The 115,343-nt window shown below is 36.0% G+C and carries 128 protein-coding genes, 6 tRNA genes, 2 riboswitches and 1 other annotated feature (2 of these 137 running past the window's edge); of the genes, 27 read left to right on the top strand and 107 right to left on the bottom strand.

What is annotated here, in order from left to right; genetic code table 11:
- The 17 genes from folD to KGF86_RS05225 all read right to left on the bottom strand — a co-directional run.
- On the bottom strand, nucleotides 1-205 hold the 5' portion of the coding sequence (folD, locus tag KGF86_RS05305; protein ID WP_186869875.1) for a bifunctional methylenetetrahydrofolate dehydrogenase/methenyltetrahydrofolate cyclohydrolase FolD. The gene continues 647 nt to the left of window position 1, outside the view; only the first 205 of its 852 coding nucleotides appear in the window; it begins with the start codon at nucleotides 203-205; the stop codon falls past the left edge of the window.
- 17 nt (nucleotides 206-222) lie between these two features.
- Entirely contained in the window at nucleotides 223-603 is a 381-nt protein-coding gene (nusB, locus tag KGF86_RS05300) for a transcription antitermination factor NusB (RefSeq protein ID WP_186869876.1), read from the bottom strand.
- 139 nt (nucleotides 604-742) lie between these two features.
- On the bottom strand, nucleotides 743-1,135 hold the full coding sequence (locus KGF86_RS05295; protein WP_186869877.1) for an Asp23/Gls24 family envelope stress response protein: 393 nt from the start codon (nucleotides 1,133-1,135) through the stop codon (nucleotides 743-745).
- A gap of 30 nt (nucleotides 1,136-1,165) precedes the next feature.
- Nucleotides 1,166-2,539: an acetyl-CoA carboxylase biotin carboxylase subunit gene (gene accC, locus KGF86_RS05290; RefSeq protein WP_211741307.1), complete on the bottom strand. Its 1,374-nt coding sequence runs from the start codon at nucleotides 2,537-2,539 to the stop codon at nucleotides 1,166-1,168.
- Nucleotides 2,540-2,553: 14 nt separating this feature from the next.
- On the bottom strand, nucleotides 2,554-3,051 hold the full coding sequence (accB, locus tag KGF86_RS05285; RefSeq protein WP_186869879.1) for an acetyl-CoA carboxylase biotin carboxyl carrier protein: 498 nt from the start codon (nucleotides 3,049-3,051) through the stop codon (nucleotides 2,554-2,556).
- 286 nt (nucleotides 3,052-3,337) lie between these two features.
- Complete coding sequence (locus KGF86_RS05280) at nucleotides 3,338-3,886, bottom strand: SpoIIIAH-like family protein (RefSeq protein WP_186869880.1); 549 nt, start codon at nucleotides 3,884-3,886, stop codon at nucleotides 3,338-3,340.
- A 15-nt stretch (nucleotides 3,887-3,901) separates the two neighbouring features.
- Complete coding sequence (gene spoIIIAG, locus KGF86_RS05275) at nucleotides 3,902-4,525, bottom strand: stage III sporulation protein AG (RefSeq protein WP_186869881.1); 624 nt, start codon at nucleotides 4,523-4,525, stop codon at nucleotides 3,902-3,904.
- Nucleotides 4,522-5,148 carry a stage III sporulation protein AF gene (gene spoIIIAF / locus KGF86_RS05270; protein WP_186869882.1) on the bottom strand — a complete coding sequence of 209 codons (627 nt, stop codon included), beginning with the start codon at nucleotides 5,146-5,148 and terminating at the stop codon, nucleotides 4,522-4,524. Before spoIIIAF ends, spoIIIAG begins: the two co-directional genes overlap by 4 nt.
- A 10-nt stretch (nucleotides 5,149-5,158) precedes the next feature.
- The gene (gene spoIIIAE, locus KGF86_RS05265; protein WP_186869883.1) at nucleotides 5,159-6,331 is read right to left on the bottom strand and encodes a stage III sporulation protein AE; all 1,173 of its coding nucleotides are present in this window, start codon (nucleotides 6,329-6,331) and stop codon (nucleotides 5,159-5,161) included.
- A 38-nt stretch (nucleotides 6,332-6,369) separates the two neighbouring features.
- The gene (gene spoIIIAD / locus KGF86_RS05260) at nucleotides 6,370-6,762 is read right to left on the bottom strand and encodes a stage III sporulation protein AD (RefSeq protein ID WP_186869884.1); all 393 of its coding nucleotides are present in this window, start codon (nucleotides 6,760-6,762) and stop codon (nucleotides 6,370-6,372) included.
- A gap of 5 nt (nucleotides 6,763-6,767) precedes the next feature.
- Entirely contained in the window at nucleotides 6,768-6,974 is a 207-nt protein-coding gene (gene spoIIIAC, locus KGF86_RS05255) for a stage III sporulation protein AC (protein ID WP_010093209.1), read from the bottom strand.
- Between the two features lie 18 nt (nucleotides 6,975-6,992).
- Nucleotides 6,993-7,505, bottom strand: coding sequence for a stage III sporulation protein SpoIIIAB (gene spoIIIAB / locus KGF86_RS05250; RefSeq protein WP_186869885.1), 513 nt, complete (start codon nucleotides 7,503-7,505; stop codon nucleotides 6,993-6,995).
- Complete coding sequence (spoIIIAA, locus tag KGF86_RS05245) at nucleotides 7,441-8,427, bottom strand: stage III sporulation protein AA (protein ID WP_186869886.1); 987 nt, start codon at nucleotides 8,425-8,427, stop codon at nucleotides 7,441-7,443. Before spoIIIAA ends, spoIIIAB begins: the two co-directional genes overlap by 65 nt.
- A gap of 296 nt (nucleotides 8,428-8,723) precedes the next feature.
- Nucleotides 8,724-9,704, bottom strand: a complete 981-nt coding sequence (locus KGF86_RS05240) for a prenyltransferase/squalene oxidase repeat-containing protein (protein ID WP_211741306.1) — start codon at nucleotides 9,702-9,704, stop codon at nucleotides 8,724-8,726.
- Nucleotides 9,705-9,874: 170 nt separating this feature from the next.
- On the bottom strand, nucleotides 9,875-10,432 hold the full coding sequence (gene efp, locus KGF86_RS05235) for an elongation factor P (RefSeq protein WP_186869888.1): 558 nt from the start codon (nucleotides 10,430-10,432) through the stop codon (nucleotides 9,875-9,877).
- A gap of 27 nt (nucleotides 10,433-10,459) precedes the next feature.
- Nucleotides 10,460-11,521, bottom strand: a complete 1,062-nt coding sequence (locus KGF86_RS05230; RefSeq protein ID WP_186869889.1) for a M24 family metallopeptidase — start codon at nucleotides 11,519-11,521, stop codon at nucleotides 10,460-10,462.
- A gap of 134 nt (nucleotides 11,522-11,655) precedes the next feature.
- Nucleotides 11,656-12,177: a YqhR family membrane protein gene (locus tag KGF86_RS05225; protein WP_343221425.1), complete on the bottom strand. Its 522-nt coding sequence runs from the start codon at nucleotides 12,175-12,177 to the stop codon at nucleotides 11,656-11,658.
- A gap of 217 nt (nucleotides 12,178-12,394) precedes the next feature.
- Between KGF86_RS05225 and KGF86_RS05220 the strand changes: the two genes are divergently transcribed.
- A complete protein-coding gene (locus KGF86_RS05220; protein ID WP_246521329.1) occupies nucleotides 12,395-12,763 on the top strand; it encodes an SA1362 family protein in 369 nt (122 codons plus the stop codon).
- A 20-nt stretch (nucleotides 12,764-12,783) separates the two neighbouring features.
- Here the strand turns inward: KGF86_RS05220 and KGF86_RS05215 are convergent, their stop codons facing one another.
- The 4 genes from KGF86_RS05215 to KGF86_RS05200 form a co-directional block, all read right to left on the bottom strand.
- Nucleotides 12,784-13,674 (bottom strand): patatin-like phospholipase family protein, encoded by an 891-nt coding sequence (locus KGF86_RS05215; protein ID WP_186869891.1) that lies wholly within the window; start codon nucleotides 13,672-13,674, stop codon nucleotides 12,784-12,786.
- Between the two features lie 73 nt (nucleotides 13,675-13,747).
- Complete coding sequence (mntR, locus tag KGF86_RS05210; RefSeq protein WP_186869892.1) at nucleotides 13,748-14,167, bottom strand: transcriptional regulator MntR; 420 nt, start codon at nucleotides 14,165-14,167, stop codon at nucleotides 13,748-13,750.
- A gap of 92 nt (nucleotides 14,168-14,259) precedes the next feature.
- A complete protein-coding gene (locus KGF86_RS05205; RefSeq protein WP_186869893.1) occupies nucleotides 14,260-14,445 on the bottom strand; it encodes a hypothetical protein in 186 nt (61 codons plus the stop codon).
- A gap of 430 nt (nucleotides 14,446-14,875) precedes the next feature.
- The gene (locus KGF86_RS05200) at nucleotides 14,876-17,434 is read right to left on the bottom strand and encodes a vitamin B12-dependent ribonucleotide reductase (protein ID WP_211741305.1); all 2,559 of its coding nucleotides are present in this window, start codon (nucleotides 17,432-17,434) and stop codon (nucleotides 14,876-14,878) included.
- Between the two features lie 391 nt (nucleotides 17,435-17,825).
- Between KGF86_RS05200 and KGF86_RS05195 the strand changes: the two genes are divergently transcribed.
- Nucleotides 17,826-18,197 carry a rhodanese-like domain-containing protein gene (locus tag KGF86_RS05195; protein ID WP_186869895.1) on the top strand — a complete coding sequence of 124 codons (372 nt, stop codon included), beginning with the start codon at nucleotides 17,826-17,828 and terminating at the stop codon, nucleotides 18,195-18,197.
- 434 nt (nucleotides 18,198-18,631) lie between these two features.
- Here KGF86_RS05195 and gcvPB read toward each other — a convergent pair whose 3' ends face one another.
- Genes gcvPB through gcvT form a run of 3 tightly spaced genes read right to left on the bottom strand, consistent with a single transcriptional unit; the run spans nucleotide 18,632 to nucleotide 22,565 of the window.
- Complete coding sequence (gene gcvPB, locus KGF86_RS05190; RefSeq protein ID WP_186869896.1) at nucleotides 18,632-20,095, bottom strand: aminomethyl-transferring glycine dehydrogenase subunit GcvPB; 1,464 nt, start codon at nucleotides 20,093-20,095, stop codon at nucleotides 18,632-18,634.
- The gene (gene gcvPA / locus KGF86_RS05185) at nucleotides 20,088-21,437 is read right to left on the bottom strand and encodes an aminomethyl-transferring glycine dehydrogenase subunit GcvPA (RefSeq protein WP_211741304.1); all 1,350 of its coding nucleotides are present in this window, start codon (nucleotides 21,435-21,437) and stop codon (nucleotides 20,088-20,090) included. Before gcvPA ends, gcvPB begins: the two co-directional genes overlap by 8 nt.
- Nucleotides 21,438-21,452: 15 nt before the next feature.
- Nucleotides 21,453-22,565 (bottom strand): glycine cleavage system aminomethyltransferase GcvT, encoded by a 1,113-nt coding sequence (gcvT, locus tag KGF86_RS05180; RefSeq protein WP_186869898.1) that lies wholly within the window; start codon nucleotides 22,563-22,565, stop codon nucleotides 21,453-21,455.
- A gap of 90 nt (nucleotides 22,566-22,655) precedes the next feature.
- A riboswitch (glycine riboswitch) is annotated at nucleotides 22,656-22,742 on the bottom strand.
- Between the two features lie 3 nt (nucleotides 22,743-22,745).
- Nucleotides 22,746-22,846: riboswitch (glycine riboswitch) on the bottom strand.
- Between the two features lie 149 nt (nucleotides 22,847-22,995).
- Between gcvT and KGF86_RS05175 the strand changes: the two genes are divergently transcribed.
- Both KGF86_RS05175 and KGF86_RS05170 read left to right on the top strand, forming a co-directional pair.
- The gene (locus KGF86_RS05175) at nucleotides 22,996-24,660 is read left to right on the top strand and encodes a DEAD/DEAH box helicase (protein ID WP_211741303.1); all 1,665 of its coding nucleotides are present in this window, start codon (nucleotides 22,996-22,998) and stop codon (nucleotides 24,658-24,660) included.
- The gene (locus KGF86_RS05170; protein ID WP_211741302.1) at nucleotides 24,650-25,432 is read left to right on the top strand and encodes a YqhG family protein; all 783 of its coding nucleotides are present in this window, start codon (nucleotides 24,650-24,652) and stop codon (nucleotides 25,430-25,432) included. Before KGF86_RS05175 ends, KGF86_RS05170 begins: the two co-directional genes overlap by 11 nt.
- A gap of 61 nt (nucleotides 25,433-25,493) precedes the next feature.
- Here KGF86_RS05170 and KGF86_RS05165 read toward each other — a convergent pair whose 3' ends face one another.
- Both KGF86_RS05165 and KGF86_RS05160 read right to left on the bottom strand, forming a co-directional pair.
- Nucleotides 25,494-25,679, bottom strand: a complete 186-nt coding sequence (locus tag KGF86_RS05165) for a YqzE family protein (protein ID WP_186869966.1) — start codon at nucleotides 25,677-25,679, stop codon at nucleotides 25,494-25,496.
- A gap of 30 nt (nucleotides 25,680-25,709) precedes the next feature.
- Nucleotides 25,710-26,225 (bottom strand): shikimate kinase, encoded by a 516-nt coding sequence (locus tag KGF86_RS05160; protein ID WP_211741301.1) that lies wholly within the window; start codon nucleotides 26,223-26,225, stop codon nucleotides 25,710-25,712.
- 100 nt (nucleotides 26,226-26,325) lie between these two features.
- On the opposite strand from KGF86_RS05160, the gene comGA reads away from it, so the two are divergent.
- The 8 genes from comGA to KGF86_RS05120 all read left to right on the top strand — a co-directional run bounded on the left by comGA (nucleotide 26,326) and on the right by KGF86_RS05120 (nucleotide 30,545).
- Nucleotides 26,326-27,336, top strand: a complete 1,011-nt coding sequence (gene comGA / locus KGF86_RS05155) for a competence type IV pilus ATPase ComGA (protein WP_211741300.1) — start codon at nucleotides 26,326-26,328, stop codon at nucleotides 27,334-27,336.
- A complete protein-coding gene (locus KGF86_RS05150) occupies nucleotides 27,299-28,351 on the top strand; it encodes a type II secretion system F family protein (RefSeq protein ID WP_211741299.1) in 1,053 nt (350 codons plus the stop codon). Before comGA ends, KGF86_RS05150 begins: the two co-directional genes overlap by 38 nt.
- Nucleotides 28,352-28,364: 13 nt before the next feature.
- Nucleotides 28,365-28,679, top strand: a complete 315-nt coding sequence (comGC, locus tag KGF86_RS05145; RefSeq protein WP_211741298.1) for a competence type IV pilus major pilin ComGC — start codon at nucleotides 28,365-28,367, stop codon at nucleotides 28,677-28,679.
- Nucleotides 28,672-29,097 (top strand): competence type IV pilus minor pilin ComGD, encoded by a 426-nt coding sequence (gene comGD / locus KGF86_RS05140; RefSeq protein ID WP_186869905.1) that lies wholly within the window; start codon nucleotides 28,672-28,674, stop codon nucleotides 29,095-29,097. Before comGC ends, comGD begins: the two co-directional genes overlap by 8 nt.
- Nucleotides 29,084-29,419: a prepilin-type N-terminal cleavage/methylation domain-containing protein gene (locus KGF86_RS05135; protein WP_211741297.1), complete on the top strand. Its 336-nt coding sequence runs from the start codon at nucleotides 29,084-29,086 to the stop codon at nucleotides 29,417-29,419. Before comGD ends, KGF86_RS05135 begins: the two co-directional genes overlap by 14 nt.
- On the top strand, nucleotides 29,403-29,822 hold the full coding sequence (comGF, locus tag KGF86_RS05130; protein WP_186869907.1) for a competence type IV pilus minor pilin ComGF: 420 nt from the start codon (nucleotides 29,403-29,405) through the stop codon (nucleotides 29,820-29,822). Before KGF86_RS05135 ends, comGF begins: the two co-directional genes overlap by 17 nt.
- Nucleotides 29,794-30,186 (top strand): hypothetical protein, encoded by a 393-nt coding sequence (locus KGF86_RS05125; RefSeq protein ID WP_211741296.1) that lies wholly within the window; start codon nucleotides 29,794-29,796, stop codon nucleotides 30,184-30,186. Before comGF ends, KGF86_RS05125 begins: the two co-directional genes overlap by 29 nt.
- Before the next feature lie 116 nt (nucleotides 30,187-30,302).
- On the top strand, nucleotides 30,303-30,545 hold the full coding sequence (locus tag KGF86_RS05120; protein WP_186869909.1) for a DUF2626 domain-containing protein: 243 nt from the start codon (nucleotides 30,303-30,305) through the stop codon (nucleotides 30,543-30,545).
- A 51-nt stretch (nucleotides 30,546-30,596) separates the two neighbouring features.
- Here the strand turns inward: KGF86_RS05120 and KGF86_RS05115 are convergent, their stop codons facing one another.
- Nucleotides 30,597-31,223 (bottom strand): MBL fold metallo-hydrolase, encoded by a 627-nt coding sequence (locus KGF86_RS05115; RefSeq protein ID WP_211741295.1) that lies wholly within the window; start codon nucleotides 31,221-31,223, stop codon nucleotides 30,597-30,599.
- A gap of 173 nt (nucleotides 31,224-31,396) precedes the next feature.
- Between KGF86_RS05115 and KGF86_RS05110 the strand changes: the two genes are divergently transcribed.
- Entirely contained in the window at nucleotides 31,397-31,579 is a 183-nt protein-coding gene (locus tag KGF86_RS05110) for a DUF2759 family protein (protein ID WP_186869911.1), read from the top strand.
- Nucleotides 31,580-31,677: 98 nt separating this feature from the next.
- On the opposite strand, the gene KGF86_RS05105 is transcribed toward KGF86_RS05110, so the two are convergent.
- The 8 genes from KGF86_RS05105 to rpmG form a co-directional block, all read right to left on the bottom strand.
- A complete protein-coding gene (locus tag KGF86_RS05105) occupies nucleotides 31,678-33,543 on the bottom strand; it encodes an LTA synthase family protein (protein WP_186869912.1) in 1,866 nt (621 codons plus the stop codon).
- Between the two features lie 159 nt (nucleotides 33,544-33,702).
- Nucleotides 33,703-34,665 (bottom strand): ROK family glucokinase, encoded by a 963-nt coding sequence (locus tag KGF86_RS05100; RefSeq protein WP_186869913.1) that lies wholly within the window; start codon nucleotides 34,663-34,665, stop codon nucleotides 33,703-33,705.
- The gene (locus tag KGF86_RS05095) at nucleotides 34,665-34,874 is read right to left on the bottom strand and encodes a YqgQ family protein (protein WP_186869914.1); all 210 of its coding nucleotides are present in this window, start codon (nucleotides 34,872-34,874) and stop codon (nucleotides 34,665-34,667) included. The genes KGF86_RS05100 and KGF86_RS05095 overlap by 1 nt, the downstream gene beginning before the upstream one ends.
- A gap of 74 nt (nucleotides 34,875-34,948) precedes the next feature.
- The gene (locus KGF86_RS05090) at nucleotides 34,949-36,406 is read right to left on the bottom strand and encodes a spore germination protein (protein WP_211741294.1); all 1,458 of its coding nucleotides are present in this window, start codon (nucleotides 36,404-36,406) and stop codon (nucleotides 34,949-34,951) included.
- Between the two features lie 300 nt (nucleotides 36,407-36,706).
- Complete coding sequence (locus KGF86_RS05085) at nucleotides 36,707-38,251, bottom strand: rhomboid family protein (RefSeq protein WP_211741293.1); 1,545 nt, start codon at nucleotides 38,249-38,251, stop codon at nucleotides 36,707-36,709.
- Between the two features lie 129 nt (nucleotides 38,252-38,380).
- On the bottom strand, nucleotides 38,381-38,578 hold the full coding sequence (locus KGF86_RS05080) for a hypothetical protein (RefSeq protein ID WP_211741292.1): 198 nt from the start codon (nucleotides 38,576-38,578) through the stop codon (nucleotides 38,381-38,383).
- Nucleotides 38,579-38,636: 58 nt separating this feature from the next.
- Nucleotides 38,637-39,194, bottom strand: a complete 558-nt coding sequence (locus tag KGF86_RS05075; RefSeq protein WP_186869918.1) for a 5-formyltetrahydrofolate cyclo-ligase — start codon at nucleotides 39,192-39,194, stop codon at nucleotides 38,637-38,639.
- Nucleotides 39,195-39,278: 84 nt separating this feature from the next.
- Nucleotides 39,279-39,428: a 50S ribosomal protein L33 gene (gene rpmG / locus KGF86_RS05070; RefSeq protein ID WP_026681152.1), complete on the bottom strand. Its 150-nt coding sequence runs from the start codon at nucleotides 39,426-39,428 to the stop codon at nucleotides 39,279-39,281.
- A 175-nt stretch (nucleotides 39,429-39,603) separates the two neighbouring features.
- Here rpmG and KGF86_RS05065 point away from each other — a divergent pair, with 175 nt between their 5' ends.
- Together KGF86_RS05065 and KGF86_RS05060 are read left to right on the top strand one after the other, a co-directional pair.
- A complete protein-coding gene (locus KGF86_RS05065; protein WP_186869919.1) occupies nucleotides 39,604-39,813 on the top strand; it encodes a hypothetical protein in 210 nt (69 codons plus the stop codon).
- Nucleotides 39,814-39,836: 23 nt separating this feature from the next.
- Nucleotides 39,837-40,427 carry an endolytic transglycosylase MltG gene (locus KGF86_RS05060; protein ID WP_211741291.1) on the top strand — a complete coding sequence of 197 codons (591 nt, stop codon included), beginning with the start codon at nucleotides 39,837-39,839 and terminating at the stop codon, nucleotides 40,425-40,427.
- A 45-nt stretch (nucleotides 40,428-40,472) separates the two neighbouring features.
- Here KGF86_RS05060 and phoU read toward each other — a convergent pair whose 3' ends face one another.
- The 12 genes from phoU to KGF86_RS05000 all read right to left on the bottom strand — a co-directional run bounded on the left by phoU (nucleotide 40,473) and on the right by KGF86_RS05000 (nucleotide 49,072).
- Complete coding sequence (phoU, locus tag KGF86_RS05055; protein WP_211741290.1) at nucleotides 40,473-41,132, bottom strand: phosphate signaling complex protein PhoU; 660 nt, start codon at nucleotides 41,130-41,132, stop codon at nucleotides 40,473-40,475.
- Nucleotides 41,133-41,270: 138 nt separating this feature from the next.
- Nucleotides 41,271-43,415, bottom strand: a complete 2,145-nt coding sequence (locus KGF86_RS05050) for a peptidoglycan D,D-transpeptidase FtsI family protein (RefSeq protein ID WP_211741289.1) — start codon at nucleotides 43,413-43,415, stop codon at nucleotides 41,271-41,273.
- 71 nt (nucleotides 43,416-43,486) lie between these two features.
- Entirely contained in the window at nucleotides 43,487-44,761 is a 1,275-nt protein-coding gene (locus tag KGF86_RS05045) for an MFS transporter (RefSeq protein WP_186869923.1), read from the bottom strand.
- A 123-nt stretch (nucleotides 44,762-44,884) separates the two neighbouring features.
- Nucleotides 44,885-45,496 (bottom strand): superoxide dismutase SodA, encoded by a 612-nt coding sequence (gene sodA / locus KGF86_RS05040; RefSeq protein WP_186869924.1) that lies wholly within the window; start codon nucleotides 45,494-45,496, stop codon nucleotides 44,885-44,887.
- A 164-nt stretch (nucleotides 45,497-45,660) separates the two neighbouring features.
- A tRNA-Phe gene (locus tag KGF86_RS05035) sits at nucleotides 45,661-45,736 on the bottom strand.
- Nucleotides 45,737-45,930: 194 nt separating this feature from the next.
- Nucleotides 45,931-46,023 (bottom strand) — tRNA-Ser (locus tag KGF86_RS05030).
- A 9-nt stretch (nucleotides 46,024-46,032) separates the two neighbouring features.
- Nucleotides 46,033-46,109, bottom strand: a tRNA-Ile gene (locus KGF86_RS05025).
- A 9-nt stretch (nucleotides 46,110-46,118) separates the two neighbouring features.
- Nucleotides 46,119-46,194, bottom strand: a tRNA-His gene (locus KGF86_RS05020).
- A gap of 25 nt (nucleotides 46,195-46,219) precedes the next feature.
- A tRNA-Met gene (locus tag KGF86_RS05015) sits at nucleotides 46,220-46,296 on the bottom strand.
- 7 nt (nucleotides 46,297-46,303) lie between these two features.
- Nucleotides 46,304-46,378: transfer RNA gene (locus tag KGF86_RS05010), tRNA-Asn, on the bottom strand.
- A gap of 227 nt (nucleotides 46,379-46,605) precedes the next feature.
- Entirely contained in the window at nucleotides 46,606-48,234 is a 1,629-nt protein-coding gene (locus tag KGF86_RS05005; protein ID WP_186869925.1) for a Na/Pi cotransporter family protein, read from the bottom strand.
- Nucleotides 48,235-48,436: 202 nt separating this feature from the next.
- Entirely contained in the window at nucleotides 48,437-49,072 is a 636-nt protein-coding gene (locus tag KGF86_RS05000; protein WP_186869926.1) for an NfeD family protein, read from the bottom strand.
- A gap of 78 nt (nucleotides 49,073-49,150) precedes the next feature.
- Here KGF86_RS05000 and KGF86_RS04995 point away from each other — a divergent pair, with 78 nt between their 5' ends.
- Nucleotides 49,151-49,480 (top strand): hypothetical protein, encoded by a 330-nt coding sequence (locus KGF86_RS04995; protein ID WP_186869927.1) that lies wholly within the window; start codon nucleotides 49,151-49,153, stop codon nucleotides 49,478-49,480.
- A gap of 43 nt (nucleotides 49,481-49,523) precedes the next feature.
- Here KGF86_RS04995 and KGF86_RS04990 read toward each other — a convergent pair whose 3' ends face one another.
- The gene (locus KGF86_RS04990) at nucleotides 49,524-49,895 is read right to left on the bottom strand and encodes a DUF4190 domain-containing protein (RefSeq protein ID WP_186869928.1); all 372 of its coding nucleotides are present in this window, start codon (nucleotides 49,893-49,895) and stop codon (nucleotides 49,524-49,526) included.
- Nucleotides 49,896-50,070: 175 nt separating this feature from the next.
- Between KGF86_RS04990 and KGF86_RS04985 the strand changes: the two genes are divergently transcribed.
- Nucleotides 50,071-50,355 (top strand): DUF2624 domain-containing protein, encoded by a 285-nt coding sequence (locus KGF86_RS04985; protein ID WP_186869929.1) that lies wholly within the window; start codon nucleotides 50,071-50,073, stop codon nucleotides 50,353-50,355.
- A gap of 201 nt (nucleotides 50,356-50,556) precedes the next feature.
- Here the strand turns inward: KGF86_RS04985 and KGF86_RS04980 are convergent, their stop codons facing one another.
- The 38 genes from KGF86_RS04980 to gpr all read right to left on the bottom strand — a co-directional run bounded on the left by KGF86_RS04980 (nucleotide 50,557) and on the right by gpr (nucleotide 91,414).
- Nucleotides 50,557-51,450, bottom strand: a complete 894-nt coding sequence (locus KGF86_RS04980; protein ID WP_211741288.1) for a deoxyribonuclease IV — start codon at nucleotides 51,448-51,450, stop codon at nucleotides 50,557-50,559.
- A gap of 18 nt (nucleotides 51,451-51,468) precedes the next feature.
- Nucleotides 51,469-52,779 carry a DEAD/DEAH box helicase gene (locus tag KGF86_RS04975; RefSeq protein ID WP_211741287.1) on the bottom strand — a complete coding sequence of 437 codons (1,311 nt, stop codon included), beginning with the start codon at nucleotides 52,777-52,779 and terminating at the stop codon, nucleotides 51,469-51,471.
- Between the two features lie 37 nt (nucleotides 52,780-52,816).
- Entirely contained in the window at nucleotides 52,817-53,944 is a 1,128-nt protein-coding gene (locus tag KGF86_RS04970) for a Nif3-like dinuclear metal center hexameric protein (protein ID WP_211741286.1), read from the bottom strand.
- On the bottom strand, nucleotides 53,928-54,638 hold the full coding sequence (locus tag KGF86_RS04965) for a tRNA (adenine(22)-N(1))-methyltransferase (protein WP_211741285.1): 711 nt from the start codon (nucleotides 54,636-54,638) through the stop codon (nucleotides 53,928-53,930). The genes KGF86_RS04970 and KGF86_RS04965 overlap by 17 nt, the downstream gene beginning before the upstream one ends.
- A gap of 76 nt (nucleotides 54,639-54,714) precedes the next feature.
- Nucleotides 54,715-55,080 (bottom strand): cytochrome c550, encoded by a 366-nt coding sequence (gene cccA / locus KGF86_RS04960; RefSeq protein WP_186869934.1) that lies wholly within the window; start codon nucleotides 55,078-55,080, stop codon nucleotides 54,715-54,717.
- Between the two features lie 714 nt (nucleotides 55,081-55,794).
- Nucleotides 55,795-56,916 (bottom strand): RNA polymerase sigma factor RpoD, encoded by a 1,122-nt coding sequence (gene rpoD, locus KGF86_RS04955; RefSeq protein ID WP_211741284.1) that lies wholly within the window; start codon nucleotides 56,914-56,916, stop codon nucleotides 55,795-55,797.
- A 28-nt stretch (nucleotides 56,917-56,944) separates the two neighbouring features.
- Entirely contained in the window at nucleotides 56,945-58,753 is a 1,809-nt protein-coding gene (gene dnaG, locus KGF86_RS04950) for a DNA primase (RefSeq protein ID WP_211741283.1), read from the bottom strand.
- Between the two features lie 456 nt (nucleotides 58,754-59,209).
- A complete protein-coding gene (locus tag KGF86_RS04945; RefSeq protein ID WP_186869938.1) occupies nucleotides 59,210-60,010 on the bottom strand; it encodes a pyruvate, water dikinase regulatory protein in 801 nt (266 codons plus the stop codon).
- Between the two features lie 19 nt (nucleotides 60,011-60,029).
- Complete coding sequence (ccpN, locus tag KGF86_RS04940; protein WP_186869939.1) at nucleotides 60,030-60,659, bottom strand: transcriptional regulator CcpN; 630 nt, start codon at nucleotides 60,657-60,659, stop codon at nucleotides 60,030-60,032.
- A gap of 177 nt (nucleotides 60,660-60,836) precedes the next feature.
- The gene (glyS, locus tag KGF86_RS04935) at nucleotides 60,837-62,921 is read right to left on the bottom strand and encodes a glycine--tRNA ligase subunit beta (RefSeq protein WP_211741282.1); all 2,085 of its coding nucleotides are present in this window, start codon (nucleotides 62,919-62,921) and stop codon (nucleotides 60,837-60,839) included.
- The gene (gene glyQ, locus KGF86_RS04930) at nucleotides 62,921-63,799 is read right to left on the bottom strand and encodes a glycine--tRNA ligase subunit alpha (RefSeq protein WP_186869941.1); all 879 of its coding nucleotides are present in this window, start codon (nucleotides 63,797-63,799) and stop codon (nucleotides 62,921-62,923) included. Before glyQ ends, glyS begins: the two co-directional genes overlap by 1 nt.
- 199 nt (nucleotides 63,800-63,998) lie before the next feature.
- Nucleotides 63,999-64,176, bottom strand: a binding site (T-box leader).
- Nucleotides 64,177-64,230: 54 nt separating this feature from the next.
- Entirely contained in the window at nucleotides 64,231-64,974 is a 744-nt protein-coding gene (gene recO, locus KGF86_RS04925; protein ID WP_211741281.1) for a DNA repair protein RecO, read from the bottom strand.
- A gap of 27 nt (nucleotides 64,975-65,001) precedes the next feature.
- Nucleotides 65,002-65,154, bottom strand: coding sequence for a YqzL family protein (locus KGF86_RS04920; RefSeq protein WP_186869943.1), 153 nt, complete (start codon nucleotides 65,152-65,154; stop codon nucleotides 65,002-65,004).
- A gap of 172 nt (nucleotides 65,155-65,326) precedes the next feature.
- On the bottom strand, nucleotides 65,327-66,229 hold the full coding sequence (era, locus tag KGF86_RS04915) for a GTPase Era (RefSeq protein WP_211741280.1): 903 nt from the start codon (nucleotides 66,227-66,229) through the stop codon (nucleotides 65,327-65,329).
- 413 nt (nucleotides 66,230-66,642) lie between these two features.
- On the bottom strand, nucleotides 66,643-67,008 hold the full coding sequence (locus tag KGF86_RS04910) for a diacylglycerol kinase family protein (RefSeq protein ID WP_343221424.1): 366 nt from the start codon (nucleotides 67,006-67,008) through the stop codon (nucleotides 66,643-66,645).
- Complete coding sequence (gene ybeY, locus KGF86_RS04905; protein WP_211741279.1) at nucleotides 66,986-67,450, bottom strand: rRNA maturation RNase YbeY; 465 nt, start codon at nucleotides 67,448-67,450, stop codon at nucleotides 66,986-66,988. Before ybeY ends, KGF86_RS04910 begins: the two co-directional genes overlap by 23 nt.
- A complete protein-coding gene (locus KGF86_RS04900) occupies nucleotides 67,450-69,579 on the bottom strand; it encodes an HD family phosphohydrolase (RefSeq protein WP_186869946.1) in 2,130 nt (709 codons plus the stop codon). Before KGF86_RS04900 ends, ybeY begins: the two co-directional genes overlap by 1 nt.
- A 90-nt stretch (nucleotides 69,580-69,669) precedes the next feature.
- Entirely contained in the window at nucleotides 69,670-70,638 is a 969-nt protein-coding gene (locus KGF86_RS04895) for a PhoH family protein (RefSeq protein WP_186869947.1), read from the bottom strand.
- 2 nt (nucleotides 70,639-70,640) lie between these two features.
- The gene (yqfD, locus tag KGF86_RS04890; RefSeq protein ID WP_186869948.1) at nucleotides 70,641-71,864 is read right to left on the bottom strand and encodes a sporulation protein YqfD; all 1,224 of its coding nucleotides are present in this window, start codon (nucleotides 71,862-71,864) and stop codon (nucleotides 70,641-70,643) included.
- Nucleotides 71,865-71,887: 23 nt separating this feature from the next.
- Entirely contained in the window at nucleotides 71,888-72,169 is a 282-nt protein-coding gene (gene yqfC / locus KGF86_RS04885; RefSeq protein WP_186869949.1) for a sporulation protein YqfC, read from the bottom strand.
- 96 nt (nucleotides 72,170-72,265) lie between these two features.
- Nucleotides 72,266-72,781 carry a hypothetical protein gene (locus tag KGF86_RS04880; RefSeq protein ID WP_211741278.1) on the bottom strand — a complete coding sequence of 172 codons (516 nt, stop codon included), beginning with the start codon at nucleotides 72,779-72,781 and terminating at the stop codon, nucleotides 72,266-72,268.
- A gap of 32 nt (nucleotides 72,782-72,813) precedes the next feature.
- Nucleotides 72,814-73,806, bottom strand: coding sequence for a flotillin-like protein FloA (gene floA, locus KGF86_RS04875; protein WP_186869951.1), 993 nt, complete (start codon nucleotides 73,804-73,806; stop codon nucleotides 72,814-72,816).
- A 48-nt stretch (nucleotides 73,807-73,854) separates the two neighbouring features.
- Nucleotides 73,855-75,189 (bottom strand): NfeD family protein, encoded by a 1,335-nt coding sequence (locus KGF86_RS04870; RefSeq protein WP_246521327.1) that lies wholly within the window; start codon nucleotides 75,187-75,189, stop codon nucleotides 73,855-73,857.
- Between the two features lie 273 nt (nucleotides 75,190-75,462).
- The gene (locus tag KGF86_RS04865; protein WP_186869953.1) at nucleotides 75,463-75,909 is read right to left on the bottom strand and encodes a GatB/YqeY domain-containing protein; all 447 of its coding nucleotides are present in this window, start codon (nucleotides 75,907-75,909) and stop codon (nucleotides 75,463-75,465) included.
- Nucleotides 75,910-75,924: 15 nt separating this feature from the next.
- The gene (gene rpsU, locus KGF86_RS04860) at nucleotides 75,925-76,101 is read right to left on the bottom strand and encodes a 30S ribosomal protein S21 (RefSeq protein WP_042145999.1); all 177 of its coding nucleotides are present in this window, start codon (nucleotides 76,099-76,101) and stop codon (nucleotides 75,925-75,927) included.
- Between the two features lie 168 nt (nucleotides 76,102-76,269).
- The gene (deoC, locus tag KGF86_RS04855; protein ID WP_186869954.1) at nucleotides 76,270-76,941 is read right to left on the bottom strand and encodes a deoxyribose-phosphate aldolase; all 672 of its coding nucleotides are present in this window, start codon (nucleotides 76,939-76,941) and stop codon (nucleotides 76,270-76,272) included.
- A 109-nt stretch (nucleotides 76,942-77,050) separates the two neighbouring features.
- A complete protein-coding gene (gene mtaB, locus KGF86_RS04850; protein ID WP_186871485.1) occupies nucleotides 77,051-78,406 on the bottom strand; it encodes a tRNA (N(6)-L-threonylcarbamoyladenosine(37)-C(2))-methylthiotransferase MtaB in 1,356 nt (451 codons plus the stop codon).
- Between the two features lie 2 nt (nucleotides 78,407-78,408).
- Nucleotides 78,409-79,164 carry a 16S rRNA (uracil(1498)-N(3))-methyltransferase gene (locus tag KGF86_RS04845; protein ID WP_211741276.1) on the bottom strand — a complete coding sequence of 252 codons (756 nt, stop codon included), beginning with the start codon at nucleotides 79,162-79,164 and terminating at the stop codon, nucleotides 78,409-78,411.
- A gap of 9 nt (nucleotides 79,165-79,173) precedes the next feature.
- Nucleotides 79,174-80,112 (bottom strand): 50S ribosomal protein L11 methyltransferase, encoded by a 939-nt coding sequence (gene prmA / locus KGF86_RS04840; RefSeq protein ID WP_211741584.1) that lies wholly within the window; start codon nucleotides 80,110-80,112, stop codon nucleotides 79,174-79,176.
- Between the two features lie 82 nt (nucleotides 80,113-80,194).
- The gene (gene dnaJ / locus KGF86_RS04835) at nucleotides 80,195-81,322 is read right to left on the bottom strand and encodes a molecular chaperone DnaJ (protein WP_211741275.1); all 1,128 of its coding nucleotides are present in this window, start codon (nucleotides 81,320-81,322) and stop codon (nucleotides 80,195-80,197) included.
- Between the two features lie 318 nt (nucleotides 81,323-81,640).
- Entirely contained in the window at nucleotides 81,641-83,470 is a 1,830-nt protein-coding gene (dnaK, locus tag KGF86_RS04830; RefSeq protein ID WP_211741274.1) for a molecular chaperone DnaK, read from the bottom strand.
- Nucleotides 83,471-83,507: 37 nt separating this feature from the next.
- On the bottom strand, nucleotides 83,508-84,092 hold the full coding sequence (grpE, locus tag KGF86_RS04825; protein WP_186871481.1) for a nucleotide exchange factor GrpE: 585 nt from the start codon (nucleotides 84,090-84,092) through the stop codon (nucleotides 83,508-83,510).
- Nucleotides 84,093-84,142: 50 nt separating this feature from the next.
- Nucleotides 84,143-85,174, bottom strand: coding sequence for a heat-inducible transcriptional repressor HrcA (gene hrcA, locus KGF86_RS04820; protein WP_186871480.1), 1,032 nt, complete (start codon nucleotides 85,172-85,174; stop codon nucleotides 84,143-84,145).
- A gap of 63 nt (nucleotides 85,175-85,237) precedes the next feature.
- The gene (gene hemW / locus KGF86_RS04815; protein WP_211741273.1) at nucleotides 85,238-86,410 is read right to left on the bottom strand and encodes a radical SAM family heme chaperone HemW; all 1,173 of its coding nucleotides are present in this window, start codon (nucleotides 86,408-86,410) and stop codon (nucleotides 85,238-85,240) included.
- A 118-nt stretch (nucleotides 86,411-86,528) separates the two neighbouring features.
- Nucleotides 86,529-88,337, bottom strand: coding sequence for a translation elongation factor 4 (gene lepA / locus KGF86_RS04810; RefSeq protein ID WP_211741272.1), 1,809 nt, complete (start codon nucleotides 88,335-88,337; stop codon nucleotides 86,529-86,531).
- A 360-nt stretch (nucleotides 88,338-88,697) separates the two neighbouring features.
- A complete protein-coding gene (locus tag KGF86_RS04805) occupies nucleotides 88,698-89,030 on the bottom strand; it encodes a hypothetical protein (RefSeq protein WP_211741271.1) in 333 nt (110 codons plus the stop codon).
- 13 nt (nucleotides 89,031-89,043) lie between these two features.
- Nucleotides 89,044-90,216, bottom strand: coding sequence for a stage II sporulation protein P (gene spoIIP / locus KGF86_RS04800; protein ID WP_343221423.1), 1,173 nt, complete (start codon nucleotides 90,214-90,216; stop codon nucleotides 89,044-89,046).
- A 106-nt stretch (nucleotides 90,217-90,322) separates the two neighbouring features.
- The gene (gpr, locus tag KGF86_RS04795; protein ID WP_211741583.1) at nucleotides 90,323-91,414 is read right to left on the bottom strand and encodes a GPR endopeptidase; all 1,092 of its coding nucleotides are present in this window, start codon (nucleotides 91,412-91,414) and stop codon (nucleotides 90,323-90,325) included.
- 197 nt (nucleotides 91,415-91,611) lie between these two features.
- On the opposite strand from gpr, the gene rpsT reads away from it, so the two are divergent.
- The gene (gene rpsT / locus KGF86_RS04790; protein WP_186871476.1) at nucleotides 91,612-91,878 is read left to right on the top strand and encodes a 30S ribosomal protein S20; all 267 of its coding nucleotides are present in this window, start codon (nucleotides 91,612-91,614) and stop codon (nucleotides 91,876-91,878) included.
- A 56-nt stretch (nucleotides 91,879-91,934) separates the two neighbouring features.
- Here rpsT and holA read toward each other — a convergent pair whose 3' ends face one another.
- The gene (gene holA, locus KGF86_RS04785; protein WP_211741270.1) at nucleotides 91,935-92,948 is read right to left on the bottom strand and encodes a DNA polymerase III subunit delta; all 1,014 of its coding nucleotides are present in this window, start codon (nucleotides 92,946-92,948) and stop codon (nucleotides 91,935-91,937) included.
- 311 nt (nucleotides 92,949-93,259) lie between these two features.
- Here holA and KGF86_RS04780 point away from each other — a divergent pair, with 311 nt between their 5' ends.
- The gene (locus tag KGF86_RS04780; RefSeq protein ID WP_186871474.1) at nucleotides 93,260-93,394 is read left to right on the top strand and encodes a YqzM family protein; all 135 of its coding nucleotides are present in this window, start codon (nucleotides 93,260-93,262) and stop codon (nucleotides 93,392-93,394) included.
- A gap of 75 nt (nucleotides 93,395-93,469) precedes the next feature.
- Here KGF86_RS04780 and KGF86_RS04775 read toward each other — a convergent pair whose 3' ends face one another.
- The 10 genes from KGF86_RS04775 to KGF86_RS04730 form a co-directional block, all read right to left on the bottom strand.
- Nucleotides 93,470-95,737 carry a DNA internalization-related competence protein ComEC/Rec2 gene (locus tag KGF86_RS04775; protein ID WP_211741269.1) on the bottom strand — a complete coding sequence of 756 codons (2,268 nt, stop codon included), beginning with the start codon at nucleotides 95,735-95,737 and terminating at the stop codon, nucleotides 93,470-93,472.
- A gap of 8 nt (nucleotides 95,738-95,745) precedes the next feature.
- The gene (locus KGF86_RS04770) at nucleotides 95,746-96,309 is read right to left on the bottom strand and encodes a ComE operon protein 2 (RefSeq protein ID WP_186871472.1); all 564 of its coding nucleotides are present in this window, start codon (nucleotides 96,307-96,309) and stop codon (nucleotides 95,746-95,748) included.
- Nucleotides 96,310-96,369: 60 nt separating this feature from the next.
- Nucleotides 96,370-96,960, bottom strand: coding sequence for a helix-hairpin-helix domain-containing protein (locus KGF86_RS04765; protein ID WP_343221422.1), 591 nt, complete (start codon nucleotides 96,958-96,960; stop codon nucleotides 96,370-96,372).
- Between the two features lie 78 nt (nucleotides 96,961-97,038).
- Entirely contained in the window at nucleotides 97,039-97,788 is a 750-nt protein-coding gene (locus tag KGF86_RS04760) for a class I SAM-dependent DNA methyltransferase (RefSeq protein ID WP_186871471.1), read from the bottom strand.
- A gap of 3 nt (nucleotides 97,789-97,791) precedes the next feature.
- Nucleotides 97,792-98,133 carry a ribosome silencing factor gene (rsfS, locus tag KGF86_RS04755; RefSeq protein ID WP_186871486.1) on the bottom strand — a complete coding sequence of 114 codons (342 nt, stop codon included), beginning with the start codon at nucleotides 98,131-98,133 and terminating at the stop codon, nucleotides 97,792-97,794.
- Between the two features lie 7 nt (nucleotides 98,134-98,140).
- On the bottom strand, nucleotides 98,141-98,722 hold the full coding sequence (gene yqeK / locus KGF86_RS04750; RefSeq protein ID WP_186871470.1) for a bis(5'-nucleosyl)-tetraphosphatase (symmetrical) YqeK: 582 nt from the start codon (nucleotides 98,720-98,722) through the stop codon (nucleotides 98,141-98,143).
- A 59-nt stretch (nucleotides 98,723-98,781) separates the two neighbouring features.
- Nucleotides 98,782-99,084 carry a ribosome assembly RNA-binding protein YhbY gene (yhbY, locus tag KGF86_RS04745; protein WP_186871469.1) on the bottom strand — a complete coding sequence of 101 codons (303 nt, stop codon included), beginning with the start codon at nucleotides 99,082-99,084 and terminating at the stop codon, nucleotides 98,782-98,784.
- A gap of 4 nt (nucleotides 99,085-99,088) precedes the next feature.
- Entirely contained in the window at nucleotides 99,089-99,916 is an 828-nt protein-coding gene (aroE, locus tag KGF86_RS04740) for a shikimate dehydrogenase (RefSeq protein ID WP_186871468.1), read from the bottom strand.
- An 11-nt stretch (nucleotides 99,917-99,927) separates the two neighbouring features.
- Nucleotides 99,928-101,025, bottom strand: coding sequence for a ribosome biogenesis GTPase YqeH (yqeH, locus tag KGF86_RS04735; protein WP_211741268.1), 1,098 nt, complete (start codon nucleotides 101,023-101,025; stop codon nucleotides 99,928-99,930).
- Nucleotides 101,026-101,027: 2 nt separating this feature from the next.
- A complete protein-coding gene (locus KGF86_RS04730) occupies nucleotides 101,028-101,543 on the bottom strand; it encodes a YqeG family HAD IIIA-type phosphatase (RefSeq protein WP_186871466.1) in 516 nt (171 codons plus the stop codon).
- Between the two features lie 513 nt (nucleotides 101,544-102,056).
- On the opposite strand from KGF86_RS04730, the gene sda reads away from it, so the two are divergent.
- The 8 genes from sda to sigK all read left to right on the top strand — a co-directional run bounded on the left by sda (nucleotide 102,057) and on the right by sigK (nucleotide 108,621).
- Nucleotides 102,057-102,197 (top strand): sporulation histidine kinase inhibitor Sda, encoded by a 141-nt coding sequence (gene sda, locus KGF86_RS04725; RefSeq protein ID WP_010094136.1) that lies wholly within the window; start codon nucleotides 102,057-102,059, stop codon nucleotides 102,195-102,197.
- A gap of 273 nt (nucleotides 102,198-102,470) precedes the next feature.
- A complete protein-coding gene (locus KGF86_RS04720; RefSeq protein ID WP_211741267.1) occupies nucleotides 102,471-104,810 on the top strand; it encodes a Na+/H+ antiporter subunit A in 2,340 nt (779 codons plus the stop codon).
- Nucleotides 104,811-105,149 (top strand): Na(+)/H(+) antiporter subunit C, encoded by a 339-nt coding sequence (locus KGF86_RS04715; protein ID WP_186871464.1) that lies wholly within the window; start codon nucleotides 104,811-104,813, stop codon nucleotides 105,147-105,149.
- Nucleotides 105,142-106,623 carry a Na+/H+ antiporter subunit D gene (locus KGF86_RS04710; RefSeq protein WP_186871463.1) on the top strand — a complete coding sequence of 494 codons (1,482 nt, stop codon included), beginning with the start codon at nucleotides 105,142-105,144 and terminating at the stop codon, nucleotides 106,621-106,623. The genes KGF86_RS04715 and KGF86_RS04710 overlap by 8 nt, the downstream gene beginning before the upstream one ends.
- Nucleotides 106,624-106,629: 6 nt before the next feature.
- On the top strand, nucleotides 106,630-107,106 hold the full coding sequence (locus KGF86_RS04705) for a Na+/H+ antiporter subunit E (RefSeq protein ID WP_186871462.1): 477 nt from the start codon (nucleotides 106,630-106,632) through the stop codon (nucleotides 107,104-107,106).
- Complete coding sequence (locus tag KGF86_RS04700) at nucleotides 107,107-107,418, top strand: Na(+)/H(+) antiporter subunit F1 (RefSeq protein ID WP_186871461.1); 312 nt, start codon at nucleotides 107,107-107,109, stop codon at nucleotides 107,416-107,418.
- A complete protein-coding gene (gene mnhG, locus KGF86_RS04695; protein ID WP_211741266.1) occupies nucleotides 107,399-107,767 on the top strand; it encodes a monovalent cation/H(+) antiporter subunit G in 369 nt (122 codons plus the stop codon). The genes KGF86_RS04700 and mnhG overlap by 20 nt, the downstream gene beginning before the upstream one ends.
- Nucleotides 107,768-107,916: 149 nt before the next feature.
- Entirely contained in the window at nucleotides 107,917-108,621 is a 705-nt protein-coding gene (gene sigK, locus KGF86_RS04690) for an RNA polymerase sporulation sigma factor SigK (protein ID WP_186871459.1), read from the top strand.
- A 169-nt stretch (nucleotides 108,622-108,790) separates the two neighbouring features.
- Here sigK and mtnN read toward each other — a convergent pair whose 3' ends face one another.
- The 10 genes from mtnN to alaS all read right to left on the bottom strand — a co-directional run.
- The gene (gene mtnN, locus KGF86_RS04685) at nucleotides 108,791-109,480 is read right to left on the bottom strand and encodes a 5'-methylthioadenosine/S-adenosylhomocysteine nucleosidase (RefSeq protein WP_186871458.1); all 690 of its coding nucleotides are present in this window, start codon (nucleotides 109,478-109,480) and stop codon (nucleotides 108,791-108,793) included.
- 19 nt (nucleotides 109,481-109,499) lie between these two features.
- Nucleotides 109,500-110,192, bottom strand: coding sequence for a YrrS family protein (locus tag KGF86_RS04680; protein ID WP_186870335.1), 693 nt, complete (start codon nucleotides 110,190-110,192; stop codon nucleotides 109,500-109,502).
- Between the two features lie 240 nt (nucleotides 110,193-110,432).
- Complete coding sequence (greA, locus tag KGF86_RS04675) at nucleotides 110,433-110,909, bottom strand: transcription elongation factor GreA (protein ID WP_186870334.1); 477 nt, start codon at nucleotides 110,907-110,909, stop codon at nucleotides 110,433-110,435.
- Between the two features lie 114 nt (nucleotides 110,910-111,023).
- The gene (gene udk, locus KGF86_RS04670; RefSeq protein WP_186870333.1) at nucleotides 111,024-111,683 is read right to left on the bottom strand and encodes a uridine kinase; all 660 of its coding nucleotides are present in this window, start codon (nucleotides 111,681-111,683) and stop codon (nucleotides 111,024-111,026) included.
- A gap of 15 nt (nucleotides 111,684-111,698) precedes the next feature.
- Entirely contained in the window at nucleotides 111,699-112,340 is a 642-nt protein-coding gene (locus KGF86_RS04665; protein WP_186870332.1) for an O-methyltransferase, read from the bottom strand.
- 142 nt (nucleotides 112,341-112,482) lie between these two features.
- Nucleotides 112,483-113,598, bottom strand: a complete 1,116-nt coding sequence (gene mltG, locus KGF86_RS04660; RefSeq protein ID WP_186870331.1) for an endolytic transglycosylase MltG — start codon at nucleotides 113,596-113,598, stop codon at nucleotides 112,483-112,485.
- Between the two features lie 266 nt (nucleotides 113,599-113,864).
- Nucleotides 113,865-114,149 (bottom strand): DUF1292 domain-containing protein, encoded by a 285-nt coding sequence (locus tag KGF86_RS04655; protein WP_186870330.1) that lies wholly within the window; start codon nucleotides 114,147-114,149, stop codon nucleotides 113,865-113,867.
- A 16-nt stretch (nucleotides 114,150-114,165) separates the two neighbouring features.
- On the bottom strand, nucleotides 114,166-114,579 hold the full coding sequence (gene ruvX, locus KGF86_RS04650) for a Holliday junction resolvase RuvX (RefSeq protein WP_186870329.1): 414 nt from the start codon (nucleotides 114,577-114,579) through the stop codon (nucleotides 114,166-114,168).
- The gene (locus tag KGF86_RS04645) at nucleotides 114,580-114,852 is read right to left on the bottom strand and encodes an IreB family regulatory phosphoprotein (protein ID WP_186870346.1); all 273 of its coding nucleotides are present in this window, start codon (nucleotides 114,850-114,852) and stop codon (nucleotides 114,580-114,582) included.
- A gap of 103 nt (nucleotides 114,853-114,955) precedes the next feature.
- Nucleotides 114,956-115,343: the final stretch of an alanine--tRNA ligase gene (gene alaS, locus KGF86_RS04640; protein ID WP_211741265.1), read on the bottom strand. Its footprint extends 2,255 nt past the window's final position; only the last 388 of its 2,643 coding nucleotides appear in the window; its start codon lies off the right edge, out of view; the stop codon is at nucleotides 114,956-114,958.

The following is a 115,343-nucleotide window of genomic DNA, read 5'->3' as shown; positions in this document are numbered from 1 at the left end:
GTTCCACTATCTCTGAGCTTATTCCTACTTCCTCAGAAGCGCGCTTCTTTCCATTAACATAAGATCTAGATGCTGGATTATTCCCAACTAAAACAACTGTTAAATGGGGCAGAATATTTTGTTGCTTTAAATATTCCACCTCTTTTTTCATATCTAACTTTAGTTGCATAGACAATTCCTTACCATTTATAACCTCAGCTACCATTATTATCTTCCCCTTTATTACTTGATAATTTTAGATAACACGCCGTTTACAAACTTACCTGATTTCTCGTCTCCGTACATTTTTGCTAAATTAACTGCTTCATTAATCGATACATTCTCAGGAATATCTTCCATATATTTTAGTTCATAAGTTGCAATTCGCAGTACTGTTTTCTCAACAGATGGAAGGCGTTGTAATGACCATTTTTCTAAATGACTTGAAATGATTTCATCGATTGCTTGTTTTTCTTTCACTACACCTAATACAAGCATTTGCAGAAAATCATCCTTTTTCTCCTCATCTAATCTCTCTTGTATGGTAATTTCGATATCTTCTTCTAACATATCTAATTGAAATAATATTTGAAATGCTTTTTCTCTTGCTTCGTGACGTTTCATCATGCATTACTCCTTTAATAATCTCCTTCAAATCATAACATGATTACGAGACAGACGCCACAAACTAACGAATTCTTTTTCATCATAATAAAGAAAGAAAGGTCAAAGGTATGATTATACCATTTGACCTTTCTTATTGTTATTGTGCTTCGTCTGAACTATCCTTTTCCATTTGTAATCCTACTACATGTACGTTTACTTCAGAGATATCTAATGATGTCATCGTTTTTAATGTCTGTCTGATATTCGACTGAATTTTTTGCGCTACTTCTGGGATCGATACACCAAAATCTAAGACAACATATACGTCAATGACTATCCCATCTTCTGCAAGCTCTACCTTAACGCCTTTACTATGGGACTTCTTGCCAAATTTTTCAACGACTCCCGTTGCAAAATTCCCGCGCATATTGGCAAGGCCATCAACTTCTGATGCTGCAATTCCAGCGATTACCTCAATAACCTCTGGGGCTATTTCAACCTTACCAAGTCCTGTATTTTCACTCATATTTACTAAAGACTGTTCTGCCATCCTCTCACTCCTTTTCAAATTGAGGTATGCTTAGCTGTTAGTTTTAGTTTCACTTGATTCTAAAATCGGATGTTCCTCTAGGAAGTTTGTATTGAAATCACCATCAATAAATACTTCATGCTCCATAATAAGGCGATGAAATGGAATGGTTGTATGGATTCCTTCCACTAGAAACTCATCTAGTGCCCGTTTCATACGAGAAATTGCTTCCTCTCGTGTAGAACCATACGTGATTAGCTTAGCAATCATAGAATCATAATATGGTGGTATAGCATAACCAGGGTATACAGCAGAATCTACTCTTACTCCTAACCCACCGGGAGGTAAGTACATATTAATTTTCCCGGGAGAAGGCATAAAATTCTTAAATGGTTGTTCTGCATTGATTCTACACTCAATTGCCCATCCATTAAAGGTAACATCCTCTTGTTTTACTGATAATTCCTCACCGTTGGCAATGTTAATTTGCTCTTTAATCAGGTCAATACCGGTTACCATTTCTGTTACCGGGTGCTCAACTTGAATTCTTGTGTTCATTTCCATGAAGTAGAAATCATTTGTTTTTCGATCAAAAATAAACTCAATTGTTCCGGCACCAACATAGTCTACTGCCTTAGCAGCTTTTACTGCTGCTTCTCCCATTTTAGCACGAATTTCTTCATTTAGGGCAGGGGATGGTGTTTCTTCGATTAATTTTTGTAATCTGCGCTGAATACTACAGTCACGTTCCCCAAGATGAATAACATTTCCATGGGTATCGGCTAAGACTTGGATTTCAACATGTCGGAAATCTTCTATGAATTTTTCGATATAAACCCCTGGATTACCAAAGGCTGTTTCTGCTTCCTTCTGGGTAATACGAATCCCCTTAATTAAATCCTCTTCTGTTCTTGCAACTCGTATACCTTTTCCACCACCACCAGCGGTAGCTTTAATGATTACTGGATAACCGATGGATTTTGCAATTTGAATTGCTTCTTCTTCACTCTCTATTATACCATCAGAACCGGGAACAATCGGTACATTTGCTTTTCGCATTGTATCACGAGCGACATCTTTAATTCCCATTTTTTGAATTGCTTCTGGTGTTGGTCCTACAAAAGTAATATTACATGCTTTACAGATCTCGGCAAAGTCAGCATTTTCTGCTAAAAATCCGTATCCTGGATGGATGGCATCTACATCTCTTAAATTAGCAATACTTATTATATTCGTGAAGTTTAAATAACTGTCCTTACTTGAATTGGGACCAATACAATATGCTTCTTCCGCTAATTGAACATGTAATGCCTCTTGATCAGCTTCTGAGTATACTGCCACTGTTTCAATACCCATCTCTTTACATGCACGAATAATTCGGACAGCTATTTCTCCTCTGTTTGCAATTAGCAATTTCTTTATCATATTAGCTCGTCCCCTTATTTCCTTTTCACTCTAAATAGTGGTTGCCCATATTCTACAAGCTCTCCATTTTCCACTAGAATTTCAACGATTTCACCATTCACTTCCGCTTCGATTTCATTAAATAACTTCATTGCTTCTACAATACAAACTACTGTATCGTTAGAAACCGAACTTCCAACAGTTACAAATGGGTCACTATCTGGATTAGGAGCACTATAGAACGTTCCTACCATTGGTGATGTTATCTCATAGTCAAAGTTTGATTTCGCTTCCGTTACAGGAGCTTCCGTTTTCTGAACCGTCTCTTGTTTAACTTCTGGCGTAGCAGCTTGTTGAGCTGGTACTGGTGTCACTTCTTTTTCTACTTGAACAACCGGTTTCGATTGCACTACGACATTTTCCCCTGCTTTTTTCATAGATACTTTTGTACCGTTTGTTTCATAAGTAAACTCATTAATTGAAGATTGATCTACTAATTTTATTATTTCACGTATTTCTTGTACTTTTAACATTATGAATTAGCACTCCCTTACCTTTTTATTATTAGGTACTAATAACTCCTCTTAATATTTTACGACAATTATAGGGATAACTTCAACAAATAAATGAATTATCGGTAGAACAATGCTTTCACATTACCCCCATTATAACAATCTACCCTCTTCTACGCGAATTAAATCAGATCTATCGTTTTATTGCATAACCTATCACATTGTTATACACGAACTAAAAACCTTTAAAAATAGACAAAAAAATAAAACATCAAGCCGATTAGACTTGATGCCAGTATAAGTATTGTTAGCTTTCGGTAGCAGGTTGTTGAATAACATTAACAGGAATTTCACCAAATTCATCTCGAACCATTTGCATAATGTTTACCACTTCTGTTGGGGTTAGTTCTTCCACTAATTGTACATGTACATGTACAACATCACCATCAGTACGAACTAAAACATCTTGGTATTCTGCCGAGTCTAATATCGTTTCCTCCAAAATCATTTCTTTGGAGTAGACTTTATCAATGGTATCTATTTCTTCATATGCTTGATTCTTTTCTTCTGCGGAAGCAGTACTACTTGCTACAATATCTTCTAATCTATCTTTTTTCTTACTTCTTTCTTCTTGTACTTCCAATCTAAGTGCTGCAAATAAGTCATTTGCTTCTGAAACAACGTTAACATTTGACCCATTCGCTGGTGTGGATTCGTTAGTAGCCTCTTCTGTATCTGCATCATCATCTGTATTCATATAGGCCAAATCACCCGGATTAGACGTCATGTAATACACACTCAACACAATCATTAAACTTAACATCGTTAATAGCCAAACAGTTTGTTTTTTCAACATTACTTCATCCTCCCTTTAATTTTTAGGATTTACAGATACTTTATGTGTTGGAACATCAAGCACTCTAGAGATAGCTTCTACAACCCATTGTTTAACGGTAGCACTTTCAACACCCTTTGCTACCACAAGAACTCCCCTTACCTTAGGTTTTTTCGTTTGAACTAAGACAGGTGTTTCTTGGTCACCTTGTCTTACAATGACCGTCTGGGTTTCTTCTGTTAGTTCGTCAATATTTCTTGTCCCACCATTTCGGTCGTTTTCTTCCGTTTGCTGAGTTCCTTTAATTAAGTTTTTTTCATAGACCTTGACATCCGTAGAGTCTAGATTGACCATTACTTCTACTTCTGAGACACCATCAATTTTTTCTAGCATTCCTTTTAATTGCTTTTGATAGTTTGCCTCCAATACGCTGACATCAGATGTTGTACCTGATTCATGGGAACTTACTTCTTCAGATTGGGACTCAGATTCTAATTCCAACCTTGGCATATCTTGTCCCAAATCTTTCTGGGATGAGGAAGAAAATATGTTACCCATTAAGATTACAAGTAAGGCAACTAGTCCAATTAGGATGACATAGCCAGTTTTCTTAGATCCATTTAACTTATCCTTTAGAAATTCTTGTAATTTATTTATCAAGATGTCCCTCCCTCCCATATGACAGTTAATTTTTTATCTGATAATTCCCAAGTCTCACGTAACAAGGATTCAACTTCCTGAAGATCTATATCGACTTCCTGAGTTGTAACCTCTTGTTTCCTTGCATCAATAACAACATCTTCTACTGCATTTACTGCTCCCTCCCCTGCTTCTGATTCTCCAAGATAAACCACCACTTCTTCTAGCCCCTCATAGGAGATTGCTGCTCCTTCTTTAAAATCGAAATCTAATTTTTTTATTTCTGCTTGATAGTTGTCCAATAGAGGAGCACTTGCTATATCTTTTAGTTGGACAGCCATTTGTTCTAAAATATATGCGCTAGTTGACGATTCTATTTCACTTTTTTGCAATTCAATCAAATTTTCTACTTTCGGATCACTAGAAGTTTCATTGATAAGAGTAGAGAAGGATTGCTCTACAGCTTCTTTTATATCAACCTTAAACAGATAAAATATAGGCTGTAAAAAAATTAAAATTAACACCAATCCAATCACAAATTTTATATACTTTTTCATTCCACCAGTGGGTACTAGCAAATCGATTATGGTTGCTAGCAAAATAAAAACAATAATTTGTGCAACCCAGTTAATTAAAAAATCCATTTCCATCATCCTATCGAAGCAATAGTGTGATATTACTTGCAGTGACTATAATGACAATTGCTAGAAAGAACATAAGGGATACAGCAAGCAAACAAGCTAGAATATAGACAATATATTTGCTTATCGTGTTTAGACTAGTAATAATTGGTCCATCTGCTACTGGTTGAAGTACTGCTGCAGCAACTTTATAGATTAGGGCTATCGCAAATATTTTTATCGCTGGAAATAAAGCTATAAAGATTATGATGGCAACTCCGACTATTCCAACCGCATTTTTCAAGATTAATGAAGCGCTAAGAACGGTATCTGCTGCATCTGTAAAGGTTCTCCCCACCACCGGGATAAAGTTTCCTGTTACAAATTTAGCTGTTTTCATTGCTACACCATCCTGAATAGCACTTGCTGCACCTTGTACAGAAAGAACACCTAAAAATATCGTTAAAAAGATCCCTAACGTACCCAAACCGATTGATCGAAACAAATCAGCAAGGTTTGTAACTTTATGGTTTTCATTTAAACTGCTCACAATAATTAGTAATGCCGATAGAAATAATAATGGCATGATAAAGTTAGAAACTAAGACTCCACTGAAATTAATTAGAAATATAATGATTGGATGAAAAAAAGAAACGGAAATCAAGCTGCCAAATGATGCCATTAAACCTAGTACTAACGGAATTAAAGCAATCATAAAGCTACTCATCATATTAATGGCATCCTTCGCATAAGAGACTGCCAAGTAAAAACTATTTAAAGCGATAAATATAAGAACAATGTAAACGACAAAATAAGCGATTTTACTAACGGAAGTTCTTTCAAAGGCTGTATGCATCGTTTGAAGAAGTACAGAAAATAATGTTAATAATAGAAGTGATCCTAATAATTTTCCATTCAATATCACTTCATGTAATAAATATTCAAGTCCACCTGTCAGAATATTGCTAATCGAGAACTCATCATTTCCTTTAATAAATTCATAAAGACTTGTTTTTTGTAATTCCGGAATATATCCGCCATACTCATCCACTACCACATTCCAATATTCTTGCATCCCATCAAATGAGACTTCATTTAATAGAGCGTCCTCAACGGGAGCTTCAGCATTATCGTCTGCATACACAACGGATTGTCCTAGAAACAGAAATAACATTAATAAACAACCAATCCTACTAGCTTGCTTCATCCGCTTCGATTGCTCCCTTCCTTTCTAACATTTCTCCTTTACACAGAAGGTAAGAAATTTAGAATAGCTTCTACTACTGCTGTTATAATTGGTATTGCAAGTAATAAAATAAATATCTTTCCAGCAAGCTCTATTTTGGAAGCTACCGCACTAAGTCCTGCATCTTTTGTAATACTGGCTCCTAATTCTGTAATATAAGCAATACCGATTATTTTTAGGATAGTCTCAATGTACATGGAGTTAATGGCTGCTTTTTGACCTAATGACTCAATTAGTCGAATAATGGAACCAATTTGGCTAATAACCGCTATAAATAATGCAATACCCGTAATGAGTATGATAAGAAATGCAAAGGGGCCGCGCATATCCTTTAAAATGATGTATAGAATACTAGCTATAATGCCTAGTGTGACGATTTGAATAATATCCATTTGACTTACCCTTGAAAAAGAAATACAGATCGGATTTGTTGAAATAAATCAGATAACCCATTTATGACGACAACAAGGACAATAATAAATCCGACCAACGTGACAAATTGCGCGATTTCTTCCTTCCCCATTTGCTTTAAGATTGTGTGAATCAAAGCGACAATAATTCCAATTCCTGCAATTTGAAATAATATCGATGCATCTGATAGCATAATGCAGCCCCTTCCTCCCTAAATAAGCAATAATACGATGAACAGGCCTGTTAAAAAGCCTAGATTTTTGGCCATCTTTCCGTACTTATCCTGATCATCTCTTGCATCATCTAATTCTCTTTCCAAATGCTTAATCGTTAGCTGTATATGTTTTTGTTGCTGGTCAAAATCATGTTGCCCAAGCGTTCTTCCAAACTGAAGAAGAATCTCTTTTTCATGTGATGTTAAACTAGAATTTTCAATATAATTTGCAACACATTCTTCCCATACTAAGTCAAAATAGCTATTCGTTCCCATCATCTTATTAGCCACTGATTGGAAAAAAGATGCACATGGTTCTGGGATTTGTTTGGCAATAGATATAAATGCATCGTGCAGTGGCATCTGACTATATAAGATTTCTGCCTCTAATACTTGAAGGGCATTGATGAGCTGACGGATTTGCTTTGGCCGCCGAGCCAATTTATTACTCCACTCGAATCCTAGCCATGTTGTTACTCCGATGAAGAGTAGTGCCCCGATCCACTTCATTTGGATAGCACCCCGTTTTCTTATAGATATTTTTATCATTTTCATCAAAGATTGACTGAATCGTTCCGGGAGCGGACTGTCCTTTTAGCAGTACAACTCGTCTAAAGACCTTTTTTTCTAGTAGTGGAAGAATGGAAGGCCTTTTCTTTAATTCTTCTAAGGTTTGTCCATGAATCGTACATATTACGGTAACACCAGCATTAATCGCATTTGTTAAGGCTTGTACATCTTTATCGCTGCCAATCTCATCCACTACTAATATCTCCGGTGACATAGATCGAATGAGCATCATCATGCCCTCTGCTTTTGGACAAGCATCTAAGACATCTGTTCGTCTTCCAAGGTCATGTTGTGGTACACCTTTTAAACATGCCGCAATTTCCGAGCGTTCATCAACGACTCCTACCTTTTTAGGTGGTATATGGTTCCATCCTGATGAAATAATTCGAATGACATCTCGAATGAGCGTTGTTTTCCCTGACTGTGGAGAGCCAACAAATAACGTATTGAGAAATCCATTCTCATATAGATAAGGCATGACTTGTTGCCCGACACCGATTTTCTGTTTTGCGATACGAATATTGAAAAAGGTAATATATTGAATGGCCTTTACCGTTCCGTGTACCGTATTTACTTTGCCTGCAAGTCCTACTCGGTGACCCCCTTCTATGGTGATATAACCCTCCCTTAATTCATCCTCCATCCTATATAAAGAAAACTCACTCAACTGATTCACGATGAATACATTATCCTGTTTATTCGGTCTAGCTTGTGTTACCCATTCCACCCCTTGGTCAAAGATAAGTTCGATTGGTTGGTTCAAACGAACGCGAATCTCTTGTACCATATTCCAACGCTTCCCAATTTTGCTTCTTAAGACCGTTTGTATTTCAGTCGGAAATAAACGTAGTATCTCCTCCATAGCTTGTCCCCACTTTGTATCGGTTTTTAATTGTTTTCATTTTCTATAAATAAATGTATGTTGGAATGTAGATTTTATGACTGATAGAACGAACTTAATAGTTTTGCTACAAATAAAATTGATAGAGTAGAAAGAGTGTATATTTTATGAACAGACATGATGAGCCTCCTTGTTTTTATATTTTCAAACCATGCACAGCTAAACGAGTAGGTATATTTCGATCCGATTAAAAGAACAGCAAAAAAAAGATGCCCACCAAAAAGGTGACCATCTCTTTTCTTTGCGTTTTACTAAAGTTAGAATCGTATTTTTTTCATCTCGCTCTTTTCAATATCTATATCTAAATACCCGAATGAATCAAAGCGTTTATATCTTTCTACTGCTAAAATCCCCTTCCAATAGATTCTTGCCATTTCAAATTCCTTCGGATAATTCCCCCACTCCCAAGAAATATCCCATGTACCATCTTCAGAAAGTTGGTTTACATAAAACATAAAATTTTGATCAATTAATGATCCAAGTTTACTACATAGCTTATCGGATGGACTTTGTACAAAATCCAATGGTAGTGGCTCATAGCCAGTGTCCCATTGCGTTACATCTTTATTGATACATTCCAATGCTAAGTCAATCACTTTCTCTTCAACTTGTTCAAAGGAAAACGGTATATGGGATTCAAAGGTAGATTGATGTGGTTTTAATAGCTTGATACATTGTTGGAAATTATTAATCTCGTGCTTGTCCATTTCAGTTTGATTCATTAAATGCGTAACAGCCTTGCCCACTGAATCCCATCCTATTTCATAGCTGCTACTCGTCGGTTCTGACCAATGTATAAGGGTCGCTGCAAGTTCTACACTTGGGTTAAATGACCAGTTCTCTTGGACTCCTTCTTCCCAGTGCCACCATGGCGCATGTGGATAATCATTATTTTCTGGTAATACAGATGTCCACTGACCCGATTCTTCATTATATGTATCAATCAAATAAGAAATAAGTTTCTGAACGATTGGTTCTTCCTTTTCTGCACCTATTTCGATTAAAACTTGAGCCGCTGCCCAAGAAGCCATAGGAGAGGACTTCGGCAACCAAAAATCCGGTTCAATCCCATGGCCGAACCCACCATCCTCATTTTGAAATTCCTTGAGACTTTTTAGCACCTTATCCTTACTACCAGTACCAAATACATAATCAAAACGGTCGATTTCTAGATTCCTGCAATGACGTAATAAAAATTCTCTCGTACGATTAAATTGTTCGCTAGCTACTTTTTTCAATATTTGCCTTCCTTTCACATTTGCATGGATTAGTTTATCCTCTATACTCCCTATATTTTATCATAATATTTCCAAAAATATAAAATATCATTAAACATATTCTCGTTCATCGCATAAAAAAATGACCATCTTAACTGATGATCATTCTTCAACTTATTATTTAGGAGATATTATGCTCTAGAAACGTATTTACCATCAGAGGTATTGATAATTAGCTTATCGCCTACGTTAATAAAGAATGGAACTTGCACGACTAATCCAGTTTCTACTGTAGCCGGTTTTGAACCACCGCTTGCTGTATCACCTTTAATACCTGGTTCTGTCTCAATTACTTCAAGTTCAACATTGTTTGGTAAGTCGATACCTAACATTTGACCTTGATAAGAAATAATCGATACTTCCATATTTTCCTTAATAAATTTTAATTCATACTCAATTTGGTCAGAGCTAAGCTCGATTTGTTCATACGTAGCTGTATCCATAAATGCATGTGAATCTCCAGATGCATATAGATATTGCATCTTTTTATGTTCAACATGTGCTTTACCTACTTTTTCTCCAGCACGGAATGTTTTTTCTTGAATGTTACCATTACGAAGGTTACGAAGCTTTGATCTTACAAAAGCTGCACCTTTACCTGGCTTAACATGTTGGAAATCAACAACTTGCCATACATCATTATCTAATTCAATTGTTAATCCTGTCTTAAAATCGTTTACTGAAATCATTCTATTTCCTCCTCATTGAAACACAGCTTATAGCTGAATAAGTTCTTTCGTTGATGTTGTTAAACGTTCATTACCAGTTTCTGTAATGACAATATCATCTTCTATACGACATCCGCCAACATTTGGAATATAAATACCTGGTTCAACGGTAACAACCATACCGGGTTCTAATTTTAATCCACTACGGAAAGAAAGTCCAGGACCTTCGTGCACTTCTAACCCAATTCCATGTCCAGTAGAGTGGCCGAAATAGTCGCCGTAACCTTGTTCTTTAATATAATCTCTTGTTAAAGCATCTGCTTCAATTCCAGTCATACCTGGCTTAATTCCATTCACTCCACGAAGTTGTGCTTCAAGTACTGTGTCGTAAATTTTTCGTAATTCAGCACTAATCTCACCAACTGCGACTGTTCGCGTGATATCTGAAACATATCCATCATAAAGAGCCCCGTAGTCTAATGTTACTAGCTCACCTGCTTGGATTTCTTTAGTAGAAGCAACTCCATGTGGCATAGCGGAACGGAAGCCTGATGCAACAATCGTATCAAAGCTTGATTGTGTAGCGCCTTGTCTACGCATAAAAAATTCAAGCTCATTGGAAACATCAATTTCTTTTACACCTGGTTTAATGTAACCTTGAATATGTTCAAAAGCAGCATCTGCAATTTCTGCTGCCTTCTTTAGAATAGTCAGCTCTTCTGGTGTTTTAATTAAACGAATTTTCTCTACAATTTCACTAGTTGGGACTAATTCAGCGTCCAATAGCTCATTATAGCGATCATATGTAGCATATGTAATATGATTTTTTTCAAAACCTAATCTTTTCACATGTAGTCGTGTTAATTGTGCATTTACTTCTTCTTCAATTAACGTCTTATGCTCGATAATAGTAAAGCCCTTTGCTTGTTCTGCAGCTTGTTCTGTATAACGGAAATCAGTAATAAAGATAGCTTCTTCTGCACTAACAATCGCAATACCAGCAGTACCAGTAAATCCTGTTACATATCGACGGTTAATAGGACTTGTAATCATTAATGCATCAAGATTCAATTCTTGAAGTGATTGTCTGATCTTATTTATTTTTTCCATCTCTTCATCCCTTTCCTTTTTGCTCACCAGCTTATAATGAACAAAACCACATCTCTATTTAGTTTCCTCGACTTTAACAGTTTACCATAAATAGACAAGTTTGAATATTGATTTTGCTACGTAAAAAGAGCTCCTTAGCTTGATGATGACTTTTGTTCATCATTTTCTTTATGACTTAACACAGAATCATAGTAATCAAACGAAATGGAATAACCGATAAAGGTTCCATATAAGATATACAAACAAATAGTGGAGATAATCGACTTTACTTCCATCTCTTGTACACTTGGGACGTTAGTAAATATAGGCTGTAAAACAAAAAACACAATTAGCCATAGCATAATACCGTATGCCACACCAACCCATAAGGAGTAGATTTTCCTTAAAAGCCCATAGTAAACTAGTGCAACCACAATGGATAAAATGGCTATGATAACTATTGTTACTAATTCCCCTAACCATGTATCTGTCCAATGAGCGGTGGTCCATGGTCGAAGTACATAAGCTTTTGCAGAGACCTCCGTAAAATTAAAATAATACATAAACAGTCCTAATAAACTTGCGAGAATCCCACCAATGAAACCAGTAAGCAACGATCTGCCTAGTATGGTTGAAGAATCCTCTTGTTTATTTTGTTCTAATTTTTTATCTTCCACTGTATCCACCTCCAACATTAGTATTACCTATTGGCGAAAATGAATTACAGGAAATGCGTTTATGATAAAATGGATACAGCATCATATTTTAAAAGCCTGAATATTTTATGGTAAGAAGGAAACAATTATACTAGAATAAGAAGAACGATTATCTATTAGAATGACGATAATAGGAAACCAAATCATATATACATATATAGATGAAAGGAAGATTCATATGAGAAAAAACTCGATGATTAGATATATTATATACGGAATTGTGGGATTAGCAGTAATTGGATTAATGATGCAGTTGTTTCTTAATACTATTGGATTTTTATTTCAATTATTTGTTGCTGCAATCTTTGGATTAGCTATTTTTGGATTGTTCTACTATTTCATTCTAGGTGGGCGCAACAAATCATCCGACGCTAAGAAATATAAGCAAGCAGTACGACAATCAAAGTCGAAATATACACATCATCAACAGACACCAAATGTAAAGCATTCACAACCGTCTTCATTGAAAAAGAAATCCAAGAAACGACCGGCTCATTTACGGGTGATTGATGGAAATAAATCAAAAAGTAAAAAAGCAGGCTTCTAATAAATAGAAGCTTGCTTTTACTATGCGGGCCAATATTTTAGAAACTTTCTTGCTTCCTCACGACCACTCTGTACTAATCTTTCTTTCACATTTTGATCAATCTTAAAATCGACAGTTTGAACATCTTTTACTGGAATAAAAATAATACTATCTTTCTGAGATTTGGCAATATATCTTGCGTCATGGGCTTGTTTCATAGTGGAAAATAAAGCATGTAGCATATCAAGAGCATTTTTAATTTTTTTGGGGGAGATATGTTGTGGGGAATCACTAAGCTTCAAACCTAATATCGGTCGCATGCGTTTATTCGTTTCACTTTCTAATACCCAAATCGGAAAATTACTTAACAGTCCACCATCAACGATTAAGCTTTTTTCTTTATGCTTTCCGGCCATTTTTTTAGGCATAAAAAAGTACGGGAATCCTGCACTCATCCTAACAGCTTTTGCTACAGGAAAATCATTAGGATTAATTCCATACACCCGTTCTAAATCATCTGGTATGACAATTAATTTGCCTAAAGTTAAATCACTAACGACTACCTTTAAATAACCTTCCTTTATATCTCCGAAAGTAAAAATTCCCTTTTTTGCCAGGTGATAGTATATCCATTTTTCAAATTTATCGCCTTTATTAAGACCCATTTGAAAATATAAGAAAAACCACTTACTACCTGGCAATATCTTGGTAAGTCCTGGAGGGTCTAGAAATTCCTCTAAATTCAATTCATCTAATAATGATTCAATTTCACCGACTTTATAGCCTGAAGCGATAAATGCTGCCAAGATAGCGCCTGCGGAAGTTCCAGCTACCCGTTCAAATTCCAGTTTTTTCTCTTGTATACCTTCAAGTGCTCCAATGAAAGCATAGGCTTTCACACCACCACCGGAGAAGACACCGTCTATTTTCATACAATATCTCCTTATCGCTTTTTATATAATATGTAAGCAATAAGTGTATGAAATAGAACATTGTCCTTCACTGTTAATCATTATTTCTCTTTTGAACATTTCGTAAATCGTCTATTCGCTTTTGATCTTCTTTAAAATATTGTACTAAGTCACCTAATCGATCAATCGAATTCCAGCTTAAATGATGCTCTATTCCTTCTACATCATTGTATATATTTTCAGCATCCACACCAATGATCTCTAAGAAATTTTCTAATAGTTCATGGCGAAACACTAATCGCTCTCCTACTTTCTTACCTTTTTCAGTGAGAACAAAGCCTCTATATTTTTCATAAAGTAAATAATCATCTTTATCTAGCTTTTGAACCATCTTGGTAACGGAGGAAGGATGAACTTCTAATGTTTCAGCAATATCAGAAACTCTAGCATATCCTTTGGTTTCAATTAAGTTATATATAATTTCAATATAGTCTTCCATACTTGGGGTTGGCATCCAATTCTCCTCGTTTCACGAATAATTTTTATCTTATGCAACATTGTTTCTATATATTGAGGATACAGGAAAATTGGATGGTGTACAAGCTTTTATGTAAAATCGAATAGTCTCCTTACAGCTCGTAATAACCAAAGTAATAAACGAAATGGTAATAAAAGCAACTCAGGAATCCACCATAATGCATCCATGATTCCATCCCAAAATGTGTAGCGTCCTTCCTTCTTCTTTTGATGCCTTTTTGTTTTTGAGTTTTTTACTTGCCACCATGCTCTCATTTCTTATCTCTCCGTAATATAAGTATCGTAAGTTTATATATAGTATTTATTGAGTGTATTTGCTTCACGATTTTTAGCAACTAAATTCGGTGTGCTATATTATCCTTTACTAGCAGAAATATGAATTTGTACATTGGGATCCAGTTCACTTATAGAACTTAGTAAAAATTGTTGTATTTTATCATCATCTTCTATTATTAAGATTTTTGTCATGTTCAAATGCTCCCCTATTTAACGAGCAAATCTTACCCCATTAGTTTATGTAAACATTAATTCTATGATTATAGAATAATAGCGTTTGGAAATCCGTGTACCATTATCCTTATATGTTGAGAAATGTAAAATAACCCCTTACGGCTATCATACCGAAGAGGTTATTTCTTACCAACCTTATTTCTTAATTATCAAAAACCATTCAAAGCCATCACTATTATAGACCACACTTCAATTGCGCCCCACAGCTTGTACAAGTGTTACAACCACCAATATCTTCGACACTACCTTCACGACAAACTGGACATGTGTCACCTACTTCTGAACCAATCGTAACATCTGTTGATTTAAGCTCTTGGATAGTATCCATTAACACCACTTTTTTAGGTTCAGTAGTTTCCTCGAATAACTCGGTTTGTTCAAAATTGTTTTCTTCTGCTTTCAGTGTTAGTACTTGAGAGTCACGGCTTCCATCTACATACACCGTTCCACCTTTAGCACCACCACGATAAAGTCTTCTATATACACTTTCAACTTGACTTACTGTATACCCTTTAGGTGCATTCACTGTTTTAGAAATTGAACTATCTACCCAGCGTTGAATTACACATTGTGTATCAGCATGAGCCTCTGGTGATAATTCCATAGCAGTTACGAACCAATTAGGTAGGTTATTAGCATCTGCTTCTGGGTTGCCATCTAAATATTCTTGGACGATGTCCGCTTTTACTTCAATAAACTTACCAAGTCTTCCGCTTCTGAAATAAGAGAAGGAGAAGTATGGTTCAAGCCCAGTAGAAACCCCCACCATCGTACCAGTACTACCGGTTGGTGCTACCGTTAATAAATGTGAATTTCGAATACCGTACTTCAGAATATCTTGACGAATATCTTCTGGCATTTTCTTCATATAGCCAGTATTGATAAACGCTTCACGAAGGTTCATCGTTTCTTCTTCATTTTCTCCTACTAAGAACGGGAAGCTTCCCTTTTCTTTAGCAAGCTCAATAGACTCACGGTATGCAGTAGTAGCAATTGTTTCAAAAATCTTATCTACTAGTTCATTACCTTCTTTTGAACCATACTCTGTTTCACAATAGATAAGTAAATCGTGTAATCCCATTACGCCTAAACCAATTCGGCGTTCTCCTAGAGCTTGTTTTTTATTTTCATCTAGGAAATATGGTGTCGCGTCAATAACGTTGTCTTGCATACGGACTCCGGTTTTTACCGTTTCTTGTAATTTTTTAAAGTCTACTGTTTTAGAATCTTTATTAGCCATTTCACCAAGATTTACTGCTGCTAAGTTACATACAGAGAATGGCGCAAGTGGTTGTTCCCCACAAGGGTTAGTTGCAACTACTTGTTGCCCATATGCTTTGGCATTCGTCATGTCATTGGCATTATCAATAAAGAAAATCCCCGGTTCAGCAGAATACGTAGCACAAATATTAATTAAGTTCCATAGCTCTTTAGCTTTAATTCGACGATATACACGAACACCATAGCCCATTTCTTCCCATTTACGCACATCCCCAACATTGTGCCAGTTTTCATTATAATCTTTCATTTCTTCTTCCGTATAATTTTCCACATCAGGGAATTTTAATTCGTAGAACGTATCGTTCTCAACAGCTTCCATGAACTCCTTCGTAATACATACGGAAATATTAGCTCCAGTTAAGAATTCTGGATTGTGAACAGAGTACGTACCACCTGTTCGAAGCTTTTCTTCTGCTTCTTTTAATACTTGGTTCGTAAATCCGCCTTGTCCTGGAATGCTTTTATAATTAAGAATTCCTTGGTAGAGATCTACTTCTGTTTCGGTTAATGGGGTGAATTTAAGCTTTTCCTGTGCGAGCTTTTTAATTTGTTCATCCTCGGTGTTCTCAATCAAATATCGGAGAATTCTAGGATTTTGCATCTTCGAAATAATGAATTCAATAATGTCAGGGTGATTGTCAACTAGCATTATCATTTGAGCACCCCTACGTGATCCACCTTGCTCAACGAGGTGAGTCAATTTAGCAATATCATCCAACCATGATACCGATCCAGATGATTTACCATTAACCCCTCTTGCTAGTGCATTGCGTGGTCGTAATGTCGAGCCGTTCGTTCCGACACCCCCACCTCTACTCATGATTTCCATTACTTGTTTACGGTGTTCTGGTATACCTTCGCGAGAGTCTCGAACATATGGCATTACATAACAGTTAAAGTAAGTTACTTCTGTATCTGAACCAGCACCGTACAATACTCTTCCTGCAGGGATAAAGTTTAAATTCGCTAGTTCCTTGTAAAATTTTTCAAAGGATTGTTGACAAAGCTCTTCCGTTGGCTCCACACTTGCTAGCCCTGTAGCATTACGCTTAGCAATTTGTTCATAGAACACTTCTAGAGGCTTATCAATACTATCTAGTCCTCTCTTTACTACCCCTGTTTGTGCTTCTTCCCCGTCTAATACAGAGGTGTAATCTGGTTCTACCTGTACCAATGCCTCATTGTTTACGCGATCGATCGATTTAATAAATCCTAATCCTCTAGCTGGGAATTTGGGATCGGCTTTAACCGTTAAAACGACAAAATCCCCTTCTTTTAATGTCTTTTTTTCTATATCTTTAAAGGAATATCGGTCTAGCATAACAAGTCTAGACACACCTTTATGTAACAATTTCATATCTGGCGTGATTGGGTGTACTTGTGGAAATTGCTTAATATCCTCATTTAGCAAATCCACATTAATGTTCGTTCTTGATTCAACAACCGTAGACATTCTATCTCTCCTTTTGACATAAATGAAATTCTAGTAATCTAGAATTTAATTAGTAATACCATACCATATTTAGTAACAGAATTACAATATCTTGTATTTGCATTTTAACATAACACAATATATGGTAAATTGAGCATATTGTATTAAATTTGTCAACAAACAATAAAAAGCAAAAATCTAAGAAAAACAAAGCTATTGCAAGCAATATTTGTGTAAATCTCCATACACTAACATTTTTTCATATTGCATAAAATAATAGGCTTGTGATAGTGATATATTTTCACTATTTTTCGACATAATAAACATGTAAACCTTCATAGAAAAACTTTGAAAAAAACATAGTTTCCGCCTATAATAAGATAGTACACATGGAAAGACGGGGGATTAATAGATGAAGTATCTTTTATTAGCACTAATCATTATTATCGTAATAGCAGTATTTCGTTACTTTAGACAACGTACTTATTTAAAAACGTTAACAGAAGATCAATTCCGTGAAGGCTATCGTAAAGCACAGCTTATAGATGTAAGAGAGCCTCAAGAATTTAAAAATGGACATATTCTAGGTTCTAGAAATATTCCAGTTACTCAAATGAAGCAGCGTTTGATTGAGATTCGTAAAGATAAGCCAGTATACCTATATTGTCAAAGTGGCGCACGATCAGCAAGAGCCGCACAGCTTCTTCATAAAAAGGGCTATGAGCATATCTACCAATTAAAAGGTGGATTTAAAAAATGGACTGGTAAAGTAAAACAAGGATAAATTTTAACTTAATAGGAATAGAATCACAAATAAAGAAGCTTGGAAAATCCAAGCTTCTTTATTTTTCAGTCATCACTATCTTCTTTCTATTCTTTGCCTAAATAGCATTTTGGACATCTCACCGAATAACGTAGTAAAATTGCCATCTAATACAAGTGTCAGACAAAAGCTTTTAGCTACATTGAAAAAAGAGGCTGGGACAAAACTATTTCTAACATAGGATAAACCGAACATGAAAGTTAGCGCATCAAATCCGCCCCAGAAATATACTTGCGGTTGGTGGGTGGCTGGTGAGCCTCCTTAGAGCTAACGCTCCCCTGGGGTCTCACCAATGCCTTTCCTCCCACAGGAGTCTCCGTATATTTCCGGGGCTAATGTAGTGATGGTTCGTTTTTTATTACCTTGTTTTAGTTTTGTCCCAGCCTCTAATACTATTATTTCTCTTTATAAAAACGTAGTACTGGTTTTCTTGCTGCTGTTGTTTCATCCATACGCTTTACAACAGTGTTATGCGGAGCTTCTTGAACAATCTCAGGATTATTTTCCGCTTCGTCTGCAATTTGTAGCATAGTCTCTATAAATCCATCTAATGTTTCTTTAGACTCTGTTTCTGTAGGCTCTATCATTAAAGCTTCTTCAACATTTAATGGGAAGTAGATGGTTGGCGGATGATAGCCAAAGTCCAACAGACGTTTGGCAATATCTAATGTACGTACACCTAGCTTCTTCTGTTTTCTTCCAGAAAGTACAAATTCATGCTTACAATGTTGAGTATATGGTAAATCATAAGCCTTCTCTAATTTACGCATCATATAATTCGCATTTAATACTGCATACTCACTAACCTTCTTAAGACCCTCTCCACCCATCGTACGGATATACGTATAGGCACGAAGATTGATTCCGAAGTTACCATAGTAAGGTTTTACACGACCAATTGACTGTGGTCGATCATACTCGAACGTGAAGAAATCATCTTGTTTTACAATTAAAGGTTTTGGTAAGAAAGGCTCTAGTTCTGCAGATACCCCAACTGGACCTGAACCAGGACCACCACCGCCATGTGGACCAGTGAATGTTTTGTGTAAATTTAGATGTACAACATCAAATCCCATATCTCCAGGCCGAGCGTAGCCCATTATGGCATTTAAGTTTGCTCCATCATAATATAGTTTACCACCTGCTGCATGAACAATCTCAGCCATTTCAAGAATTTCCGTCTCAAATAATCCAAGTGTATTCGGATTTGTTAGCATTAATGCCGCTGTGTCTTCCCCGACTACACGCTTTAAGTCCTCTAAATCAACCAGCCCATTCTCATTTGATTTAACTGTAATCGCATCAAATCCTGCCACAGTTGCAGAAGCTGGATTTGTACCATGTGCTGAGTCTGGAACTATTACCTTTGTACGTTGAAAATCGCCATTAGCTTCATGGAATGCACGAATCATCATTAGCCCTGTCCACTCACCATGTGCACCTGCTGCTGATTGTAGTGATACACCAGCCATACCAGTAATTTCTTTTAATGATTCTTGTAAATCATACATCATCTCGAGGGCACCTTGAACAGTTTTAGGGTCCTGATAAGGGTGAATATGACTGAACCCATCTAATCGTGCAACATCTTCATTAATTTTCGGATTATACTTCATCGTACATGATCCAAGCGGATAAAAGCCAGAATCAACACCATAATTGCGATTCGATAATCCTGTATAGTGACGAATGATATCTAATTCACTTACTTCAGGTAAATCTGGAGCATCTGCTCTTACATACGTATCCGTTAGTTCCGCTTCTAATTCTACTTCTGGTACATCTATTTCGGGTAAATTATAGCTTACTCTACCTTCTTTACTACGTTCAAAGATTAAGGCAAAATCTTGATTACTCATGGATATCCCCCAATTCTTTTACAAAAGTATCAATTTCTTCTTTTGTACGATTTTCTGTTACAGCAATTAGCATATGATCTTCTAGTTCTGGATAATAAGTTGCTAAATCATAACCACCTATTATTCCCTTTTCGAGTAATTTATCATTCGCAACTTTAACAGACACTGGAAGCTTCACGATAAATTCATTAAAGAAGGAACCATGACCTACCACTTCAAAACCTGCAATCTCAAATTGCTTTTTCGCATAACGTGCCTTTTGCATATTAAGCTCTGCCATTTTTCTTATTCCATGCTTACCAATAGAACTCATTGCAACAGCACTTGCAAGCGCATTTAATGCCTGGTTAGAACAAATATTAGAAGTAGCTTTATCACGACGAATATGTTGTTCACGAGCTTGTAAGGTTAGTACGAACCCACGGACACCATTTTCATCCTTTGTTAGTCCTACTAATCGTCCTGGAATTTTACGCATGAGCTTTTCAGTAGTTGCAAAATAACCACAATGCGGACCACCAAACTGAGCAGGAATACCAAACACTTGTGTATCGCCAACCACAATATCTGCTCCAAACTTACCAGGAGGTGTTAAATAACCTAATGCTAAAGGATTACTAGATACGATAAACATTGTTTTTGGTTGTGCATCTAATAATGCTCGAACCTCTGCTAAAGGCTCAATTTGTCCGAAAAAGTTCGGGTATTGTAAGACAACACTTGCAGTATTTTCATCTAATTCACTAGCTAACTGCTCTAAATTTGTACGACAATCGCTATGATCAATATATACGATATCCAGATTTTGGCCTTTACCATATGTTTCAATTACCGCTTGAGATTCTGGGTGAATCGCTTTAGATACTAGAACTTTTTTCTTTCGCGTTTGACCAGCACTTAAGTTCACTGCTTCAGCTAAAGAGGTTCCGCCATCGTACATAGATGAATTGGCAACTGGCATCCCGGTAAGCTCTGAAATCATCGTTTGAAATTCAAAAATCGCTTGCAATTCCCCTTGTGATATTTCTGGCTGATACGGTGTATACGCCGTATAGAATTCTGACCTTGAAATAATATGATCCACTACAGAAGGAATAAAGTGATCATATACCCCTGCCCCTAAGAAAGAGGTATACTCCCTTAGGTTATAGTTTTTGTTTGCCATTTGGACAAGTTCTTTTTTCAACTCAGCTTCACTTTTTGGTGTTTTTAAGTTTAATCCATCCTTTAGGCGAACCTTCTCTGGAATATCTGAAAATAATTCATCAGTTGAAGCGACGCCAATCGCACTTAACATTTCTTGTTTATCTGTTTCTGTCATTGGTAAATAACGAAAATCCATTTCCATTCCCCCCTATTAATCTTGCTTTAAGAATTTTCTCGAAATGATTTTTGCCCGTAGTCTACGTTTTCTTACCTGTATCTCTAGTTCCGTACCAGCTTCAGCAAATTCTGACCGCAATAAAGCTAAGCCAATATTTTTTTGTAATGTAGGAGATTGTGTACCAGAGGTGACAACCCCTACTTCTTCCTCTCCGTGAAACACTTCATATCCATGACGAGGGATACCTTTATCAATCATTTCTATACCGACTATTTTCCGTTTAGTTCCATGTTCTACTTGCTCTTTTAACACCGATTTCCCAATAAAGTCAGCTTCTTTATTGACTTTAACTGCAAAACCTAAACCAGCTTCTATCGGTGTAATAGTGGAAGAGAGCTCCTGTCCATATAATGGGAGGTTAGCTTCGAATCGAAGTGTATCTCTTGCTCCAAGACCAACCGGTAAAATTCCTTTTTCTTTTCCAGCTTCAAGTAGTACATTCCATAATTTTGGACCATCTGCACTAGCAATATATAATTCAAATCCATCCTCACCAGTGTAGCCTGTTCTCGAAACTAAAACTGGGGTTTGTACTCCTTTAATGGCTACTTCCTTCTCAAATCGAAAAAATTTAATCTCGCTTAGGTTTGTACTTGTAACAGATTGTAAGATTTCTTCCGCCTTTGGACCTTGTAATGCTAGTTGTGCATATTCAGAAGAAACATTTTTAATGGTAACGTCTTCTTCTGTAAATTGGTTATTCTTAACCATCCATTCATAATCTTTTTCAGTATTTGCCGCATTTACAACGACTAAGTATTCATTATCATTGACCATATATATTAGAAAATCATCAACAGTGCCACCATCTTCATAACACATGAGTGCATATTGTGCTTTATTTGGCACTAATTTGGATACATCATTTGTCGTAACGTATTGTAAAAAGTCAAGCGCTTTCCGACCTGTTACTAAAATTTCACCCATATGGGATACATCAAATAAACCTGCTTTCGTTCTTGTCGCCTCATGCTCTTCTTTGATGCTGGAGAATTGGACTGGTAAATCCCATCCACCAAAGTCAATTGTCTTTGCCCCAAGCTTTTCATACTCAGGAAAAATTGGGGTTCTTTTCAGTTCACTCACAATTTCCACTCCCTTTTAAATTTTCTAATTATTATCCATAAAAATAGAGACAGTATACTATGGAGGATCTATTATCCCCTTTTATACTGTCCCTGTCCTGTAACCAGAAAGTTTAACATTTCCTATAAGAAAATGCGTGCTTCGTGGGTGGTTTACCGAAGTAAACACTCTCCAGAGGTGCGTCCTACAAGAGTTCTTTTGCCTGAGAGATTCGCAAAATTGCTTGCTCCTTCGGCGTTACTAATCATACATAGAAGAGTAATCTCTCCCCCTGTAATCATCCGCTTCTTATGAAATTCTAACTTTTGGTTATACTATGTATCAAAACTATTTTACTTACTAGATTTTTCGCTTTTATTATACCATATTACAGTTAAAATGTATCGTTAATATTCATCCATGATGAAACTATTGATAAAGGACGTATCGTATGAAACATATAGACATTATCCATGATTCAAACTTTATTGAGACGTTAGATGAAAAGTTAGAGCAGGATGGCCCTTTTTCCTCTTGGGAGCTTTTCCAGATGGCTTATAAAGCAGAGCTTACTACAATAACGAAGGACTTTCATGGTTTACGAGCTCTTGAATTTTTACCAGATATGGAGTTTTTACCACATCAAATTGAGACAGCCAAACAAGCTATTGAAGAGATGAATGGACGGGCAATTTTAGCTGATGAAGTTGGCCTAGGAAAAACAATAGAAGCTGGATTAATATTAAAGGAGTACATGATTCGTGGTCTAGTGAAGAAAGTACTTATTCTTGTTCCTGCTTCCCTAGTGAATCAATGGGTAAAGGAACTTAATGAAAAATTTTATATTCCGGCTGCTACTTTTCGTAAGCATTTCCCATGGGATCAATACGATATTATTGTGACATCGATTGATACAGCAAAACGTTCGCCTCACCGGGAAGCGATATTAGATATTGATTATGATTTTATCCTCATTGATGAAGCACATAAAATAAAGAATCATAAAACAAAAAACTATGAATTTGTACGGGCATTAAGGAAGAAATATTGTTTACTATTAACCGCGACACCGGTACAAAATCAATTAATCGAGATCTTCAACCTAGTATCGATATTAAAGCCTGGCCACTTAGGAAATTATGAATCATTCTTAGAAAAGTATGGTAGAGATCGTAAAAAGTTAAATCAGGATGTTTATTTAAAGCAGCTCGTTCAAAAAGTGATGGTACGAAATACTAGAAAGGATACGAAATTGGATCATGCAAAACGGCATATCGAAACCATATGGGTCGATTTTACACCGGAAGAATATGACGTATATAACGAGCTGGATCATACCTTTCAACCTTTCTCATCTTTTTCAAAGATTACATTTCTACGAGAGCTTTGTTCTTCCCGTGAGGCTTGCTATCTATCTCTCCAAAAATTTGTTAATGATGAAGAAAGTCAAGGAAGAGAGATATTAAAGCCGATTATTGATAAAATTGGCCAACTCCCGCATCATGCCAAAGCACATAAAGTGGTTGAGCTAATGAAACAAATTGGTGATGAAAAAGTGATTATCTTCACCGAATACCGAGCTTCACAGCTTTATTTACAGTGGTTTTTACAGCAGCATGGAATTACTTCAGTTCCTTTCCGTGGTGGTTTTAAACGCGGAAAGAAGGACTGGATGAAACAACTCTTCCAAGATAAAGCACAAGTGTTAATTGCCACAGAAGCCGGTGGTGAAGGAATCAATTTACAGTTTTGTCATTATATGATTAATTATGACCTTCCTTGGAATCCGATGCGCTTAGAACAACGAATCGGTAGAATCCATCGCTATGGTCAAGAAAAGGATGTGCATATTTACAATTTTGCGATTCGTAATACATTGGAAGAGCATATAATGAAATTACTCTATGAAAAAATTGCTCTTTTTGAAAAAGTAGTTGGACATTTAGACGACATATTAGCCGAGCTTAATATTGATAGCTTTGAAGGAGAAGTAAAAACAATTATAAACGAATCCTCCTCTACTGGAGAGGTAAAAATTAAATTAGATAATTTAGCTTCTATTATTCATCATACACATCAGAATACATTCCAAGAGGAGTCTCAATATGGCAATTAATCTCCATTCATTTTTAGAAGACTATTTCACTGCTCATCATTGTGACATACTTTCTAATCGTGAAGGTGTACTTAAGGTACAGTTAAATGAGAAAATGGACCGCGCTCTAATGAATAGGCCATTTTATTGGCATTACATTAAAAAAATGGGACGAGAGGGTGATCCGATGCAACTCACCTTGATTACAAACCCCTCGTCATTAGAAGAAAAGGGTGAGCGAATTCATTTCGGTAGTCCCCGACTTCAACAAATATTGAATCATTTAAAAGAAAATGAACGCTATACTAGACTATTTGAGGTGGTACACACTAATCAAAATACCGCCCTACATCCGTGGCTCGTCATCAACTTAAAATTGAGCTACATTGGAAAACTAAAAAAAGATGAAGTATTTTCAATTGGGTTAAACTTGCTAAATGGCATAATGAAAACGGAAATAATGGATACCTTAATGAAGAAGGAGTTTCTCATGCAGATTTCGGATTATTGCTATACCATTACTCCGTTAATTAAACCAAAGAGTGGGTATAACAGAATTTTAACAGTCATCAACCAATACATCCAGGACCTTGAGCACGACTGGGCAAAAGAATCCCTTGAAGAATTAGACAAGGAAATTGAATTACTAAAGCATTTCTATGAGGGGGATCAAGAGGAAGATGTTGAACAAATGGAGAATGAATTACAAGGCTTAAAAGAACGTTATCAGCCAAAAATCGAACTTACTGTAATTAATGGTGGGATTTTTTATTTAGATGCTTCTAACAAGTAAAAAAGCCTCCATAGGGTCTGACAAATGACTTCATGTTCAGACCCTATCCTAATAGAGGCATTCATTCAGCCTTTTTAAACATAGACTTAATTGCCACTGGTAACACACCAAACCATTTGTTGCCTATCGTGACTTGCGTTCTCTGTGCCTTTTGTTCTAATCGCTTTTTTCTACGTTCTTCTTTTGGAAGATCAATATACGATACAACTTGCTGGGTCATAAATTTCACATAATCGTTTCCTTTTATGATAACCACCCCTTATTTATAGGATTATGTTTAGTCTTCACTATCCAAAATCCCTTTATACCTGTACAGGCTTACAATTTCTTCTATTATCTCCTTTGTCGTTCGGTTATCACAATGAACAATATAATCCGCAGAATATTCATAGATTTTATTTCTTTTGTCAAATAAAGCTTTATTCTGTTTTTCATCCTTCCATAATGGACGGGATTGATCGCGTGTTAATCTTAATTTAATGGTATCAAAGGAAGTCTTTAAGTAAATAATTATCCCATTTTCTTTCATATACGAAATATTTTCACTTCGTTCTATAATTCCCCCACCGGTTGCAATAATTGGTGTAGTCTTTAATGCTTTTAATGTCTCGGTTTCATACGTACGAAATGCTTCTTCTCCCTCTTCTTTAAATATATCTACAATACGTTTATGTAATCTACCCTCAATCGCCTCATCCAGATCGATATAATCGATTCCATACTGTTCCTTAATCGAGCGACCGACAGTAGTTTTACCGCTTCCCATGAAGCCAATTAAATATAGCTGTTTCAAACTTATTTACTCCTCTTTTAAAAAAATTTTAAGAAAAAAGAAGGATTTACCCGTTTTATGTCGAATCAAGATATAGAATAAAAGATGGAGGTGTTGCCTATTGACTACTGCTGAAAGATTATCCCGTCATATCATTACAAATGCTATTGAAAACCAAGCCACGGATATCCACTTCTACCCCTTTGAAACGACGACAAATATTTACTTCCGCGTATATGGTAAACGAATACTTTATCAATCGATATCAACTAATCGTTATGAATCCCTTCTTACTTATTATAAGTTTACATCAGGCATGGATATCGGTGAAAATAGAAAGCCCCAAAATGGGACACTTTTTCACTCCACAAAATCCGATAAATACTCCCTTCGGCTGTCTACTTTACCAGTTAACCAATTAGAAAGCCTAGCTATTCGACTCCTTCCACAACAGCAAAACCTATCTCTGGAACAACTATTTCTCTTTAAACAACAACTTCATACAATCAAAACGTGGATGAATCCCCCAGCAGGTTTAATTTTGTTTTCTGGACCAACCGGGAGTGGGAAAACGACAACATTATATGCATTACTAGAGTCCGCTTTAAAGGATGAATCCTTCCAGACCATTACACTTGAAGACCCAATTGAGAAAAATATCCAAGACATTTTACAAGTACAAGTAAATGAAAAAGCAGGTATTACATACCAAACAGGACTTAAAGCCGCACTGCGTCATGATCCAGATATTATCATGGTTGGAGAAATTCGAGATAGGGAAACAGCTAAATTTGCCTTTGAAGCATCCTTAACAGGACATTTAGTGTTGAGTACCATTCATGCTAAGAATACCCAAGGGACGATTCATCGTTTACTCGAAATGGGGATAACCCCTTCTGAATTAGAACAATCGCTAATTGGGATTGCGTCGATTCAGTTATTATCCATATTAACGTGTAACCCAACACAAAAACGCGCAGCTATCTTAGAAATATTAGATGGAGAATTATTAAGTCAGGTTATCAATGGCATAGTAATCGATCTCCATGAGTCTAAGCATTCATTTGAATACCTACGAAGGAAGGCTTATATCTATGGATTTATCTCTAAAGATACCTTTGAAACGTTTTAATAAAAAGCTAAACATACCTACTCAATTAACCTTTTTAAAACGATTATCCAGAGCACTAACCAATGGGTACCCATTATTAGCGGCATTAGAAACATTAAAATGGGATAAGAGCTTATTTCACCTATCAGAAGATATCATCCACCATATCAAACGTGGCTACACCTTAGATCAATCACTAGAAAAACTCTCTTTTCATCCCATTATCACGTCTTATCTCTTTTTCGCAAAGGAACATGGGGATTTAGATGCCAGTATAACGAAATGTCTTGCTATCTTCGAAAAGAGAATCCATCATCTGAAAAAATTCACCCAAGTGATCCGTTATCCAATTATACTGCTAATTGTATTTTCAATTGCATTTTTGTTTATTCAACATTCTGTTGTACCTAATCTCCTTACCCTTTTTCAGCAACATGAACAAAATTCGTTTATTATTCATTCGGCCATTCGATTGTCTTCCCTTCTATACTATAGCACCATTCTTATTCTAATAATTCTATTCATCATGTATTGGATATGGAAACAAATAAAAGCTACTATACCTATCGGACTACAAATTAAGATTTATCGTTCTACCCCCTTGTACCGAAACTATTTAACATTAAATACTTCCTTCTTATTTGCAACACATGTTGAATCCCTGTTAAAAACCGGACTACCAATAAAGGATGTCCTTACGATTCTTTCCAAACAAGAAAAACTGCCATTGCTTTCCTATTATTCAACGCAATTAACAAATGGTCTCAATCATGGTGTACCTATTTCACAGCTTATGACTGAGCTAACATTCATCAGCCCACAACTTGCCTCGATATTTCAACAGAATAGTAATGCGGATACTTTAGAGAAAGATCTCGCTACGTACTCTGCTTATATCACAGAAGAAATAAATGAAAAAATAGTTAAGTTCATCACCTATATCCAGCCAGTCTTTTTCATCCTGCTTGGGTTAGTGATTATTCTGATTTACCTATCATTGTTAGTACCAATGTATCAATTTATTGAAACCATCTAAAGGGGCGATTTAAATGTTTAAAAACCAAAAAGCATTTACCTTAATCGAAATGCTTGTCGTATTAATGATAGTCTCTGTTTTGATGATTCTTATCATCCCTAATTTGGGAAATAAGAGCCAAGAAGCACAAGGTAAAGGGTGTGATGCATTAGTCTCTGTCGTACAAGCTCAAATCGATACATTTTATTTAGACTCTCATACGTTTCCAGCTAGCCTCAATGAACTGGTGAACAAAGGTTATATTCGTGAAAATCAAAAGCAATGCTCCAATAATGAGCTTGTATATAATTCTGTAAATGGAACCGTATCGGCACCAGAAAATGAATGATAAACAATTAGGATTTTCCCTCTTGGAAACGTTAGTTGCCCTAGCTATTCTGGCAATTATTCTTTCGATTAGTGTGCCGGTAAGTCATGCTTTATTAGGAAAGCTAGCAGAAGAAAAAATTCTAGCGCAATTCCAATACGATGTTCTCTTCTTACAAAATCAATCTATGGTTACAAACGACTATTTACGAATCAAGCTAGATCAAAACAGCTATACCCTAATTGGCGATAGTATAGATCCAATCGAACGGAAACTTCCAAATGGTTGGAGAATCGATCAACGCACACTTCAAAGCATTTCCTTTAATGAAAACGGAACGATCAGATATGCGGGTACCATACAATTTTCCTCACCAACAAATAGCTATATCGTTGTCTTTCCAATTGGTAAAGGACGTGGTTATATTGAGAAACAGTAGAGGATTTACTATGACAGAGGCATTAGTCTCTTTAGCAGTGCTAATCGTCATTAGCACTGCTCTCCTTCCTCTAACTTCATTCATTTCCCTTGAAAGAGAAGCACTAAGTCTTAAAAGGGCCATCACTTATCATTTACATGATGAATTACATTCAGTATTGTGGTACGGTGTCCCTTCCGATACGTACTATGAATCAATAGAACAAGTAGAGATAGGAATGACATTTACTGTGATGGATGATGATATTATTCAAGGCTGTGCAAATTGGACAAATATAAACAGCAGACAGGAAGAGGTATGTCTTTATGGCGTTAAAGAATAGTGAAAAAGGTTTTACATTACTAAATCAATTATTCAGTTTACTAATTCTCATAATCTGTATACCGATTCAAGGGGCGATTTTAAATACATTACATCACCAAAACACTTACTACGAAGAATTATCCATTCAACAATTTTTTAATTTCATTCAAAGAGAGGTCAATCAATCCATTGCTTGTACTACTCACTCGAATAAAATCGTACTTCATTTATATAATGATGATGTTGTCACCATCGAGTTATATCGACAATTAGTTCGAAGACAATTGAATGGCAAAGGTCATGAAATATATTTACGCGATATCGAAAGTTTTCAAATTAGTTCGTTACCATTTGGGTTTACAATTCACGTCACATCCTTAAAGGGAGATCACTATGAGAAAACGATTGGATTTTGTCCATAATGAAAAGGGATTTATCCTCCCCTCGGTCCTCTTATTGACTACCTTCGTATTACTAAACTTCTCAACCAATATGTTAGCCTATCAACATGATTTAAAAATAACCTATAATTTAATCGAACAAATCAATGCCCAAACTCTATTCCAAATGAGTTATATAACGTATAAAAAAGACTACGTTCCCCAAAATAAGGATGAAAACCTAACCTATCAATTTCCTAACGGGATAGTAAACATACGGTCTAAGGGGTATGGAGAGTTTATTCAGTTACGCTTTAACATAGAAACGAATCAATCGAAAGTCTTATTCGTCTCGGAAATGGTAAAGCCAGCACCTAATTCCAATCAATTCCAAGAGATAGAATAATTTTAACTCTCTGCTTATTTGTTAATAAATTTCAAACAAATAATATGTATCGTTTACATTATTCTTTGACTTGTATATAATAACATTGATGACGTCACCGAAAAGGAGGGGAAATGATGGACAGAATGTTTAGAGTCCTTGCCTTTTGGACTGGTATCTTTACGGTAATGTTTTATGTTGGCGGTATGGTCAACACTTCTTTACTATTCCTAGTTCAAACGGTATTTTTCCTAACAGTAAGTTATTTGAAATTATCTGAGCGTATGTACATGTACTTGTTCGGAGCTTATTGTACTGTTTTCATGATAGGTTTTACATGGTATTCAGAATTTATTTTAGTGCCTGGTTTCGGGCATTAAGGAACAAAAACCCTGCTTACATATGGATTCGTCGCAGGGTTTTTGTTTTATCTATTTTTGGGGTATAAATGGGTTATACCTTTTCTCCTCACCAATGGTCGTTGTTGGACCATGCCCCGGGTATACCGTAATTTCATTGGCTAATTTATACAAAGTATTCCATATTGTATCTTGTAAGGTAGCAAAATCACCACCAGGTAAATCAGTCCTACCAATACCACGATTAAATAATACATCCCCACTAAAAATTGCCTTTTCCGCTTGCATTAAATAACTTATACTTCCTGGCGAATGCCCTGGGGTATACAGTACGTCGAATTCAAATGGACCAATTGAAAAATTACCGGGTCCTAGGAGGACATCTGGTGCTGAAGTGATGATTTCCTCACCAATAAAAGCTAAAGAACGATTAAGGCTAGGATCCTCTAACCATGTCGCTTCTTCCTTATGCATATAGACCTTTATGTTGTAATGGGTACGTAACAGTTCAACCGCACCAATATGATCAAAATGTGCGTGGGTTAACAGGATTGCAATCGGCTTCAGATTATTTTCTGCCAACCAATTCATTAATCGCTTTCCATCCCCACCTGGGTCGATTATGATGACTTGTTCGGAATTATGTACAAGATAACAATTCGTACCAAGTGGCCCTAATGGGATTTGCTTGATTTCCATTGATTGTCTCCTCCTATCTCGAATGTGAAGAAATTAGAAATATTTTGTGATATTCTCGACAAAACCATAATTTTATACTAGAATAAATGTGGTAGTATGATACATATTAATATAAATATCGTAATTAAACAAACAAAGATGATTAGCTTAGTATAAGGAGGTTTATTGTAACGATGTCACTACATATAGTTTTAGGTATTATCTTTTTAGTAGTTGCAATTGTAGCAGTTGTTTCTTTTGTAAGACAGCTAAAATATCGTAATTTTTTAGCTCTAATCTTTTCCGCACTAACTGTTTTAGCATTTGGATTTTTCTCAATAGGCACCATTATTTCTGCTATAAAGGAATCACTATAATAGAAGAAAAACTACACATTCCGTTTCTGATGTGTAGTTTTTTCTTTATTCATAAAACATATTAAGCTGCCAATATACCACTTTTTAGTTATTACATGTTATCTAGAGTCAAAAAAACGAAACAAATCTCCATAGATAATACTATCTGAATACTCCAGTTCTTTTTTTACTGTTTCGCTAAGCTCGAAACATGTATCCGCCTCTTCTAGAACCTCTCCACTAGTAAAGTCATAGCAGCTATCATTCGTATAGATATAGTCGTTCGTGATAACGTCCCCATTTCGAAGCGCAATATAATCCTTACGATCATCTACAAATAAATCATTACCAAAATAAATATCGTCTTTATGCTCGATGCCTAAAAGACTAAGAATCGTCGGCTTCAAATCAATTTGTCCGCTAATGGTTGACCTTGCTTCCCCTTTTCCATGACCAGGGATGTGAATGAATAAAGGAACACGTTGTAATTGTACATGGTCATATGGTGTTATTTCGTCCTTCTCTAAATACATGCTCATCGCCTTATTATGATTAGAACTAATGCCATAATGATCACCCATTATAATAATAATCGACTTATCGTAGATACCTGAATCTTTTAGCATCTGGAAGAATTCCTCAATGGATTCATCCATATAACGAACTGTTGGAAAGTAATTATTCAGTGTATTAGAATTTGAATCATATCGTTCGATTGATTTATCCATCTCATCGAGTTCAAATGGGAAATGATTGGTTAAGGTTATAAATTTTGCGTAATACGGTTCCGTAAGCGTGGTCAGATATTTCATTGACTGCTCAAAGAATGGCTTATCCTTTAATCCCCAACCAACACTATTATAATCGTTTACTTCATATGCATCGACATCATAGAAATGATCAAAACCTAAACTCGGATACATTTGATCCCGATTATAAAAGCTATCATTATTCGCATGGAAAACTGTCGTATGATACCCTTCATTTCCAAGCATTTCAGGTAATGCATAATAATCATTTTGGGCATGAGTATAGAACACAGCACCTCTTGGAAGCGGGTATAGTGAGTTTTCTGTTAAAAATTCAGAGTCAGATGTCTTCCCTTGCTCTGTTTGGTGATAGAAATTCTCAAAATAATACGTATCCTCATCTTCTATTAAACGATTAAGAAAAGGTGTAACTTCTTGACCATTTACCGTGTTATTTATAACAAAGGTTTGTAATGATTCGGCAGAAATAAATATCACATTCTTATCTTTTGCTACCCCGAATAATTCTGATTCCCCATTCGTTTCAATGACATTATCTACATACTCCTTGATAGTAGGTAACTCACTACCGTCAGCAAATACATGCTGTGTTTTTACCTTTGAATGTAATACAACATCATAAACATGGTAATTAAATAACCCAATATATTTCACTAGGTATTCCCTATCAAATGCCCTTGTAAATAGCTGTGGTCGCTCCATTTCTGCGAGGAAGAAATTCCCAACTAAAAGAGCTAGTGATAATGCTAACGCACATACCTTACCGCTTCTTGGGTATTTCGTTACCACAAGTTCTTGATGTTTCTTACTCAAATACCAAATGACAATCACATCAAGAAACAGTAAAATGTCATACATCTTAATCAAAGATAAAATACTAGATCCTAAATCTCCCATCGTTCCACCTTGGATTAATTGTGGAACTGTAATGAAATCAGAGAAAGATCGGTAGAATACTAGATTGGCAAAAATAATTAACGTGCCGATCAGGATCATATAACGTACATACTTCATTTGTCTTTCCGGCTTCGTAATCCAAACGCTCAAGCCAAATATTAAAAAGGCTGAAACAAATGGGTTAATCAATAAGATAAACTCTTGCATAGAATTCTCTAAATCCAATGAAAATAAAAAACGATAGACAATATATGTTTTTAAACCGAATAATAGAGTTGCTAAAACATATAAAGGAAGCCTTATTCCTTTACTTTTCATCCTATTTCCTCCTAAGAAATTACTGCTTTACTATATGTTTTTCAAGCTAGTATTGTTAGGACATAAATGTCAATCAGGAAAAACATGCTATCCTATTAGACGTTTTAGTTAACAAAAAAGTTTCAAAATAATGACACTTTATAGAAGAAAAATTAATTACTAGTTACTATTTTCTATTACTAAATACGCTGCACCAATGATTCCAGCATCATTACCTAGCTCTGCTATTCGAATTTCACATGCTCTACTTGTTCTTGCTAAAGCATATTTTGTAAACGATTTCTTAATAGGTTGTAATAATTGATCTCCAGCCTTTGACACGCCTCCACCGATTAGTATTTTGGAAGGATTTACTGTCACAGCTAAATTAGCTAACACAAGGCCTAATATGTCTGCTGTATGGTTAACGATTTGAATACTATTCTCATCGCCATTAGCTGCTAATTCAAATATATGCTTAGCCGTGATCGCTCCGTACTGGTTCTGTATTTGAGCTAGTTTGCAGCTTGGATCGTCTTCCATAAACTTCTCAGCTTGACGAACAATTCCGGTAGCAGAAGCAATCGTCTCCAAACATCCCTTACGACCACAATTACAAGGATAGCCATTTGGATCAACCGTAATATGTCCAATTTCACCTGCAGTCCCATTAACACCATTTATGATCTTGCCACCAGCTATTACTCCTCCACCTACGCCTGTTCCTAGAGTAACAGCAAGAATATCATTAGATTGGTTACCCGCACCTAACCAATTTTCACCTAAAACGGCAATATTGGCATCGTTTTCCACATATACTGGTAAACCTGTTTTACTAGACATATAGTCAGCTAGATTAAAATCTTTCCAACCAAGATTTACTGCTTCATACACATACCCTTTTTCGCCATCAATAAAACCTGGCGCTCCAATTCCTATTCCAAGAACATTATGCAAATCAATAGCTAATTCTGTCAATCTACCTAAGACAGATTCCCAGATGTCGTTCATAACAGCGGTATCATCAGAAGATTTATTTGTTTCAATTTCCCATTTTTGCATGATTTCGCCGCTAGCTTTGAGGATACCGATTTTAACGGTAGTACCTCCTATATCTACTCCAACAATAATTGATTTATTCATTATTTCTCACCTTTTTCAGAATGAAGTTTGTTGATTTCTTGACGGATAATTAATAGAGATAGTCTATAGTCCTCAACATCAATAAGTCCATATGAATATAATTCTTTTATCTCCGTTTGCATTAATTCCAAATCTGCTAACCGATTACCCGTATAGATAAACGTGCCAAAACGCTTAAGTAGTTGTAGTACATCATACAAAGTATTCATTTAAATCACCAAACTTTATTATACCAAATGAAGGAAAAAGGATATAGTCATAACAACAAAAGACCCAGCCGAAATTATCGATCTGGGTCTTGGGGATGTAAAATGGTTGGTCTTTTTCGTTTAAGAGGGATTGGCGTTCGAATAAATACATCTCGAAATGCCCGAAACGAAAATGGTAATACAGGCCAGTAATAAGGTATTTCGAAAGATTTCATCCGCACTGTATATAAAATCCATAATAGTGTTCCTACCATATAACCATTCACACCAAAAGCTGCCGTTACCAATAACAAATATATGCGAACTAGACGATTAGCAAGGCTCATTTCATAGCTAGGTGTAGCATAAGTACCAATAGCAGCTATTGCTAAATACAAGATAACTTCATAGGAAAATAATCCTACTTCTATTGCGACTTGTCCTATTAGTATAGCTGCAACTAAGCCAATTGCTGTAGCTAAGGATGAAGGAGTATGTATGGCAGCCATTCTTAGCATATCAATTCCGATTTCAGCGATGATAAACTGAATTAAGATTGGTACTGCTCCCACTTCACTCAACCCAATAAATCCTAGTTCTACTGGTAGCAGCTCTGGTTGGGTCGAGAATAGAAAGTATAACGGTAATATAAAGATTGATGCCCATACTGCAATAAACCTTACAAACCGAAGATATGCTCCAACAACAGGCTTTTGACGATATTCCTCTGCATGTTGTAAGTGATGCCAATAGGTAGTCGGTGTAATGATTACGCTTGGTGATCCGTCAATAATAATTAAAACATGGCCTTCATATAAATGTGTTGCAGCTGTGTCTGGTCTTTCTGTGTACCTTACTGTCGGGAAAGGATTCCAATGTCTACCACTGATATATTCTTCAACCGTCTTCTCTGCCATCGGAAGACCATCCGTGTCAATTTCTTTTAATTTATTCTTTATGTCAACTACTCTCTTCTGGTCGGCTATATCTTCTAAATAACAAATACAGATATCCGTTTGGGACCTTCTTCCGATTTGCATATATTCCATCCGTAATGAGCGATCACGTACTCTCCTTCTCGTCAGAGCAGTATTAAACACGATTGTCTCTACATAACCATCTCTTGACCCTCTTACTACCCTTTCTAAATCAGGCTCCCCTGGTGAACGTACAGGGTATGTTCTAGCATCAATAATAATAACCTTATTGACGCCCTCAACAAGTAAGGCGGTCGGTCCACCTAAAATAGTATCGGCAGCCTGATTCAAGTCATCGACTTCATCTAATTCTACATAAGGAAGATATCGTTTTAATAATTTCGTCAGTGCATCTGGCTCTAAACTATCAGGTTCGAGTTTAGCTAGAAATTTCATAATCAGATGCAATATGTCATCTTTTACAAACCCATCAATAAAGAACATGGACATTTTTCTTCCTGCATATTCTAAATCTAAATGTACAATATCGAAGTTTTTGTCTACTTGTAATCGTTCTTGGATATAGGTGTTGTTCTGTTCATAATCCGAAAATAGTGGTTGTTTGTCGTTTTCCATAGTTCCTCCATGAAAACCTTTGATAAGATTAGTTTTCGCTTGCCATGCAATTCTATTCATAAGAGCCCTTTACACTCTACTTGTACACAAGGACATGGAGAAACTATATTTGTTAGGGAGATTCGGAAAGATTCATCCAAAATAGAATCTAAAGTTTCTTAAGCACTTTGTATGCCCTTCATACTCAGAAGGGAGCTATATAAAAATAACTCCTTACTGTACATTATCTCTCTCCAGAGACTATGTACAGGTATGGAGTTATAGAAACGGGTATTCCGTGTTAATCATGTATGCAGGAAATTAATCTTTTGAGAGTTTTTCATACATTTCCTTAATTTTATCATCTGTTGGACTTGCTTGATAAGCTGCTTCAATCATCTCTCCTGCACGTTTATCCCCTATTTGATCATACAGAATTGCCAAGTTGTAATACGCCTCTGGTAATATACTTGGTTTATCTAATAGTTGGATGCATTTTTCTAAATCGGCAATTGCTGAATCAATTTCGTTTAAGTGGATATAGGCATAAGAACGTTGAAATAAAAACATGGCTTCAAATTCCTCGGGATTTTCCAATCCTTTTGTAGCACTTGTTACAACATCTTCATACCGTTCTTCCTGGATTGATTGCTCCATATTTTGGAGGAGATAGATAGGATTCGCTTCATTCTGATGCATTCCATATATAAACACTCCGATGCACAATGCAACATAAATAATTAAGGCACCAAGCTGTAATAGAACATTCTTTTTCTTTGGAAAGTGTACGATACCAGCTACTATAAAACCGGCAACTAATCCTCCCATATGTGCCGAAACATCTAATTGTGGCATAGCAAATCCTAATAAAATGTTAATGCCTAACAGAATCAAGATATCTCTGCCAATTGTTTGTAGAAAAATACGTCGATGAAATAAGCCAAAATATATAAACGCACCGAATAATCCATACAGAGCTCCAGACGCTCCAGCGGATAAGTTAGTTACAAAGGCAAAACTAGCGATACCCCCACCTATTCCGGCAAGCATATAGATAACGAAGAATCTTGCAGAACCAAATATCCTCTCCGTTAAAGAACCAAAAAAATAAAGGAATAACATATTGGAGGCAAAGTGTAATAGGCCAATGTGTAAAAACATAGAGGAAATAATTCGCCACCATTCCCCATCCATAATTAACGGGTTATATTTTGCCCCATATTCCATCAATGTAACATTATTTTGACTACCTCCATTTAATTCTAATAAAAGAAAGAAAATAGCATTTATCGCAATTAGAAAATACGTAATAAACGGCTTTCCATAATTAAAAACATTACGCTCTTGTTTTTGTTTTTCCTGAACTTTATGAAACAATTCAACTTTATATTGCTGAGTAGTTGTTTCCATCAGTTCTTCACTTATATGATCTTCATCGTTTATAAACGTGACTCCAATATTCTGTTCTAATCTATTTCGTTCTGGTTCTATTTCATCCCCAGATAAGTAATATATCTTCATTTGAATCGGATTTTTATCCTGAACCGTCAATGGTTTTTTCAGTATTTCCCAGCTATCAATTGGTGTATGTGGGGAAATATAAACATTATGTATGTGAATATCTTTACCTTTTAACAATTTTCTCAGTGCACCAGCTTTTTGAAATACGATGCCGATGTCTTTCTTGAGATGATTTTTCCAATCAAATCCACTCGCAGATAACCGAACTACTGTAGAGGTCTTATTTTCATACTTCTCTAACCATATTTCCTCTACTTTATTGTTAAGGTATAACACATCATAACGATGTTCCTTAACCAACTGCTGGGCTATTGAGTACATTAGGTATATTTCGTTGTGCTCCATTCCTTCCCCTCCCCTTACATCATATCAAATTCAACAAATAAATGCTGAATCTAAAATTAGCTTCTTTATCGTTCTAGTCGTTGATAATATGTATGACAAAAAAAGAAGCTGTAAAAAACCCAGCTCCTTTTACATGGTTGAATCGGTTGGTTCCTTGAAAAATCTTGGGAGAATATTCTTCCGGATAGATGGTAAATTCATGGATATGGAAACGGCTATTTTTCTTAAGAAACTCACCGCTAACATGGCGTTCATGATCTTATATCGCCATTTATAAACGACAGAAATCATGGCAACAAAAACAGTTAATATCATAAATACTCTCATCTAAACACCCCTTCAAAACTTTGATGTTTATAGTCTTATCCTTCTAGTCAAAAATATTCTATATAATAAACCCATCCTCAGATAACAAATGCTTTACTGCTATATCATGAGCTTCAACCGAGATCCTTTCCACAAGTTGTATATTACTAAGGATAGCAATGGTATTACCTTGATAGGAAGCTAAAAATCGGTCATAGTACCCGCCTCCAAATCCAATTCGAAACCCATGTGAATCAAATACTACCCCTGGAACTAAAATTAGATCCATTTGATGCTTGGAAAGGAAATTCTCTTCAATTGGCTTGGGTTCTAAAAGATTGGAATACACAGTTTCTAACTCTGCGAAGCTATGTAATCGATAGAAGGCCATTTCTTTCTCCTCTGGATAACATTTCGGAACAGCCATTACTTTTCCCTGTCTCCAGCCCTCTTCAATGATTTCTTTTGTATCCCATTCAAATCCCCTTGATATAGTGACACCAATAGTATTGGCTTCCTTCCAGTAGTCAGATTGGAATAAGTTGGTTTGAAGTTTTTTCTCTATCTGGTTTCTTTCCTGGTCGGTTATAGCTTGCAGACGTTGAATGACTTGTTTACGGAGTTGTTCTTTTTGCATGAATCACATCTCCTACTTTGTCGTATTTAGTATAAAAAAAGCTTGCTCCTAGCCATTGGTAAGAGCAAGCTTTTCCGTGAATCATTATTTTGTTTCACGGTGTAAAGTATGTTTTTTAAGACGTGGACAATATTTCATAAGCTCAATACGCTCAGGATTCGTACGCTTATTTTTTGTTGTAATGTAATTACGATCTCCCGTTTCGGTACAAGCTAAAGTAATGTTTACGCGCATGTTTTTCCCTCCAAACTTATAGTAAACTTGCATTAATCGCATCTATTAGTTCTTTTCAGACTTATTAATAATAGCAGATGTTTAGCAATCAATCAAGTACATGGAAAAAATTTATGGTTCCCTCGTGTCGAAATGTGTGATATAACTAATAATGTATATGAATGGAGGTTATAGAATGATTATTGCGGGAGTAACCATTGTTGTTGTTGCTGTTGTACTATTTGTACTTTCCTTTTTCTTAAATGACCGCTTTGAGAAAATTGAAAGTGAATTAGAGCAACTATCAATTTCGACAATGCAAGATACGTATCAGCTTAAGAAAAAAGTAAAAGTATTAGAAGAAGAATTACTTACAGAAGATTATCAAGAAACAGATGTTAATTAATCTATTAAAGTAAGGTGGAAAATATGAAGCAGACCATACGTGCATTTGCAGTAGGACTATGTACAGCAGCAATCATTATGTTAGTTGTCTCTTACTTTTCAGATGGCTCGAGTCAAAATTTATCTGACATGCCAATTGAAGAGGTATTAAAACATGTAAAAGAACAAGGATATCATGTACTATCTGAAGAGGATTACATATCCTTATCCATGAACCACAAAGTGGAAAAGGAAGAAACCGAGAATTCTTCAGAGTCAGAAGAAGCTAATGAGAATGAGAATGAGAATGAGAACGAGAAAGAGGAAGCTGGTGAGAAAGAGAAATCTGATGAAAGTGCTAGCGATTCAGACGAAAGTTCTTCTGAGGAATCTTCTAATAACGAGCCAGAAGAGGAACAAGAAGAAGCGGTTAAATCATATACGTTAACCATAGAATCCGGTATGCCATCCTCAACGATTAGTAATCAGCTTGAGGAAAATGGGATTATCGATAATGCAAGAGATTTCAGTAACTATTTAGAAGATAAGGGCTATGCTAAACGAGTTCAACTTGGTGAATTCACGTTAACTAGTGATATGAGTCATTACGAAATAGCAGAAGCACTAACTAGATAAAATGGAAGAGGATTTTAGGTATAGCCTAATTCCTCTTCCTTTTCTTTAATCATTTAAATCTACTATTTCTCCTTTAACCAGAAACAAAATACTTTCCCCGATATTTGTAATATGATCCGCAAAACGTTCAATATATCGGGCACTGAAAGCGATTTGCATCACATATTGAACCTCTTCGGAGTTGATGGCCGTTTTACTCAACATATCCGTCACTACTTGTTTATAAAGTTTATCTACTTTATCATCCATCTGTGCCAATTTGTGTGCAGCGGTAATATCTTCTTGTTGAAATGCAATGATCGCTGTATCTAACATTGCTAAAGCAGTATCACGCATAGTCTTTAATTCCTTTGGTAACTCTTCTAAATAGTGATCTCCTAAGCGTATCGTTGCTTTTGCTATATTCTTAGCATTATCACCCATCCGTTCTATATCGGTGACCACTCGTAAAGCAATAATTAATCGTCTAAGATCGGTTGCAACGGGTTGTTGCTTAGCAATTAATAGAATTGCTTTATCATTAATTGCTGCTTCTTCTTTATCAATTACTTTATCCTCTTCTACAACTTGTTTTGCTAGCTCTATATCCTGATTAAATAACGCATCCATACATTTAATTAATGCACTTTTAGCCAAATTTGCTAATTGGATGATATCTTGATTTAGTGTATCCATCTCTGAATGGAACTGTCCTCTACTAAGCATAAAATCGTCTCCCCTAATTAAAGTACACCTATCATAGTCCTTCAATATAAAGGCTATATTAACTATATGTAAAATTATTGTAAAAATATGTTTTCATGATAAAGACCCTAAGACTTTGTTACTGTCTTAGGGTCTTTGTTATTCGCTTTGATCTTCTTCTATTTCATCATTTTCAGTTGCTGAATTTTCTTCGTTTGTACCTTTATCGCGTTGCTCTTTAAGTGTAAAATAAGCCTCCATTATTCTACGAGTAATATTTTGGTTAATTTGGTAATCCGTATTTTCATCTAAGTTTGGAACGATTACTGATAAGGCAATCTCTGGGTTATCATATGGAGCATATGCTACCATCGTTAGATTAATGGTTTTGTATAAATTACCGTTTATCGTAATATCATTCTGAGCTGTACCAGTTTTCCCAGCTGCTTTAAAATTAGTGCCTCTAAAATAGCTATACGAAGTCCCACCTGGCTCCTGATATACTTGACGGAAGCCTTCTTGAACTCTTGCAATTAGACTGTCATCCATTACGATTTTATTTAATACTTTTGGATTTATACTTTTATATATGGATCCCATGTCCTCATCATTCGTCGATGGATTACGAACTTCCTTCAAGAAATGTGGTTGTACACGGTAACCACCATTAGCAATAGTAGACACATATTGAGCAAGCTGCATGGCACTAAACGTATCATACTGACCAATCGCATAGTCCATTAGTAAGCCGGCTTCTTTTTTAGGTCCAGTATAGCCAGTTGTTTCATTTGGATAATCAACACCGGTTTCTACACCTAAGCCGAACTGTTTAAAATAATTTCTCATTTGTTCAAATGCAGCCGGATCAAAACTGATCTTCTTATTTTCGTAATAATTATATTCTCCACCCATTTTCATCGCTATATAGAACATGTATACGTTGGAAGAACGTCTAAGCGCATCTAAATCATTAACCCGTCCTAAATTTGTCCATGATCCCTTTTGTGGGGTCCCGAGGATTTTAATTGGTGTATCAAATACGCTATTGCCAGGACTGATAACACCTGATTCATATCCTGCAAGGACGGTAGCCCCTTTAACAGTGGATCCAGGTCGGTAGCCGTCCGTCATTGTTCGAAAGGCCGAATCTACAATTTCATCTTGCTCAATCACACTAGTTTCTGGATCATCTAAATAACTCTGACCAGCAACGGATAATAACTCACCAGTATGTGGATCCATCACTACCGCTAAAGCATGTTGAAGATATCTATTTTTCCCGCCTTGTGTAGCAGCTTTAAGTTCTGACCTTAGTATTTCATCTACCTTTTCTTGAAATTCCATGTCAATACTAAGAACTAAGTCCTTACCACTTTCACCAGGTACCACTACTTCCGAATCAAGAATGACACCACTTTTACTCATCGTATATTTAACCTGTTCTTTTCTACCTCTTAACAGGTCTTCATATTGCTTTTCTAATCCAGTATCACCAACTCGATCATTACGATTATAGCCTTTGGCCAAATAGGTATCAATTGATTCAGCCGGTATTCCTTCTTTTTCGGTTGTCACATTTCCTAAAAGATTTCGTAATGTCTGTTCAAAAGGATATTCACGTACCCAATCTGTTGTGGCATTTATGCCAGGTAAAGACGCTAGGTGTTCTGCAACTTTTGCATATTCTTCCGGCGTCACATTTTCACTTTTTACAATTTGTGGTGATAATGAATAGGCACGGTCAAGCTCTTTTTTAATGAGGATAATTTCTAGATCCTGCTCAGTAAGGTCTTCATATTCTTCCTCCGTGATTCGCTCAAGTACAGTATTATATTGTTCTGCTGGATCCATTTCAGCAGCTTCCTCTTTAGTTAACTTCTCTTTAACCTCTTCGTCATTTAAAAGGTACCAATACTCTTTTTTATCCCGTTCGGTTATTCTGTTAAGTTGTTTTTCTCTTTTTTCTGGATCTGGGTCGAACATATCAATATATTTCGAAAGTTCCTGTGCAACGTTCAACCGATCCATTGCCTGCACACCTTTAGGTGGCGTATACGTAATAGCGTACATCGGCTTGTTTTTTACTACTACATTGTAGTTTCGATCATAAATCTCTCCACGTGGTACCGGTATCTTCGTTATATCCTCTGTTGTTTTATTTATTTCTTCCTGAAAGCTTTCCCCATTAAGTATCTGGACTACTCCAAGCTGTAAAATAAGCACCGCAAACAATAAAAATACTATAAAAAATAATATATTTAATCGAAAGGGAAGTTGGGCTTTTTGTTTTTTTTCCTTCTTCATATTTCTCCCCCATTATAAGCAAAATTTAGATTCTCTCTATCTCTATATTATAGCATTAATGATTGAAAAATTTAACGGTTTTTTTCATCGGTCACCTGATCTTTTATGAGTACGTCCTTTTTATTTGAACTAGTTAAATAAATATTTCTGCTATAGAAATAAACACCTAAGTGCATAGCCCCAAATACAACAAGTAGTATAGGTATAATTTTCTCTGTTTCAAATACGGTGATACTTAAGATGAATGTCATAATAGAGATAACCCGGCCAATATTTGTAAACAATTCTCTAACTACGATATATTCAATGCGTAATTCGCCTGCTTTCCATGCCTTTCCAATGACATCATATGTCATGGATGCATAGGGTACATTTACTATGGGGTATGCAATACCAATAATAATACCGTAGATGATTAACGTACTATAGCTAGCATGGATTAAAATAATGAATAATGCGAGGTACAGCATTAAGCTACCAATCAGAATAGCCTTTTTACGCTTGAAAGGCTTTATAAATTTCGTAGCTAGAAAATAAAAGACAAAGGAAAAACCAGAGAAGTAAAGATTAAACATACCGAGTGAAAGTTCACTTTGTGTCACGATATATACCCATATAGTAATGACAAATAGGAAAATTCCCTCACGTAATCCTTGAAAAAAATGAGCCTTTAATATTCGATTCCAATTTTTATTATGATTCTTCTCTAGGACTACACGCTTAAATAGGTAATCACCATTCGCAGGTCTTCTGATTAAAAAGAAGCTACAGGCTACCGCGCAAATGAATAAAATGAAGGATGCGGTAAAAATGGTACTGTACCCAATATTAGCTGGCATCTTGGAAATAATAAATCCAGCTGTAATTGGACCAATCATACCACCTAAAGACTGTAAAACACCTAAAAAACCATTAAAAAGATCCCGAGTCTCTGGTTCGGTAATTTCAAATGTTAGTACATTAAACGCTAACCAATAAAAGCCATAACCAATACCTAATAAACTTCCTAATAATAGGTTAAAATACGCTGCTTTCTCTCCTATCATAAGTACCGTTAAAAAAAACAGCGATAAAAAAATTACACCCAATCTTAAAACAATGACGCGATCCACCTTTTTCGCTATTTTTCCAGCCACTATAAAGGTAATCGGTTGAAACACAAAGATAGCAAGATTATAAAAAGCTATCGTGTAATAGTTTCCTTCTGCTTGTTTCCATAAGTAAATATTTACAAATGTATTGGATAAATATATACCTAATGAATATAGTCCACCTATTACTAATAATAGGATTAAATCACGATTAATTTCAGTTTTTCCGAAAACAAATTGTAAGCTTTTATGCATATTGAATTGCCCCTTTTCTCTCTTTCCTTAGTGTGAGCAATTCAAATAGAGATATACGAAAAGAAAAAAGGATGTCACAAAGAGACTTATCTCTCTGCGACATCCTTCTATCTATAAAAAGCGTTATTTAGCTTCACTGTAGTTTTTCGCAACTTGATCCCAGTTTACAACGTTCCAGAATGCTGAAACATAGTCAGGACGTTTGTTTTGGTAGTTTAAGTAGTAAGCATGTTCCCAAACATCAAGACCTAATACTGGTGTTTTACCTTCCATTAAAGGAGAATCTTGGTTTGGAGTGCTAGTTACCTCTAGTTCACCATTGTTTACCACTAACCATGCCCAACCTGAACCGAAGCGAGTTTTTGCAGCATTTTCAAATTCCTCTTTGAATTTATCAAAGCTACCAAATTTAGCATTAATCTTATCAGCTAGTTCACCAGTTGGTTCTCCACCACCATTTGGAGAAAGAACTTTCCAGAATAAGCTATGGTTATGATGACCTCCACCATTGTTACGTACAGCAGTACGGATGCTTTCTGGTACTGCATCCAGATTGCTAACGAGCTCTTCAAGGGACTTACCTGCTAATTCAGATTTTCCTTCAAGCGCAGCATTTAAGTTTGTAACATAAGTATTATGATGCTTTGTATGATGGATGTTCATTGTTTCTTTATCAATAGTTGGCTCTAATGCATCATATGCATAAGGTAATTCTGGTAATTCAAATTTTGCCATAATGAAATCCTCCTTCAATAATAAGTTATTTAGGGATAAAATACCCTTCACATGAAAGATTATCAGAGGTTTCCAGTTCTTGCAAATTATTTGCCCTTGTAACGTTATCTGTTGGAGAGAGAAAAAAATCCAATAAAAAAAACAAGCGATTCGCTTGTACAAAATGGTGGCTTGGGACGGAATCGAACCGCCGACACATGGATTTTCAGTCCATTGCTCTACCGACTGAGCTACCAAGCCTTGCTATATTTCATAAAAAAACATAATAAAATTTTCTTGTTATGTTTTGACCCCTGCATCTTCTAGATTATTCAAGGATGTGTATGCTTCGGGGTTACTCGTAGTTAATTCGGTGGATGTGTTGCTCGTTGCTCTACCGACTGAGCTACCAAGCCTTACGCTATGATGTTAAAAATAGTATTATTGATTATGTATGGAGGAGGTAGAGGGATTCGAACCCCCGCGCGGTTTGACCCGCCTGTCGGTTTTCAAGACCGATCCCTTCAGCCAGACTTGGGTATACCTCCGAGATTAAATGGTGGACCCTGCAGGACTCGAACCTGCGACCGATCGGTTATGAGCCGATAGCTCTAACCAACTGAGCTAAGGGTCCTAAGTTATATGGGGCGACCGGTGGGAATCGAACCCACGAGTGCCGGAGCCACAATCCGGTGCGTTAACCACTTCGCCACGGCCGCCATGATGTTTAAAATAAAATAAGAATGGTAGCGGCGGAGGGGATCGAACCCACGACCTCACGGGTATGAACCGTACGCTCTCGCCAGCTGAGCTACGCCGCCATTTTGTTGGCTCCACAGGTAGGATTCGAACCTACGACCGATCGGTTAACAGCCGATTGCTCTACCACTGAGCTACTGTGGAAAATTATCAATCTTTTAAGTAAGAAGTAGATGTCTTCTCTTTAAGTGGCACGAGATATAATATAACATGTTCAATCTTTCGTGTCAACTATTATTTTAATTTAATTTATGTAATTTTTACTTTCTGTCGAAAACGACAATAATTACTATATCACCTTTATTTAAAAATAGCAACAAAAATTTACAAAAAAAATAAAAAGAGAGAGGAAAACCTCTCTCTTTATTCTCTTAATGATCCTCTAACACTGCTTCTGCAATATTAACTGCATGATCACCGATACGTTCTAGATTCGATATAATATCAACAAAGACGATACCTGCTGATACAGAACAATCCCCTTCATTCATACGGATGATATGCTTTTTACGATAGCTTCGTTCCATTTTGTCTATTTGGTCCTCTTTTTGAACAACTGCCAATGCCTCTTCCCGATTACCCGTATCAAGCGCCTTAATCGCTTGCTTAACGGTAGACATTGTTAAGTCAAACATATTATTTAAATCCTCTTGTGCCTTATCCGTGATCACTACTTTATTGGATATTTTATAATCGATTAACTCCACAACGTTTTCAAAGTGGTCTCCAATTCGTTCAATATCTCGCACTGTATCCATTAATACCGTGTGCTTTGCACTTTCAAATTCAGACAATGAACCACCAGAAATGTCAATAAGATAATCCGTTATACTACGATCTAAACTGTTTAGTGCGCCTTCAATCTGTAGAGCCATTTCAGCATGTTTCGTTTGGTTTGTTGATAAATACATGCTTGTCTCTTCCATGCCTTGATATGCATATTCACCCATGCGAACTATTTCAGCCTTTGCTTGGTCAAGGGCTAGCGCTGAAGATTGTTGAATAAAAATCGGGTCTAAATGCTTCGGCTTATATTCGATTGTAGTATCCTTTCCTGGTACAAGCTTCGTTACCATCCATGCTAGTAAGCCAATGAATGGGAACTGAACAATTGTATTTAGTATGTTAAAACTACCATGTGCGAAAGCAATAGTCATTTCGGCGTTTAACATTAGTTTTTCTTGTAAAAACATCACATATTGTGTGAATGGATGTAGTAATAATAAAAAGACAGTTGTACCTACTAAGTTAAATATGACATGTACTGCAGCTGCACGACGAGCAGCAACAGTAGCACCTAAGGATGCTATAATAGCTGTAATAGTTGTCCCAATATTATCACCAAAAAGGACAGGTAATGCAGCATCTAGTCGGATGGCTCCTTCAGAATAAAGTCCCTGCAAAATACCGATTGTCGCACTAGAGCTTTGTACGATAACAGTGAACAGTACCCCAATAACAACCCCTAATACGGAATGCTCACTCATACTTAGGGTTAATTCCTGGAATGCTTCTAACGACCTTAAAGGCTTCATTCCACTACTCATTAATTCTAACCCATAAAATAATGAGCCAAAACCAAACACGACTTGACCAATAGCAGTGACCTTTTGATGTTTAAAGAAAAAGATCATTAAGGCACCAATAGCAAGAATCGGTAATGAATACGCACCGACATCGATACCGATGATAAATGCTGTAACCGTTGTACCAATATTCGCACCCATAATAACTCCGATGGCTTGTCTAAGTGTCATAAATCCGGCACTAACTAAACCTACAGTAAGAACGGTCGTACCTGAACTACTCTGAATTAAAATAGTCACTACTATACCCGCAAGTACTCCAAGAAACGGATTACTCGTAAAACGGTCTAAAATTTCTCGCAAACGATCTCCGGCAGATTTTTGTAATCCATCTCCCATATATTTAATACCTAGAAGAAAAATACCTAAACCACCGATGAATTCAAAAATCAGCGTCTGCACGTCTATTTCCAATGGATATTCGCCCCTTTAATTATGTTGTCTTATGTATCCCTTATTGGCACACCTTTATCATTATTGAAAAAAGAATCCGTTTTGTAAAGCAATTATTAAAAACTTTACACAAAATTTACATTCAAATTCCGACAAGAAAGAACAAACTTCATTCAATAAAGGTATTGTGTGTAAAAGGCAAAAAAAAATTCTTAGGAGGATCCTAAGAATTTTTTTTACGTTCTACTAATATTTTTGTTCCATCTACCTCAGTTACGACTACCTCCGTTCCTTTTGGTATCCATTGACCATTCGATATAGCACTATAATCTTTATTTCCAAGTCGTATCGTACCAACCGGACGTAAATCATTTAATGTAACCGCTTCTTGATGTAATAACGTTTTATATTCAGCATTGATAGAATTATATCCAGCCTCACTAGTCAATTTATCTTTTAAGGTAATCTTATTCCACATATCTCTACGCTTAAATACTTTTAAGAAGAACAGTGACCCTGCTGCCCCTAGTATTACCCCTAGTACTGCATATGCTCCAGCGGCAAAATTTGGTGCCGGTAACGCGACAGCTGCAATCATAGCAGCTGTACCAATAGTCGCTAAGGTTCCATCATTTAATACTTTACCATCTATAATTATAAGTGCGATTCCAATAAAATAAATGACAAGCATAAGAATAAGGGAGTCTGTTTCCAAATATACTGAAAAATAAACCGTTATAAATCCTATACCTAATAAAGCAAATATACCACGCATATTTACTAATATTTCACCAATTAAAAATAATGTTGCTAAGCCAGTGATGATAATAGCAATCCACTCTTGAGAAAATATTTCCATATTCTTCTCCCTCTCCAAATTAATCTTACTTTATATACGTTTGTGAATAATAAATGGTTTCATAATAAGGAGTAACTCATGAAAAAATTTATTCTTACTATATGTATTATACTATTTTTGATTAGTATCTATAAAGATTTAAACACCGGAACTGACTTATCAAAACAAAAAGAAAGTCAGGATTCTTCCCTAACATTAAACACTGCTTTTGAACCAATCAAGATAAAAACAGAACGAGGTGACACGGTGCTAACCGTTACCGAACGACTTAACCCAACGATACACAATATAAATATAGAGCAAATTCGAAGAGATTTTTCTACATTGAATCCAACAGTAGACCCTGATCATCTGCAGGTTAATCGCTATTATTTCTTTCCAAAATATAACGGTTATGGAAATAATTAGCCATAATATAAAAGAGGCCAGGTAGTGAACCTAGCCTCTTCGTCTATACGAAAGGTAATATAAACAGGGTAATGATAATGGAGATTGCGCCGGCTACGATTGCAATATTACCAAGGGTATTTGCATGGCGATTCCTTGCCATAAACCCTACAACAATCCCAGCACCACCTAAAAGAATTGGTGCCCAGAAGAATGAGGCAATAGATAACACTAAGGCTATCCAACCGATTGAAGTATTCGCTTCACTCTTTTCCTCGTCAAGGGCTACATTTCTGTAGTCATCTGCTGTTAATTCAGCAGCTGTTTCCTCATCACGGCTACTGTAATAAAGTCCATCGACGTGACGTGAAGAAATATCGTCTTCACCATGCTTCGGAGCGTTCTCCACATTATTGGTACGAATTTTATCGTCCATGATTGACCTCCTTCTATAAAATGATGAGGTGCAATTATAGTTTATGATGAAAAACGAAACTTATAATGCTACTTTTTACCACCAGGTGAAATAACCATTTTCCATAAAACGGTGAGAACAAGTTGATAAAAGCAGCTGGTAAGCATATAGTGGTAAACAAAGAGAGGTGTATATTATGTCAGTGTTTATAAAACAAATTATTCTGAATAAAATGAGACAAATTACAGCTGAAGATATTATACAATATTCAGGGGAATACGGGTTTACGATTACGAGACAGCAGGCCGAGGAAATTGCCACATATGTTCATACTAAAAAAATTGACCCATTTGACAAAAGAGAGCGAGAAAAGATGCTCCACGATCTAAGTGAAATTATAGACCGCCAAACCGCATTAAAAGCAAATAAACTTTTTCATGAATTAATAAAATCACACGGACTGGAGCATTTATTTAATTAAAAAAAGCTACCTAGGTAAGCAATTTACCTTATAGGTAGCTTATCTATTTACGCGTTGATAAAACAAGTTTAAGTAAAGAACTAGAGGCTGAGACAACGATTCTCGAACCGTAACCCAACCTCTATAGAGCTTAATAATCTCATTAAACCGCACACTAAACATCATTATAAATTTGATAATCATCGTATTGGTCACGTTAATTTATTGATTCATAATTATTTCTTGTAATTCCGGGTTAAATGACCCGTTTCGAATCATTTCTATTTCAAATTTATAAGGAGCTTTTTTACTCTTCTTATCTAAACCTACATAAGGTGTTTCTAATATTTTTGGTAGTGCCGCTAATTGTGGGTGATGGATAATATAATGAAGTGCATCAAACCCAATATGTCCAAAGCCTATGTTTTCATGACGATCCTTATGTGCTCCTCGCTCATTTTTAGAGTCATTTACATGGACGACCTTTATTCTATCCACACCAATAATTTTATCAAACTGTTCTAGAACACCATCAAAATCATTCACAATATCGTAACCAGCATCATGAACATGACAGGTGTCAAAACATACGGATAACTTATCGTTATGGGTAACACCCTCTATAATCTGGGCAATTTCTTCAAATGTTCTACCTATTTCTGAACCTTTTCCGGCCATTGTTTCTAAGGCAATCTGAACTTTATCATCTTTCTCTAATACTTCATTCAAACCCTCAATTATCTTTTGGATTCCTTCGTCTGGTCCAGCACCTACATGGGCACCTGGATGAAGTACAATCTGTTTTGCACCGATAGCTTCCGTACGATCGATTTCACTTCTTAAGAAGTTAACTCCTAATTCAAAGGTTTCTGGTTTCGTTGTATTTCCAATATTAATAATATACGGAGCATGGACAACAATATCCTGAATACCGTTTTCCGTCATATGCTTAAGACCTGCTTCAATATTTAATTCTTCGATTGGCTTTCTCCTCGTATTCTGTGGTGCACCAGTATAGATCATTAACGCATTTGCGCCATAAGAGACCGCTTCTTCACTTGAAGCTAGCAACATTTTTTTGCCGCTCATTGAGACATGCGAACCAATTTTTAACATAACGACTTTACTCCCCCATTATTTCTTTCTATTTTTACTTTTAATCATATTTTTCTTAATGGATTCCTGTTGTCTTTTCATCTTTTTCTTATAGCCCGGTTTTACCTTCTTAGGCTTACGAACCTGCTTCCATGCTTCTTTTTCAACCTCTGTTGTTGTCTTCAGACGCAGATTTCGTTCATTCCATGCTTTTGCATCTTTCCACTCACCATTTCTTACATCATAAAAGACAAATTCTAATCCTTTTTGTTCAAGCTTTTCGATTAGCTTGAGATCTTCTTCTCGATATAAGCTTATAGCAGTTCCTTCCATTCCAGCCCGTGCTGTTCTACCTACACGGTGAATATAGAACTCTTCCTCTTTCGGAAGTTGTGCATTTATGACATGACTTACTCCTTTAATATCAATTCCTCTTGATGCTAAATCAGTAGCAACTAAATATTGATATTTAAGACTTTGAATCTCTTTTAAAATTCGCTTTCTTTCTCGAGGTGTAAGCCCACCATGAATAATCCCTACATTAAGACCTTTTTCTAACAGTTTTTCATGTAGTTTATCTGCATTCTCTTTACCGTTAGTAAAAATAATGGCTAGATAAGGATTGATTGCCTCGGATAGTTGATAAATGATTTCATCTTCTGCACGATGCTTAACAGCAACTAAACGATGCTCCATTGTTTCAGGAGATAATTCATTAGCAATCTTAACATGTAGTGGATTTTCTAAATACTTTTTAAAGAAGTGTTCTAGTCGTTGTGGAATGGTTGCAGAGAATACCATTAATTGTATATCTTGCTTACAACGAATTAATAATTGATCTAATGTCTCAATAAAACCTAAATCAAGCATTAAATCCGCTTCATCAATGACAAAGGAAGTAGCAGAATAAATCGAAATCGCTTCTTCTTTCACTAAGTCTAAAATACGACCAGGGGTACCTACAATAATATGTGGAGGCTCTTTCAACTTATCAATCATTTTTTGTTTATCTGTTCCTCCAACTAACAGCTTCGTTTTCCATTCCTCTTCTTTACCAGCCAATTTGATAATTTTTTTCACTTCATCATATAGCTGTGTCGCAAGCTCGCGTGTTGGTGCTGTAATTACGCTTTGTATTTCTTTTTTATTCGCGTCTAATTGGTTAAAGATTGGGAGTAAAAAAGAGTGTGTTTTTCCTGAACCAGTATGGGATTGTCCAATGACACTTTGCCCTTTTAATATAGCAGGAATAACTTTCAGCTGGATTTCTGTTGGCTGCTTAAATTCCAAACTTTCAATTACATCTAGCATAATTGGGTTGAACGATATTGATTTAAATGTTTTATTCATACGATTACTCCTTTAAGTGCCTTACCAAACTAAATTACTATCGATATTGAAAAGGGTCTGTGTTCGTCTCCGAAACAATTATTTCAAGTGATTTATTTAAGGTTGCATCTTCTTTGATTTGTTGTTCTAAATATTGTTTCGTAGCAGACTTCATGACTTTTTCTATATAATGCCCAGCATCAATAACGGAAATTCCCATTTCAATCGCTTCTTGTGCTACATGGAATGTCATATCCCCAGTAATGTAAACGTCTGCTTTCTTCTGTATAGCAGAGTGAAAATATTTTTCACCACTTCCACCTAATACAGCCACCCTCTTAACTTTACGGTTACTATCCCCTGATACTCTTACGTAGTTTACCTCTAGGACATTCTTTACTTTAGTCACGAATTCATCTAATGTCGTTACTTCCTTCAGATTGCCAACCCGGCCTAACCCAATTTTCTCGCCTTCATTTTTTAATGGAATGACATCATATGCCACTTCTTCATAAGGATGAGCAGCAATCATTCCTTTTAATACATTGGAAAGAATGCTTTGTTGGACGATTGTTTCCACTTTTACCTCTGGAACCATCTCCAATTGATTCTTTTTCCCAATAAAAGGATTCGCTTCTCCTAAAGGCATAAATGTGCCTGTTCCTTTGGTCTGGAATGTACAATGACTATAATGACCAATGTGACCAGCTCCTGCTTTAGCTAATGCATCTGTCACAACTTCTACATGCGTTTCTGGTATATAGACAACAACTTTACATAATGAATCTTCATTAGTTTCTACTAATACTACCTTATCTTCAAGACCAATTAAATCAGCTAATAAATCATTTACGCCACCTTTTGCAACATCAAGGTTCGTATGTGCTGCATATACGGTTATATCATGCTGAATTAATTTTTTTATTATTCGACCACGCCAACTGTCGACATTTATTTCTTTTAAAGGTTTGAATAATAATGGGTGATGTGCAATGATTAAATCTACCTCATTTTCGATTGCCTCTTCCACTACAGATTCCAGTACATCTAATGTAACCATGATTTTTCTTACTGGTTTATTGTACGAACCTATTTGTAAGCCTATATTATCCCAATCGTACGCGAAAGCTTTGGGAGCCCATTTCTCCATAAGGCTAAAGATATGTGCGTTAGTTGTCTGGGTCATGACGTAGCACCTCCTCAATCCAACTTAATTGCTCCTCAAATTTCCCTATTTTCATGGTATCTTGTACTTTAGCTTGCTTCATCTGACTAATAACGTTTATTAATTTATCTCGTTCAGACTTCCATTTTTTAAAGAACAATGCATCTCGTCGGTTTAATAAAATTGGGCCAAAAAGCAATTGCTGATCGGATAGTGTTTCCTTATTATTCGACCGTTGCCCAACAATAATTTCATAGATATGTCCATTTTCTTCTAGTATAGCTTCATCCTCAATAATGAATCCATTCTCCATGTACCAACTACGTACATTTTTTTCATTGACATTTGGCTGGGCAATAATTAAATTGACATTTTCGAGCTTGTCCTTCCCATTTTCTAGGATCGAACGGATTAATGCTCCACCCATACCAGCAATAACTACCTGATTAACTTCTCCTTGTTGTAGAACAGCCAAACCATTACCTAATCTTGCTTCAATTACATCCTGTAACTGGTAGGTCTTAATCGTATCGATTGCACTAGATAGTGGTCCTTCATTTACTTCTCCAGCAATTGCTCTTGCGGTCGAATCATTACTGCATACATAACAAGGCAAGTACGCATGATCAGATCCAATATCGGCAAAATGTGCCCCTTTTGGTAAATAAGAAGCGACCTTTCGCAGTCTATTAGATAACTTTATTTCCTCTGCCATAACTAGCCTCCTCTTTCAAATACATAATAAAAGAAAAGCTTTCTGTATTATATCAGAAAGCTTTCCCCGACACTATTCATTTCTTCTCACTTAACCATTCAGAAATAATTGCAATTTCTTCTTCAGCAAGCTGCCCTAGTTGAGCTGGCATTCCGCCTTCTGTACCATTGGTAACGATATCTTTAATTTCATCTAAAGATAATTCAGAACCAACTGCATCTAAAGCAGGTCCCATACCACCAGAAAGGTCTGCCCCATGACAATGCAAGCAACTTGTTTCGTAAATTTCTTCCGGATCTTCCATGATTACTTTATCAGCTTGTCCTTCGTCCCCTTCAGCAATCTGTGTCCTTTGATGATTACCCACAAAAGAAATAACAATTACTGCTAGTACCCCGACAATGGCAATCATTGCAAAGGGGATTAATGGGTTTCGTTTCATTAGTATTTCCTCCTTATGTATCCCCAGAATAAAATATTATTCCACATAGCTATATCTATTCTATATGAAAAATGCTTTAGTTGAAAGAAAAAAGATGTGAAAAATTTACGAACAATAACAAAATAATAGCTAAAACACTTGACAACATTAAATAACGATAGTGAAGTTTTTTTCCTAACCAATACCAAGTTACAAAAATTAATAGAAATATACTAATGGTAACATATGGGTTTATTTGAAGTTTATTCGTTATTAAATCTGTAGTCATTAATAATATAACTAGTGGAACAATAACTGAAATATGTACATAGTTTATCTTATTCCTGTAAAAATAACGAAACACCCAAATAGAATATCCCATAAAAAGAACTAAAATACTCAGTTGCAAAATGAAACTAAATTGAGTAAAATAAACTACAAGAAATGAAAACGGTACCATTAACACTAAAAGTATTAGCTGAATATAAAGGAAAGGTTTATACTTCTCTCTCTTTATATCCGATAACGAATTATCGTTCCCTTGTGTATATAATGCTAACAAGAAATCGCACTGTGATTCAGGAAGTAATTTATGCTCCTTCCAATACAGGATTTCTTTTACAATGGTACTAGTACGATCATCTGCCAAATTAATCACCCCAATGCAGATTTAACGACATACAAAAAAAGAAAGAAGGAAAGTCATTGCTCTTATACGACCAATGACCAACCCAATTAATCTAAAAAGTCTTTTAAACGTTTACTACGACTAGGGTGTCTTAGCTTACGAAGTGCTTTTGCTTCAATCTGACGAATTCTTTCACGAGTTACACCAAATACTTTACCGACCTCTTCTAACGTACGAGTACGACCATCATCTAGACCAAATCGTAATCGAAGAACATTTTCTTCTCTGTCGGTTAATGTATCTAATACATCTTCTAGTTGCTCTTTTAATAATTCATAAGCAGCATGATCAGAAGGTGAGATTGCTTCCTGGTCTTCAATAAAGTCACCTAAGTGAGAATCGTCCTCTTCACCAATCGGTGTTTCTAATGAAACAGGTTCCTGTGCGATTTTTAGGATTTCACGAACTTTATCAGGCGTTAGATCCATTTCTTCACCAATTTCTTCTGGTGTTGGTTCACGACCAAGATCCTGTAATAACTGTCTTTGAACACGGATAAGTTTATTAATCGTTTCAACCATGTGTACAGGTATACGAATCGTTCTTGCTTGGTCAGCAATAGCACGAGTAATGGCTTGTCGAATCCACCAAGTTGCATACGTACTAAATTTAAATCCTTTACGATAATCAAATTTTTCAACAGCTTTAATAAGACCCATATTGCCTTCTTGGATTAGGTCAAGGAATAGCATTCCTCTACCTACATATCGCTTAGCAATACTTACTACTAAACGTAAGTTAGCTTCTGCTAGTCGTTTCTTAGCTTCCTCATCACCTTGTTCAATACGAGTAGCTAATTCTATTTCTTCTGTAGCAGATAATAAATCAACACGACCGATTTCTTTTAAGTACATTCGTACCGGATCATTAATTTTAATTCCTAGTGGTACGCTTAAATCATTGATGTCAAATTCTTCTTCTTTTTCGATTTCTTTCATTTTCGGGTCATCATCAGACTCACCAATTACATCAATACCTTGATCAGCAAGATTTTCATAGAATTCATCCATTTGATCTGGCTCAATTACAAAGCTATTTAGGCGATCCGCAATTTCCTCGTAGGCAAGAACACCACGTTTCTTACCAATCTCTACAAGCTGTTCTTTCGCTTGTTCTAAAGTTAACTCAGGCTCATTTTCTTTTGTTTGTGAAGTATTATTGTCAGCCATGAGTCCCCCTCCTTCCATACTACTTAAATCAATTTAAATGCTTAACTTGTCTTTGTAATTCTATTATCTTTAGTGCAATTTGCGCTGCTTTTATTGGGTCATTCTGTTGTTCAGCTAATCGTTGTTCGGCTTTTAGCTGTTTAATGCTTACTCCTGCACTACTTTCATTACGAATAATCTGTATATAATCATTAATTTCTCTATCACTGATGTCCGTCTGGGTAGGAATTAACGCAAGTTCAATAACCAATTTCCTTAATTTCTCATCTACTATACGTTCAATGAATATGCTAACATCTTCCAGATTATCCTCTTCATAAAACGCATATAAGTGTGTAGCGATGATTTTATGATCATCAATATTGAAGGAAACGCCAATATCCTCCTGAACTTTATCAGCGATGGACCGATTCTGAAGCATGTAAGCCAAGAGCTGTCTTTCAGCATTATGGAAAGCTGGTAATAATTTACCTCTTGACTTTTCTACCCTATTAGTATATCTGTCTTTTTCCCTCTTATCCTTACTGGTACCGAGTTTTTGTCGGTGTTGTTCTATTTCTCCTAATAAGGATTCCATTGAAATATTATATTCTGTACTTAGTTCTTTTACGTAAAATTCTCTTTCAACAGAACTATCTAGATTAGCTATTTCTTTGAGTACCTCTTCTAGATACTGCAGGCGGTCACCTTCAAGACTTAAGTTAAAGTCTTTCTTTAAATACTGCATGTAAAAACTCATAAAGGTTTTGCTTGCTCCAATAACCTCTCGCTTAAAAGCCTCTCCACCAAACCTATTTATATAACTATCTGGATCAAGATTATCCTTTAAGCTCGCAATTTTCACTTGACAGCCAATCTCTTGAAGTAATTTCGCCGCTTTATAAGTAGCTTCCACCCCAGCATTATCACCGTCATAACAAATCACGACCGTTTCCGCGTATCTCCTAAGAAGCTTCGCTTGTACTTCGGTAATCGCCGTCCCCATAGTAGCTACCACATTTTGGACACCAGACTGAAATGCCGTTATAACATCCATATATCCTTCAAACACAACAACCTCATTTTGTTTTCGGATATATTTCTTTGCTAAATCAAAGTTGTATAACATTTTACCTTTTTGAAACATATCGGATTCAGGGCTATTTAAGTACTTTGGTTCCTGTCCTTCCATCGCCCTTGCACCAAATGCAACCGTTCTACCTAAATGATTCCGGATCGGGAATATAACCCTTCCCCTAAATCGATCTGTAACGGAATCATCTTGTCCCCTGGTAAGAACCCCATATTTTACTAGCATTTGCTGATGAAAGCCTTTCTTCTGCAAGAATGTAGCTGTAAAATCCTTCGTATTAGGTGCATACCCAAGTTGAAACGTATCTATCGCTTCATTAGTAATACCCCTCTCCTGAAGATAATCCAAACCTACTTTCCCATCCTTCGTATATCGTATTAGATGGTGATACAGTTTCGTTAACCATTCATGTGCAGAAAGTACTTGTTGACTTTCTTTGGATAACGAAGATTCTTGTTTAATGGCATGTTCAGGAAGCTCAATACCAGAACGATCCGCAAGATGCTTAATTGCTTCAAAAAAGTTAAAACTTTCCATCTCCATTAAGAAGGTCACTACATTCCCTCCCTTTCCACAACCAAAGCAATGAAAGATTTGCTTTTCTTGTGTAACAGAGAAGGATGGTGATTTTTCACCATGAAAAGGACAAAGTCCAAAATAATTCCTACCTTGTTTCTTTAATTGGACATATTCACCAACCACATCCACGATGTCATTAGCATTACGAATTTGTTCAATTAATTCATCAGATATTTGGTTCGCCATATAAACCACCAGATTTCAGGATTTCATATACTATTTATTCGATATCCTCCTAATAAAATCCTTCATATTTCGACAAGTTTTTTGAGAAAGTCGAAAAAAATTCCTTCTATTATGAAAAACGCTTAGAAGGATATAGAAGTCATCTTGATTTGCATTAGGTTTGTTTTTCCGTATAATCCTAAAATTCATAGTCTAGACTGTTTTTGTTAAGTCTAATAATACTATTCTACAAAAAAATGCAGATTCCTTCTTAAAAATGAATGTTTTATTTTTCAGAATATCTCCTAAAGTTTCTTTGTACTATTCTATACAATATCAAGTATTTTTACACAAAAATTTATTATAATACATTTCCTTTAAAATTACTATTAATTAAATTAAAATATGCAAGTTTTTTTACTTTTTTAAAACCGTAGTAAAGGAGCATGCCCCAAAGCAATGCTCCTAACAAACTAATTATTCTTTTATTAAACGTAAAATATGGTTTGCTGTTTCTTCAACTGCTTTATTAGATACATCAACAACTCTACATCCAATTCTTTCCACAATTTTATTAAAATAATCCAATTCTTGGTGAATTCTTTGAATGTTGGCATATGTTGCCTGATCTCCCAAACCTAATGCCTTCAATCTTTCTTTTCGAATATCATTTAGCTTAATAGGTTCAATGCGCAATCCGATACATTTCTTTGGATCTACCATAAATAATTCCTCAGGAGGTTCCACTTCTGGTACGATTGGTATGTTAGCAACCTTTAATCGCTTATGTGCAAGAAATTGAGACAATGGTGTTTTAGACGTTCTTGAGACACCAATTAAAATGATATCCGCTCTAGAAATTCCTCTTGGATCACGTCCATCATCATATTTTACCGCAAACTCAATTGCTTCCACCTTTTTGAAATAGTCTTCATCTAACTTATGAACTAGTCCTGGTTCTTGACGAGGCTTTTTGTCAAAGAAACGTTCCATCGCTTGAAGCATTGGCCCCATAATATCAATCGCCTCTATATTTAATTCACTTGCTTTTTGATTCAAATAATCACGCAACATTGGATCTACTAGTGTAAACCCTATGATACTTTCCGTATCCTTTGCCCGAAATAAAACTTCGTCAATTGTTCTAATATCTTCAACATACGGTACTCGTTGAATATCATAATGATGTGTAAATTGACTTAATCCCGCTTTTATCACTAATTCTGCCGTCTCACCCACAGAATCAGATAGGATAAAAACATGCTTTTTGCTATTCATTCGCATCATCCCCCTAGGGTTAGATATGATTATCTGTGATTAATTCGACAAAGACATTTGTAATTGTCGTTTTCGTTACCCGTCCAACTACCTCTAGACCTTTTGGTGTGTCCTTTACTACAGGAACCCCATCAATTTGTTTATTAATAAGATTCTTCGCTACATCAATTAACAAGTCTTCTTTTCTGCACACGGTAATATTCGGCATCCTTGTCATAATAATATGGACCGGTAAGGCACTTAAATCTTGCTTTCCAATTGCCGCACGTAGTAAATCTTTTCTCGATACAACGCCAATTAAACATGAATGTTCATCCACGATAAACAATGTGCCAACATCCTCTAGGAACATGGTCGAGATGGCATCATATACCGAAGCACTTTCTTGCACCACAATCGGTATCGAATGATATTCATGGACCTTAAACTTTTTAATCTTCTCTGTTAATAATTCCGATCCAGTTTTTCCAGTGTAAAAATAACCAACACGAGGTCTTGCATCTAAAAATCCCGCCATTGTTAATATTGCAAGATCAGGCCGTAATGTCGCTCTAGTCAAGTTTAATTGTTCTGCAATATGCTCACCAGTAATTGGACCATTATTTTTAACAATTTCTATTATTTTTTCTTGTCGATTGGATAATTCCACTATTTCACACCACCCAACGGTTTTAGAAAAACCTGCATTTTTTCTTAGTGAATGCAATTAGTTTTCCTTATGCAGGTAGCCTATTTCGTAATACTTCACTACCCGCCGAATAAGACATACTATTTAATAATATTATAGCCCACTTACACTGGAAAGAGAAATTAGTATGTCTACTTTTTAAAAATGCTGTTTCCACTCGATCGCATTTAAGTTTGCAAAGCTATTTAGTAATATGGCGATACGATTTAATAATGCCAAACGATTTGTTTTTAATCGCTCATCCTCTGCCATAACCATATTGTTATCAAAGAATTGATGGATAGGTTCTGCTAGCTTCTCTAGTTGAACGAATGCTTCCTGATAATTATCTTTCTCTAGCCATGATTGATAGCTCTGTTTTATCTTCTCATACGCTTCATATAATGATCTTTCGGAATCTGTTTCAAAATAAGCAGCATTTACTTCCATTTCATCCGTTTTCGAAGCTAAGTTCAATACCCGAACCAAAGCTTCTTGTATCGGTTTAAAGCTTTCTTCATTACGTTTTGATGATAAAATGCTAGCCTTCTGAATGATAGCTGACATAACACCAATTTCCTCACCAGTTATAGCCTGAATGATGTCTTGTTCAATGCCTCTTTCTTTTAACACGAAGGCAACTCTTTGTTGTACAAAATCATGTAATTCTTGTTGTACCAATTCTATATTAAAATGTTCTAGATTCAAGGATTCATATAGCTCAACGGCAATGTTAAATAGTTCGGCAACATTAATTTCCCAGCCTCGTTCATTCGCTATACGTAAGATTCCAATTGCTTGACGACGCAATCCGTATGGATCTTGGGAGCCTGATGGCTTAAGGCCGACACCAAGGCATCCTACTATCGTGTCTAATTTCTCCGCAACACTTACAACCGAACCAACCAAAGTCTTTGGTAATTCTCCACCTGCACTTGTCGGCATATAATGTTCTTTAATAGCAACTGCAACAGCTTCATCTTCTCCATATATCCGAGCATATTTTTCACCCATAATACCTTGAAGCTCGGTAAATTCACTTACCATATTAGTCATCAAATCAAATTTAGAGATTTCAGCAGCCCGCATAATCTGTTTCTTTTCATTCTCATCAATTGTAATAGTCTCTGCTATTTTTTTAGAAATACTGATTACGCGATTAACTTTATCATAAATGGTTCCTAGCTTTTCTTGGAAAACAACATTCTTTAATTTTTCCTGATAAAAATCAATCGTCTGCTTCTGATCCTCTTCATAGAAAAACTGGGCGTCAGACAATCTGGCTCTCAATACTTTTTCATTTCCTTTAATTACTGTTTCAATAGCATGACTATCTCCATTACGGACTCCTACAAAATAAGGTAACAATTCCCCAGAATTAGATTTTACAGGGAAATAGCGTTGGTGTTCCTTCATGGACGTCACTAACACTTGTTCAGGTAATTGAAGGAAATCCTTTTCGAATGATCCAACAAATACTGTTGGGTATTCTACTAAGTTCTTTACTTCCTCTAATAGATCTTGTTCGATAGGCACTAGAAAGTCATGCTGATTCTCTATTTGTTTAATCCCATCTAGAATTATCTTCTCTCTCTCATCTGCATCGACAATGACAAAGCTATCTTTCATTTTTTCCTTATAGTCTAAAGGGTGATGAAGCGTAATTTTATCACCTAAGAAACGATGTCCAAATGTTTCATTATTGGTTTGTACTTGTGCAATAGTAAACGGAATAATCTCCTTATCATAAAGCGCCACTAACCACCGTATGGGTCTAGCATATCTCATCGATTGCTCGCCCCAACGCATGTTTTTACCAAATTGGATAGATTCAATGATACGCTTAAACTCTGGTAAAATATCCTTTGTTGGTTTCCCTTCAATTAATTTCTTAACAAATATATAAGTAGTACCCTTTATATCCTTTGTATAAATATCATCTACTGATTTACCTTGACCTTTTGTAAAACCAATAGCAGCCTTCGTCCAATTACCATCTTCATCTTTGGCAATTTTAATAGCAGGTCCCTTTGCTTCTTCCTCAATCGTAGCTTGATTTTCATCCATATCTTGTATTAGAATAGCTAGCCTTCTAGGGGTTGAATAGGTTTCGATTCCTGTATAGGTAATCCGTTCTTCCTCTAACCAGCTTCTTGTTTTATCTTCCAATTGCTTCTCGGCATCATCAATAAATCGTGCTGGAAGTTCTTCTAGACCTATTTCAAACAACACATTCTTTGCCATTATTTTTCCTCCTTCTTCAGCATTGGGAACCCTAGACGTTCTCGTTCCGCAACATAAGCTTTTGAAATGTTACGTGCTAAATTTCGAATTCTCGAAATGTATCCAGTTCGTTCTGTTACTGAGATTACACCTCTTGCATCTAACAGGTTAAAAGTATGGGAACATTTCAGTACGTAATCATAAGCAGGGAAAATAAGCCCTTTTTCCATTGTTTTTTTTGCCTCTTCTTCATACATTGTAAATAATGTAAATAGCATATCAACATTAGATTCTTCAAATGTATAAGTTGAATGCTCATATTCTGGTTGTTTGAAGATATCTTTATAAGTAAAGCCCTCTGTCCATTCTAAATCAAATACATTCTCTTTATCTTGGATATACGATGCTAGTCGCTCAATTCCATACGTTAATTCAACGGTTACCGGATTCGCTTCTAACCCGCCAATTTGTTGGAAATATGTAAATTGCGTAATTTCCATCCCATCAAGCCACACTTCCCAACCAAGACCAGCTGCCCCAAGAGTTGGATTTTCCCAATTATCTTCTACAAATCGAATATCATGTTCTAGTGGATTGATCCCTAAGGCCTTTAAAGAATCTAAATATAGTTCCTGGATATTATCTGGAGAAGGCTTGATCACAACCTGGAATTGATGATGCTGATACAGACGGTTTGGGTTTTCACCATATCGTCCGTCATCTGGTCTACGGGACGGCTCTACATAAGCAACTCTCCATGGCTCTGGACCAAGACTACGTAGTAATGTCATCGGGGACATTGTCCCAGCACCTTTTTCAACATCATAAGCCTGCATTAAAATACAGTTCTGTTCTGACCAAAACTTTTGTAATGTTAAGATCATGTTTTGAATATTCATGAATACTACCTCCGTTTAGGTTTTTTTAGGATAATCTAGTAATGAACTTTGCAAAAGAGAAGTGACCTAAGCGTTCCTACCGCTTTACTCAGTAAAACACGAATCTCTTATAGGTAAGGATAAACAACCGGTATTAAGTCTGGGAACCACTTACTCTAAATCAAAAAACCCGTCCCTATGCCTATAAATAACTTATAGACATAGGGACGGGTTTAAATCCGCGGTTCCACCCTATTTGCTTTATTGATTCATAAAGCCACTTTACTCGGGTCATGCTCCAGAGCGCCATTCCTAACTGCCCCAATATCCAGCTCTCACCACCCTGGATTCGCTACTAATGGTAAACAGAAAGTACTCTTCTCTTTCATCACAATCTATCAAATATGTATCATATTACTTTATTAGTGTGGTATTTGTCAATATAAAGGTCATTATTGCAGCTTATCAAGCTGATTTAGAAATTTTCTAGTTTTTAAATAATACCCACCATAGCGGTCATAATAATTATCTAACAATCCTCGTAACAATAACTTGTTTTCTTCTTTAACCGATACATTACCTACTCTTTCTAATCCAACACTGGAGAAAATATATAATAGCTTTACGACTGAATTCGATAATGGAACAGACTCCGGATCGAGATGACGACATTTCGAACAAAGTAAGCCACCTTCTATCATAGAAAAGGTAAAGGGAGGATTTTTCTCACCACAGTGTGCACAACAGTCCACCGTAGGCGCAAAACCTCCAGCCCGATATAACTTCATTTCATACATCATGAGTGGTATATCTACGTCATGATGATTACTTATCCATTCCAAGGTCTTCGTTAGTTGTGTATATATCTCTAGATTAGGTACATGTTCATCGAGTAACTTATCTGTCAATTCCATTAAATAGGCAGCATAGGCCGTCTTTACAATGTCCTCTCGAATAGATCGGTAGGAATCAATAATTTCTCCCTGTTGTATATTGCTTAAACCTTTATTAAGATAAACAAAAAATTGACCATAAATGAATGGCTGCGTAACAGCAGCCATCCTGCTTTTTGGTTTCTTTGCACCTCTTGCAATTGCAGAAAATTTACCTATTTTCTTACTAAATATCGTAACAATTTTATGTGTTTCACCATAGTCTTTTGTTTTTATTATGATACCATCTATTTTCTCTAGCATACATAATCCCCTTTATATCACTGCATGCTACATATTTGAATCAACCGGTAAGTTCTCCAGATTATTTTCTGAGCCATTTTCTAAATTTAGCTCTTGAGGTTCACTTTCTAACTCTTTCATCAATAAATAGGTCTCAATATTTCCTGTTTGACTGAATAATTTCCATACTAAGTCGATCACAAGAAAACACACCTTCCTTTATACTTTTCTACAAGTATCTTTTCTAAGTTAGAATACTGCTTACATCTTAAATTAATCTGGATACATAGGTTGCATGACAGGCAATCCATGTTCCGGATATGCTTATCTTCTCCACTCTAAAAGAAAGAATTAGTTATAATTTTTTCCAACTTTAATATTCATCTTGGCGGAATCCATATTCAAATAATTGGCTTTGCTTATTTCTCCAGTCTTTTTGTACTTTTACCCATAGTTCGAGATAAACTTTAGAACCTAATAACGCTTCAATATCCTTGCGTGCCTCTTTTCCGATATTCTTCAGCATGCTTCCCTGTTTACCAATTAATATCCCTTTTTGTGATTTCCTTTCCGTCACAATTACTGCTTGTATAAAAATGGCATTTGATTCACGTTTTTCAATGTTTTCTATTACAACAGCGATAGAATGTGGTACTTCTTCTCTAGTTAAATGAAGTACCTTCTCTCTAATTAATTCACTAATGATAAACCTCTCTGGATGATCCGTTACTTGATCAGCTGGGTAAAATTGTGGCCCCTCTGGTAGATGGTTTTTAAGTACTTCTAAAAGATGGGTAACATTATTCCCTTGCAATGCAGATATAGGAATAATTTCTTCAAAATCATATTTTTCTTTATATAATTCAATCAGTGGTAATAGCTTATCAGGATGTACTAAATCGATTTTATTTACCACAAGAAAGACTGGACTTTTCACACGTTCAAGGCGATCCATAATAAATTGATCTCCTCTACCATATCCCTCATCTGCATTAATCATAAACAGTACTGCATCTACTTCATTCAATGTATTTTCAGCAATTTTAACCATAAAGTCACCTAGACGATGCTTTGGCTTATGTATTCCCGGGGTATCTATAAATATAAATTGTGCATCTGATTGGGTTAATACACCTTGAATTTTATTTCTAGTTGTTTGTGGTTTATCACTCATAATGGCTATCTTTTGACCAATTACTTTATTCATAAATGTTGATTTCCCAACATTTGGTCTACCAATAATAGCTATAAATCCTGATTTGTAGTTGTTTTCCATGTATGAAATTCCTCCAAGAAGTTTATTTTTACGATTTTCGTTTCTATGTTTGGTCTATTATACTACAAATTCTTCCTTGTTTCATGTTATCGACAAAACCTTTAAAAAGATTATATGCTTCGATAAGCCTCATTATGAAAAGATCATATTTGCTCGTTTTTTAGCGAATTTGTGAGTTAAGTCACCAACTATCGAATTCTTTACTTTATGATTATTCAGCTAGCTAAGTGCTATACTCTATTCCTTTCTACAAATACTCGTTGTAAAGTAACAACTTCAAGTAAGCTTTCTTATAGTGATGGAATCTTTACAAATAGAAATGCTTACATCTATCGAGACAAAAAACAGACCTATTGAAGAATATCCAATAGGCCTGGATTTTTCCTAAGTAAGTTCGTTACTGCTTCGTATTCCTAAAATATTTTCGGAATAAAGATGACAAATCCCACGATTATAGCCGTGAGAGAAGCTATTAGAACCGCACCTGCTGCTATATCTTTTATCTTCTTAGCCGCTGGGTGGATCTCAGGTTTAACATAGTTGATTATTTCTTCAATTGCTGTGTTTACCATTTCAGTGGTAACAACTAGACCAATTACAATGATAACAGCCAACCACTCTATTGTATCAATATCGAAATAATATCCGGCAATGACCACTAGAATAATCGATAGCATATGCAAGCGAAAGTTATGTTCTGATTGGAACACTTCCTTTAACCCATTTAAGGCATATGTAAAGCCAATAGATTTCCTTTTACCTTCCAAGATTAAACTCACCTAGTATTTCCTCTTGTTTTTGAAACATAACCTTCTCATCTTCTTTCGTCATATGATCATAACCTAATAGATGTAGAAAACCATGCACAGCTAAAAAGCCTAATTCTCTTTCATACGAATGTTTGTAATCCGCCGCTTGTTCTTTTGCTCTTTCAACTGAAATGATAATATCACCTAGCACAACCGGTAAGTCTTCTCCAACGATTTCCACTTCGTCATCCGCTGTTTCTTCTAATGCGAATGAGATAACATCGGTTGGCTTATCTAAGTTACGATAATCTCGATTAATCTCTTGTATTTCCTTGTTATTGACAAACGTAACCGAAACCTCAGCATGATTCGGTACAGCTTCTTTTTTGGCAGCAATTTCAAGTAATCCTGTAATTAATTTAACTTCATCTTCTAACACCGAATTGGTATTATCTTGAAAATCTATATCCATTATTTTGCCTCCTTTGATGGGTATTGGATTCTAGAGTGAAAAATTCCTTTTAATGTTTCACAAATGGTTTGATGGACGATTTTCACTTCTTTAATCGTTAGCGGACATTCATCTAACTGTCCATCCATTAATCGCTCATTTACAATATTTGATACGATTTCTTCAATTTTTTCTTCAGTAGGTTCCTGTAATGAACGCACCGCAGCTTCTACAGAGTCACAAATAGATATAACAGCAGCCTCTTTAGTTTGCGGTTTCGGACCAGGGTACCGGAAATCTGCTTCTCTTGTTGTTGGGTTCTGTTCTTTCTCTTTGAAATAAAAATACTTTAACAATGTGGTACCATGATGTTGCATTGCGACATCGATAATCTCCTTAGGCATACGATGCTTCTTGAGTAGTTCTGCACCATCATAAGGATGGCGTATAATAATTTCAGCACTCTGCTCAGGTGAAATCATGTCATGTGGATTTTTAATGGACAATTGATTTTCAATAAAATAATGCGGTCTTACCGTTTTCCCAATATCATGATAATAGGCAGCTACTCTAGCTAATAACCCATTTGCCCCAATTGCATCACATGCAGTTTCACTTAAATTAGCAACCATAATGGAGTGATGGTAAGTTCCAGGAGCTTCTGTTAAGATTTTTTTGAGTAATGGTTGATTAGGACTAGATAATTGTAATAGCTTTATATCAGATAGTATACCAAGACCTGTTTCAAAAAATGGTAGTAAGCCTATTGTTAAGACAGCTGATAAAAAGGCAGAGGCTAAACCATATCCAGATAAAAGTAATAAATCAGCTAATGAATATTTTTCAAAGGACAAGAATACAAATAATAGTATCGTAACAATATTCGCAATGGACATTCCGATACCAGATCGAACAATCGATAATCGATCCTTAACATTCATTAAACATACGATCGCAGCAAATTGTGAGAAAAAGAAATAGACAACCGCTTCTATATTAAGCGTACCTGGTATTTGCCCATTAAATATGATACCACCAAGAATAGCATATAATGCCGTTAACACGATAGCTAATCGTTCATTGATTAGCTGCTTAACTAAGAGAACCCCAGTTGCTACAGGCACAATAAAGAAGAGCTCATTAGCATGTGTCGTAAATAGACTAATCGTCTTCATTAAAGAAACAACGAAAAAGCTGATTAATAAGATAGAAGCAATAGCTCCTTTATCCAATCTCTTATAATTATCGATTCGATTCATCTCATAAAAAATGATCGATCCAATCAATAAAATGAGAATAGCTAATCCGATAACTGGAAATACATTACGGTCTTCATTTAAAAGTCCAACTAATTGAAGTTTTTCATATACTTCGTTTGTAATGGTCTCTCCTTCTCTAACAATTACTTCACCAGCATTAATCATAACTGGTTCAACCGTACTAGCTGCCTGTTTTCTTGCCTCTTCTGTCTTATCAGCATCGTAGAAAGAGTTCTCAACAATAACAAATTCGGTCAATTCTTGTAATGCCTCAATTAAATTATCATCTAATGTAGAATAGCGAATATTTTCTTTAATACTTTCGATGGCACTATTCATATTCGCTGTTCGTACACCAGTTTCGTATACCTCTTGAACGTAGGTAATGAACAGTTCTTCCCCTTGTTCTCTTTCCTCAGGTGATACATCAATTAACCTAAGAAATACACTGTCATCCACTTTTTCCGTTATACTGTTGGATATTAATTGTTTTAATCGTTCTACTTTTTCACGATTGTTTAAAGGAACTGGTGCGTCGCTATCATCCTCTTTCATGGACTCCGCTTCTAATTTTTCTACAGCATTAAATATTTCTGCTATGTATCCAATCTGTTCCTGGGCTATTTCTGTTGAAATATCAAATCGATCCTGTACGGATTGATAAACTTCTCTTGTCTTCCTCTTCGTCTCTTGTTGATTTTCTATTGTAATTGGTGAACGAATAGTTTCTCTTGCCGTTGTGAGAGGCTCAATATCATACGTTTCCGTATATACATTATTAAAGGATAATAGAAAAAAATAAAGGCTTAATGCGATAATCGGTACAACAATACGTAGAAATTTGCTTCGCGTTTTCATAATATATTCTATAATATTCTTAAACGAATTCATGATTTCACCTCTTTATCTTCATATTTCCCATCAAGTAATTCATTATTTCGAAAAATAAAGAAATAAGACCCTCCAAACGGGTCTCCTAGACTAATCAATCTTGTTGCTTTTTTCGTATGCATCAATGATTCGCTGTACCAATGGATGCCTCACTACATCTGTTTGTGTAAGATGGACAAAAGAAATTCCTGTTATAGCACCTAACATTTTCTCTGCCACATGTAGTCCAGACCTTTTTCCTTTCGGTAAATCAATTTGCGTTACATCACCAGTTATAACCATTTTCGAACCAAAACCTAGTCGAGTCAGGAACATCTTCATTTGTTCAGGAGTTGTATTTTGCGCTTCATCTAAAATAACAAAGGCATCATCTAGTGTACGTCCTCTCATATAGGCTAGAGGAGCAATCTCAATTGTCTCTCTTTCTATTAATCGTAGTGTATGTTCTGCCCCTAATACATCATTTAAGGCATCATACAATGGTCTTAAGTAAGGATCAACCTTCTCTTTCAAATCGCCAGGCAAAAATCCTAAGCTTTCACCTGCTTCAACAGCTGGTCTAGTTAAAATGATTCGCTTTACTTGACCATTCTTAAGGGCTTGAACAGCCATAACAACTGCAAGATAAGTTTTACCTGTTCCTGCAGGACCTATACCAAATACTAAATCATTCTCTCTTATGGCAGTTATATAACTTTTTTGTCCAAGGGTTTTAATCCGAATGGACTTTCCTTTCACATTTTTTGTGATAACATCCTCAAATAGCGTTTCAAATTGATTGATTCTACCTTCCTTTGCAAGCTCAATCGCATAAACAATATCACGCTCAGCTATTGTTATCCCCTTACGGACTATGTTTAGAAGGGTTAAAAGGATATCCTGTACAATTGCAATATCACTATCAGTTCCAGAAACACTAATTTTCTCTCCTCTTGTTATAATAGAGACGTTAAGTTTTTCTTCAATATGTTTTAAGTATCTGTCATTATTCCCAAAAAGCTCGAGAGCCTCTTCTGGATTGGTTAGTTCAATATCAATTGCGTTTAAATTATCAGGCATATTCAATCTCCTTGAGTTATAGGTTGTGCTTTAGCAATATTTTCCTCAACTGTCATATACAATTCTAATTTAACTTTACCATTCTCTACAGATTCATGCAAAACTTTTTCTGATACAATCTTAGCTTCCGGTCCAAGCTGCAGTTGAAGCTCCTCCTTCGCTTGTTCGATACCTGCTTTTCTTGCCTGTTCCTTCGTTCGTTCTAACTCGTGATACTGTTTTTCACTTAAAGTTGTTTCGATTATTTTTAACGGCAAATCCCATTTTATGAATTTTATTGGCGTTTCGACGCTATCATAGTGAATCTCCTCATATTCAGGTGATCCGAATCCCCATATTGGTAATTTAAAGTTACGAATGCCTAAATAATATTTTTTCTCCTGTTGTCCAGTAACAAGTTCATAATTTTGATTTAATGGAATACTAACATTCATTTCGTACCATGTTCTAGCAATAATTTCACCTTCTGCTGGTACGACTATCGAGTTATTTTTCTTTTCTTTTTCATTATCCTGATTCTGTGCTATTTCATTTAATGTACCCGAAACTAGAACTTGTCCAGGCTGCACGTAATCATTAATTTCCACTTTTGGTAAGCCTTTTGCGACATACATTTTCTTGATAACACCCTTCTTTGTCGCCACTAAGTCCCTCGGTCCCCCTATTTCTTCCTCTTTAACAACAATTTTTTCTACTCCTTCTAATTGAAAGGTTGTCCCTTTTTGCCTCACACCAACCCAAAGCAATTCAGGAATGTCATTGGTTAGTTTCTGCTGGATAATTCCTGGTGAATCTAATGTAAAAATCCAAGCACCTGGATGAATACCATACTCATCTAGTTGTTTGGCGATTTTTTCTTCGATTTCGATAGGTAAATCACCCGTTACCTCTACTTTCCAAATGATATTAGACATAAAAAGGATCATTAATATACTCATCACGAACGATAGGACAAATTCTCTTCTTCTTATAAAGCGACTTATTATAAATGGGTAACCTTTCCGTTGCTCAAACGTAATCTTATATTTTTTATCACGTCTTAATTGTTTAATTCTAGCTATATCAGATAGCCTAACATTACCACTACACGTATCGTTACCTTCCCTTTTAATATTCCATACGGTAATACCACGATTGGCACATGCTTGGAAAAAATGATCTGGCAAACGACCTTTTACCACAATTCTTACATATCCCTTGAAATATGACCCCTGTATCTGTTTCATTTCGTCCTCCCATTAACTAACGTTTATCCTGGAATAAACTTAACATCTGTTATGTTTCCTTCCAGTAATATTTCTTCTGGTAACATCATCTTTAGTACAAATGACGATCCTTTTATTTGGATATAGCCCTTTGTTGTTTTTAACCTTAATTCGTCGTCCGTGAATACGGCGAGTCCTTTATGATTTTCAATGTATACATGTATTTGGCCAATAATCGTTATTCTGGGTAGTTCCATTACAACATCAGAAGGCAGTGCAAGGTATTTTACTAGCCATGGTCGTAATCGTTGTTGTAATTTCTTCACAGATGTGAGCCCCCTCTCACATACATATTTATGAGAAACCGAAACAGATAAGAACTAAAAAACCCAAAAGCATCATAAGGATGCTTTTGGGTTTCATTATCGTGATATATGTCTTTTTCTCTCTGTTATTACATTTTGGTAAGGCTTCCTTGCTCTTGGTGGGCCTAGCACCTCTGACATAATGATGCCTTGTACTAATCCACGTCGATTAAGGCCAGTCTTTACCTCTTTCTTAAATTTCTCTTTATTTTCAACTACCTTGTTCGTAGCCTGATGCTTAATCGCATCCTGTATACTAGATCCTAATCCCACATCCTGTTGACTTATGTCATCAAGATTCACCTTAGATCCAGTATTCATCCTGCTTTTTAACTGTTCCATTTGCTGCTTTTGCTGTTCTTCAATAGAAGGTTGCACAGGAGCAGTTCTTTGAGTCGTACTCCGCGTTCTCTCTTGACCTCCTGAAGGGGTAGGATTTGGTCTAGGTACATTCGTTGGTCGACTTGGTGTTCGTTGCTTTTTCTCATTTTGCTCATTGTTGCCAATCATTCCTTTAATAATCCCAAAGAGGATAATGGCAATGAGAGGTAAAAAATTTAATATTTCTTCCATCATGTCCCCCCTTCCTGTTAATAGCAACTAAATTACTTATTCTCATCGTTGTTTTCTTTAGATAATTTTCCGATAGAATCACGCATATCAGTGTCTGCATTAATATTTTCGTAATTCAAATAATCCATCACACCTAATTTTCCAGAACGTAATGCTTCTGCAAGTGCAAGTGGTACTTCCGCTTCTGCTTCCACCACTTTCGCACGCATTTCTTGTACACGCGCAACCATTTCTTGTTCTTGCGCTACTGCCATCGCACGACGTTCTTCGGCTTTTGCCTGTGCAATATTTTTATCTGCCTCTGCTTGGTCAGTTTGTAGAATCGCTCCAATGTTCTTACCGATATCAACATCTGCAATATCAATCGATAGAATTTCGAATGCTGTACCAGCATCTAACCCTTTAGAAAGGACAGTATGTGAAATAGAATCTGGGTTTTCTAAAACTTTTGCATGTGTTTCTGAACTACCAATTGTACTTACGACACCTTCCCCAACACGGGCGATGATTGTTTCTTCACCAGCACCCCCTACTAGACGATCGATGTTAGCACGTACTGTAATTCTTGCTTTTGCTTTTACCTCGATACCATCCATGGCAATACCAGCAATAAATGGTGTCTCAATTACTTCAGGGTTAACACTCATTTGTACTGCCTCTAATACATCACGACCAGCAAGGTCAATAGCTGCAGCACGTTCAAATGATAACTCAATATTTGCACGATGTGCAGCGATCAAAGCATTTACCACTCTATCAACATTACCACCAGCTAAGTAGTGACTTTCTAGTTGATTTGTTTTAACATCAAGTCCTGCCTTGTGTGCTTTAATTAATGGGTTAATTACTCGACTAGGTACCACTCGACGTAGACGCATTCCGATTAATTGAAGTATACCTACCCGAACACCAGCAGCTAATGCACTAATCCAGAGTGTAACAGGTATAAAAGTAAATAGGATTGCAATTGCAATCAAGATCACAGCGATTAAAATCACCGGAAAAATGTATTCTTGTGGATCCATATAAAATTCCTCCTAAAGTTTATTTATCTTATAGGTTATTAATTAACCTTATAATTCCCTAACTAGTATACGTGCTCCTTCAACTTTTACTACTTTAATTGGTACATTTGCTTGAATAAAACTACCTTCCGATACTACATCCACTCTGTCTTTCCCTAAGATAGCAACTCCAGAAGGTCTCAGAGCTGTTGCTGTAACACCTACCATACCAATTAATTCAAGTCGATTTTCATTGGACACATAGCCTAACTCTGTAGTTGTTCGGTCCCGAAGTATGACATGACGAAACACGCCTTTATCCAGACCTACTCTTCTAAATAAGATAACAGATGCAATGATGACAACTAGTAAGGCAATTGCAACACTTATCGTCATATGTCCAATATTAGCACCTGACATAAAGATTGAACCAATTATGGCACCAACTCCTAATAAGCCTAATATACCACCTGGAACAAAGAATTCAGCAATGAGAAGTGCTATACCGATTACTAAGATAATAATTGCTTCCATCCCAGCAAGTCCTGCAACCACATGACCATAGAAAAATAATACTAATGAGATTATTCCTATACTACCTGGCACACCAAATCCCGGGGAGTACAGTTCAACAATTAATCCCAAGCCTGCTAGTGATAATAGGATGGAAATAACGATTGGGTTCGTAATAAATCTAGCTATGTTCTCTGCAAGAGTAGTTTCTGTTTGAATAATAGTTGCATTCGATAATCCTAGCTCATGCAGCAATTCAGTACGGTGGGATACAATTCCTTCAGCATACCCGACTTCCACCGCTTCTTGTGGTGTTAAGGTTAAAAATTCTCCCTCCGGTGCATCTAGTTCGGGTAAATCAATACTAGAATCTGCCATGGCAGCTGCATATAGAGGGTCTCTTCCACCAGCCTCAGCGGCACTAGTCATGGCCTTTAGCCAAGCTGACTGTGCTTTCTTGTCAGCCGCAGTCCCATCTGAATTAATAACACCACTTGCTCCCATCGTAGCTCTTGGAGTCATATATATGTTATCGGTATGAAGCGCTATATAAGATCCAGCAGATAGGGCTTGACTAATAATAAATGATGTTGTTGGAATATCTAAATCAGCAATAATCGTTCCTATATTATCAGCCGCTTGCACGCTTCCACCTGGAGTATTAATCTCAAAAATGATGTGATCTGCACCAGCTTCTACAGCCTCTTTAGTTGTTCTAGATAGAAAGGCTTCTAATCCCCGTTCCACATCATTTTCAATCGGGATGACATAAATCAGCTTACCCCCACCCTGTTCATCCGCATGTGCAACTTCTCCAGTATTAGGTGAAAATACCGATAAAAACAAAGTAGCGAATATGGCAATATAGAGTATCAATCGTTTTTTCGGCAATGATGGCACCTCCTTTATACACCTATTCATACGTTGTGAGTCTATGTAAGGTTTCAAAAAAGATTAAAAAATGGTTATTAACTATAGTAAATAGTATCATAATTTGATGGTGGAACGGTAGGGATATGAGAAAGGATAGGATATAAATTTCATACCACCATTATGTATAAGGGAAAAAAGACGGTCTTAAGCAAAATCCAATAACACATTACATTTTAAAGTTCCCATTTAAGTAAAAAACCCTTGCCTATCAGCAAGGGTTTCTTGGGTATACTAATTCAAGAATTCTTGAACTAATTTATTAATTTTAGAGCCATCAGCTTTACCTTTTACTTTTGGCATAACCGCACTCATCACTTTACCCATATCTTTTTTTGAAGATGCACCAGTTTCTTGAATCGTTTCTTGAATAATAGCCGAAAGCTCTTCATCTGAAAGTTGTTTAGGCATATATTCTTGAATGATTTTGATTTCCGTTTCAAGTTTTTCAACAAGATCATCGCGTCCAGCTGATTTAAATTCTTGGAGGGAATCTTTTCTTTGTTTCATTTCTCTTGATAAAATTGATAATTCTTCGTCTTCCGATAAATCACTTTTACCAAGCTTTATCGATTCGTTCTGTAATGAAGCTTTAACCATGCGAATCACACTAAGTTTTTCTTTGTCCTTACTCTTCATCGCTTGCTTCATATCATCGTTCAACTGTGTAAGTAATGACATCTTCTAGCACCTTCTTTAGAATTTACGCTTTCTAGCAGCTTCAGATTTCTTTTTACGACGAACGCTAGGTTTTTCATAGTGTTCACGCTTACGATATTCTTGTAGTGTCCCACTTTTTGCAACACTACGTTTAAAGCGACGAAGAGCATCCTCAAGAGACTCGTTTTTACGAACGCGAGTTGTATTTGACATGCTAATTTCCCTCCCTCCGAAGCATAAAACAGATTATAAAGACGAATGACATATCACACGCCTTTTGTAATTATAATATAACACGAAACATCGGTCAACTGATTATTTCTTGTTCGTGTTTTTTTCTTTCTCTTACAGTTTGAGACTACTATTATTTAGGCAATATCATTAATAATCAGAAGACCCTTGATTACCATTGATAATGTCTACTCCTGCACTAGCACCAATTCTTGTTGCACCCGCACTAATCATGGCTTCTGCTCCAGCTAGGTCACGAACTCCACCAGATGCTTTTACTCCCACATCCGGTCCTACTGTTTTACGCATTAATGTAATATCTTCAACGGTTGCGCCTCCTCCAGAGAATCCTGTTGAAGTTTTTACAAAGTCGGCTCCAGCTTCTTTAGCGAGTTTACAAGCACGTACTTTTTCATCGTCTGATAGTAGCGATGTTTCGATGATTACTTTAGTTAATGCTTGTCCTTTAGCAGCCTCAACTACAGCTTGAATATCTTGCTTAACAAATTCATCATTACCTGCTTTCAATTCTCCAATGTTAATGACCATATCTACTTCTGTAGCACCATCGGAAATTGCTTGTTTTGTTTCAAATACTTTTGCTTTGGTAGACGTTGCTCCTAATGGAAAACCGATTACTGTACATACTTTTACTTCCGTATCTTTTAAATACTCATAACATAAGGATACCCAATGTGGATTAACACAAACGGATGCAAATTTGTATTCTTTCGCTTCTTCTACAATCTTTAGAATACTATCTTTTGTTGTATCTGGCTTTAAAAGCGTATGATCAATATATTTTTCTAAATTTTGTATCATGGTTAACTCCCCTTTATCAGTTGTACGTACCTCTTAGGTATCATAGCATTTTCTAAAATAAAAAGCTATTTATTATCGGTTATTCTAAATAAAATGCCCAGTCTTACGACTAGGCATTCATTTTTAGTTTACTATGAGTGGCATTTTCCATAATTCTTACAAAAGTACCTTCGTTATATGGATAACCTGATTTTGTTATTTTTACACGGACAATCTTTCCGATCATATCAGGTGTACCTTCAAACTTCACTTTGAGGTAGTTATCCGTATAGCCGACTAACATATTCGGATTATCCTCTTCTAGTGCACGTTCTTCTGGAATTACTTCAAGTACTTCATTTTCATATCGGGATGCATATTCTTTTGCAAGTTCCTCTGATAGATCTATCATCCGTTGAACTCGCTCATTTTTCACATCTTCTTCAACTTGATCTTCCATTCTAGCAGCAGGCGTCCCTGTTCTGCGAGAAAACGGGAATACATGTAGTTCGGAATAACCAACTTTTTTGATAAAATCATATGTTTCCATAAACTCTTCTTCTGTTTCTCCAGGGAATCCAACAATGACATCAGAAGTAATCGCAAGATCTGGTAAAGCACGACGAATTTTCTTTACTTTTTGATAGTAATAATCTGTTGAATACTTTCTTCTCATACGTTTTAATACAGAGTCAGAACCAGATTGTAATGGGATATGTAAATGACGGACTATCTTCTCAGATTGATCTAATACATCAATGACTTCATCGGTAATCTGACTTGCTTCAATAGAAGATATACGTATCCGTTGCAACCCTTCAACTTTAGACTCTAAATCACGTAAAAGCATTGCAAAGTTATAGTCATTTAAATCTTCCCCATAGCCAGCAGTGTGGATTCCTGTCAATACAATCTCTTTATAGCCAGCATCTACTAATTTTTGAGCTTGATCTAATACACTTTCAGGATCTCTAGAACGTAATAACCCTCTAGACCAAGGAATAATACAGAATGTACAGAAATTATTACAACCTTCTTGAATTTTCAATGAAGCACGTGTTCTATCAGAGAATTCTGGTACGTCCATTTCCTCAAATACACGATTTTTCATGATGTTTGACACACCATTAATTGGCTCTTTCGTTTTCTTATGATCTTCAATGTATTGAATCATATTTTTACGATCTTGCGTACCGACTACAACATCCACGCCAGGTATTTCTAATATTTCACCAGGTGACGTTTGTGCATAGCACCCTGTAACACATACAATACCATCTGGATTTTTACGAACAGCTCTTCTAATAATTTGTCTACTTTTTTTGTCTCCTGAGTTCGTTACGGTACACGTATTAATAACATATACATCGGAATCATGGTCAAAATCTACACGTTCATAACCTTGCTCCTTAAACATCCGCCATATTCCTTCTGTTTCATAATGATTTACCTTACACCCTAATGTATGAAATGCAACTGTTGGCATTACTAGTCCTCCAATTCTTCCAAATGGTACGAAATACTAGCCAGTGCGTATAAAGCAGCTGTCTCTGTCCTTAAAATTCTAGGACCTAATCGAACAGGGATAAAGTTATGTTCTTTCAATGTATCAACTTCATCAGTTGAAAAGCCACCCTCTGGCCCAATACATATCATAACTCTTTCTCCCTTGTTTAGCTTGCTCACAACACTTGCAAATGATTGGAAAGAAGCAGTTTTTGCCTCTTCTTCATATGCGAAAAGTCGTACATGATAGGTATTACTCTCCTCAATAAACTGCTTTAACTTCATTGCTGGCTTAATTTCTGGTAAATGATTGCGATGGGATTGCTCACTTGCTTCTTTAATAATTTTACGATAACGTGTTAATTTCTTTTCTTCCTTCTTAGCATCCCATTTTACAACAGATCTATCAGCCTGAAAAGGGATAAAAGCACTCGCACCTAGTTCGGTTCCCTTTTGCAGTACCAAATCCATTTTATCGCCCTTCGGTAAGCCTTGCGCAATCGTTACATAAACAGGTAGCTCGCTATCTCTATCTAGCCACTCTACAACTTTTGCAGTTACGGAATCCGTATCCATTTGTACAATTTTACAAATAGCTCCCTTTGAAGCTGGTGGATTACAAATTATCCTGTCATCTACCTGCATACGCATTACTCTTAACATATGGTGAGCATCATCACCTTCAATTACTACAGTATCATTTCTCCAATTCTCTGTTGGAACAAAGTACCTTTGCATAAAAAGCACCTACTTTTTCTTCGCTACTACAGAAACCCAGTCTTCCAGTTCATTAACTTCGATTATTTCAAAACCCTGGTCCTCTAACTGCTCTAAGACCATTTCCTTTTTCGCTTGAATGATGCCAGAAGTGATAAAATAACCACCCTGAATAAGGTTATCCCATGCTTCCTTAATAAATCGAACAATGATTTCTGCTAATATGTTAGAAACAATGACATCCACATTCATATGAACATCCTGCAACAAATTATTTTGTTTTGTATGGATTAATTGATCAACTTGATTGACTTTTGCATTCATTGTCGTACTAGTCACAGCAATTTCGTCTAAATCATACGCATAAATTTCCTTAGCACCTAGGAGTGCTGATGCAATACTAAGTACACCTGAACCACATCCAACATCGATTACCGTTTCATTGCCTTGTAAATATTTCTCTAATGAACGAATACTTAAAATCGTGGTTGGATGTGTCCCCGTACCAAAGGCCATCCCAGGATCTAATTCAATAACAATCTCTTCTTTAGACTTTGGTGTATATTCTTCCCAAGTTGGCGTAATGGTAATTTTATCGGAAATTTGTACCGGTTTATAATATTTCTTCCATGCCGTTGACCAATCCTCTTCATCTACTTCACTCAATGTAATCTGATTTTCACCAAGATCAATATCAAAGGTTCTCAAATTGTTTACTGCTAACTTGATTGCATCAACTGTCTCACCCAAGGAGCTATTAGTAGGTAAGTAAGCCTTTATATATACACCCTCTTCTGGATAATCATTGGCATCAAGCTCAAAAATCTCACCATACATCGTGTCCTTCTCAATGATTAAGTCTAGCGGGTCTTCAATAACAACACCACTTGCTCCCAAATCATGCAGGATATTGGAAATCGGTTCGATAGCTTCATTTGTGGTATGGATACAAATCTCTGACCATTTCAAGCAAATCTCACTCTTTTCTTTTTCATTATAGTCTAGTGTTCTGGTTCCTATCATAATTATGTATTAGGGAATTAGGTTAAACCTATTCCCCTTTAAATGCTCTTTTGAATTTCTGGAAAAGTGAATCCTCTTGTTCCTCTGCTTTACCATTACCAGAAATCTCGTTAAATTCTCGTAATAATTCCTTCTGACGATCCGTTAATTTAGAAGGTGTTACAACGCGAACTTTAATGTGTTGATCTCCTTGTCCATAACCTCTTACATTAGGTGCTCCCTTACCTTTCAGACGAAATACCTTACCAGTCTGAGTGCCAGCAGGGATTTTTAGCTTCACCTTACCATGTACAGTTGGAACCTCTACTTCATCACCAAGAGCAGCTTGTGCAAAGTTTAATGGTAGCTCACAGTAAATATGATCTCCTTCTCGAGTAAAGAATTCATGGTTACGTACTTGAATGACAACGTATAAATCACCACTAGGACCACCATTCTTACCAGGTTCCCCTTTTCCTGCCACACGAATTTGTTGTCCATCATCAATACCAGCAGGAATGGTGATATGAATTTTTTTGTTCTTTTTAACAGTACCTTTTCCAGTACATGTTGTACATTTTTCTTTAATAACCTTTCCAGATCCATCACAATAATGACAAACTCGGCGGTTTACTACACGACCAAATGGTGTATTTTGTTCGGTATTCAATTGACCAGAACCATGACAGTGAGAACATGTTTCTGGCTTAGTACCGGGCTTTGCTCCAGATCCATGACATGTAGCACATTGTTCATCTTTAGGTATCGTAATATCTGCTTCCTTACCGAAGATAGCTTCCTCGAAATCTAATATCATTGTATATTGTAAGTCTGCACCTTGTTGTGGAGCGTTCGGATCTCTCCTACGTCCCCCTCCACCAAAGAACATGTCAAATATATCGCCAAATCCACCAAAATCCTGTGAACCTCCGAAGCCACCAAAGCCTTGGCCTCCATTCATTCCGGCATGGCCGAATTGATCATATTGTGCACGTTTTTGATCATTGGATAATGTCTCGTATGCTTCCTTCACTTCTTTAAATTTATCAGCAGCATCTGGCTCTTTGTTTACGTCTGGATGGTATTTACGAGCTAATTTGCGGTATGCCTTTTTGATTTCTTCTTTAGATGCGCTCTTATCTATACCTAAGACTTCATAATAATCTCGTTTTGACACTCTGTATCACTCTCCCGAATCACTTTCACATAGAGTAAATCATAACATTAACAACATTATGATGGCAAATGGTTCATTGCTTGTGCTTTAGTAGATTTAGTTAAAAATCCATATCCTCAGATCGAATAACACACTGGATACTTACAAATAATGATAGCTTCCTATATTCTGCTCGTACTCTACAAGTGGCCTCATATCCGTTTGAAATTTGTGTGTGACATACGAAGCACCTTGCCAACTAATGGGGTGAACCAACTTAACTTAAAAAAGTCAAAGTCAAGAAGGTCCTGACTTTGACTTTTTTGTTCAAGTATTTACTTATTTTTTCTCTTCGTCATCGACTTCTTGGTAATCAGCGTCTACTACATCATCTGACGTGTTTTGAGCTGCTTCATCTTGACCGGCTTGGTTTGCTTGGGCCATTTGTTCATATAGCTTCACAGATAACTGTTGTACTTGTTCTTGTAAAGCTTCTTTTTTCGCTTTAATTTCATCGAGGTCATTACCCTCTAAAGCTTTTTTCAACTCTTCTTTAGCTGCTTCTGCTTTTTGTTTTTCCTCATCCGAAACTTTATCCGCTAAATCTTTTAGCGTCTTATCGGTTGTAAAGATTAATTGTTCTGCTTCATTACGAAGCTCCACTTCTTCACGACGCTTCTTATCAGCTTCCGCATTTTCCTCTGCTTCTTGTACCATACGTTCTACTTCTTCATCTGATAAACCGGAAGAAGATTTAATTGTAATGGATTGCTCTTTATTCGTACCCATATCTTTTGCACGTACATTAACGATACCGTTAGCATCGATATCAAAAGATACCTCAATTTGTGGTACACCTCTTGGTGCTGGTGGGATATCCGTTAATTGGAAGCGACCAAGTGTTTTATTGTCTGCTGCCATTTCACGTTCCCCTTGAAGAACATGAATGTCTACAGCGGTCTGATTATCAGCAGCTGTTGAGAATACTTGTGAATGACTAGTAGGGATCGTTGTATTACGTTCAATTAGTTTCGTAAATACGCCACCCATAGTCTCAATACCAAGTGAAAGTGGTGTAACATCAAGTAATACAACATCTTTTACATCACCTTGTAAGACACCACCTTGAATAGCAGCGCCTAATGCTACTACTTCGTCTGGGTTTACCCCTTTAGATGGCTCTTTACCAATTTCACGTTTGATTGCTTCTTGTACTGCTGGAATACGTGTTGAACCACCAACTAAAATAACTTTATCAATATCACTTGCAGTTAAATCCGCATCGCGTAATGCTTTACGAGTAGGGATCATTGTACGTTCAACTAGATCAGAAGATAACTCTTCGAATTTAGAACGTGTTAAGTTCATCTCTAAATGTAATGGACCAGCTTCTCCCGCAGTAATGAATGGTAATGAGATTTGTGTTTGGGAAACACCTGATAGATCTTTTTTAGCTTTTTCAGCAGCATCCTTTAGACGCTGCATTGCCATTTTATCTTTTGCAAGGTCAATTCCGTTTTCTTTTTTGAATTCAGCAACTAGATGCTCGATGATAACTTCGTCAAAATCATCTCCACCTAGTCGGTTATCCCCTGCAGTTGCAACTACTTCAAATGTACCTTCACCAATATCTAGGATTGATACATCAAATGTACCTCCACCAAGGTCGTAAACAAGGATAGTTTGATCTTCATTTGACTTTTCAATACCATAAGCTAAGGCAGCTGCTGTGGGTTCGTTAATAATACGCTCCACTTCTAAACCCGCAATTTTACCAGCATCTTTCGTAGCTTGACGTTCTGCGTCATTAAAGTATGCAGGTACTGTAATAACTGCCTTATCCACTTTTTCACCAATATAATCTTCAGCGTATGATTTTAAATGCTGAAGAATAATAGCAGAAACTTCTTGAGGTGTATATTCTTTATCTTCAATTTCTACTTTATAATCTGTACCCATATGGCGTTTAATAGAAAGAATCGTATTCGGGTTAGTAATAGATTGACGTTTTGCTACTTCCCCTACCTGTCTTTCTCCATTTTTAAACGCTACAGCTGACGGTGTCGTACGGTTCCCCTCAGGATTAGGGATAACAACCGCTTCTCCACCTTCCATAACTGCAACACAAGAGTTTGTTGTTCCTAAATCAATTCCGATGATTTTACCCATGAATTATTTCCTCCTTGACAAGATAGCCTTCTTTAAATTATTGGTTTACTTTTACCATAGCAGGACGGATAACACGATCTTTCATCATGTATCCCTTTTGTAGTTCTTCTACTACCGTATTCGGTTCAAAGCCTTCTTCCTCAACCTGCATAACGGCTTGATGAATATTGGGATCAAATTCTTTCCCAATAGCTTCGATAGGTTCAACACCTTGTGATTTTAATGCATCCACAAGCTGTCTATATACCATCGAAATCCCATCTAACAAGTTCTTATTAGCATCTGTAGTTTCCACTTGTAAGGCGCGCTCGAAATTATCGATTGCAGGTAAAAGCTCTGTAACAAGATCCTGTGCTTTATACTTGCGCTCCGCTTCCCGCTCTTTAATGGAACGTTTTTTGTAGTTATCAAATTCCGCTTGTGTTCGTAATAATCGTTGATATAACTCTTCTTTTTCTTGTTGAACTTTAGCCAACTCTGCTTCTAGCTCCGTTGCTTCTGAATCAGGTTCAATACCTTCTTCTTCAATAGTTACTTCTGAGTCGGCAGTTTGATCTTCCTTTTCAACTTGTTCGTCAAGTTTCTTCTCATCCTCGACCCCTGTAACATCTTTTTCTTCCATGATTCGCACCTCCAAAATACAACTCAGAAAGACATATTCTTCCCATGTCTTTACCCGTTGTTTTTATACCATAAGTATAAAGCATCTGTCATTTCATTTGATAGCGCATTTAATAATGTAATTACTTTTCGATATTCCATCCGAGTAGGTCCAATTAGCGCAATAGTTCCCATTTGTTCACTCCCTAATTGATAGGAAGCAGTAATTAAGCTGAAATCCTTTATTACGTCAACTTTATTTTCATTTCCAATGGTCACCTTTATTCCATGTTGTGGTGTCTTTAATAAATTTACAACCTGATTCTCGTTCTCCATCATTTGATAGAATGATCGAACTTTATTAATATCATTAAATTCTGGTTGTGTTAATAAATTTGTTTTTCCACCTATATAGAGCTTTACCGGTTGATCATGGAAGAAAGCAGACGATAAATATTGAAAGGACTTTTCAAAATCACGAACGTATATTCTCATTAATGATACTACTTCCGTTGTTATAACGTCTGGTAATCGTGCCAGCGAAACGCCCTTTAATCGTTCATTTAAGATATTGACGATTTTCTCCAAGTCAGACGGGCTAATTTCTCCAGGAATCGTGAAGGAACGATGTTCAACGTGACCAGAGTCAGTAACCAATATTGCAACTGCCGTATGATCTGACAGTGGGACAATTTGCAACTGTTTTACTTTTGTTTCGAATATTTCTGGACCTAAAATGATGGACGTATAATTTGTTAAATCAGACAATACCTCAGCCGATTTTTGTACGAGCTTTTCAAAGTCAATAAATTCATCCCGAATTAGATCCTTCATTATATTTAAATTACTTTTATCAATAGACGGTGCAATGACATGGTCTACATAGTAACGATATCCTTTTTCTGATGGCACACGACCTGAAGAAGAATGTGTTTTCTCAATAAAACCCATTTCTTCCAAATCCGCCATCACATTACGGATAGTTGCAGCACTGAAGGATATTTCATCTTTTTTTGAAATCGCACGTGAACCAACTGGGTGGGCTGATTCAATAAAATCATCAATTATAACTTGCAAAATCATTAATTGCCTATCCGTTAACATTAATGATCACCCCTGTTAGCACTCTCTTATCTCGAGTGCTAATACTACTAATAAATTATCAAATCACGATTTTTTTGTCAATGCTATTGCCTCTAGATCTTCATCTTCCAACAAAAAATACTCAAATACATCATTTCCAAATAGTAATCCTTGCTGTGAAAGATGGATAGTCTCTTTATCATTAATTAACCAACCCTTTTGAACTAAATGTTCAATTTGTTGTTGATAGAGTAATTCATATGAAAAGCCAAACTTGTCCTGGAAGACTTTCTTATGGACCCCACGCAGTTTTCGTAACCCTAAGAACCATTCTTCCTCAATTTGCTCTTTTAAACCTATTGTTTCAACCTTTAGAATTGGTTTCCCATCCTCATTTGCTTGTTTGATATATGCAGGTAAGGGTCGAATATTCATGGTACGTTTTTCTGGTAAGTAACCACTCGCACCGGCACCAAAACCATAGTAATAATCATTATTCCAATAGGTCAAATTATGTTTACTTTCAAAACCAGATTTGGCAAAATTACTTATTTCATATTGTATTAGTCCACCTTGCCGCATTTTTGATTGCAGGATGTCATACATTTCTACCTCTTCTTCTTGAGCGGGTCGATGTAATTGCCCTTTTTTATAACGGTTATAAAAAATCGTTTTGGGTTCAATTTGCAAGGAATATGCTGAATAATGTGGTAAACCAAAGGAAAGTGCCTCGGTAACCGTTTTTTCAAAATGCTCAGGTGTTTGATTCGGTAAAGAGTAAATCATATCTAAACTAATATTAGTTAAGCCAGCCGTGCTTAATAGTTCAACCGTTTTATATACATCTTTTACCCGATGGGCTCTTCCAAGCTCCGCTAACATCACATCATCAAACACTTGAACACCAAGTGACACACGATTTATACCGTATTCCTTTAAGAGTTTCGCCTTATCTGCATCAAAGTCTCCTGGGTTAGCTTCAATGGTATATTCTTCACAATTCCAAACATCAAATTTTTCTTCCATAAACATTAATAATTTTTTTAATTGGGAATAGGTTAAAGCAGTAGGTGTTCCCCCGCCAATAAAAATCGTCTTGACGGAATGCTTACTACCTTGAATATGTGTGTTTATTTCATTTTCTAGTGCTTCTAAATATTCCGTTGCCAATTGTTCATTATAAAAGAACTTTGTAAAATCGCAATAATGACAGATGTGCTGACAGAACGGGATATGGATATATACTGATTGAATCATATTATGTCTCCTAACCATCCTAATACTTTTCTTCTATTGACATCTTCCGAAAAACTGTAGGCTCTATAATTAAAAAAGAAAAGGAAAAACTTTAATAAGTTCTTCCGTTCTCTCACTATTATTCATCATCCATTTTTAATACGGCCATAAATGCTTCTTGTGGTACTTCAACTGAACCAACCATCTTCATTCGTTTTTTTCCTTCTTTTTGCTTCTCTAGAAGTTTTCTCTTACGGGATATATCTCCACCATAACATTTCGCCAATACGTTTTTACGCATTGCTTTGATGGTTGATCTGGCAACTATTTTATTTCCAATTGCTGCTTGTACCGGAACCTCGAATTGTTGTCTAGGAATTAATTCTTTTAATTTCTCTACGATTTGCTTCCCGCGATCATATGAAAAATCTTTATGCACAATAAACGATAACGCATCAATTGTCTCACCATTTAGCAGGATATCCATTTTCACTAGTTTCGATGCTTGATAACCTAATAATTCATAATCAAATGATGCATACCCTTTTGTATTGGATTTCAATTGATCAAAGAAATCGTACACAATTTCAGAAAGTGGGATATGGTAAATCACATTGACTCGAATGTCATCGAGATATTCCATATCAATAAACTGACCACGCTTCTTTTGAGCAATTTCCATTACTGGTCCTACGTATTCATTCGGTACCATAATGGTAGCTTTCACATATGGTTCACGAATTTCTTGAATCTTCTGTGGATCTGGCATAACAGATGGATTATCAATCGTGATAACTTCACCGTCTGTTTGCTCTACTTCATAGATTACACTCGGAGCAGTAGTTATAAGATCAATTTTAAATTCACGTTCAATACGTTCTTGAATTATTTCCATGTGTAATAATCCTAAAAATCCACAACGGAAGCCAAATCCTAACGCTTGTGATGTCTCTGCTTCATATTGCAAAGCCGAGTCATTCAATTCTAATCGTTCAAGTGCCTCACGTAAATCGTTATATTTACTGGAATCTACTGGGTAAAGTCCACAATAAACCATAGGATTTAAGCGTCGGTATCCTGGTAACGGCTCTTTTGCAGGTTTGTCTGCTAGTGTAATGGTATCCCCTACACGTGTATCTCCAACATTTTTAATGGACGCGGTAATATAGCCAACATCCCCAACGTTTAGCTCTTTGAGTGGTAATTGTTTTGGTGTGAACACACCAACTTCGTTTACTTCAAATTCTTTACCAGTTGCCATCATTTTAATACGATCGCCAACTTTTACAGATCCTTCTTTCACACAAACATACGCAACAACACCACGATAGGAATCATATAAAGAATCAAATATAAGTGCTTTTAAAGGCTCATCTGGATCTCCAGCTGGTGGCGGGACGGCCTCTGTAATTCGTTCAAGAATGTCTTCGATACCAATATTCGCTTTAGCAGATGCTAAAATAACGTCATCAGGATCAATTCCGATTACATCCTCCAGTTCCTTTTTTACACGTTCTGGGTCGGCACTAGGTAGGTCAATCTTATTAATAACCGGAATAATTTCTAATTCATTATCTAAAGCGAGATAAACATTCGCAAGAGTTTGGGCTTCAATTCCTTGTGCTGCATCAACCACTAAAATCGCACCTTCACAAGCCGCCAAACTTCTAGATACTTCATATGTAAAATCAACATGTCCTGGGGTATCAATTAAATGAAATGTAAAGTCTTCCCCACTTTTACTCTTATATTGTAATTGTACTGCATTCAATTTAATCGTTATGCCACGTTCTCGTTCCAAATCCATTGCATCAAGAATTTGGTCTTTCATTTCACGTTTCGTAACGGTTTGTGTATTTTCTAAAATGCGATCAGCCAAAGTCGACTTACCATGGTCAATATGGGCTATGATAGAAAAATTACGTACATTCTCTTGTTTTCTTGCCATACGTGATGTTCACTCCTACTTGCCTTTACCCATTTTCGGTAAAGTACATATTTAATACATCCTAGTATTTGAAAAACTCGCATTCGCGCATTTTTGCGAATATGTTGTTTTTTCTTTTGCTGGTTAGGAAAGCTTATTATTCTTTCCTATCTGCCAACAATTCGATGATTGCTAGGATGATTATAGCAATTGGAGTCTATTGTTTCAAGAAAGAGTTGCCATAATCATACATAAAGACGCAATATCTTGATACCTTCGAATGTTTCACTTTCAAATACGACAACTAATCTAACGCAAGAAGTGGCTCAACTACGAGGGAAATATCGCATATTCGAGCCACATCTAGTACTATGAATTTATTTAGAAGAACAATTGGGAAATCTGATATAAAATTTCAACAACCATATCATAAAAACCTTGGACCACAACTTCTAAAAAAGATGCTGTCTTTTGGCTTAGCTGGTCAGGATTCGAAACAGAAAGCTCCTCGGTAATTGTAGTTTGATTAACGATTTCTGGATTTTCTGGCTTATCATTAGTAGTTTGTTGGACCTGTGAGTATGCTTCCACAATTTCACTAGCAGTACTTGTATCGGTCGCTGGTACATGTTTTCCAGTATGGTCAACACCTACGATAGCACCTACTAGAAAACAAATAACTAGTAGTAGCACCACAGATATAAACTTAAACATAATGATCTACCTCCTATTCCGAACTAACCTTCTCCGCATCCCAGTATAATTCACTAAACACTTCTGCTAAAGCGTCAGCAGATCGATATAATTCCTCTAATTTATTATCTATTCCACCAATTTCTACTGTTAAAGCATTCTCATGTAAGTCTTGGTTAAATACCCCATCGGTCCCTGCGCCTTTTTTAGGAGGTAATACTCCCCTACTTAGACCAGGGTATTTCTCTTGCATGAGCTTATGAAGTCTACTAGCAAACTCCAGATTCTTTTCATAATTCTCATTATCTCCACCTATTACAAAAGCAATCTTAGCGTATGCTTCTCCATCGATTTCCTTTGTGGTTGCTTCTCTTCTTAATGAATCCCGATGAATATCAAATATATACTGGATATCTTGATTATTGGCAAAAGCCTCCTGGACAGTACCACGAATCGAAGTGTAAGATTGCCAGTACTCCATGTTGTTCTGCTCCAATAATTTCATGTTATCAGTATCATCAAGCTTATTACCGATACCATATTTTTCAAGGGCACTAGAGAGACGCTCGCTTACTAATGTGACATTCACTTCACTATGCTGTGCTAAATTAGGATTAGTTACGCCCGGTAAATGAGGTAAGAATGATTCATAGTTATGTGTATTATAAATAAAAACAACTTCCCTATCTCCAGTTGTTGGTGCTCCCTCTGGTGTATCCTCTGGAGTTTCCACTTCAACCTCTTCATCAATCACTGCTTCCCTATCTTTTAAGACTTCCTCTAACGGAGGTGATGATTCCACTGGAAGATTCGTATAATTCGTTCCTTCCCCTGCAATGAAAATCTCACTATCATAAATCGAAAAACCGGGAAGTTCGTTTCCAAGTAAACTTCTCGGGTCATCTGGCCTGATGCTGGTTGCTATTTGAAAAAGAGTTGAGGATAAATTTGGCAATTCCGTTTCTGGCGGAAGTCCCTTCATAAAAATTCGATTTTCCATTCCTAATAAATACATAAAGGTAGAGCTCTCAATTTCACTTGTCCAATTCGTTAACGTATTGGACGATAACCGAAAAGCTGGTGAAATGGTGGTGAAAATTCCGATAAAGAGAAACAAAATAATCACACTAGCAACATATAAAACACTTTTTTTAACATATTGAGGTAATCTATTTTCACGTTTAAAACGATGAGGTCCTAGCATCATGTTCCACCTTCCTAGTTCGTCTTTAGTAAAATCTATGACGAATCCTCGGAAGGTAGAACTGTTATCTCTTATTTTTCACAAAATTTAATAGATTTATACGGTATTCTTATCGAGAGTAGGAGGCAATATTATTCACATCTACCGCCTCATGAAGGGCAGCGTTTATACCATTGGCCAAAACATGTGACATATCAACCATAAAACCATCTACTTCTTTTGGCGTAACCATCATATTATAGCCTGTTGGCGTTAGCACCTCTGAAATAAGTTCTCTTTTTTCTTCTTCAGATAGATTCCCTACAATCCCCATAAAGGTCTGTCTCTTTTCTGAATCTGGCAGATCTTCTTCGTTATACTTCTTACCCCCAAAAGACATACTAGCTGGGGCAAGTGCTTTAGATGGGCGATCCTTTTCTCGCCATTCCCTGCCGAAATGCTTCAGTATAAAATCGATGGTATCACTAGTTATGGTTACAGCATCAACAACTGTCGGTACCCCAATCGCCAATACAGGAACTCCTAGTGTTTCCTTACTAAGCTCCTTACGCTTATTTCCCACTCCTGAACCAGGGTGGATACCAGAATCAGATAATTGGATGGTTTCATTAACCCGTTCTATCGACCTGGATGCTAAGGCATCAATCGCTAACACAAAATCAGGCTTAAACTTTTCTACAATCCCAAAAATAATATTGCTTGTCTCTATCCCAGTAATCCCCATTACTCCAGGTGTTACGGCTCCAACTGGTCTATAGCCATCCGACACTGATTCATGTTCTAACTTAAATAAATGACTCGTTACAAGTACTTTCTCCACTGTCATAGGACCAAGAGCATCTGGTGTTACATTCCAGTTTCCTAATCCAACTATAAGCCCAGTTGCATTTTTCTTGATATTGTTTTTCTCAAGTAAATTCTCAATTTCTCGTGCCAGGATCTTTGCTGCATTATCTTGGCGTTTCGTATCCTGTTTCTTCACCCCATCTGCATAAATGGTTACATAGGACCCTGGTTTCTTTCCTAAAAGTTGAGCACCCTCATCATCTATTTCAACATAGGATATTTTAATACCATTTTCTTCGATATCCTTTAGTTTAACTCCTTTTATATGTTCATCAGAAGGGGTTTCCTTCTCAACGTACATATCCTTCGCTTCCACCGCTAAATCCGTACGAACTTGTAATTGGTTTTCCATCATATCCTTTTTATCCAAAATAAATCTCATCCTTTCAACTTGTTAACTACACAAATCTATAGAATTATCCTTAGCATTTTCACTAAAAACATACAAATTACCATGAATAAAGGATAATAGTTATTGAAAACACGCTCCAACTTTGGTACAATGTCTCTTGTTCAATGTAATGAACGTTTGTGTTTTTAGGAGGTGAAATCATGGCTAATATTAAATCCGCAATTAAACGTGTTGAAGTAAACAATAAAAAACGTGCTCAAAATCAATCAGACAAATCTGAAATGCGTTCACAAATAAAGATTTTAGAAAAATTTGTTGAAGCAAATGATGTAGAAAATGCTAAAACTGCGTTAACTGCAACAATTAAAAAAATTGATAAAGCAGTACAAAAAGGTCTTATCCATAAAAATGCTGGTGCTCGTCAAAAGAGTCGTCTAACTAAAAAAGTTAACGGTCTTGGTGCCTAAACAATAAAAAACGATCCTATTCGGGATCGTTTTTATTGTTTATCACGTTATTAACATTATTTTTTAATCAGATTATATAATAACATTTCAAAAGCTAAAGACTTTTCCATTTTTCCTTGTTTAATTATCGCATCTGTTTCTGTAAGCTGATCGATGATATATTCTAGCTTTTGCACAGTAAACTTCCCTTCTCGATTTAATGCAACTTTAATTACATAGGGATGAACACCTAGTTGCTTTTGCATTTGACCAGAACTATATCCCTTTTGCTTTAGAAGCTTTACTCGGAGAATTGTTCTAAACTGAAAAGCCAATAACCCAATTAATGCAATCGGTTCTTCCTTCATGATTTCTAAATCTTTATAGATGGTAATCGCTTTTGCAAGATTACCTTCTATCACCGTGTCCACAAGCCGAATACCAGAGCTAGTGATCGTATGGGATACTAATTCTTCTGCAACTTGTTTGGTCACCGTGCCCCCAGCACCAACATATAATGCTATTTTCTCTAGCTCACTTTCAATAATGTTTAAGTCGGTAGAAAGTTCATTTTCGAATATTTCAAATGCATCCTCATCAATCGTTACATGTAATTGTTTAGCTAAATTTACTATCCAATTTTTTAATTCGTACTCTTTAACCGGATTACATTCCGCTACCAACCCTTTATTTTTCAAAAGTTTACTGATTTTTTTCCGTTCATCTATTTTTTCATAAGGTGCGATGAGAACCAATACAGAATAATCTACTGGCATTTCTAAATATTGTTCGAGTACCGACAAATCATGTTCAAATGGCAGCTTGTCCGATTTCGCTTTAAGAAAAAGTGCATTCGTAGCAATTACCAATTTCTTTTCACCAAAAAAAGGATACGTCTCGACATCTGCAATGACTTCTTGGATGGATGTTTCGGTTAAATCATATGTAGAAAGGTTTTCTTCATCGTCTAGAACACCTTTAACCAGTAGATCCTTTATTTTCTGGATAAAATAGTTTTCTGTACCATATAATAAAATGACTTCTGGGATTTGCTTTTTTTTTATTTGTTTCACTACATCTGTGTAAGTCATGCTATTCACTCCAAATTCGTATATTCTTTATGGTAATCGGTCGAATGATGAATAGCAAGAAAAACCTGAGAGGGAAAATAGGGACAGGAATTTCCCTCTCTATCTATATGAACGTTTAACATAAAGCCCTAGGAACAGTATGTTAAACGATGTTTTTCTTTCACCTATAGCATGACCCTTCTCACCAAAAGTATAGTTGTTAAGTCTTTCTAATTTTGGCTATGCATAATTAATGTTTGACATTTTTGTATCTTTGGTGGATTTTTTTATGTAATTAATTTATACTAAAGGTTGATATGGGAGGGTTAGCTATGAATGAATTTGAAAAGGATCCACAATCAAAAAATAATGATGTAGTTGATTCCATTAAGGGTTTTGGCTTTTCTTTAGTTTTCTTTCTTTTAATCTTTTTTATCGGAGTAATCATTAGCGTAATTGGTCAATAAGTACATAAGTGTTTTTTCGTAACAAAAGAGACTGGGCTTTCTCCGGTCTCTTTTGTTTATTTGGTCTAATTTAGATTATGGCTTGAATTGATAAAACGTTCCATCATTTTCGCTATAACGATAAATAATAGCACCCGCCTGATCTGTTCTTAGAACAAGAGCCTGTTCTTTATGCAATGTTTCTAAAACATCACGAGTTGGATGACCATATCGATTATTTTTACCAACTGATATTAGCGCGTAATTGGGCTTAATCGCCGAAATAAACATTGGATAAGTAGAAGTACTACTACCGTGATGTGCTACTTTTAATACATCTACAGACAGATCAGGGAAAGTCTTGATTATTTCTTTCTCGGTTTCCTTATCAATATCTCCAGTAAATAGCCAATCTCGGCCACCTAGACTAATGGAAAATACGAGGGAATTTTCGTTACTGCCTTTTTTATCTACCCCAGGTGCAAGAATGTTAAACATTTTTCCTTTTATTTCCACAACTTGTCCTGCTTTTACTCTTAGTATTTCCCCTTGTGTCTGCTTATGAATAAGCTCCTCTTCAAGTTGGTAATACTCGCTTATCATTATCGTGTTCACTCGATAATCATCCACAATATATTTCACACTACCTGCATGGTCTGTATCCTCATGACTGATGATAATTGCATTTATCTCATATATACCTTGATACTGAAGAAAGGGTTTAATGACTCTAGTGTAATTTCGATTCGTAGCTTCCATACTTTCGAACGAAATCGCAGCTCCCGCATCGACTATAAACACTCCCTTACGAAATGGGAGTTCAATTACTATAGCGTCCCCTTGTCCTATATCTAACATGGTGACACTCCCATATGGAGATAAATATGGTCGAAGCATCAACGATACCAATAACATAGTTAATAACGTTCCATAAGCAAATGCTCTAGTTAACTTATCACGTAGAATCATCGCTAACATGAAAATCAACAGCGTATAATATATCACGATATAACTAGTAGGAAATTGACCATTCCACCACGGATAAAAAAGATTAGTATCGACTCCTTGTAATAAGCGTAGAAAAATCTCATGCACGAATGAAAATAGCTTGTCCATAAATACATGTAGGAATGAGATTGGTGAAATCAACAGTAGCAAAAACATAAGTGGGATCACAAAGAAAGTAAAATACGGAACTACGAAGACATTCAGTAATATGGATAGCGGATTAAAATTGTAAAAATAATTCATCTGAATAGGGAGAATGACAAGCTGTGAGATAAAACTTAATTTCAACATCTGAAATAACAAGGAATCACTACTTAACAGCCATTTTTTAGACAATATGATTGCAAAAGTAACCAAAAAAGAAAACTGAAATCCAATATGATAGATAATGTATTTATCGAAAATAATCAGCATGATGAAGACAATACTAATAACATCGGTTATCATGAGCTTCCGTTTCACTTTACGAAGAAAAAGAACGAGTAAAACCATAGAACTCGCTCGTAGCACAGAAGGCGCTCCACCTGCGAGAAAAGCGTATATTGGTAAAAATATCATCATAAGATATTGTGCTTTCTCTATGGTTAGCAGTTGAAGCTTTACCGTAAAGAAATACAGTAGTCCCACCACTAATCCAATATGAAGACCAGAAATAGCTAACAAATGAGACAAACTCCACCGTTGAAACAACTCAGTTATATCCTTTGAGATTAAACTATCATCTCCTAGAACAAGTGCAAGTATCCAAGCACCTGTCTCTTCAGAAAATTTACTATAAATATATTCCTTGATATTCTCTCTCATCGTATAGAGGACATTCAATCTATCACTACCATGACAACTAATATCCTCTATCGAGTTGATTACAATTTCATAATGTATTCCATTTGATGCTAAATAGGCTTGATAATCAAATTGACCAGGATTACTACTGCTTTCTAGTATATTGAGGTCGCCATGAATTTGACAGGATGCACCAGATTGAATGGTGGCGATAGTTGGATTTTGTCTATCAAGATTAAATAGCATAACTCTCATCGTATCTTTTGTATCATCATCTTTGAAATCAAATTGTAGCATCGTTTCTGTTTTGACGGGATAACGTATTATTTTCCCTGAGAATGTGACGTCAGAACGGTCTGTGTCAGGCTTGAGAGAATCAATGGGAGGGATATAAAGGAGGAAGGTAAGATAAACGACTAGGGAAAGCGTGATAGGAAACTTACCTAGCCGTTTCTTTTTAAACAATATGAATAGCCAAATGATAAAAGCTAAAAAAAATAGGATTGCATCAAACATGACAGATAATGCACTACAAACAACTGCAAAAGCAGCTATGTACCAATTACCGTTCATAAAAACGATTACCTTACTAAGCGGAATAATTCCTGTGCCTTTTCTTTAAGCTGATTGAATTCGCTCGTATCATGATGTTCCACTATCTTTAATAATTCTTCGACAACAGAAGCTTTCTCTTTGTAGTTCATATCTAATGCTAAGTAGTCTAATTCTACTTTCTCCGTTCTTACTCCGGCTTCCTTAAATAACTCAATTGCATATGAATGATTCTTATAATCCTCTGCATAGTATACCGTTGTAATACCACTTTGGATAAGTTGCTTCGTACATTGTAAGCACGGAAAATGGGTAACATAGATATCGGCATTTTCTGTAGGAACTCCAAACTTCGCACATTGAAGAAGAGCGTTAGCTTCTGCATGAACAGTTCGTACACAATGTCCATCGATAACATAGCAACCTTCATCTACACAATGAACATCGCCAGATACACTCCCATTATAACCACCAGCTATTATTCGTTTATCTCGAACAATCGTCGCTCCTACCATAAGTCTTGTACAAGTACTTCGCAACGATAATAAATGACTTTGTGCCATAAAGTATTGATTCCATGAGATTCTTTCCATGATCAGTCTCCTCTCTATATTAAATTAGTTTACCTTGTGAGTCCTACTACCGTCAATCGCTTAAGGAACTTGAAGCTCATCCTTGATTGCCTCTAATGTCTTCTCACCAATCCCTGTCACACTTAGTAAATCCTCTACTTGTTGAAAATAACCATTCGCATCCCGATACTCAACAATTGCATTTGCTTTAGACGGTCCTATCCCTGGTAGTTTTTGGATTTCTTCGACAGTCGCATAGTTTATTCTTATCTTTGCGCTTTCTGATTCGCCAACATTAACCGAACCCTCTTGTCCTATTTCAGGAACAAGGATCACCATTTCATCAAACACCTTTTGGGCAAGATTAATTAAATTTTGATCCGCAGAATTTGTAAAACCTCCTGCTAATAGTACAACATCACGAACACGGGAACTCTCCTTGATTTCATAGACACCAGGATTTTGAACCTCTCCTTTGATATCTACGACTACCAGGCCAGAATTTGGTTCATTAATGGCTTCAGCCTCTATAATTGATGAATCATCAACTGTAACTAAACCCGTAGGCAAGTCTTCCTCCCCCATATTAAACAAAATGAACACAACTATTATCCCTATTACCATAAAGATTACAAATACGTTTTTTCGTAACCATTCTAGCAAGACATTCACATCCCATTACTAGTTGTCCTTCTATGATACAAGACGAAAATTTTTCTGGCAAAATAAGAAAAGGACAAGAAAAATAAATTATCTGGTCCTTTTTTGAGCTATAATAAATATTCGATCCGATTCTTTTTCAGAAAAATCTGTTTCTATTGAAAAATCACCATGAACAGCCAAAATTTCAAAACCTGCATTTTTTAGTAAACGACGATAAACCTCAACCGAATACGTCTTTTGATGATGTGCTTCATCAAATCTAGTATATAAATCTCCTTCTGATGTGAAGAAGGTTAACTCATGAAACATCTCCCCTTCCTCATCTCCTGGATAACACGTCCAAATATACGCGCTATCCTCTTTTACATCAGAAAAGGAATTCCCTACTAAATCTTCTTCAACATGACGAACAGAGTGAAAATCAAACACAAAAAGGCCATGTTCATTGAGGGAATGATAAACATTGTTAAAGACCTTTTGAACATCCTCCATGGTTGTCATATAATTGATTACATCGCAGTAACTAATTGCTAAATCAAAATGATAAAGTCCTTCCAGCTCTCTTAAATCTTGATGGACTAGTTGAATCTGTTGATTGTGATTACTTGCTTTTTGGTCTGCGACTGTTAGCATATCAGCAGAATAATCTACACCCGTAATCGAATATTCCTCTGCCAGCTGAACGGTAATTTCACCAGTCCCACACCCTAAATCTAGTACATTTGGTGTTTTCAAACCAAACTTGTCGATAATCGTTTTCGTATATTTCACCCACTGATCATATGGAGCATCTTCCATAAATTGATCATATAGGCTTGCCATTAATTGATACGCCATCCCTTACTGTCCTACCTCTAATGGTACTTGGGCAGCATCTCCCCATAATCGCTCCAAATTATAATAGTTTCGTTCATCCTTATGGAAAACATGGCATACAACATCACCCAGGTCGACCAACACCCATCTTGCTTGCTCAAACCCTTCTAATCGTTTCACTGATATTTGATGCTCTTCCATTGTTTCTTTTACAGCTCTAGCAATGGATTGAACTTGCCTTTCATTCGTACCATGGCAAATTAAGAAATAATCTGCGACTAGGGATACTTGTGCTAAGTCAAGCGCAACAATCTCATCTGCTCGTTTGTCATCACATGCTTCGGCTGCTAGCTTTAATATTTCCATAGGATTATTATTCAATATGATTACCTCCAGTTATAAGTCTTGTTAAATCATTATATGCATGAAATGTGTCAGGATAAATACGATTTTCCTTTTCCATCAAATATTTTATTGTATTTCGCGATACCATCCACCCGGCTTTAATCAAATCGTTTTGTGCCATCTCTCTTACTTTATCTAGTCCCGGGAAGCTTCTTCCAGGCTCAATATAATCTGCAATAAATACAATAAGTTCTAATTTGCTCATATTGGCTTTTCCAGTAGTATGATAATAAATAGCTGATTTTACCTCATGATCTGTTATCCCGAATTCCTCTTCTATCTTAATGGATGCGACTGGCCCATGCCAAAGCTCATGATGATAGAGGAGTAGGTCCTTTGGTAAATTACTTGCTGCAATTATTCTTTTCATTTCATCCATTGCGCGATATTTGCAATAATCATGAAAAATAGAAGCAAGCTCGGCCTTCTCAGGAGAAACATTATATTTCTTCGCCAAGGATACAGCAGTGCTAGCTACACGTAATGTATGCTCAAATCTCTGCTTTGTTAAATGTGGCTCAACAAATGCAATCGCATCATTTTTATTCATCTAAACATACTCCTTCTAAAAAGTACAGAAAACTCTACATACCAAAAAAAACGCTAATGTCAGTCCGAAGATGAAGGTAATACGATTTCTTTGTTCTCTTTCGATTCTTTATACAGAACAATGTTATTACCTATAATTTGGACAATTTCTGCACCTGTTCCTGCCTCTAATTCTTCCGCTACGGTTTCTTTATCATCTAAACAATTTTGCAAAATCGTAATCTTAATTAATTCTCTTTTTTCTAGAGCTTCATTTACTTGTACGATCATATTCTCATTAACCCCTATTTTACCAACTTGAAAAATAGGTCTTAAATGATGTGCCTTTGATCGAAGAAATCTCTTTTGTTTACCTGTTAGCATGTTATCACCCTTCTAGTATTCGTTTTAATTGACTGTTCATATTTCCAAGTGATGGTGTTAGCCCAAACCAAATTTCAAAAGCATATTGTGCTTGATATAACAGCATGGAATGTCCTTGATGGATTTGAGCACCTTTCTCTTTGGCTTCGCGTAATAAAGTAGTCCAAATCGGTTGATAGATGATATCACTTACAATAGTAGATGATTTCATTCCATCTATTTTTATTGGCGAATCATCCTGATTAGGTTTCATCCCAACATTAGTCGTTTGAATCATTAGGTCAAAGGTAGCTATATTTTCCTCAGCTTGATCTAAGGTTAAAATGGCTGACTTTGGATTTTGAGCTATTCCCTTTGCTTTTTCAATGGTTCGGTTCGCAATAGTAATCGACGAATATCCTGCTTGATGTAGGGCATTGTATATTCCTCGTGCAGCGCCTCCTGCACCAATAATCAGGATGTTTACCTGTTTGTTATTGGTTAAGCCTGGAAAGCTTTGCTCTAACGAACGCAGGTAACCAATTCCATCTGTGTTATATCCGATTAAACGACCTTCTTTATTTAAAACCGTATTAACTGCACCAATATGTTTCGCACTTGGGTCTAAGTCATCTAATAAAGGAATTATTTTTTGTTTATATGGAAATGTAACATTAAATCCTGTAACACTTTTTTCCTTTATAGTTTGTACAAGTTCTGTTAAATCATCTTCTCTAACTTCAAATATCGAATAGTTTCCTTGTATATTCGCTTCCTCTAGGAATTGTTTATGTATCCAAGGAGACAAGGAATGTTTGATTGGATACCCAATTAACCCAAGTTGATACGCCACTTAGACTCCTCCTATATCAAGGATTTCCTCAACGATACAGCTACTTCTTTTGGACTATGCGTCACAATCGTACATGCTCCACTTACCGTTACCCAGCCTAATCCAGGAAATACAATATCTGTCTTCTCACCATTTAAACGATATGAACTTGTTGTTAATGGTGGTAGCAATTTCATCGATTCTTCATCTGGAGGAGATAATAACTCTCCAAGATGACTTTCATATAATTCATCTGCTTTTTCTAGCTTAGTCCGATGGATTGGTAGATTATTGGAAAAGTAACAGACGAAAGATTGTCTATCTCCCTTAATAAAATCAAGTCGGGCTAAACCACCGAAGAATAGTGTTTGTTCCGAATTCAACTGATATACTCTTGGTTTAATTTCTTTAGACGGAGTAATTACCTTTAGATCCTGATCTGATACGTAATGCGCAATTTGCTCATGATTAACTATTCCAGGAGTATCAATAAGAGCAGAATCATCATCTAAAGGAATCTCAATAAACCCGAGTGTAGTTCCTGGAAAATAGGATGTCGTAATGACGTCACTCTCCCCTACGGATTGTTTGATTAATCGATTAATGAATGTTGATTTTCCAACATTTGTCGTACCAACAATATAAACATCTTGTTGATTACGGTACTCTTCAATTTGATCCGTTAATTCATCCATCCCATAGCCTTTAACTGATGAGATCAAGAAAACATCCTTTACTTTTAGACCAAGTTCTTTAGCAGATGATCGTAACCATTGTATCAGTTTATTCTGATTTGTAGATTTTGGCAATAAATCCATTTTATTCCCAACTAAAATAATAGGATTATTCCCAACAATCCTAGGTAAACTCTTAATCATTGTTCCATTCACATCAAAAATATCGATAATATGGACTACAAGTCCCTTTTTATCACGAATCGAACTAACCATTCTGAGAAAATCGTCATCGTGAATGGATACGTCTTGTATTTCATTGTAATGCTTTAAACGAAAACACCTTTTACAAAGTATATTTTCTTTTTCTAGCGATGATTTTGGTGTATACCCTAAACCTTTTGGGTCTTCTGTTTGGATTTCTACACCGCATCCTATGCAATGGATTTGTTCCATTTTTATTCCTCCCAGCTAATCATACCTTTTTTACGAAAGTAGTTCATTATTTTCCGTTCAATTCTGCGATTAAATTGCGTTATCTTTTCATCGGTTTGAACAATCGGAACAACAAGGATTGTGTAAAAACCTGCTGAATTACCACCTAGTACATCGGTTAATAATTGATCACCTATGACAACTATCTCTTCTTTTTTTAATTCCATTTGCTGTGCAGCAGTCTTAAATGCTCTAGTTAATGGTTTTCTAGCACTAAAAACAAATGGTGTACCAAGTGGTTCTGAAAACATTTTTACTCTTTCTTCCTTATTATTGGATATGATAGTTACTTTAATGCCATGGTCCTTCATTAGTTTAAACCATTCTACAACCTCGGGACTAGCATTCTTTACATCCCATGCTACCAATGTATTATCTAAATCTGTAATTACTCCCTTTATCCCTTTATCATGAAGGTCACTAGGTTTAATTTCAAATATACTTTTTACATGTTCGTTTGGTAGAAACCGCTTTAACAATACTTACACCTCTTTGTTTACAAAATCTATCGACTTATATACTAACCTATTCGATGTTTATACAAAAGTCTTTTTGGTTATTATACATAATATAAATAAAAACCTATGCATACTAAAATACCATAGATATGTTACAGAAGGTAGAAATATGTAAAATAGCGATTAAAAATGCAAAAATCGTTCGACAAATTCTCGCATTTCTCGCATTGTGGATAACTATATTCACATTATCAACAGTATAGAATCAAGTGTTTACGTGTAGTTTTCAACCTTTATACACAAGTTATCTACAGCTCCATGTAGATAACTAGCATCTTGTCCTTGATTATTTTTCGTGTTACGTTATATCTATCATAAATCTAGTAGATATTTAAGACCGCTACTATAGTAAAGATTGTTGAAAAAAGCTATATCCATATGGCTCCCACTCAATCCTAATTCCACAAAATGCAACAATCTTCTAGTAAACCGTCTTAATAAAAAGAACTTGTTCAATATAGGAGGGCTACGATTATGGAACATTTGTCAGATGAATTGTTAATCGAGTCGTATCATAAAGCAAATGAATTAAAATTAAGCCCTGATTTTGTTTCGCTTATAGAAGATGAAATATATCGCCGAGGTTTAAGTCACAAAATAAAATATAGCAGTTAAAAAAATCGACAGTATTAAATGATTATATATATAGGAAGAGATTTTATAACCCTTGACATTATTGTGAATGTTAGGGGTATTTTATTTTTTTCTCGGTTAAAAGTATGGTAAGCTTTCTGTTATATGTAACGTTATATCGCTTTGTGACTTTATCAGTTATATATTAAAATAAATTTAACGTAAATGATAAGTTAGAAGCTAACCCAAAATAAGAGTAATCTACTCGTCTTATGTTTGGGATAATCGATAAAAAAATAGGAGGTCAATTCGTAGATGATATTTGCAGTTTTAATACCCCTTGTATTTGCTTTATTAGTTCCACTTTTAAGTAAGGTGAAGAATAAAGTTCATACAGGTATATTTGTATTACTTATCCCCTTAGGAATCTTCCTTTACTTTGTTCGTTTTATAGGTAATGACTTTTCTCCAGTACGTCATACATATAACTGGATTCCTTCCCTTGGTATAAATTTTGATTTTTATTTAGATGGACTTAGCTTGCTTTTTGTACTGCTTATTAGTGGGATTGGTACACTTGTGGTATTCTATTCCATTTATTACCTGCATGTCTCAGAAAGATTAGCTCATTTCTATGTTTATCTACTTATGTTCATGTCAGCAATGCTAGGCGTTGTGTTGTCTGATAATGTGTTTGTTCTATATTCCTTTTGGGAACTAACCTCAATATCTTCATTCTTATTAATTGGATATTGGCATCATCGAGAACGTTCACGTTATGGGGCACAAAAATCGATGCTTATCACCGTATTTGGTGGGCTAAGCATGCTAGGTGGACTTATATTATTATCCGTCATTACCGGAACTACAAGTATCCGTGGGATGATTGATCAAGTAGATTTGATTATTAACAACAATTATTTGCCTTTAATTTTAGGATTAATTCTGTTAGGTGCATTTACTAAATCTGCACAATTTCCATTTCATATTTGGTTACCAGATGCGATGGAGGCACCTACACCAGTTAGTGCTTACTTACACTCCGCTACCATGGTTAAAGCGGGTATTTATCTCGTAGCAAGATTCTTACCTATTTTCGTAGCATTTGAATGGTTCTATATTACCGTTAGTTTAGTCGGAATTGTTACATTGGTATGGGGATCCTATATGGCAGTACGACAGACTGACTTGAAAGGTATACTTGCATTTTCTACCATAAGTCAATTAGGTATGATTATGGCTATGCTTGGATTTGGAACAGAGGCTGCAATATTCGCTGCTGTATTCCATATTTTAAACCATGCTACATTTAAAGGAAGCCTCTTTATGATTGCTGGGATCATTGACCATGAAACTGGAACCAGAGACATACGTAAACTTGGTGGTTTATTTACGATTATGCCAATATCCGGTACGTTAGCTGTCTTTGGTACCTTCTCAATGGCTGGGGTTCCCTTTCCGTTCTTAAACGGCTTCTATAGTAAAGAATTATTCTTTGAGGCAACAACGAAATTAAGTGATCAGGCAAATGGATTAGCCAGCTTCCTTTCAACTGCTATTCCTTACCTTGCCGTGTTTGGAAGTATTTTTACTTTTGTATATTCCATGTATCTTTTCTTTGGCGTTTTTACGGGGCCAAAAAAATTCGATTTACTTAAAAAGAAGCCACATGAGGCACCAATTGGTATGCTTATTTCACCATTAATCCTCATCCTAGGTGTTATCATTATTGGTTTATTCCCTAATATTGCGAACAGTTCATTACTAGTACACGCAACAGGCGGAATAATGAATAGCCCGATGGAACCTTATCATGTTCACTATTGGCATGGTTTTGATTCGATAGCATTCCAAATGTCTCTTATAGTAGTTGGACTAGGTGTTGTCCTATTCTTAACTCGTAAAAAATGGAGCAACATTTATCATGTCTTACCTGGTAAATTAAGTTTTAATAAAGTGTATGACAAGTTAATTCAGAAAATAGACGATGTTTCAGCCCGTGTCACCAATGCTTATATGACTGGATCAATTAAGCTATACATGTCCATCATCTTAGTAGCTATCATAGTGGCAACATTTACTATCATGTTAACAACTGGTGGTCTAAGCAATATTAGCTTTGAAGATTTAGCAGAAGTTTCCGTAGTTGATATTGCCGTAGTAATCATCATGGTATTAGCTGCATTGGCGACAATTTTTGTTAATAATAAACTCGCACTAATTATCATTACAGGTATTGTTGGCTTTGGAATTTCTATTTTGTTTGTCATCTTCCGTGCTCCAGACTTAGCTTTAACGCAATTAGTAGTAGAAACTGTATCGATGGCTCTTTTCTTACTCGCTTACTATCATTTACCTGAGCTAAGAAAAAGAGAGGAAACATTGCAGACATCCACTACCAATACCATTATTGCTGTAGGTATGGGACTTTTAGTTACACTTACAGGATTTGCAGCCCATAGTGCAGATTGGTTTAATAAGATTTCGGATTACTTTGTAGAAACCGCATATAAACTCGGTGGCGGACACAATATCGTAAACGTTATTCTTGTGGATATGCGTGGACTCGATACACTGTTTGAAATCGCAGTATTAGGTATTGCTGCTTTAGCCATCTATGGCCTCATTAAACTCAGAAATAAGGAGGCTGAGTAAATGGAATATATCATTCTAATACTAGCTGGGATTTTATTTGCAACAGCTGTTTATAACCTATTACAAAAGCAGTTATTACGCATAATCATTGGGACTGTTCTATTATCCCATGGTGCTCATCTAGTTATTTTGACGATGGGGAAATTAAAACGAGGTCAGCCTCCAATACTAGATGATGCGGTAGTAAACTATACTGACCCTTTACCACAAGCATTGATCTTAACTTCGATCGTAATTAGCTTTGGTATTACTAGTCTTTTACTTGTTCTAGCTTACCGAACAGCTCAAGAAAACAAAACAGACAATATGGAAGAAATGAGGGGTGAATCGAATGAGTAATTTAGCTATATTACCGCTAATCATCCCGGCAATCTCAGGTGTCATTGTGGCATTTACTAACTCACATGTGAAGACAACTCGACTTTTAACAAAGCTCTTTACTTTAATTGGCTTAGCAGTCGCGATGTTTGTTGCCTATACTGTATTTACTGATGGTGCAATAATTTTAGAGACGGGTGGTTGGATAGCACCATACGGAATTATATTAGTGGCAGATAAGCTTTCCATTCTACTCGTTCTAACAACGAATATCATCGCAACAGCAGCGGTATTTTACGCGCCAAACTCTTTATCTTTAAGACAAGAAACACATTATTTCTATACGTTTTACTTTATGCTTATTGCTGGTGTAACTGGTGCGTTTCTCACAGGTGATTTATTTAACCTATTTGTATTTTTTGAAGTATTACTGATGGCTTCCTATGCCCTAATCGTACTAGGTGGCGATAAAGTTCAATTAAGAGAATCTATCAAGTATGTTTTAATTAACTTGTTCTCTTCCATGCTATTTGTAACTGCAATTGCTCTATTATATGGAGCTGTAGGAACCATTAATATGGCTCAAATTGCAGAGCGTGTTGCAGAAGTCGAACAGACTGGAATCTTAACAACCATTGCGGTTCTCCTGTTCTTCGTATTTGGTACGAAAGCAGCACTATTCCCGCTATATTATTGGTTGCCAAGGCCATATATCGTACCAAATCCGGTCGTATCTGCTTTATTTGGTGCCCTATTAACTAAAGTAGGTATCTATTCCATCCTACGCGTGTTCTCATTAATTTTCATCCATCGAACGGAAATTACACATGAGGCATTCATCTGGATTGCAGGGTTATCCATGGTATTTGGAGTAATTGGTGCCCTTTCAACAAATAATATTAAACTAATCATTAGTTATAATATTATCCCTGCTATAGGATTTATCATTATGGGATTAGGTATTTTTAATCTCGATGCGTTAAGTGGCTCCATTTATTATTTGGTTCACGATATGATTATAAAATCAGCGCTATTTTTACTGGTTGGAGTTATTGCCTATGTAGCTGGAACATCTGACTTGAAGAAAATGGGTGGATTAATCCATCATTATCCTTTATTAGGATGGTTACTATTTATCGCAGCATTTATCCTTGCGGGTATTCCACCATTTAGTGGTTTTATCGGAAAGCTATTACTACTAAGGGGTGCCCTATCGGCTGATGAAATTGCGATAACCTTAATAGCGCTATTATCCAGTCTACTTATCCTATACTCTGTCATGAAAATTTTCATTCGAGGATTCTGGGGAGAAAAAGATGAAACGAAAACCTATACGAAGAAGCCTTCATTAGGATTAATCTTACCAATTGTTGGTTTATTAGCTATCTCCGTCTTTCTTGGTATCGGAGCTGAGTTTGTCTATCCTTCTATTGAAGGCATAGCGGAGTATTTATTAGATCCCCAAATTTATATTGATTCTGTGTTGAAGGAGTAATGGATTATGCCATTTCAAATTATTATTAACTTAATTATTGCCATCATGTGGATGTTCCTTAGTGAATCGTATACTTTAGCAAGCTTTATTGCTGGATATATTTGGGGTATTCTTTTAGTACTCTTGCTAAATCGTTTTATACCTGGTCGATTTTATGGAATACGGGTCGTAAAGATAGTAAAGCTTCTCCTTCTTTTTGTGAAAGAGTTATTCTTATCAAACCTCGGTATCCTTAAACTGGTTTATACACCTAAACCAGAAATAGAACCAGGAATCTTTGCACTACCATTAGAGGTGAAAAGCAATTGGGAAATTACCATTTTAGCTCATCTAATTTCCTTAACACCTGGTACCCTATCTGTTGCTGTGTCAGATGAAAATGACATATTGTATATTCATGCGATGGATATTGATGAAGTAGATAAATCAGTTAAGGAAATAAAGGAAAGTTTCGAGAAAGCTATCCTGGAGGTGACAAGATAGATGGAAGAGGCTATAAAAGTAACAGAATTAATACTTGAATATACCATTATTGTTTGTTCAATTGCTATTGGAATTTCACTAGTACTACTCCTCTATCGTACGTTTAAAGGGCCTACTAACCCAGATCGTGCCGTTAGTTTAGATACAATTGGAATAAATCTCATGGCATTGACAGGTCTTGTAGCCATTCACCTTTCTACTCCATATTTAAACGACGTGGTTTTACTCGTTGGAATTCTTGGATTCCTTGGTACACTTGCTACGGCAAAATATGTAGAAAAGGGTGTTATTATTGACAGGGACATGGATTGAATTAATTGTAAATATTGTTGTTAGCTTATTATTACTGATTGGTGCATTTGTAACATTATCTGCATCTATTGGAATTATACGTTTCCCAGACATCTTCACAAGACTACACGCGGCAACGAAGGCTTCCACGCTGGGAGTATCCAGCATCATATTGGCTGCCTTCCTGTACCTATTAGTCAAAGAAGACATCGTAAGTGGGAAACTGTTACTCGGTATATTATTTATTTTAATAACCGCTCCGGTTTCATCACATATGATTGGTCGGGCTGCACACATTAGTGGTGTTAAACCCGTTACGAAAAATCGTACCGATGCATTTGAAGAAGCTATCCGAAAACGTCAATCATAAAATAGGACGCTTTAAATGGGATGTTCTCCCTTTAAGGCGTCCTTATTTTTTTGCTTGTATTTGTTTAAATGGACAGACACAAGACACGCTCTAACGACATACTGTGTTTATATAGGCTATAGCCCAGCCTGGTCAGGAGGTGTATGTGTTTGTCCGGAATATTGAGTGTCCTTGCATTGCTAATAAAGGAAGCTCTATTCTTTGTTTCCTATGTAAAAAACCATGCTTTTCCACAGCCATTATCCTCAGAGGAAGAAGCCAAGTATATCGAAGAAATGCAAAATGGTAGTGAAGAAGCTAGAAACAAGTTAATTGAACATAATTTAAGACTTGTTGCCCATATAGTAAAAAAGTTCGAAAACACTGGTGAGGATATGGAAGATTTAATCTCAATTGGTACAATTGGATTAATTAAGGGGATTGAGAGCTTCTCTGTTGGGAAAGGTACCAAGCTCGCTACGTATGCGGCTCGTTGTATCGAGAACGAAATACTGATGCATTTAAGAGCCTTAAAAAAAGTGAAGAAAGACGTTTCATTACATGATCCTATCGGTCAGGATAAAGAAGGTAACGAGATTAGCCTTATTGACATTTTACAAGCAGAAAACGAAAATGTCATTGAATACATCCAATTAAATATGGAAATTGAAAAAATGCAGGATTATTTTTCCATTCTAGATAAACGCGAAAAAGAAGTAATCATTTATCGCTATGGATTGAATGATAAAAAGGAAATGACGCAAAGAGAAATCGCGAAGAAGTTAAACATATCCAGAAGTTATGTATCACGTATCGAAAAAAGGGCTTTAATGAAGGTTTTTCATGAGTATTATCGTAATGAAAGAAAAGGATAAGAAATGCTGGCATACATGATGAGGAGAAGATTATAAAGGCTGTCGGATAGCATCAACGACAGCCTTTACTATTAGCTCAATAAGGTATGCATTCAGTTCGATTTTACCTTTGGTTTAAGCTTTTTTTCATATTGTAATACCTTAGTAATGAAACCCGTACCTTACCAATCTATATGGCTTTTAACAGTAAGATAATTAATGCCGATGCGTTTTTTGCTGCTGTTTCTAAAAAGGCATCAAAGGATACGGAAGATTCCTTTCCGGCTATATCAGACAATGCTCGAATTACGACAAAAGGACAATTATACTGGTATGATACTTGTGCAATAGCAGCCGCTTCCATCTCACTAGCTATCATATTCGGGAATTTTTCACGTACAAAACGAACTCGTTCAGGATCTTCCATAAAGGAATCACTTGTCGCAATTAAGCCAACCTCACCATTTATATCTAGTTGTTCAATTGCCTTCATCGTCTTATCCACTAATGAAGAATCAGCTTGATATGTTGCAGGCATTCCTGGAACTTGTCCATATTGATAGTCAAAAGCTGTTACATCTACATCATGGTGCACAACCTCAGACGATACTACGATATCCCCGACTTCTAATTTAGAAGAAAAACCACCAGCAGAACCAGTATTAATAATAAACGTAGGTGAGTATCTTTCCATTAATATCGTGGTAGCCATGGCAGCATTCACTTTACCAATACCAGATTGGAGTAGTACTACTTCTTTCCCTTCTAAATGACCTTTTATAAATACGCAATTAGCGATTGTACTCTCTTCTGTGTCTATCATTTTCTTTTTTAAAATTTCTATTTCTTCATCCATTGCGCCAATGATACCTATTGTCATGATGTATATCCTCCTATTACTATTCAAATCTCCATTTTTCATCGTTTTCCTTCAATACTTCTACCAAAGTTGGCTGCCATCCTTGGTTATCCATCCAACTTATATATACACGGTATATCTCCGTTTCAGCTCTATTTGATACCGTTCCGATCACCTGTTGATCACCGCCACGCTTTAACCACCAAGTAATCAAATCATCTTCAGCTAATCCAGTAGCTAAAAGAATAGCCTTTTCCATTTCTATTCTATCTTGTGAATCGGCATCGTATACGACAGTATGTGGCCCACTTTGTTCTGTACCAACCGGCTGCCAATCCGCAGTAAATGCACTAATTACATTATCATCATCAGCTGCAACTGGATCTGTGGTTTTCCTTTCAACTGATTGTTTATCACTTTCTTGGCTAGAATTATCTTCCTCTGACGGTTCATTATTTTCTTCATCTTCCTCAGGGGTATTCTCTTCCGTTTCAGTAGATTCCTCTTCTAATTCGGAATCATCTGTTTCGATATCGTTATCTCCTTCTGACACATGATCAGGATTAGCACTTTCATTTTTCTCATCAGGTTTATCATTAGGACTGAAAATCCATAAACCTAAAAGAAGAATAATAAGGAAGCATGCAGCAACAATTAGTATAGACATTAGCTTCGTATTTTTACGTCTTTTTTCGAATTTGTTTACACGAGATTTTCTATCAAATTCACTCATTCTATCGTTCCCTCCCTATGTATACCTTATTATATTACCATAACTTATATGCTAGGAATAATATCCTTTGTTTACTTTCCTGTTTCACTTTTATGAAAAAATAGAAGTTAGAACAAAAGTGTTTACGTTTTGTCACAAACTTAAAGTAACTACTTTAAAGGAAGAGAGGTATGAGTGATTCACAAGATAATTTATATGCAATCGAAACAAAAAGCGGAGCTATTTACTCCGCTTTTTTATCTATTCTACTTTTAATATTTTTACTTGGATTTCTCCACCAGGGGTTACTACTGCTACTTCCTCCCCTACTTCATGTCCAAGAAGACTTTTCGCCATTGGTGAGTCATTCGAAATTCTACCTTCAAAAGGATCTGCTTCTGCACTTCCTACAATCGTATACGTTTCTTCGTCACCATCTGGTAGCTCTTGGAATGTAACGGATTTCCCTAAAGAAACCATATTAGGATTTTCATTATCATTTTCAATGATTACTGCATTTCGAATCATCTTTTCAACCTGAGAAATTCGGGATTCAACAAATGCTTGCTCATCCTTCGCTGCATCATACTCAGAGTTCTCAGATAAGTCACCGAAATCACGAGCGACCTTAATTCGTTCAACAACTTCTTGTCTTCTTTCCGTTTTTAAATAAAGAAGCTCTTGTTCTAACTTTTCTTTCCCCTCTTGTGTCATGTAATAACTTTTCTCTACAGCCATAAAAAACACTCCTTTGTCTATCTACTGCTTTAAATCAAGAATACCTTGATTGTGTTATGGGATAACCCAATTCAACTAAAAAGTATACTATCCATAACTATGGCAGATTTTATTTTACTTTTCAATACTTTTGTTTAAACTATTTTCTTTATTTTTCGACAGAATATCCGCGATTTTTGTCGCCATGATGTCAATTGCGACGTGGTTTTCTCCACCTTCAGGGATGATAATATCTGCATAACGCTTCGTAGGTTCTACAAATTGTAAATGCATTGGTCTTACAGAGTTTAAATATTGATCAATAACCGAATCAAGAGATCTTCCACGATCCTTAATATCACGAAGCAACCTTCTAATAATTCTAAGGTCAGCATCTGTATCAACGAACACTTTTATATCCATTAAGTCCACTAAGCGAGGGTCCTCTAATATTAATATTCCCTCTAAAATAATTACATCCTTAGGTTCTACCGTAATAACTTCCTTCGAACGATTGTGAACCTTGTAGTCATATACAGGTTTATCAATGGATTTATGATTTAATAAATCATGAATATGTTGGATTAATAAATCATTATCAAAAGCAAGTGGGTGGTCATAATTTGTTTTTAAACGCTCCTCAAACGGTAAATCACTTTGATCTTTATAATAATAATCTTGCTCTATTACAAGAATTGTTTTATCTGAAAATCGCTGGCAGATTGATTTCGTTACAGAGGTCTTCCCACTTCCACTACCACCTGCAACCCCAATTACTACTGGTTTGTCTTGCATCTTGCTACCCCTTTTCTATTTTTTATAACTAATTGCAACCCCATCACCAATAGGTAATATCGTTGTGATAAAGCTAGGATGATTTACCAGCCATTCATTATACGATCGAATTTTCTCGACCATTTTCTTGTAACGTGGGTGGTCAAAATTTGGATCAAGGACATAGCCTCGAAATAGCACGTTATCTGAAATAATAACACCGTGATCAGCTAATAGCGGGAAACATAATTCAAAGAAACGCTTATAGCTACCTTTCGCAGCATCTATAAAGATAAAATCATACGTATTATTTTTATTTTCTGCTAGCCTACTTAACTCCTCTATGGCGTCACCGTATATAATTTTAATTGCCGCTTCCCTGTTGTTTTTCCTAATATTTTCTATTGCTTGTTGGTACCTTTTGTCATCTTTTTCAATCGTTGTTATGGTTGCTTCCGGATTGGCTTCACTCATTCTTAAAGCTGAATACCCAATAGCTGCACCAATTTCTAAAATTCGCTTCGGTTTTGATAAACGAATTAACTGCATTAGAAAATTTATCCCAATGGAATCCATAATTGGGACACGATCGATATGTGCTTGCTGTTCAATGTCTTTTACCCAATCCTCTGATGGAGGAAGGTGACTGTTCAAATAATTTAATAACTGTTCATCCATTTATAACCCTCATTTATACTTATCCTATTAGGATACCAATTTGTGGTAATCTTATACTTAAATCCTTAATCAGTAAAAAACGTTCTGACACCACATGCAAAAAAACGGGAAATGTGAATAGATTCTTCACACTTCCTCGAGATTAATTAATATATTGTGACTTATATGCGTTATGTTCTTCTAATGTCTCAGAATAATAAATATTACCATCTTTATCATGTAGGAAATAATAAAAATCAGACTCCTCAGGATTAACGGTAGATTCTAATGCACTTTCCGAGAAATTTGAAATAGGTCCAATAGGTAAGCCATTAATCTGGTACGTATTAAATGGTGAATCCACCTCTAAATCGGATAATAACACCTTTTCCTTATGACCACCTAGCGCATATAATACGGTTGGATCAGTTTGTAACGGCATACCAATCTCTAATCGATTAAAGAAAATACCAGCAATTTTCTTACGTTGATCTTCTGTCACTGCTTCCTTCTCTACAATCGAAGCCATTGTTACCGCTTCATGTAAGGATAATCCCCTTTCAGAAATACTATCAACATATTGACTGATGACAGCTTGAGACTTGTCCAACATATTTTCTATTATTAATTCCACTGGTGGATCTTCTTGATAAAAATCATATGTTGCTGCAAAAAGATATCCTTCTAGTGCAAACCGTAGTTCTGGATTGAGAATATCCTCCGTTAGTATGGAATACTGTTCAATAAGTTGATTGATATACGCTTCGTCCGTTACCTTTTCCAAGAATTCTTCTTCTGTAATCGGAAGTTTATCTGCATATATGCTTGCGATTTCTTCAATGGTTAGACCTTCTGGAATTGTAACCCTGTACACTGGTTCCTTCGTTATTCGACCACTTTTTAAGGACTCTATAATTTCATCAATCGTCATTGACTTCGTGAATGTATAGTTTCCTGCTTGAAAGTCTGACTCATTTTTAAACTTTATATAGAAGCGAAAAATCATCGAATTTTTTATAATTTCATTTTCCTCAAGTATATTGGCAATACTTGAAGTGGATGAACCTAAAGGAATTTCTATCTCAACACCTTGCTCATTACCAGGGTCCACTGGTTCTAAAGCCGATTTAACATAGTTGTATCCAACTATACCACCGATAGCAAGGATAATGATAATGGTAAAGATAACAATTGCTACGATTTTGCGAACTGTACGAGCTTCTTCACCTCTTGCAATTAAATTATCTTTAAAAGTACCTTTATCTTTTCCTTTCGACATTCATCGTCCCCCTCTCATCCGGTATATTATACTAAAAAATGACAATATACGCTAGGATTTATCAGTTTATACATGAAAAGTGGCTCATATGTATCCTATTATTTCCCCAAGAAATACAATTTAATTGTACTATTATCTAAGTTCCCTGATGCTATAATGAAGGACTGATATTAGCTTTTAAAAGTTATTTTATAATAAAGCAAAGAATCCCCTATCACATTGTATAGTGGTAGGGGATTCTTTTAGCTTTGTTCTTTGGATAACGTTTAATCGTTCAATTCTTCTTCTTCAGCTAATGTATTTAGCATTTCTTCTACAATGTCCCACTCTTCATCTGACTCAATAGCAAATAATGAAATATCCTCATCATCTTTTTCTTCATAACGGAAAGCATAAACTTCTACTTCCTCGTCATTTTTTTGTTCAGCAGGAACTACTGCAATGTAAGAATTTCCTGTATCATCTACATCAAATGTAAATAATACCTCAAATAAATGTTCTTCTCCATTTTCATCAGGAATGATGATGCGTTCTTTTTCTTCAATAGCCATATTATTAGTCTCCTTTTTACTTTTGATCAAGATAGCCTTGTAAAATCATCATAGCAGCCATTTTATCGATTACCTTTTTACGCTTCTTTCGACTTACATCCGCTTCGAGTAGCACTCGTTCAGCTGCCATCGTCGTTAAGCGCTCGTCCCATAATATAGTTTGGAGATTGTACTTTTCTTCAATATATGCGGCAAAACGCTGTGATGCCTCACCACGTTCCCCAATCGTTCCATTCATATTTTTAGGTAAGCCAATGACTACTTTTGATATATTATGCTCATCAATTATGGTTTTTAATTGACTATCTGCTGAATGAATATCATTTTCATCCCATTTAATCGTTGTTAATCCTTGGGCTGTCCATCCCAATTCATCACTTATAGCGACTCCAATTGTCTTAGAGCCAACATCTAAACCCATTATCTTCATTTAAATACCTTTTTTATATTGCTGTTCTAAATAATATTTGACAAGTTCCTCAATCACTTCATCACGTTCAATTCTACGAATCAAATTTCTTGCATCTTTATATCTTGGAATATATGCAGGATCTCCGGACAATAAGTAACCAACAATCTGATTAATGGGATTGTATCCTTTTTCTTGAAGTGCCTCATGGACAGTCATTAAGATTTCTTTTATATCTCGATCAAATGGCTCTTCCGAAAAGTTGAATTTCATGGTTTTATCATTTGAACTCATCACGACACCTCATTCCGCTTTTTGACTCTCTATTCATTCTACCATGTTTGAAAGATTAAATATAATATTTTTTAACATTCATGAGCTATGATGGTTTACATCTTTATGCTTTCAGATTCGATTCCACGTACTGTTTCGTGAAATCTAATGCGTCATTAATTTTACTTGCATCTTTTCCTCCGGCTTGGGCCATATCAGGGCGTCCACCGCCTCCACCGCCACAAAGCTGTGCAGCTCCCTTAATTAAATTACCAGCATGTAATCCTCGTTCGATTAGATCCTTTGAAACTCCTGATGCAAGTTGCACTTTATTACCACTTTCTGTTGCTAATAAAATTATGGCAGAACCAAGCTTCTGTTTCAACTCATCAACCATTGTTCTTAGTTGATTCATATCTTTTACATTAACTTTTTGAGCTAGCACCTTAATACCTGAAACTTCTTCTACCTGCTCCAAAATAGAGGAAGCTTCTAAATTGGAAAGCTTAGCA

Source organism: Ornithinibacillus massiliensis (genome assembly GCF_018310345.1).
Lineage (GTDB): Bacteria > Bacillota > Bacilli > Bacillales > Amphibacillaceae > Ornithinibacillus > Ornithinibacillus massiliensis.
Note: the sequence above shows the minus strand (reverse complement) of the source record. Positions and strands in the feature narration are given on the sequence as shown.

Excerpts from the sequence above, each read along its gene's own strand:
- lepA (WP_211741272.1), bottom strand. The coding sequence starts at position 88,337 with ATGGCAAGAAAACAAGAGAATGTACGTAATTTTTCTATCATAGCCCAT.
- rpoD (WP_211741284.1), bottom strand. The coding sequence starts at position 56,916 with ATGGCTGACAATAATACTTCACAAACAAAAGAAAATGAGCCTGAGTTA.
- spoIIIAE (WP_186869883.1), bottom strand. The coding sequence starts at position 6,331 with ATGAAGCAAGCTAGTAGGATTGGTTGTTTATTAATGTTATTTCTGTTT.
- KGF86_RS05090 (WP_211741294.1), bottom strand. The coding sequence starts at position 36,406 with ATGGAAAACGACAAACAACCACTATTTTCGGATTATGAACAGAACAAC.
- sodA (WP_186869924.1), bottom strand. The coding sequence starts at position 45,496 with ATGGCAAAATTTGAATTACCAGAATTACCTTATGCATATGATGCATTA.
- glyS (WP_211741282.1), bottom strand. The coding sequence starts at position 62,921 with ATGGCAAAGAATGTGTTGTTTGAAATAGGTCTAGAAGAACTTCCAGCA.
- KGF86_RS04770 (WP_186871472.1), bottom strand. The coding sequence starts at position 96,309 with ATGGAAAGAATCTCATGGAATCAATACTTTATGGCACAAAGTCATTTA.
- yqeK (WP_186871470.1), bottom strand. The coding sequence starts at position 98,722 with ATGAATAAAAATGATGCGATTGCATTTGTTGAGCCACATTTAACAAAG.
- KGF86_RS05110 (WP_186869911.1), top strand. The coding sequence starts at position 31,397 with ATGTCACTACATATAGTTTTAGGTATTATCTTTTTAGTAGTTGCAATT.
- KGF86_RS04775 (WP_211741269.1), bottom strand. The coding sequence starts at position 95,737 with ATGAACGGTAATTGGTACATAGCTGCTTTTGCAGTTGTTTGTAGTGCA.
- dnaK (WP_211741274.1), bottom strand. The coding sequence starts at position 83,470 with ATGGGTAAAATCATCGGAATTGATTTAGGAACAACAAACTCTTGTGTT.
- yhbY (WP_186871469.1), bottom strand. The coding sequence starts at position 99,084 with ATGCTAACAGGTAAACAAAAGAGATTTCTTCGATCAAAGGCACATCAT.
- phoU (WP_211741290.1), bottom strand. The coding sequence starts at position 41,132 with ATGCTTAGTAGAGGACAGTTCCATTCAGAGATGGATACACTAAATCAA.
- KGF86_RS05065 (WP_186869919.1), top strand. The coding sequence starts at position 39,604 with ATGATTATTGCGGGAGTAACCATTGTTGTTGTTGCTGTTGTACTATTT.
- KGF86_RS05175 (WP_211741303.1), top strand. The coding sequence starts at position 22,996 with ATGAAACATATAGACATTATCCATGATTCAAACTTTATTGAGACGTTA.
- KGF86_RS05105 (WP_186869912.1), bottom strand. The coding sequence starts at position 33,543 with ATGAAAAGTAAAGGAATAAGGCTTCCTTTATATGTTTTAGCAACTCTA.
- comGD (WP_186869905.1), top strand. The coding sequence starts at position 28,672 with ATGAATGATAAACAATTAGGATTTTCCCTCTTGGAAACGTTAGTTGCC.
- KGF86_RS04680 (WP_186870335.1), bottom strand. The coding sequence starts at position 110,192 with ATGAGTGAATTTGATAGAAAATCTCGTGTAAACAAATTCGAAAAAAGA.
- KGF86_RS05230 (WP_186869889.1), bottom strand. The coding sequence starts at position 11,521 with ATGGAAAAAATAAATAAGATCAGACAATCACTTCAAGAATTGAATCTT.
- efp (WP_186869888.1), bottom strand. The coding sequence starts at position 10,432 with ATGATTTCAGTAAACGATTTTAAGACAGGATTAACAATTGAATTAGAT.
- KGF86_RS05205 (WP_186869893.1), bottom strand. The coding sequence starts at position 14,445 with ATGAGAGCATGGTGGCAAGTAAAAAACTCAAAAACAAAAAGGCATCAA.
- KGF86_RS05060 (WP_211741291.1), top strand. The coding sequence starts at position 39,837 with ATGAAGCAGACCATACGTGCATTTGCAGTAGGACTATGTACAGCAGCA.
- KGF86_RS05100 (WP_186869913.1), bottom strand. The coding sequence starts at position 34,665 with ATGAATAAATCAATTATTGTTGGAGTAGATATAGGAGGTACTACCGTT.
- KGF86_RS05045 (WP_186869923.1), bottom strand. The coding sequence starts at position 44,761 with ATGCATAAAAGCTTACAATTTGTTTTCGGAAAAACTGAAATTAATCGT.
- KGF86_RS05200 (WP_211741305.1), bottom strand. The coding sequence starts at position 17,434 with ATGTCTACGGTTGTTGAATCAAGAACGAACATTAATGTGGATTTGCTA.
- ybeY (WP_211741279.1), bottom strand. The coding sequence starts at position 67,450 with ATGGATATAGATTTTCAAGATAATACCAATTCGGTGTTAGAAGATGAA.
- sda (WP_010094136.1), top strand. The coding sequence starts at position 102,057 with ATGGAACATTTGTCAGATGAATTGTTAATCGAGTCGTATCATAAAGCA.
- accC (WP_211741307.1), bottom strand. The coding sequence starts at position 2,539 with ATGATAAAGAAATTGCTAATTGCAAACAGAGGAGAAATAGCTGTCCGA.
- spoIIIAB (WP_186869885.1), bottom strand. The coding sequence starts at position 7,505 with ATGAAGTGGATCGGGGCACTACTCTTCATCGGAGTAACAACATGGCTA.
- rpsT (WP_186871476.1), top strand. The coding sequence starts at position 91,612 with ATGGCTAATATTAAATCCGCAATTAAACGTGTTGAAGTAAACAATAAA.
- KGF86_RS04970 (WP_211741286.1), bottom strand. The coding sequence starts at position 53,944 with ATGACCCAGACAACTAACGCACATATCTTTAGCCTTATGGAGAAATGG.
- KGF86_RS04705 (WP_186871462.1), top strand. The coding sequence starts at position 106,630 with ATGCCATTTCAAATTATTATTAACTTAATTATTGCCATCATGTGGATG.
- spoIIP (WP_343221423.1), bottom strand. The coding sequence starts at position 90,216 with ATGATGCTAGGACCTCATCGTTTTAAACGTGAAAATAGATTACCTCAA.
- spoIIIAF (WP_186869882.1), bottom strand. The coding sequence starts at position 5,148 with ATGGATTTTTTAATTAACTGGGTTGCACAAATTATTGTTTTTATTTTG.
- greA (WP_186870334.1), bottom strand. The coding sequence starts at position 110,909 with ATGGCTGTAGAGAAAAGTTATTACATGACACAAGAGGGGAAAGAAAAG.
- dnaG (WP_211741283.1), bottom strand. The coding sequence starts at position 58,753 with ATGGCGAACCAAATATCTGATGAATTAATTGAACAAATTCGTAATGCT.
- KGF86_RS05170 (WP_211741302.1), top strand. The coding sequence starts at position 24,650 with ATGGCAATTAATCTCCATTCATTTTTAGAAGACTATTTCACTGCTCAT.
- KGF86_RS04880 (WP_211741278.1), bottom strand. The coding sequence starts at position 72,781 with ATGGAAGAAATATTAAATTTTTTACCTCTCATTGCCATTATCCTCTTT.
- KGF86_RS05220 (WP_246521329.1), top strand. The coding sequence starts at position 12,395 with ATGAGAAAAAACTCGATGATTAGATATATTATATACGGAATTGTGGGA.
- KGF86_RS05280 (WP_186869880.1), bottom strand. The coding sequence starts at position 3,886 with ATGTTGAAAAAACAAACTGTTTGGCTATTAACGATGTTAAGTTTAATG.
- KGF86_RS04715 (WP_186871464.1), top strand. The coding sequence starts at position 104,811 with ATGGAATATATCATTCTAATACTAGCTGGGATTTTATTTGCAACAGCT.
- hrcA (WP_186871480.1), bottom strand. The coding sequence starts at position 85,174 with ATGTTAACGGATAGGCAATTAATGATTTTGCAAGTTATAATTGATGAT.
- gcvPB (WP_186869896.1), bottom strand. The coding sequence starts at position 20,095 with ATGAGTAATCAAGATTTTGCCTTAATCTTTGAACGTAGTAAAGAAGGT.
- spoIIIAA (WP_186869886.1), bottom strand. The coding sequence starts at position 8,427 with ATGGAGGAGATACTACGTTTATTTCCGACTGAAATACAAACGGTCTTA.
- KGF86_RS05050 (WP_211741289.1), bottom strand. The coding sequence starts at position 43,415 with ATGAAGAAGGAAAAAAAACAAAAAGCCCAACTTCCCTTTCGATTAAAT.
- mltG (WP_186870331.1), bottom strand. The coding sequence starts at position 113,598 with ATGTCGAAAGGAAAAGATAAAGGTACTTTTAAAGATAATTTAATTGCA.
- KGF86_RS05075 (WP_186869918.1), bottom strand. The coding sequence starts at position 39,194 with ATGCAAAAAGAACAACTCCGTAAACAAGTCATTCAACGTCTGCAAGCT.
- KGF86_RS04710 (WP_186871463.1), top strand. The coding sequence starts at position 105,142 with ATGAGTAATTTAGCTATATTACCGCTAATCATCCCGGCAATCTCAGGT.
- spoIIIAC (WP_010093209.1), bottom strand. The coding sequence starts at position 6,974 with ATGCTATCAGATGCATCGATATTATTTCAAATTGCAGGAATTGGAATT.
- KGF86_RS05115 (WP_211741295.1), bottom strand. The coding sequence starts at position 31,223 with ATGGAAATCAAGCAAATCCCATTAGGGCCACTTGGTACGAATTGTTAT.
- KGF86_RS05095 (WP_186869914.1), bottom strand. The coding sequence starts at position 34,874 with ATGAATACTTTGTATGATGTACTACAACTACTTAAGCGTTTTGGCACG.
- KGF86_RS05295 (WP_186869877.1), bottom strand. The coding sequence starts at position 1,135 with ATGGCAGAACAGTCTTTAGTAAATATGAGTGAAAATACAGGACTTGGT.
- KGF86_RS05125 (WP_211741296.1), top strand. The coding sequence starts at position 29,794 with ATGAGAAAACGATTGGATTTTGTCCATAATGAAAAGGGATTTATCCTC.
- KGF86_RS05080 (WP_211741292.1), bottom strand. The coding sequence starts at position 38,578 with ATGAGAGTATTTATGATATTAACTGTTTTTGTTGCCATGATTTCTGTC.
- deoC (WP_186869954.1), bottom strand. The coding sequence starts at position 76,941 with ATGATACAAAATTTAGAAAAATATATTGATCATACGCTTTTAAAGCCA.
- cccA (WP_186869934.1), bottom strand. The coding sequence starts at position 55,080 with ATGAAACGAAACCCATTAATCCCCTTTGCAATGATTGCCATTGTCGGG.
- udk (WP_186870333.1), bottom strand. The coding sequence starts at position 111,683 with ATGCAAGACAAACCAGTAGTAATTGGGGTTGCAGGTGGTAGTGGAAGT.
- comGF (WP_186869907.1), top strand. The coding sequence starts at position 29,403 with ATGGCGTTAAAGAATAGTGAAAAAGGTTTTACATTACTAAATCAATTA.
- KGF86_RS04895 (WP_186869947.1), bottom strand. The coding sequence starts at position 70,638 with ATGCCTGATAATTTAAACGCAATTGATATTGAACTAACCAATCCAGAA.
- KGF86_RS05195 (WP_186869895.1), top strand. The coding sequence starts at position 17,826 with ATGAAGTATCTTTTATTAGCACTAATCATTATTATCGTAATAGCAGTA.
- KGF86_RS05150 (WP_211741299.1), top strand. The coding sequence starts at position 27,299 with ATGGATTTATCTCTAAAGATACCTTTGAAACGTTTTAATAAAAAGCTA.
- rpmG (WP_026681152.1), bottom strand. The coding sequence starts at position 39,428 with ATGCGCGTAAACATTACTTTAGCTTGTACCGAAACGGGAGATCGTAAT.
- KGF86_RS04980 (WP_211741288.1), bottom strand. The coding sequence starts at position 51,450 with ATGTTAAAAATTGGTTCGCATGTCTCAATGAGCGGCAAAAAAATGTTG.
- KGF86_RS04760 (WP_186871471.1), bottom strand. The coding sequence starts at position 97,788 with ATGGCGTATCAATTAATGGCAAGCCTATATGATCAATTTATGGAAGAT.
- mtaB (WP_186871485.1), bottom strand. The coding sequence starts at position 78,406 with ATGCCAACAGTTGCATTTCATACATTAGGGTGTAAGGTAAATCATTAT.
- yqeH (WP_211741268.1), bottom strand. The coding sequence starts at position 101,025 with ATGGAACAAATCCATTGCATAGGATGCGGTGTAGAAATCCAAACAGAA.
- glyQ (WP_186869941.1), bottom strand. The coding sequence starts at position 63,799 with ATGAATATTCAAAACATGATCTTAACATTACAAAAGTTTTGGTCAGAA.
- nusB (WP_186869876.1), bottom strand. The coding sequence starts at position 603 with ATGAAACGTCACGAAGCAAGAGAAAAAGCATTTCAAATATTATTTCAA.
- KGF86_RS04985 (WP_186869929.1), top strand. The coding sequence starts at position 50,071 with ATGTCAGTGTTTATAAAACAAATTATTCTGAATAAAATGAGACAAATT.
- KGF86_RS05000 (WP_186869926.1), bottom strand. The coding sequence starts at position 49,072 with ATGGAAATATTTTCTCAAGAGTGGATTGCTATTATCATCACTGGCTTA.
- floA (WP_186869951.1), bottom strand. The coding sequence starts at position 73,806 with ATGGATCCACAAGAATACATTTTTCCGGTGATTTTAATCGCTGTGATC.
- KGF86_RS04900 (WP_186869946.1), bottom strand. The coding sequence starts at position 69,579 with ATGAATTCGTTTAAGAATATTATAGAATATATTATGAAAACGCGAAGC.
- ruvX (WP_186870329.1), bottom strand. The coding sequence starts at position 114,579 with ATGAAGATAATGGGTTTAGATGTTGGCTCTAAGACAATTGGAGTCGCT.
- holA (WP_211741270.1), bottom strand. The coding sequence starts at position 92,948 with ATGACTTACACAGATGTAGTGAAACAAATAAAAAAAAAGCAAATCCCA.
- spoIIIAD (WP_186869884.1), bottom strand. The coding sequence starts at position 6,762 with ATGGATATTATTCAAATCGTCACACTAGGCATTATAGCTAGTATTCTA.
- comGC (WP_211741298.1), top strand. The coding sequence starts at position 28,365 with ATGTTTAAAAACCAAAAAGCATTTACCTTAATCGAAATGCTTGTCGTA.
- hemW (WP_211741273.1), bottom strand. The coding sequence starts at position 86,410 with ATGATTCAATCAGTATATATCCATATCCCGTTCTGTCAGCACATCTGT.
- KGF86_RS04845 (WP_211741276.1), bottom strand. The coding sequence starts at position 79,164 with ATGCAAAGGTACTTTGTTCCAACAGAGAATTGGAGAAATGATACTGTA.
- KGF86_RS05085 (WP_211741293.1), bottom strand. The coding sequence starts at position 38,251 with ATGGAGCACAACGAAATATACCTAATGTACTCAATAGCCCAGCAGTTG.
- KGF86_RS04780 (WP_186871474.1), top strand. The coding sequence starts at position 93,260 with ATGAATGAATTTGAAAAGGATCCACAATCAAAAAATAATGATGTAGTT.
- KGF86_RS04805 (WP_211741271.1), bottom strand. The coding sequence starts at position 89,030 with ATGTTTAAGTTTATATCTGTGGTGCTACTACTAGTTATTTGTTTTCTA.
- rsfS (WP_186871486.1), bottom strand. The coding sequence starts at position 98,133 with ATGGAAATATTAAAGCTAGCAGCCGAAGCATGTGATGACAAACGAGCA.
- yqfD (WP_186869948.1), bottom strand. The coding sequence starts at position 71,864 with ATGAAACAGATACAGGGGTCATATTTCAAGGGATATGTAAGAATTGTG.
- KGF86_RS04720 (WP_211741267.1), top strand. The coding sequence starts at position 102,471 with ATGATATTTGCAGTTTTAATACCCCTTGTATTTGCTTTATTAGTTCCA.
- KGF86_RS04965 (WP_211741285.1), bottom strand. The coding sequence starts at position 54,638 with ATGGCAGAGGAAATAAAGTTATCTAATAGACTGCGAAAGGTCGCTTCT.
- mtnN (WP_186871458.1), bottom strand. The coding sequence starts at position 109,480 with ATGACAATAGGTATCATTGGCGCAATGGATGAAGAAATAGAAATTTTA.
- KGF86_RS04700 (WP_186871461.1), top strand. The coding sequence starts at position 107,107 with ATGGAAGAGGCTATAAAAGTAACAGAATTAATACTTGAATATACCATT.
- KGF86_RS04990 (WP_186869928.1), bottom strand. The coding sequence starts at position 49,895 with ATGGACGATAAAATTCGTACCAATAATGTGGAGAACGCTCCGAAGCAT.
- KGF86_RS04975 (WP_211741287.1), bottom strand. The coding sequence starts at position 52,779 with ATGAATAAAACATTTAAATCAATATCGTTCAACCCAATTATGCTAGAT.
- KGF86_RS04645 (WP_186870346.1), bottom strand. The coding sequence starts at position 114,852 with ATGAGTTCAAATGATAAAACCATGAAATTCAACTTTTCGGAAGAGCCA.
- KGF86_RS04865 (WP_186869953.1), bottom strand. The coding sequence starts at position 75,909 with ATGTCATTACTTACACAGTTGAACGATGATATGAAGCAAGCGATGAAG.
- KGF86_RS04945 (WP_186869938.1), bottom strand. The coding sequence starts at position 60,010 with ATGAATAGCAAAAAGCATGTTTTTATCCTATCTGATTCTGTGGGTGAG.
- grpE (WP_186871481.1), bottom strand. The coding sequence starts at position 84,092 with ATGGAAGAAAAAGATGTTACAGGGGTCGAGGATGAGAAGAAACTTGAC.
- recO (WP_211741281.1), bottom strand. The coding sequence starts at position 64,974 with ATGCTAGAGAAAATAGATGGTATCATAATAAAAACAAAAGACTATGGT.
- era (WP_211741280.1), bottom strand. The coding sequence starts at position 66,229 with ATGGAAAACAACTACAAATCAGGATTTATAGCTATTATTGGTAGACCA.
- KGF86_RS05215 (WP_186869891.1), bottom strand. The coding sequence starts at position 13,674 with ATGAAAATAGACGGTGTCTTCTCCGGTGGTGGTGTGAAAGCCTATGCT.
- gcvPA (WP_211741304.1), bottom strand. The coding sequence starts at position 21,437 with ATGGATTTTCGTTATTTACCAATGACAGAAACAGATAAACAAGAAATG.
- gpr (WP_211741583.1), bottom strand. The coding sequence starts at position 91,414 with ATGATGGAAAACCAATTACAAGTTCGTACGGATTTAGCGGTGGAAGCG.
- accB (WP_186869879.1), bottom strand. The coding sequence starts at position 3,051 with ATGTTAAAAGTACAAGAAATACGTGAAATAATAAAATTAGTAGATCAA.
- KGF86_RS04665 (WP_186870332.1), bottom strand. The coding sequence starts at position 112,340 with ATGGATGAACAGTTATTAAATTATTTGAACAGTCACCTTCCTCCATCA.
- rpsU (WP_042145999.1), bottom strand. The coding sequence starts at position 76,101 with ATGTCAAATACAACTCGCGTTCGTAAAAACGAGTCTCTTGAGGATGCT.
- KGF86_RS04995 (WP_186869927.1), top strand. The coding sequence starts at position 49,151 with ATGAAAAAATTTATTCTTACTATATGTATTATACTATTTTTGATTAGT.
- KGF86_RS04655 (WP_186870330.1), bottom strand. The coding sequence starts at position 114,149 with ATGGCTATTGAAGAAAAAGAACGCATCATCATTCCTGATGAAAATGGA.
- mntR (WP_186869892.1), bottom strand. The coding sequence starts at position 14,167 with ATGCCAACCCCAAGTATGGAAGACTATATTGAAATTATATATAACTTA.
- KGF86_RS05120 (WP_186869909.1), top strand. The coding sequence starts at position 30,303 with ATGGACAGAATGTTTAGAGTCCTTGCCTTTTGGACTGGTATCTTTACG.